The organism is Bradyrhizobium sp. USDA 10063 (genome assembly GCF_054063735.1).
In genome coordinates, this window is sequence record NZ_JBSSGP010000002.1 from 2981094 (window position 1) to 3093941 (window position 112848).

Sequence of the window (112848 nt, forward strand, 5' to 3'; positions counted from 1 at the left end):
TCACCGGCGATCTGCCATTTGTCGCCGACCTGCGCGAGAGCCTGGATCACGAGAATAACGTCTGCGCCCTTTCGCGTCAGAACATATTCATGGCGGTCAGGACCCGTCTGATACAGACGCCGCTCAATCAACTCATTCTCTTCAAGATGCTTGAGACGATCGGACAGGGTGGCATGAGTGACGCCGGTCGATTTGCGGAAATCCTCATAGCGGCGGAGCCCAAGGCCGAGATCGCGCAGGATCAGCATCGCCCAGCGGTCGCCGACGGCGTCCAGAACACCGGCAATCGAGCACACCATTCCTTCAAAACTCTTGGAGCGCATCGTGATCACCTCTGCAAATCACTCTAATCATTAGAGTAATTTGGCTATAGGCGCAACCTCCGTAAAAACCTTGCCTTTTTGTCACTCTTATTATTAGAGTAAACGGCTGAATGGAGAAGGGAACGGCTATGACAGACGCGGTCGTCAGACCGCGACGGGAGGATACATGGCTGAGGATACATGGCTGAAGCTGAGAAACGTCACGCTGTGACCATCGAGATCAACGGCACGCACCGGACGTTCGAGGTCGAGAGCCGCAAGCTGCTGGTCCACCTGATCAGAGACGATCTCGGCCTGACCGGAACGCATGTCGGCTGCGACACCTCCCAATGCGGCGCCTGTACCGTCGAGATCGATGGACAGGCGACAAAATCATGCACGGTGCTGGCCGTCATGGCCGACGGCGCCTCGATCACGACGATCGAGGGTGTATCGCCGGCGGGATCGCCCCTGGATCCGGTGCAGATGGCCTTCCATGAGCATCACGCGCTGCAATGCGGCTTCTGCACGCCGGGCATGATCATGAGCGTGCGGCAGTTGCTGCGCGATCATCCCGATCCGAGCCAAGACAAGATCCGCCACGGCATTGCCGGCAACATCTGCCGCTGCACCGGCTACCAGAACATCGTGCGCGCCGTCGAATCCCTTGTCGCGAAAGGCTGATCGTCATGAACACAGCCGTGCTCCCTTACATCGGCCAGCCACTGAAGCGCCGCGAGGATTTTAAGTTCCTGACCGGCAAGGGACGCTATGTCGACGACATCAGGCTCCCCGGCATGCTCCATATGGCGATCGCGCGATCGCCGCACGCGCATGCCATCATCAAGAACGTCGACCTCAGCGCGGCAAAGGCAGCGACTGGCGTTCGCCTCGCCCTCTCCGGCCGAGACCTTGAGGGCAAGATCGGCCCGATCGTTCCGAACTGGGTCATCCCTGGCACCAAGGTGCCGTTCCGTCCCGTGGTCGCCATCGATCGCGTACGGTTCGTCGGCGAATGCGTCGCGCTGGTGGTGGCGGAGACGCAGGCGCAAGCCTATGACGCCGTCGGCCTGATCGACGTCGACTATGAGGTGCTGCCCGCCGTCGTCGATGAAGAGGCCGCGATCGCTGCGGATGCGCCGCAACTCCATGACAACGTGCCCGGCAACATCACCACCATCTACAAGGTGCGCGGCGGCGACTATGCCGTTGCGGCCCGCGAGGCCGATCAGGTCCTGAAGCTGCGCGTGATCAACAACCGCCTGATCCCGACCTGCATGGAAACGCGATGTGTGGTCGCCAATCCAGATCCTGACGGCACGTTGACCGTGTACATGCCGAGCCAGGTGCCGCACATGCACCGGCGCTGGATTGCCGAGACCGTCGGCATTCCGGAACACCTTTTGCGCATCGTTGCGCCCGATATCGGCGGCGGCTTTGGTGCCAAGATGCACCTCTATCCGGAGGAGCTGCTCTGTCCGCATCTGGCGCGCGAGCTAGGAATGCCCGTCAAATGGTGGGAAAGCCGTTCCGAGAGCCATCAATCGACCAGCCACGGCCGCGCCCACACCGAAAACATCGAGGTCGCGATCAAGAACGACGGCACCATTCTCGGGCTGAAGGTCGAGACAACAGGCAATGTCGGCGCCTACCTCTCCAACATGGCGAGCGGTGGGCCGACCGTGAACACCGTCAATTTCGGCACCGGCACCTACAGAATTGCGAACTATGAGGCGACGTCGCGCGTCGTTGTCACCAACACCGTGCCCGTCGATGCCTATCGTGGCTATGGCCGGCCGGAAGGCGCCTATATCGCCGAACGTGCCATCGACGCCGTCGCGCGTCATCTGAACCTGGATCAGGTCGAGATCAGGCGCAAGAATTTCATTCAGCGCGCCGATTTTCCCTATCGGCCATATGGCAGCACGGGCGTGATCTACGACAGCGGTGATTATCAGGGCCTTCTCGACAAGGCGCTCGCCGCTTTCAACTATGAGGCTCGCCGGAACGAACGCGAGACCTTGCGCCGCAACGGCATCTACCGCGGCATCGGCGTTGCCGCGTACACCCATATGTGCGGCATGGCCCCGTCGCGGCGTCTTGCGTTGATCGGATTCGATCGCGGCGGCTGGGAGAGCGCGCGGGTCGCGATCGATTCCAGCGGCCGCGCCACGGTGTATTCGGGTTCGATGAGCCAGGGCCATGGGCACCTCACCTCGCTGTCGCAGATCGCCGCCGACGTGCTGCAAATCCCGATCGAGAACATCGACGTGATCCAGGGCGATACCCGCCAGGTGCAGGCTGGCCACGGCACCTTCAACTCCCGCTCGATGGCGGTCGGCGGATCGAGCCTGCATGTCTGCTCGCAGCGCATCGTTGCGAAAGCAAAGAAGATCGCGGCGGGCATGCTGGAGGTGGACGAGAAGGACGTTGCCTATGCTGCAGGCCAGTTCAGCGTGCCCGGCACCGACATCGCACCTTTGACCTTCGGCAAGGTCGCACGTATGGCCTATGTCGGACACAAGCTCCCCGATGGGGTCGCGCCAGGCCTCGACGAAACCGTGTTCTACGATCCGACCGGCATGAGCGCACCGTCCGGCGTCCATCTTGCCTATGTCGAGGTCGATCCCGAGACCGGGATCGTCGACATCATCGACTATGTCGCGGTCGATGACGTCGGCACGTTGATCAACCCGCTGTTGGCGGCCGGACAGATCCACGGCGGCGTCGTGCAGGGCATCGCGCAGGCGCTCTATGAAGAGGTCAGCTACGATCCCGACAGCGGACAGCTCCTGACCGGCTCTCTGCTCGACTACGCCGTGCCGCGCGCCGAGCACGTACCCAGCATCACCTCGCTGTTCCAGGAGACGCCCTCCCCGACCAATCCGATCGGCGTCAAGGGCATTGGCGAAAGCGGCTCGATCGCGGCGCCGCCCTGCATGGTTCACGCCGTGCTCGACGCCTTGTCGCCCTTCGGCATCAGCCACCTCGACATGCCGCTGACCCCACCGCGCATCTGGGCGGCGGTGCAGAGCGCACGCAACGGAGCAAGCCAGTGATCCCCGCGGCCTTCGATTATGTCCGTGCAGGCTCGCTTGCGGAGGCCATCGATCTCCTGCAGCGTGATCCGGATGGCACGAAGCTGATCGCAGGCGGTCATACGTTGATCCCGACGCTGAAGCTTCGGCTGGCTTCGCCCGCGCTGCTCGTCGACATCCGCGGTATCGCAGAGATGAAAGGAATTCTGATCAACAGGGACAGCATCCGTATTGGCGCGCTGACGACGCATGCAGAACTGCTTGCATCCGAACCGCTCCACCAGGTGCTTCCGATCTTCCGTCAGGCGGCCAATCTGATCGCCGATCCGCAGGTACGCAACCGCGGCACCATTGGCGGATCGCTCGCCAATGCCGATCCCGCAGCCGATTGGCCGGCCATCGTGATCGCGTTGAAAGCAGAGTTGGAGATCGTCGGCGCCGGCGGATCAAGGCGCGTAGCGGCGAATGACTTCTTTGTCGACATCTTCTCCACCGCGCTGGAGCCCGGCGACGTGCTCGCCGCGATCCATATCCCGCGCCCGGCGGCGGACATGCGCTTCACGTACCGAAAGATCCGCCATCCTGCGAGCGGCTATGCCGTCGTCGGCGTCGCAGCCGGCGTGCGCGTCAACGCCGGCGTCGCCGCGGACGTGTCGATCGGCATCACCGGCGCGGCGAGCCACGCCTTCCCGGGTGATGTCGCGGCAAAATTTCTGACCGGCAAGGCATCGTCGCAAGAAAATATTGCGGAGGCCGCGAGACTTCAGGGCGCAGCGACCGAGTGCCTGTCGGACCGCTACGCTTCGGCCGAGTATCGCGCGAGCCTGGTCAGAACGGAGATAAAGCGTGCGCTACTTGCCCTTGCGGCGTGAGGCGCGCCTCCGCGCGTCGGTCGCCTTCCCGGCCGAAGCCACGCCGCCAAACCGCTTGCGGTTGAACGGCACGGCGCCTGTTCCCGCGACCACCTCGACGTCCTCAAGGCGGAGCGGCTTGCCGCCGGCGGTCCGCAGTTCAGGATATTCGATCGGACGTCCGGCATACCGGTCGCGAAAAACCACCTGCGGACCTTCGGGCTCTGCGAGCCAGTCGTCGCCCCATTTCTTCAACGCAAGATAGGCGGGAAAAAAGTCACGTCCCTTGTCGGTCAGAACATATTCAAATCGCCCGGCATGCTCCGGCAAGGGCACACGATCCATGATACCCGCGTCGACAAGTTTCTTCAGCCGGCTGCTGAGAATGTTGGGCGCTACGCCGACATAGTACTCGAATTCGTCAAACCGCTTTACACCATAGTAGGCCTCTCGCAGGATCAGGATCGTCCAGCGGTCGCCGACGACTTCCATGGCTCGCGCCATGGAGCATTCCTTGTTTGCGAGACGGCTTTGCCTGACGCCGGACATGGCTCTCCTTCGGCTCCGAATTCGGCCCATACCATATTGGGCCGGATCCGTTCATGTCCAGTCTCACTGCACCTTGGTATTTCGGCCCGTCTTCCGGTGGATCAGGCCGCCTGACCCGGTTCGGTCTGCGGCTTGACGGCGACCTCTGGCTCCAGTGCACGCCGATGTGTCACCAGCGCCCCGGCTTCGCCCAAGCGCTTCAACTCAGCTTCACTGACGCCGAGCTCGCTGAACACCGCAACGTTGTGCTCACCCTGAAAGGCCGGCGTCCCGATCGGCTTCAGCTCTTCGGCCGAGAAGCGCCAGGGCCGTCCCGGCAGGCGATACTGACCGCCGCTGCGGTCAGATACATATTGGACGGCACCCCAATATTCGCTCCATTCGGATGCCGTGAGCTCCTTGATCGAGCGGATCTCGCCCATCGCGATCTTGGCCTCATCGAACTGGGCGTCCAGCGTTGCCATGTCCGGGAAGGTCAGTATCCACGACTGGATGATCTGGTGAAGCGCGCCGAAATTCAGCCGGCGTGCGGCCGCACTGGAGAACCGCGGATCGTCGATGAGGTTCGCGCGACGCATCGCGCGCAACCATGACGGAAAAGTCCGGCTCCCGACAATGCTGGTCGCAACCGTGAAATGCTCACCTTGCGGCCCGGTGAAGAACGAGCAGTCGGTGGCGCCGAGCACGGCAGGTTCCGCTCCAATGTCGTCGCCGGAGAGATCGACATGCGCGCGTTCGTTGACCGCGAGCAGCGTCGCAGCCATCGCGACATCAATGTACTGGCCGCGCCCGGACTTCTGGCGGCTGTTGAGCGCTGCCAGGATCGCGATCACAGCCTGCAGCCCTGCATAGACGTCCGCATGCGATAGGCTGTCGGTGCGCGGTTCGATCAGCGCACTACCATAGTGGCGAACGCTGTTCTCGGTGAAGCCGGCCTCGGCCTGTACGGTCGGGGCGTAGGCCATCCGGCTCCGCCACGGCCCTCCCTGGCCATAACCGGTGATCGAAGCATAGATCAGTCGCGGATTTCGCTTTGAGAGAGTCTCATAGTCGAGACCGAAGAAGCCCAGCGTGCCCGCACGAAAATTCTCCACGATGATATCAGCCGTGTCGCAGAGCTTCAGCGCCAGCTCATAGGCCCCGGGCACATTGAGATTGATGCTGACATTGCGCTTGCCGGCATTCTGCTGCGCGTAATAGCCCGACATGCCGTCGGTCGACGGAAATGCGAAGCGCGAGACATCGGGACTCGGCGGCTCGATCTTGATGACCTCGGCGCCAAGATCCTGCAGTGTCCGCGCGCATAACGGGCCGGCCAGCACACGGGAGAAGTCGACAACACGGATTCCGCTCAAAGGGCCGCTCATGTCAGCGCCCCGCGAACTTTGCGAGACCCGGGCCATTCTTGCGGAATGACGCGAGACCGGCCTTCAGGTCTTCCGATGCCCAGATCGGCGCCTGCACTCTTGCCATCGCCTCATCGGCAGCCGCAACACCTTCGCTGACGGCGATATAGGCGAGCTGCTTCGTGGCCGCATGCGCTACGGTCGGCCCCTGTGCGAATTCTTCCGCAAGCGTCATCGTGGTCTGCTCCAGCGACTCCTCCGGCACAGTGAGATTGATCAGCCCCCACTTCTCCAATGTCGGCGCGTCGTAGCGCCGTGCCAGCATCGACATCTCCTTGGCGCGCTGCGCGCCGATGCGCTGCACCTGCCGCTGGATTCCGCCAAGCAGCGGATGAAGTCCAAGTGTGGCCTCGACCGATCCAATCTTTGCCGAAGAGGCGGCGATGATGTAGTCGCAGGAGAGCGCAAGCTCGAGTCCGCCGCCGAGGCAGACGCCGTGAACGCTGGCGATCAACGGAATCGGCAGCAATTCCATGAAGCGCAGGAATTCGACGCCGTTCAGCCGCCTGTTTTCACTGGCCTGATCAGCGGCACCAGCGGCGACCCGTTTATCGAAGATATCCAGATCCGCCCCGGCAGAGAAATGACGCAGTCCGCTGCGGATCACGATAGCACGGCTGCCGGCCTTCTGGGCCGCCTCCACCTGCTCGACAAGCGCATTGATGAGCCTGGGGCCGAGCAGGTTGTACGGCCGATAAACCATGGCCAAAACGGAGATGTTGCCGCGCTCCTCGCGCGTCACGAGCACGTCCTCGGACAAAGTTGCCTCCTGTGTGCCGGGGCTGCTTTCGCAGTCGCCGCATTATTCTTGAAAGTCATGCTACATTTTGACTTGCATTTTGCAAGTCAATAATTGTTCTCCGATACGTGATCCTGGCGCTCGACCCGATTTCTCAATACGCCGATCTCACGCGTATTGCCGCGGCGGCCTGCAGGTGACGAGCGCCCCCGACCGAGGACAACGCGCTGACGCCTGGTTAATCGACCAATCGTTCCTGACGCGGCGTCAGTCCGAACTGCTGCCGGTAAATTCGTGAAAAATGCATCGGGGTCGAAAAACCGGTGGCAAGCGCGATCTCGCCGACCGGCATGGTGGTCTGCCTGAGCAACAGCCTCGCGCGCTCGATCCGTATCTGCAGGTAGCGTTTCTTGATCGTGGTGCGAAGATGTTGCGCGAACAAACGCTCAAGCTGACGCACCGAGATGTCAGCGAGCCCGGCAAGTCGGTCCGGTGTAAGCGGCGCATCGATGTTCTGCTCCATGCGCGACAGTGTCGCGATGAGCTTTGGGTGATGCACGCCGAAGCGCTCCGTCGGCGAAAGACGCTGGGCAACCTCACCGCGACGAATTTCGGTCTGCAGGAACCAGTCGCTGACGGCAGCGGCAACTGACGGCCCATGATCCATGCGGATCAGTGCATGCATCATGTCGAGTGCCGCTATCCCGCCGGCACAGGTGAAGCGGTCGCGATCAATCTCAAACAGCGAGTGGCTGAGGTGAAGAAAGGGAAACGTCTCGGTAAAGGCCGGAATATGTTCCCAGTGGACCGTGCATCTGTATCCGTCAAGGAGTCCCGCCTTGGCCAGAAGATAAGGTCCTGCCGACACGCCACCCAGCCTCACGCCATGGCGCGCGACCTTTCGCAGAAAGGCAAATGTCGGCGGGTGATTGAAGGTTTGCGGATTGCCGCCGGCGCAAACCACGATCGTATCGAGCCGGCCGGCATCCGCGATGGAGGCGTCGGCTTCGATGCGCACCCCATTCGAAGCTGTGATCTCGGTGCCTTGGATCGCGATGTGACGCCATCGATACAGATTTCTGCCGGTCAGGACGTTGGCGGCGCGCAGTGGCTCAATGGCGGACGCATACGACATCAGCGCAAATCCGGGAATCAGCAGGAAGCCGACCCGGGTGCTTCGCGCGCTGTCGCGAACAGGCATTTTTTGGTCGTTTTTGGCCATGTCGAGACTTGAATATCAGCGCATGCTGCCGTCCACAAGCTGACCACGGCGATCCACGCATGCGCTATTCGCTTTTCGCCCTCGCCCGCCAGGCCCTTCGCGGCAATCGCGACTGGCAGCCGGTATGGCGCGATGCCGAGCCCCGACCGAGCTACGACATCGTCATCGTCGGCGGCGGCGGGCACGGGCTCGCAACGGCTTATTATCTCGCGAAGCAGCACGGTGTGCGCAACGTCGCCGTTGTCGAGAAAGGCTGGATCGGATCCGGCAATGCCGGACGCAACACCACGATCATCCGCTCCAACTACCTGCTGCCCGGGAACGAGCCCTTCTACGAATGGTCGATGAAGCTGTGGGAGGGGCTGGAGCAGGACCTGAACTACAACGCCATGGTGAGCCAGCGCGGCGTGCTGAATGTCTATCATTCGGATGCGCAGCGCGATGCCTTTGCCCGGCGCGGCAACGCCATGCGTCTGGCCGGCGCCGATGCGCAGATGCTCGATGCGGAAGCCGTGCGCCGCATGCTGCCGTTCCTCGATTTCGATAGCGCCCGCTTTCCGATCAAGGGCGGACTGCTGCAACGGCGCGGCGGCACCGCACGTCACGACGCGGTGGTGTGGGGATATGCGCGTGGCGCGAGCGATCGCGGCGTCGACATCATCCAGAACTGCGAGGTCACCGGCTTCCAGCGCGACGGCAATCGGGTCGTCGGGGTCGACACGACCAGGGGCACCATCCGTTGCGGCAAGGTCGGACTTGCCGTCGCCGGCAGCAGTTCCCGGGTGGCGAAGCTGCTCGGTCTGAAGCTGCCGATCGAAAGCCACCTGCTGCAAGCCTTCGTCTCGGAAGCCATCAAGCCTCTGATCCCGTGCGTCGTCACTTTTGGCGCGGGGCACTTCTATGTCAGCCAGTCGGACAAGGGCGGCCTCGTCTTCGGCGGCGATATCGACGGCTACAACTCCTATGCCCAGCGCGGCAATCTCCCTGTTGTCGAAGACGTCTGCGAAGGCGGCATGGCGTTGATGCCCGCGATCGGGCGTCTGCGGCTGCTGCGCTCCTGGGCCGGCCTGGTCGACATGTCGATGGACGGCTCGCCGATCATCGACCGGACGCCGATCGACGGCCTCTATCTCAATGCCGGCTGGTGTTACGGCGGCTTCAAGGCGACGCCGGCGTCGGGTTGGTGCTTCGCGCATCTTCTGGCGCGCGACCAGTATGACCCCGTCGCCAGCGCCTTTCGCCTTGATCGTTTCGAAACCGGGCACCTGATCGATGAAAAGGGTCAGGGCGCTCAACCCAATTTGCACTGAGCCTCAGAGGCTGTCGGTCAAGAGACATGCGGATCCCATGCCCTTATTGCGGTGAGCGCGACCTGAGCGAGTTCGTCTATTACGGCGATCCCGTTCCGCGCCCCGATCCGGCCGCCGCCGATGCTCCGCGCAGATTCTACGAGGCGGCGTATCTGCGCGACAACCCGGCCGGCCCGCACGAGGAGCTCTGGTACCACGCCAATGGATGTCGCGGCTGGCTGCGCGTCAGCCGTGACACCCGTACGCACGATGTGCTCGGCGCGACCTTCGCGGGGAAATGATCATGGGCAATCCACCCCGCATTGCATCAAACAGATTGAGCTCAGGCGGCCTGATCGACCGCGAGCGGCGGCTGCATTTCTCGTTCGACGGCAGGACATATGGCGGCTATGCCGGCGATACGCTGGCTTCGGCACTGCTCGGCAACGGCGTCAAGCTCGTCGGCCGCTCGTTCAAATATCACAGGCCGCGCGGCGTCCTCACCGCCGGCTCGGAGGAGCCCAATGCGCTTGTCGAGCTGCGGAAGGGAGCACGCCGCGAGCCCAATACGCGGGCGACGACGGTCGAACTGTTCGACGGGCTGGAAGCGCAAAGCCAGAATCGCTGGCCTTCCCTGAAGTTCGATGTCGGCGCGATCAACTCGCTGTTCTCGCCGCTGTTCGCCGCCGGCTTCTACTACAAGACCTTCATGTGGCCGGCCTCGTTCTGGGAGAAGGTCTATGAGCCAGCGATCCGCCGCACCGCCGGTCTGGGTCGCGCCAGCGGCGAAGCCGATCCTGACAGCTACGAGAAGATGCATGCCTTCTGCGACCTTCTCGTTATTGGTGGCGGTCCGACGGGCCTTGCCGCGGCGCTCAGCGCCGGACGATCCGGCGCCCGCGTGATCCTGTGCGATGAGGACTACGTCCTGGGTGGCCGGCTGAACGGCGATGCGCGGGAGATTGACGACTGTCCGGGCTCGACCTGGGCGCAGGACACAACGGCCGTACTCGAGGCGATGACGAACGTGCGGGTGCTGCGCCGGACTACCGTGTTCGGCGTCTATGACGGCCGCACCTTCGGCGCGCTGGAGCGCGTCGCGGACCATCTTCCGGCACCGCCGCCGCACCAGCCGCGCCAGCGTCTGTGGAAGATCGTCGCCAGGCAAAGCGTGCTGGCGTCGGGCGCAATCGAACGGCACATTGTTTTCGGCGGCAACGACCGGCCCGGCGTGATGATGGCATCGGCCGCGCGAACCTATCTGAACCGGTTCGCCGTGGTCCCGGGCAGCCGGGCGGCCGTTTTCACGAACTCCGACGACGCCTGGACGACAGCACTCGACCTCGCAAAAGCCGGCGTTCAGGTCGAAGCGATTCTCGATACGCGGACGGAGATCGATCCGCGCCTCGTGAGCAAGGTCAAGCGTGCGGGAATTGCGATCTTTCCCGGCGCACGGGTGCTCGACACGCGCGGAACGCATGAACTGAGGACCATCTCCGTTCGCAGCGCAGATGGGCAGCTCAGCAATCTTGCGGTCGATCTGCTCGCGGTGTCGGGCGGCTGGAATCCCAATCTCGGCCTGACCACGCACCTCGGCGGACGGCCGGACTGGTCAGATGCGCTGGCGGCCTTCGTCCCCGGCAGGGTCCCTCCCGGCATGACGGTGGCGGGCGCGGCCGGCGGCTCGTTCACGCTCGCAGACGCCTTGCGCGAGGGCATGGCGGCAGGAACCGCGGCGGCGGAAGCGGCAGGATTTGCGGCCCGGCCTCAGCCCCTTCCCAAAGCCGACGACGACCATGTCGGCGTCAAGCCATTCTGGCATGTCACCGCCTCCCGCTCGAAGGCCTTCGTCGATTTCCAGAACGACGTGACCAGCGAGGATGTCGCACTCGCCGCGCGCGAGGGGTTCAAGTCGGTCGAGCTGCTGAAGCGCTACACGACGCTCGGCATGGCCACCGACCAGGGCAAGACGTCGAACGTCAACGGCCATGCGATAATGGCGCAATTGACCGGGCGGCCGATATCGGAGGTCGGGACCACCGTGTTTCGTCCGCCCTACACGCCGGTGGCGATCGGCGCGTTCGCCGGCCATCATCGTGGCAGGCACTTCAGGCCGATCCGCCTCACCGCCGGACATCGCTGGGCCGAGCAGCAGGGCGCAAGCTTCGTCGAGGCCGGCCAATGGCTGCGCGCGCAGTGGTTCGCAAAACCCGGGGAAGCCGACTGGCTGACCACCGTTTCGCGCGAAGTGAGGGAAACCCGCGCCGGGGTCGGGGTGTGCGATGTCTCGACCCTCGGCAAGATCGATATCCAGGGCACCGATGCCGGCCTTTTCCTCGACCGGATCTACGCCAACATGTTCTCGACCGTGCCGGTCGGCAAGGTCCGCTACGGCCTGATGCTGCGCGAAGACGGCATCGCGATGGACGACGGGACCTCCGCCCGGTTTGCCGACGATCATTTCGTGATGTCGACCACCACGGCCAACGCAGGCAAGATCATGCAGCACCTGGAGCACGCCCGACAGGTGCTTTGGCCTGAGCTCGACGTGCAGCTCGTCTCCGTGACCGAGCAATGGGCGCAATATTCGATTGCCGGTCCCTGCTCGCGGGCGCTGCTGGAGCGCCTGCTGGGCGACGCATGCGACGTCTCCGACGTGGCCCTGCCCTATCTCGGCTGCGCCGAATTCATCTGGCGCGGCGTGCCGACGCGGATCTTCCGCGTCTCCTTCTCCGGCGAGCTTGCCTATGAACTCGCGGTACCCGCCAACTTCGGCGACGGCGCGATCCGGGCAATCATGGGAGCCGGCGCCGAATTCGGCGTCATCCCCTACGGCACCGAAGCGCTCGGTGTGATGCGCATCGAGAAGGGGCACGTCGCCGGCAACGAGCTCAACGGCATGACGACGGCGGCCGATCTCGGCCTCGGCCGCATGATGTCGAAGAAGAAGGATTTCATCGGCCGCGTGCTCGCGGAGCGCCCCGGGCTTCTCGACCCGGAGCGGCCGGCGCTGGTCGGCATCCAACCCGTCGACCGGGCCGCGCGGCTTCGCGCCGGCGCGCATGTTCTGGCGCGCGGAGCCAAGGCGACGATGGAGAATGACGAAGGCTATGTTACGTCGGTCGCGTTCTCGCCGATGCTCGGGCGCTGGATCGGTCTCGGCTTCATCGCGCGCGGGCCGGCGCGGATCGGCGAACGCGTGCGCGCCTATGATCCGGTTCGCGGCGGCGACACCGAGGTCGAGATCGTCTCTCCCATCTTCCTTGATCCCGAAGGAAAGCGTCTCCATGGCTGACACGGCATTGTCTGGGCTCTCCGCCCTGCCGGATATGGGCTTGCAGCCGCAGCCCGGTGGCGGCGTGATGATCAGCGAGCGCTACGGTCTTGGCATCTCCACCATGCAGGCGCGCCAGGGTCAGGACGCACCCCTGCGAGAATGCATCCGGCAGCATTTCCTGATCGCGCTGCCAGATCGCCCGGCGATCGTTCGCGCGGGCGGCGTGTCCTTCACCGGCATCGGCCCGCATCACTGGCTCGCAGTGAGCGAAGACGGCGGCCACGTGTTCAGCCGCTCGCTCCGGGCGCTCGTCACGCCGCTTGCCTCGGTATCCGATCAGAGCGGCGGCTATATCGTGTTTCGCGTCGGCGGCCGTGCCATCCGCGACACGCTCGCCAAGGGCTTCCCCATCGATCTGGATCCGCGAGTGTTCAAGCCCGGCGACGCGGCGACCACGATCGTCTCGCATATCGGCGCCACTATCTGGCGGTGCGACGACGGCGCGGACGGCAGCGCCTGTTTCGAGATTGCCCTGTTCCGCAGCCTCTCCCAAAGCTTCTGGGAGTGGTTCGCAAGCAGCGCGGCCGAATTCGGCTGCCGGTGGCAAGGCGCAGCCCAGCAATAGCCTCGCTTCCCGCGAGCGAAATCTATGCGCTCATTTCGAGGCCGCAGTTGCCAGCGAGAAATTCGTTATCGCCACCGCTCCCGCCATCGTGTTACGACTCACGCCGAATGACGGGGTAGCACACAGATGAAGAGAAAGACCGCGGCAAAGCCGAACGAGCCGGTCATCGAGACTTCCGATTATCGTACGGGCTCGAATGCGCCGGTCGAAAGCACCCGGAGTCTTGAGCGTGCGCTCGGCGCCAAGATCAGGGACACACGACGCGAGCAGGACCTCTCGGTTCTCGATCTGGCAAGTGCCGCGAACATTTCGGCCGGCATGCTTTCGAAAATCGAGAATGGCCAGATTTCGCCGTCACTTTCGACGCTACAATCGATCGCGAACGCGCTTACCGTGCCGCTTAGCTTGCTGTTCGCCGCATCCGAGGAGCGGCGCGACTGCTCCTTCGTTCGCGCCAAGCAAGGCGTGGTCATCGAACGTCGTGGCACCAAGGTGGGGCATGTGTACCAACTGCTCGGACATGTGAGCGGCGAGGATGTTGTCGTCGAGCCGTACCTCATCACGCTCAAGGAGGAAGCCGAGGCGTATACGGGATTCCAGCACGCCGGCACCGAGTTCATCTACATGCTCACCGGCGAGGTGATCTACCGTCATGGCAACAAGAGCTACCGGTTGCGCCCGGGTGACTCCATGCTGTTCGATTCCGGCGCCCTGCATGGGCCCGAAGTGCTGGTGAAGCGGCCGATGACTTACCTCTCGATCATCGTGTATCCGCGGCGCTCCGCCTAATTCCGCCTCGTCGCGCCCAATTTCTTATCAGGAAAACTTTATTCCTGAAGATTGACGAAGCGTCCGAAGCTGCTACATTTGCTTCCCAAGTCAGGGAGCAGCACATGTGCGGCATCGTCGGATTGTTTCTCAAGAACGAACAGCTCCAACCGGAACTGGGCGAACACCTGTCGCGCATGCTCGCGACGATGTCGGCCCGCGGTCCGGACAGTGCGGGCATCGCGATCTATGGCGCGGGGACCGACGACTCGATCAAGCTGACGCTGCGCGCCGCCGACCCTTCATTGGACCACGATCTCGCCAAGGGACTTGGTGCGGCGCTGAAGGCGCCGGTCGATCTTGTCCGCCGCTCCAATCATGTTGTGGTGACGATTCCGAATGAGCGGCAGCCACAGGCCGTTACCTGGCTGCGCGAGCATCATCCCGAGATACATCTCGTCAGCGCCGGCTCCCGGATGGAAATCTACAAGGAAGTCGGTCTGCCCGAGCGCGTTGCCGACCAGTTCTCACTGCCGGCGATGCAGGGTACCCATGGCATTGGCCATACGCGCATGGCAACCGAGTCCGCGGTGACCACTGATGGAGCTCACCCGTTCTCGACCGGAGCCGACCAATGCCTGGTTCACAATGGTTCGCTCTCCAACCACAACGCGGTCCGGCGCGGCCTCAAGCGCGAAGGTTTCGCCTTCGAGACCGAGAACGATTCCGAGGTCGCCGCGGGCTATCTGACGTGGCGGATGCGCGAAGGCGACAGCCTCAAACAGGCATTGACGTCCAGCCTCGTCGCCCTCGACGGCTTCTTCACCTTCGTGGTCGGGACTCGTGACGGCTTCGCCGTGCTCCGCGATCCGATCGCCTGCAAACCGGCCATCCTTGCCGAGTCCGATGACTATGTCGCATTCGGCTCCGAGTTTCGCGCCCTCTCGGTCTTGCCGGGCATCGAGAACGCCCGCGTCTTCGAGCCGGAGCCGGCGACCGTTTACGCCTGGGAACGCCGGTGATGCCCGCGATCGACCTGGACCGGCAAACCGTCCGAGAACTGAACGGGGCGCTGCACCGTCTGGCACCGGACACCAATGAGACCCTGTGGGAAGTCACGAACTCCGACGGCAAACATGCGATCGGCGCCGGCGTCGATGCGCCCATCGAAATCGATATCAAAGGACATGTCGGCTACTACTGCGCGGGCATGAACAAGCAGGCGTCGATCCGTATCCACGGCAATGCCGGGACGGGCGTCGCCGAGAACATGATGTCGGGCGTCGTTCATGTGAAGGGCGATGCGAGCCAATCCGCCGGCGCCACCGGCCACGGCGGACTGCTGATCGTCGATGGTGATGCAGCCGCTCGCTGCGGAATCTCGATGAAGGGCATCGACATCATCGTCAAAGGCTCGATCGGGGCCATGAGCGCCTTCATGGCCCAGGCTGGCAATCTCGTCGTCTTCGGCGATGCCGGAGAGGCCCTCGGCGATTCCATCTACGAAGCCACCATCTTCGTGCGGGGAAAGGTGAAGAGTCTCGGCGCCGATTGCATCGAGAAGCCGATGACGAAGGAGGACAGAGCGCGCCTCGCCGGACTGCTCCGTCGAGGCGGCATCGAGGACGCCGATCTCGACGAGTTTCGCATGTATGGGTCGGCACGCCGTCTCTACAACTTCCACATCGACAACGTTGCATCCTACTGACGGCATATGATGGCAGCCCCAAGACCGATAAGAACAGAACCGCGCTTCTCAGCGACCTTCGACCGCTACACGATCTCCGAGATTCAGCGCGCCGCGGCCACCGGCATTTATGACATCCGCGGCGGCGGCGCCAAGCGAAGGGTGCCGCATTTCGACGACCTCTTGTTTCTCGGCGCCTCCGTGTCGCGCTATCCGCTGGAGGGCTATCGCGAGAGATGCGGCACGGATGTCGTACTCGGCTCACGCTTCGCAAAAAAGCCGATCCACCTCAAGACGCCCGTCACCATTGCGGGCATGAGCTTCGGCGCGCTGTCGAGCACGGCGAAGGAAGCGCTTGGCCGCGGCGCCAGTATCGTCGGAACCAGCACAACGACTGGCGACGGCGGCATGACCAACGAGGAACGCACGCATTCATCCATCCTCGTCTACCAATATCTCCCATCCCGCTATGGAATGAACCCGGACGATCTGCGTCGCGCCGATGCCATCGAGATCGTGGTGGGCCAGGGCGCCAAGCCCGGCGGCGGCGGCATGCTGCTGGGACAGAAGATATCCAAGCGCGTGGCCGAGATGCGCACGCTGCCGGAAGGCATCGACCAGCGTTCCGCCTCGCGTCACCCGGACTGGACCGGCCCCGACGACCTCGAGATCAAGATCGAAGAACTCCGCGAGATCACGGATTGGGAGAAACCGATCTACGTAAAGATCGGCGCCAGCCGCCCCTATTATGATACGGCGCTGGCCGTGAAGGCCGGTGCAGACGTCGTGGTGATCGACGGCATGCAGGGCGGAACGGCGGCCACGCAGGAAGTCTTCATCGAGAACGTCGGCATTCCGACGCTGGCGGCGGTGCGCCCTGCGGTCGAAGCGCTGCAGGAGCTCGGCATGCACCGCAAGGTGCAATTGATCATCTCCGGCGGCATTCGCAACGGCGCCGACGTCGCCAAGGCGCTTGCGCTCGGGGCCGACGCCGTTGCGATCGGCACCGCGGCGCTGATCGCGCTGGGCGACAACACCCCGGCGCTCGAGGGTGAATACAACAAGCTCGGCACGACGGCCGGCGCCTATGATGACTGGCACGAGGGATTGGATCCGGCAGGCATCACCACGCAGGATCCGGAGCTGGCACAGCGCCTCGATCCGGTGGTCGGAGGGCGCCGGCTTGCCAACTTCCTGTCTGTTCTGACGCTGGAAGCGCAGACGATCGCCCGCGCCTGCGGCAAGAGCCACGTCCACAATCTCGAACCTGAAGACCTCGTCGCACTCACCGTCGAAGCGGCCGCGATCGCCCGCGTTCCGCTCGTCGGCACCAATTGGATTCCTGGCCGGGACCGATACTGACACCTACCGCTCATGAAGAGGCACCATGTCGATCGATCTTGCTGAAGTCGCCAAAGAACGGAAGATCAAGTACTTCCTGATTTCCTACACCGATCTGCTTGGCACCCAGCGCGCCAAGCTGGTGCCGGCCGAAGCAATAGGAGTTATGGCGAGAAACGGGGCCGGTTTCGCCGGATTCGCCACCTGGCTCGATATGACGCCGGCCGATCCGGATATCCTCGCCCTTCCCGATCCGGACAGCCTGATTCAACTCCCCTGGAAGCCGGAGGTCGGCTGGTTGGCCGCCGATCCCTGGATGGCCGGCAAACCGGTCGAGCAGGCTCCGCGCAATATGCTGAAGAGACTGATTGCCACAGCGGCCGACCGCGGCTTTCAACTCAAGAGCGGCGTCGAATGCGAATTCTTCCTGATCTCGCCGGACGGAGAGAATATCGGCGACATCTCCGATCGACAGACCAAGCCCTGCTACGATCAGTCGGCGCTGATGCGTCGCTACGAAGTGATCAGCGAAATCTGCGACGGCATGCTCGCATTGGGCTGGAAACCGTATCAGAATGACCATGAGGACGCGAACGGCCAGTTCGAGATGAACTGGGACTACAGCGATGCGTTGGTCACCGCCGACCGCCACGCCTTCTTCAAATACATGGTGAAATCGATTGCCGAGAAGCACCAGCTTCGCGCGACTTTCATGCCGAAGCCGTTCTCCGGCCTTACGGGCAACGGCTGCCACGTCCACGTCTCGCTGTGGAAAGGCAACAGGAACCTCTTTGAGGACGAAAACGGCGAGCTCGGCATTTCCCCGATCGGATACGCCTTTATCGGCGGCATCATTCACTCTGCCGACGCGCTGGCAGCCATTCTCAATCCGACGGTGAACTCCTACAAGCGGATCAACGCACCGCGCACATTATCGGGGGCGACCTGGAGCCCGAACACGGTCACCTTCTCGGGTAACAACCGGACGCATATGATCCGGATACCCGAAGCCGGACGTTTCGAGCTGCGCCTCGCCGACGGCGCCGCCAATCCCTATGCCATGCAGGCCGCCATTCTCGCCGCAGGGCTCGACGGCATCCAGAGCAACCGCGATCCCGGCAAGCGCCTCGACATCAACATGTACACCGACGGCCATCTGGTGCGGGACGTGAAGAAACTGCCGCTCAACCTGCTGGATGCCCTGCGGGCGCTGGAGGGCTCCAAACTGTTGAGCGAGAGCCTCGGTGAATACGTGCCGGCCTATCTGAAGCTGAAGCACCAGGAGTGGAACGACTTTTCGCGGCACCTCACGCAATGGGAGCGGGAAACGACACTCGATTGCTAGAACACGATCGCAGCTTCACCACCCTGCGCCGCGGCCGCACTTAGATGAATTTAACCAGGCTCATCTGGTAAAGCATCGACGTCGTTTGATAGGACGCCTGCAATGCAGTCTGCAGTGCCAGGATTTTGGTCGCGACTTCGTCGTCATTGATGCCTTCGATGGAATCCAGCATCGTTTGGGCCATCGCCTTGGTCTGAACCTGCCGATCGGTGGCCGCTTTGATGGACCCCTGCGCGCCGGCGAAATCGGCCTGGATGCCTTCGATGGTCTGGGTGCCCGGGACCGTTGCCAAACTGTTCGCAACTCGCTGGTTGAGCGCGGTGACCTGGGCATTGGCATAGGGATCCGTCGCCGGCGTCGTCACAGCCGCGAATACTGCCACCGTCTGCAGTTGCGAACGCAAGGCTGGTTCGTCGGCTCTGGCGCCATACTGCACCGTGATGGATGTATCGATCTGGGCTACCGCCGATCCGCGCGCCGAGCCGTTCGCCGCAGTATTCTGTTCACCATTGTACCAGATCACCGTGTTGTCGGGAGTGCCGGCCACGAGCGTGGTGGCTGACGCAAGCGGCGTCGTGCCGACGCGCAGCGGAGGTTGATCGAAGAAATTATCACCGGCCTCCATCGCCGACGCCGCCACCATCGGACCGTTCGCCAGATTCTTCATGGAGGTCCCGAGTGCGGTATTCAGGTTGGCTGCCGTCTCGGTAGTGTCAGCACCAATCAGGAAGCTGTTGGCGGCAAGCGGAGTGGTGTCCGATGCCGTCATGATAATATCTTCCTTCGTTCCGTCCGGCATGGTGAAGGTGAATTTGACCTGGTCGCCGACTTTCGGATTGGTCGTGCCAAGGTCAACCGACATAGACTTCTGAACCGGTGTCGCCGGTGGCGCCGGCGGAACCGTCGCGGGCAGGTCCACAGGCTGCGTGACGGTGGCGCCAGTTATATTTGTGGATACGCCGGTGAGTTTGATCCCGAACGGCTGCGCCTGCTGCGGAGGTGCCGGTGTTGCATCCTCCTCGGTGAGAACAACTGATGTTGCCGGCGTGCCGACGGCGCTGCCGACGCGACCGTTCTGGTTGACACCGAGATCCGCGATCTTTCGCTCGGCGATGACCTGCTTCAGTCCAGCGACCTGGGCACCGCGACCGTTCATGATCTCGTCAGCCGGTGCCACGGGCGCGGTATCTGTAGCGCGGCCGGAAAACAGATAGCGATCACCTGACTTGGCGTTGAGCATGTCGACTGAATCGGTGAAGTCGAGCAATGCAGTCTTCTGGCCTGAGGTATGGCCCGCATCGTCGAGATCTATGCTTGCGCCGACAGCCGCGCCCTTCACTTCCGACCCGATCGCCACCAGCCGCTGCAGTGAAAGGTTGACGACACCGATGCGTGTGTTCAGATTGGTCGCAGTATCGGAATAGGCTCCTATCCCGGTGATCTGCGCGCGTAGCGCGATCGCAAGGCTGCGGCCACTCCCCTGCCCCGAATAGGTATTGGAGATCTTGCCGGTCGCGAGTTGCTGCGTCAGCGTATCGAGCTGACTGCGCAAATCGAGAATGCCTGACCCGATATAGGACGTGCGTTGACTAACCCCGGATATGGTCATGGTTACCTCAGAATACCTGCATCAGGGTTTTGTACATGTCGTTGACCGCCGACATCACGCGCGCGTTTGCCGAATAAGCATTCTGCAGCGACAAGAGATGCGCCATCTCTTCGTCCATGTTCACGCCTGATGATGTCGACATCTTCTGCTCGAGCGTGCTGAGCACGACGTTCTGACCATCGGCCAGTTGCTTCGCCGCATCGGCGTCCGCTCCCTGCTGACTGGTGAACTGCTGCATGAAGCTGAGCAACGTACCCTTGAACGGCGCGCTCGCACTACCAACCCCGCTCTGCGCACCGAACGTGTAGGTCGCGTTGCTTAGCTGATTGAGGATGAACGTGGGGCGTGTCGTGTCGCCCGCGGGGGTCGAACTTCCGTACGCCACGAGCTTGGCTGGATCATTGATCAGCGCGCTGTTGATCGTCAGGCGTCCCGCAAGGCCCGTCATCTGAGATCCGGACGCGCCGATCGCGCCGCTGTAAGACGAACCGTTGTCGGTGAAGAGAGCGATCTGCGGGCTGCCATCGCTCAACGCATTCGGGTCCTTGGTGACCGTAACCGAGGCGCTATCGATGCGGGCGAAGGCGGGATTGTTGAGAACGCTTAGCGATGTGCTCGTCCCGCTGAACGTGACATTGCCGCCCAAAGCAGCATTGAGCTGATTGAGCACCGACGAGAACGAACCGGAGAAATCGATTCCGATCACCTGATCATTCGGGTCGGCCGTCACATCGTTCGACAGGGGCAGCACGCGTGGGTCATCAACGCGCACGAGCGAGATTTCGCGCTGCTGATTGGTCGCCGCATCAGTATAGGTGAGATGAATGACGTTGCCGGATTTCATCCCCGAGATGTCGAGCGCAAATCCCGAAGGAGTTCCGGTCGGGACTGGCGGAGCTGTTATCGCCGTACCCGCTATCGTTTGATCGGACAACGCGCTCGACAGCGACGCAGCAAACTGGTCGAGCTGGTTTTGTGCCGTGACCAACGTCTTGTCTCGCAGCTCGGTATAAGCCGCGATCTTGCCCGATTTGATCGCACCGGTGGCCGTGAGGTTGACCGACCCGCCCCCGCCTGGAAACTCAACTACGACAGAGCCGAGCTGGCTCTGATTGGGATCACTGCTCCAGGTCGTATTTGCGTTGACGGTGGCCTGAGCGTTGAACGACAGGGTTGCGGCTTCGTTACCCACGAGCTGAATGCCGGAGCCGGTAAAAACCGTGACCTGATTGACGCTATTGGTCGTGACACGGATGTCCATCAACTCCGATAGCTGAGTCACATACTGGTCACGCTGATCGAGCAATGCGGCAGTCGACGCATCCGTAGAGGTGCCGCCGAACGGATTGGCCGCCAACTGGTTGTTGATTGACGCTATCTGCTTCAACAGATTGTTCGCTGTCGTAACTGAGTCCTTGATGCCGGTCTCGGCAACGCCGCGCAGGGTTTGAATACCTTGCGTCATCGAGTTCAGTTGCTGCGTAAGCGTCGACGCCGCGTTGAGAACGCTTATCCGGGCCGACTGGCTGTCAGCGCTGGTATTGAGCGCCTGCAGGGCCGTCGTGAGGTCGTTAAACGCGCTCTCCAGCGTTCCGATTGAGCCCGGATCTCCATAGAGGCTTTGTACTTGCTGCAGAATGCTTGAGCGCAACGAGGCGTAGGACGCGCCCGATGTTTCCGTGCGCAACTGCGCCTGGATGTATTGATCGAGTTCGCGATTGATCCCGGTAATGACAACGTTGCTGCCATATGAACCGGAATAGGACGTGACCTGGTTGATCGTCTTGCGAACGTAACCGGGCGTTTCCGCATTGGCAACATTCGACGAGACCAACGACATCGCCGCCTGGTTGGCGCGGAGGCCGGACATGGCAATGGCGAGGGCGTCATTCAGGCTCATGACAAGCTACTCTCAAGCGGTTACGCGCGATGTCGATTAGCGCATCACGTTCAGGAGATCCTGGACCATCGTGTTCGTTGTCGTGATCACTTTGGTGTTTGCCGAATAGGCCTGCTGCGTCACGATCAATTTTGTGAATTCGTCGGCGATGTCCGTATTCGAGGATTCGAGTGACGAGCCCGAGATACTCCCACCTTTTCCATAGAGCGCCTCGCCGGATTCGTTGGTCACTTCAAAGGCGCCGCCGTCGACGCGCTTCAGGAAGTTGGCGCCGTTAAAGGTGGCAATAGAGACCTCCGCGAGATCGATGTTGCGGCCGTTCGAGTAGGTGCCGACAACGCGTCCCTCGTCGCTGACCGACACGCTTTGCAATTGACCTGCCGCGTAACCGTCCTGCTCGAGCTGGTTCACTTGCACGTTGCCATTGGTGTCCGCAAACTGCGTCAGTCCACCGGTACCAAATGCCATTGTGACGTTGCCCAGGCTGGAACCATTGACGGTAAGCCCGGCCAGTGTGATCTGACCCACCACCGGCTGCATCTGTCCATTCGGGCCAAACTTGAAATCCGTTCCGACGTTCTGCCAGGCAACGGTGTTTCCAGTCGCGTTGGAATTGACCTGATAGAATAGATTCCAGGTGTCCGTGCCACCCGTGCTGGACGATTCAACTTTGGCCCATCGGAACTGCAGGCTGACCGGGGCGCCGTTGCCGTCATACGCGGTCGTGGTGCCGCCGCTTATCGACTCATTCAGAAAGGTCTGGTTGTCGCTGCCAATGACGATACCCGTACCGGCTGTTCCGCCGCCCGCACGCAACCCGGTAACAGTGCCCGAGAAGCCCAGCGCTTGAAATGCTGCGACGGCCGATGCGGAAGGACCTGCGGCAAGGCTGAAGTCATTCGCCGTACCAGTATTCAAGGTGATTGCACCGCTGCTCGACACGCTGGATGCCGGCGATGGAGAAGCATTACCTGTGAGACCGTCAATGGTGCTCAACAGGCTTCCAACCGTCGCGGTAGCGAGGTCGACAAAAGTAGTGCCGGCGACAGGCGCAGGTGCGGCTCCGGTATAGAATGAAATCGTGTTGGTTGTGGTGACACCGCCATTGGTCGTCTTTAACACCAGAGTGTCACCGCTCGCAAAGCCCGCCGTGAGCGAATTCGTGCCCGACGCGCCCGCGAGGGCCGTCGCTGCGGAAATCGGTTGCGCTATCGTCTCAAAGTTGTTCCGTGCGTTGCCGGTTACACCCGTATTGGCAAATGGCGTCGCGGCCGTTCCAAGGGTTCGTGGGTTGGATATGAAATCCGCAGGCCTCAGCAATTCCGAGCCTGGCACTGAGGTTTGGTGGTTGGTGGTGAGCGGATAGCTGGCCAGATTGGCGCGATAGTCGATCTTGGTGGTCGCTTGCGACGGCAGGAAATCGTTCTGGAACCTCAAGACTTCCGGCGCACTTGCGGTGGGATTTCCGGTCGTCGGATCAATCTTCACGCCCTCGAGATAGTAACCGGCACCGTTAACGAGATATCCGTTTTTATCCAGCGTGAAGTCGCCGCGCCTTGTGTATCGGTTGACGCCGTCGAATATCGGCTGGTTGTCAGACACGCTACCCGGCTTCTGCACGGCGAAGAAGCCGTCGCCGTTGATTGCCATGTAAGTGGCGACCGAAGCCGACTGAACGGAGCCGGCAATCGTGTTGGTGCTGCGGGAGTTTGCAACCACGCTGCCTGCAAGCTGCGCGTTCGTGCCGGTGTCGGGAATGAGGTCAAGGAAGCTGGTGTCGATCCGCTTGAAGCCGGTCGTCTGCGAGTTCGCGATATTACCGGAAATGTTTTCCAGCGCGTACGAGTTTGCCCGCAGTCCTGCAACGGACGTGGTAAGGGCGCCGAAGATACCCATTACATCATCTCCAATTGGATCCGGGCGGCCGCCGGGATGTTCTGGGTGTCATGGCCGCAACCAGCGAGATCATTGCAAGCTGCCTGCCAATAAAAAATCACAATGAAATCAGATAGATACGGCGACGCGACACCGGCAAAACCGGATCAAAATTGCCTAACCCAGCAACTTTTGCCTAGCTGTTCGCCTGTCATGAATGCGACGTGACCTGGCCGCGACGTCGTCCCCGGTTCAGTTGACCGTGGCGAAGCCGAGCGAGGCTCGGACGGCCGGGGCGATGCGTGCTGGAGTCCAGGGCGGATCGAACGTCATCTCGACATCGACCGAGCCGACGCCCGGCACTTGCGCGACCCGGCTCCTCACGCCTTCCTCCAGGAAACCAGTCGCGGGGCATCCTGGGGTGGTCGCCGTCATCGTGATGCGGACGGCGTCTTCGACGACCGCGATGTCGTAGACGAAGCCGAGATCGACGATGTTGTGACCGAGCTCCGGATCGATCACGACGCGCAGCGCGTCCCTGATACGGTCGACGAGTTCGCCGGTCATGACGGAGCCCTCACGGTCAGTTCGTAGGTTGCGCCATCAGGCGTGAATCCCCCGAGCCAGCGGTATCCACGCTTCTCGAGCTGCGGGAACAGAAACACGGGCTCGCGGCGCAACAGCGCCGAAAGGGTCTCGCCGGGCGCCAGTTTCTCGGCGGCCGCAAGGATCCGGACCATGGGCTCAGGCGGATCGAGGTCGCGATTGTCCAGCTTCACTGCGGGCTGCGGCCAATCGTCGAAGCTCGGCGCGCCGGCGGGAGTGGCGGTCTGCTTCGCCGCCTCCGCCGGCGTGAACAGAACTTCCCACTCGCCGCCGTCGAGCGCTCGCCCGGAATGCGCGAACCCTCTGTCTGCCATGACGGCGAACAGCGGGACCGGCTCGAACGTGGCGTAGAGGCGGAGCCCCTGCCCGGGCTCGAGGCGTTCGAGCGCAGCCATGATGACCGAGAACGGCTCGCCGCCTGCGCGCAGGATCGGACGAACGTCGACGTCGATGTATTCGATCATGCTTCTTCCTTTCGTCTCTAGTTCCTTGCGAACAGCAGATGCGGCGCGCGGGTGCCGCCCGGCAGGCGCAGCGGACTCGCGACATCCGCAAGCTGCCGCGTCCGGATCACTTCGCGAACGATGCCGATGACCCCGACGGCTATCGCCATCGCGGCGGCTCGGAACCCCGATGGTTGGCCGATCAGCAGCATCAACGTTCCGGTCCAGACGGCCGCGTAGTAGATCACGAACCACTTCGACGCCCTCCGCTCCGCAACGAGGTCCTGAACGCGGGGAGTCGGGGTCCGTCCCATCACGGGACCATAGGTCTCGAGCCAGGTCAGGAACGCCACGATCTTGTAGAGCTTGGCGAGGACGAGCCCCGACAGCCAGCCGAAAACGGCGAGGAACACGAACGCTCCGACATGCACGGCAAAGTCGCCGGTCACGACGAGCGCGGCACCCAGAAGTGCCGTCCCCGCCAGGCTCGCGAACGACAGCGTCGCCATCCGCGTGTTGAGCTCGAGCCGGCGCCGCTTGCGGGCGCGGAAGATTGCGAGCACGTCGCGCAAATATAGAGCAGCAGTCGCCAGGCCGAGGACGGCGGCGATCGATAGCACGACGTCCAATCCGGCAAAGAGCCCGATCGCGAGGACACCGCCGACCACCGTGACGGCAATCGCGAGTGCGCCGGCCGCCAACGTCGTGCCGCTCTTCCGGTCGTCGACGTCAGGCGACAGCATGAACATGGACAATAGCCGGTAGCTGACGCCCATCGCCGTTATCGTCAGCCAGCCGCCAAGACCGGCGATCGCGTGCAGCGGGACACCGCCGGCCAGAATCGATTGCCCGATCGATCCCGCCCACCCCGCCAGCGCAAACGCGAAGACCGCGCCCAAGGCAACGGTGGCGCAGAGCGAGGCCAGCCCGACGAGGACGAAGCGGGCCGGGCCCACCGGCCGCAGCCATGCGGTCAGCCCGAGATCGACGATGATCAGCCCGAATCCGGCGATCAGCAGGACCGCGCCGAGCGGAAGCAACCAGAGCCAGGCGGGCAGCCGACCTCCCAATGCCAGGAAGCCCGCGAGCAGCGAGGCGAGACCGGCGGTCAGCAGAGCGAGAGCCGGCAAAGCCCAATTCTCCGAAAACAGCGGCTTCGCGACGAGGACAGGCACGAACTGGAACAGCGCGCCGCACATCGCGAGGCTAAGCCATCCGATGCAGACCACATGCACCAGGACGAGCGTATCAGGTGATGCAAGATCGGCCGCGGGAAAGCCGACGCCCGCAACCATCAGTGCCAGCGCGACGAACAGCCAGGCGACAGCCATCGCGAAGTAGCTCATCGTCCATCGTGATATGCTGGCGCCGATCATCGCGATCTCAGAACTTCTCTCTGCCGTAGCGGTTAATCGTAGGTTGTCACGATCACGGGCTCTTTGTCGGGGCACAAATTGCAGCGGCGTTCAGATAAGTGTTTGATCCCCGACAAAGATCGCGCTGCCCCTGATCTGCAATATCGCGCTCGTCATCAACGGAGGACGCGATGCGGATTTTCGAAAGATTGCGACGACGAAGCCGAAGCGAGCGCGCCATCGAACGCAAACTTTTCGAGGCCATCACCGACGATCTTCTCCGGAGGCTCGAGGACGGAACTTCGATCCTGGTTTTCCCGGAGACCAACACTGCCTGCCGCCCGGCCGAGGAAAAGGCGCATCGGTAGACTTGGCTTTGCGTCACATCAATGCGCCGTCCCTTTCCGTGACAGAAAAGGCTAATGTATAGTGCTATGGCGCGCGACGGCTGGCTCCCGATCGCGCTTGCCCCGGAGGATTGCCATCTCGAACTCGGCCACGTCCGCAAGGACGGGATCGAGGCATTGCGTTTCCCGTGTCGGCGCCAGTCCGGCGTCTGGTACAACGTCTGGACCGACGAGGCAGTACTCGTCCATCCGACCCACTGGCGGAGCTGGCGCCGCTAGAGCGTCACTTGGACGCGGTCTTGCTGGCTTCGAGTTTGTCGAAGAGCGTCGCGAACACCTGCTTTGCCTTGCCGGTCTGCGGGACCGCCTTGGCCTGATCGACGTTGCCGGGCGTACCGACTACGATCATCGCGACCATGCCCATGCCGTAGTGAGGAAGACACTTCACGCCGTAGACACCCTCCTTGTCGAACTTGACGGCAATATCTTCGCCATTCTTGCCGACGAAGGGCGTTGCACCCTCCGGAAGCATGCCCTTGACGGACTCGGCGTTGTGACCCTTGTCGGTGGACAGGAACTTCACTGTGTCGCCGGGCGCGATCTTCACGAAGGCGGGCTCGAACACCATCACTCCACCATCGGCTCCCTTGTTCAGGAGCTTGATCTCGACCTCCGCCGCCCCGGCGCCTCCGGCCAGGATTAGAGCCGCTGCGGCACCAACCAACATCGCAATCTGTCTCATGTTTTTACGTTTCCTGAAACTTGCGCCCGAAGTCCACCGGGCTATCGCGTGTCAGATATCCCTGCCCCGCCCGGGGTAGCTTGCGCCAGCTCAACTTCGTCGTAGAATTCTGGATTAAGACCTTGGCGAGCCGTTGGGGCTTGCATCGACCGCGGATGGTCTCCGCGGCATATTGGAACGAGGATATCGATGGCCGCAGTCGACCGCTCGCTGGTCGCGAACCTGCCGATGTTCGCCGGGCTTACGCCCGCCGAACAGGACGAACTGCTGCGCGAAGCGCGTTCGATTCGATACCCGAAGGGAGTCGCGGTCTTCGACCAGGGCGCGGAAGCGGATCGCTTCTTCCTCTTGCTTCACGGACATCTTCGCGTCGAGAAGACGACGCCGCACGGGCAGCAATCCGTGGTCCGCTACGTCTCAGCCGGCGAGCTCTTCGGCGTCGCGCAGGCCATGAATCTGACGCACTATCCGGCGACCGCCGTCGCTGCCGTGGACAGCATCGCGCTCGCCTGGCCTTCATCTTCCTGGCACCGCCTGATCGTCAAATATCCGAGCCTCGCCAGCACCGCGCTCCAGACCGTGGGAAGCCGTCTTCAGGATACGCAAGCGCGCGTCATGGAAATGTCGAGTGAGCAGGTCGAACAGCGCGTCGCCCATGCGCTGCTGCGCCTGGCCAAACAGGCGGGAAGGAAGGTCGATGCCGGTGTCGAGATCGACTTCCCGATCAGCCGGCAGGACGTCGCCGAGATGACCGGAACGACGCTGCATACCGTCAGCCGGATTCTCAGCGCGTGGGAGCAGCAGGGTCTGGTCGAGGGTGGCAGGCAGCGCATCGTCCTGCGCGACACGCACAGGCTGCACAGCCTCGCCGAAGGCGCGGAAGCCGGCCAGGTACGCAAGCACGCGCCCTAGGCGGCTTTCGCCGTATCCGCAAGCTTCGACACGAAGACGTTGGCGTCCACGCCGTGTTCGCCGCATGCCTCCTCGATCGAGTGGAAAGCGCCGATCGGACAGCCGACACATCGCATCCTGAAGTCGAGAAAGACGCGTATTGCGGGCGGCCATCGGCGCATCACGTCGTCGACCATCATATCCGCGGTTGGCGCTGCATTCATTCCCATACGGCTACCGTAACCCGGCAGCCTCCAGTTCTCTTTGCTCGTCCGCAAATTCTCGAACAGATCGCGTCGTCGAATAAATCGACGTCTCGTTGTTCCAGAACAAAGTGCTTGGCGACCGGATCGCACATGATGCACGCATCGAATTAGGACATACGAAGCGATGGAGAGCATCATGCTGACGAGAAGGACCGCCCTGATGGGAGCCGCGATCGCGGCGCTGATGATAAGCGCGCCGGCGCTGGCCGCCGACGACCTCAAGCTGCCGCGCGAACGGGTCGAGCTGGTCGCGCCGCCGTTCGTGCATCCGCACGAACAGGCGACCAAGGCCGGACCGAAGATCGTCGAGTTCAAGCTTACGATCCAGGAGAAGGAAGTCGTGATCGACGACGCCGGCACCAGGTTTCATGCGATGACGTTCAATGGCTCGATGCCCGGCCCGATGATGGTGGTGCACGAAGGGGACTACATGGAGCTGACACTCGTCAATCCCGCGACCAATGCCATGCCGCACAACATCGACCTTCACTCGTCGACCGGAGCGCTGGGCGGCGGCGCACTGACCAAGGTCAATCCGGGCGAACAGGCCGTGTTGCGCTGGAAGGCGACGCGGCCCGGTGTCTTCGTCTATCACTGCGCTCCTGAGGGCATGGTCCCATGGCACGTGGTCTCCGGCATGCATGGCACGGTGATGGTGCTGCCGCGTGATGGGCTGAAGGACCGTGACGGCAAGTCGCTGCGTTACGACAAGATCTTCTACATCGGCGAGAACGACCTCTACGTGCCGAAGGACGCGAACGGCAAGTACAAGACCTACGACACGGTCGGCGAGTCCTATGCGGACACCACGGAGGTCATGCGCAAGCTGATCCCGACGCACGTCGTCTTCAACGGGCGGGTCGGTGCGCTGACCGGCAAGAATGCATTGACCGCGAAGGTCGGCGAGACTGTGATGATCGTGCATTCGCAGGCCAACCGCGACACCCGTCCGCACCTGATCGGCGGGCACGGCGACTATGTCTGGGAGACCGGCAAGTTCAACAACCCGCCGGAGAAGGATCTTGAAACCTGGCTGGTGCGCGGCGGTTCGGCGGCAGCCGCGTTGTATACCTTCCGCCAACCCGGCGTGTACGCCTATCTCAACCACAACCTGATTGAGGCCTTCGAACTCGGCGCCGCAGCGCACATCAAGGTGGAAGGCAAGTGGAGCGATGACCTCATGAAGCAGGTCTCTCCTCCCGGCCCGATCCCAGGCGACAAGCTCGGCGCCGCCGACCCGGCAACCTTCAGCCGCTAGGTGGAGCCGAAAAAGGGACGGCCCGCGGTCCCTACCCGCGGGCCGTTCACGAAGCGGAGGCGACATCATGCTCATCCTGATGAAAATGAAGACGGCCATGCTCGCCGGCGCGCTGGCTGCGCCGATCTTGACAACCGTGCTCTCGCCCGCGCCTCCGCACGATGAGGACGGGGCCGTGCGCCTCTCTCGCGCTTCCTTCAGTTATCGGGCTGCCGGCGATTTCTCGCGGAATGACAGACCGGTCGAAGGACCTCTGCGCAAACTCCGCCTGCCTGCTGACCTTGTCGTCATGAAGCGGCAGGTCACGGTCGCCGAGTACGTGCGCTGCGTCGACGACGGAGCCTGTCCAAAGGTGCCGGTCCCCAACGGCTCATTGGACGTGCCCGTCGTCGGCGTCAGTTGGCACGACGCTTCGGCCTACGCCGCATGGCTGTCGCGCAGGACCGGCGTTACCTATCGTCTGCCGACCGACGAGGAGTGGACATTCGCGGCCGCCGAGAAGGCGCGCGACGAAGCGTTGCCGCTGGTCGACCCCGCAGATCCGGCGCAGGCCTGGATCGCCCGCTATGAAGCCGAATCCGCCCGCTCCAAGCCCGCCGAGAAGGCCGCGCAACCCGGGGGCACGTTCGGCACCAACAGCAACGGATTGGACGACTTGGCCGGCAATATCTGGGAGTGGACGGATAGCTGCTTCGTCCGCGCCTCGCTCGATGACGGAGCCGAGCGGATCACCAACACGAATTGCGGGGTCCGCGTCGTGGAGGGAGCCCACCGCGCCTACATGACCGACTTCATTCGCGATCCCAAGTCCGGCGGATGCGCCGTGGGGGTTCCGCCGACCAATCTCGGCTTCAGGCTCGTCGTCGAGCCTTCCGGCCCCGTCGTCACGGCGATCTCGCGAAATGTGGCGAAGCTGCTGAGGCGAACATGACCGAAGGCTGAGCGGACGGATTGAGCTAGAACAAAGTCATTCCCCCACGGGTCCGATAGACGATGCGGAGACGAAGGAGGAAGGCAGATGCGATCCGATTTGGCGCAATCCTACGGGCAGGACCGGCTGCCGCGCTACACCAGCTATCCCACCGCCCCGCATTTTTCTCCGGCGCTCGGCGAGGACGACTATCGGCAGTGGCTCAAATCGGTACCCATCCGGCAGCCGGCGTCGCTCTACCTCCACGTACCGTTCTGCCGATCCATGTGCTGGTACTGCGGATGTCATACGTCCGTGACGAAGCGTGACGAGCCGATCGCGATCTACGCGTCGGGCCTGCGCACGGAAGCGCTTCTTGTCGCCGAGACGATTGGACAAAGGCTGCCGGTCTCCCATATCCACTTCGGCGGCGGCACGCCGACGATCATGTCGCCGGAGACGTTCGCGGACCTCGTCGGCGCCTTGCGCTATTCGTTCTTCGTGCTGCCCGATGCCGAGATCGCCGTCGAGATCGACCCGCGCACGCTGACCGAGCCGATGGCGGAGGCGCTGGGCTACTGCGGCGTCAATCGCGCGAGCCTCGGAGTCCAAAGCTTCGATCCGGCGGTGCAGCGCGCCATCAATCGGCAGCAGAGCTTCGAACAGACTGCCGTGTCCGTCGAGCGACTGCGCCGCGCCGGCGTCAGCAGGCTCAATTTCGATCTGCTCTATGGTCTTCCCATGCAGACGGCGGATTCTTGCCTGGACACGGTCGCAAAATGTGTCGAGCTGCGTCCGGATCGCTTCTCGGTGTTCGGTTACGCGCACGTTCCGTCCTTCAAGAAGCATCAGCGCAAGATTGCCGAAGAGTCCTTACCTGACAGTGTCCAGCGCCATATTCAGTCCGAAACGATCGCGCAAGCCTTGCTCGATGCGGGCTACGTGCGCATCGGCCTGGATCACTTCGCCCTTCCGACCGACAATCTTGCCGTAGCAAGACGCGAAGGCAGGTTGCGGCGGAATTTCCAGGGCTACACTGACGATTCGGCCGACACGCTCATCGGTCTCGGCGCCAGCGCCATCGGCCGCATGCCTCAAGGTTTCGTGCAGAACGCCGTGCCGACGCGCGACTATCTTGCGCGCATCGTCGAGGACCGGCTCGCCACCGTCAAGGGCTACGCGTTCACCGGGGAAGACCGCTTCCGCGCCGACATCATCGAGCGCATCATGTGCGACCTTGCCGTCGACCTTCCCAAGATATCGCGGCTGCACGGCCGCAACCCGGAAACCGCTATCGTCGATCGGTCGCGGATAGAGAGCCTCATCGCCGATGGCGCCGTGACGATGTTCGATGACCGTCTCTCGGTCAACGACGGTGCGGAGTTCCTGGCTCGAAGCGTCGCTTCGGCGTTCGACGCACATCTTCCGCGGTCCGCGGCTACGCACAGCCGCGCGGTCTGAATTAGAGCAATCGCCGACTAGGTTTAAAACGCAACCCCGGTGAAGCTGCGCTCCCTCTCCCGCTTGCGGGGGAGGGCTGGGGTGGGGGTGCCTCCGCATTGGGGCTCCCCGAGTGGAGAGAGCCCTCACCCGGCGCTACGCGCCGACCTCTCCCGCAAGCGGGAGAGGTGAAGATTCAGCCCGCTCGGATCATGCTCTAGCTAGTTAGCCGAAAAGCTGGCTATTGCGTGAGCTGCCGGTACAGCGCCGGCAAGGCGGCCGGCAGGCGTCGGATGTTGCCAACGATTGCATAACCGCTTCGCCCGAACAGCGTCGGAAAATAGCTCTGGGCGGTTGCATCGATCGTGACGCCGAAGACTGCGGCGCCGAGCCGGCGCGCCTCCTGCACGGCCTTGCGGGTGTCCTCGATGGCGAAGCGGCCTTCGTAATGGTCGACGTCGTTCGGCTTGCCGTCGGTGAGAACGATCAGCAGTTTCTTCCGCTGCGGCTGCGCCGCGAGTTCGGAGGCGGCGTGGCGCACCGCCGCCCCGATGCGGGTGTAGTATCCAGGCCTGAGCGCCCCGATCCGCCGCTCCACCGACGCGCTTATCGGCTCTCCGAACGCCTTGACGGTCTCGAGCCGCACCCACGACCGCCGTCGCGAAGTGAACGTCAGGATGCTGTGGTGATCGCCGCAGGCTGACAGGCCGTGCGCGAGCACAAGCAATGCCTCTTTTTCCACGTCCAGGACGCGGTACCCGTCCACCCATGCGTCGGTCGAAAGGGACACGTCGACGAGCAGCGTCACCGCCAGATCGTGACCTTGCGGCCGCATCGCCAGATGAACGCGATCGAGCGCGCCGCTGCCGGCACGGAGATCGCAACGCGCGCGGACCAGCGCGTCGATGTCGAGGTCGTGCCCGTCGGGCTGTGCCTTCATGAGCTCGTAGCGCGGCCGCAGCGCCTCGAACTGGCGCCGCACCTGGCGGATGCGGCGGCGCATCGCCTGGTCCGCCGCCCAGCTTTCGCCGGTCTCACCGGCATCCGCCGTCAACACGCGGCAATGATCCTGCAGATAAAGGCGGCTGCGGTAGTCCCATTCCGGGTACAGCCGCTCGCCCTTGAGCCGCGCGGGATCGACCGCTTCCGGCGGAAGGTCGAGATCGAACTTCAGCTTCGTCGCAGGCTTTCCGTTGCGCCGCCCGATCGACAGGTCTTCCAGATCGTCCGCCGCCTTGCGCGCGCCCTCGTCCTCGCTGTCGTCGGAGGGACGGTCCACGTTCACCATCTCCGCCATGGCCAGGATCTTCTCGAACCGGTTGAGGATGAACGGATCTCTCTTGTCGGCTCCGTTCTCCCGCTCGCGCGTCGCAAAGCGCTTTCGCGAGTCCGGCGCCTCCGCCTGGGCATCGTGCGAGACATCGTCCTGATCTTGAGACACGGGTGCGAGGTCGCGGCTCCAGCAATCGCCCCACAACGGGCATGGCAGCACCGGGCGATATCCGGCCGGCGCCCGCTCCGGCAGCGCCTTCTCGCCGATCATCGAAAGCCACAGCTCCCCTTGCGGCGGTGCCACCGCGCCAAGGAGCGTAAGCACGATCTGTTCGACCTCGCGCTCCACGCGAGGCAACGGCCGCTGCGGCCGGGCGGATGCCACCGCCGCGGCCAGTCGTGTGTAGGAGCCGGCTAGTCCTGGAAATCGAGCCGCGACCATGGCGGCCGTGGCACGAGCGCGACGCAGGACGAGGAGATCGCGCCGGAGCGGATCGGTCTCGTCGATCGCCTCCAATGGCACGGTCGCAAACCACGCAGCGAGCCATCGATAGAGCGCCGCATTCAGACCGCGATCCGGAAACAAGGCGATGCGCTCGGGCAGGAAAATGGTCGCCGCGTCGCGCCCTGGATGGGCAAGGGATTCGTCACCCAGGCCAATTCGCTGCCTCCAGGCGAGCCGGTGTCCGGACTTGCGAGCGCCTGCGCCGGCGAGCGCGACGCCGGCCTCGCCGCCCAGCGCGCGAAACATGACGGCGATTTGTCCCTGTACGTCCGAGAGTACGACGGCGTGATCGGCGTGAACCGGATAGGACGCAGTCGCGCCGACGAGGCGATGCCACGCGCGGCCGACGGTCTCCTCCAATTCGAGAAAATCCAGCATCGGCGCTCACCTATCCAATGACGGCCCGTGCAACCTCCACTAGCGCGGCCTTGACGTCGCTATCATCAGTCAGCGGCTCGATCATGCCGGCGAGGACGGCCTCGCTGACGGAAATGCCGGCCGCGACGAGCGTGGCGCAATAGACGATGAGGCGCGTCGAGACGCCCTCCTCCAGGTCATGTCCCCTGAGCGCGCGCAGACGTCCGGCGAGTTGAACCAGTGGGCGCACGCGATCCGGTGGAAGCCCGCTTTCCGCCGATACGACGGCGATCTCCCGCTCCGGCGGCAGGAAGTCGAACTCGATGGCGACGAAGCGCTGCCGCGTCGACGGCTTCAATGCCTTCAATAGACTCTGGTAGCCGGGATTGTAGGATACGACCAGCATGAAGCCCGGCGGCGCGACGAGTTCCTCGCCGGTCCGCTCGAGCGGCAGGATACGGCGATCGTCGGTCAGTGGATGCAGCACCACCGTCACGTCCTTGCGGGCTTCCACCACCTCGTCAAGATAGCAGATGCCGCCTTCGCGCACCGCCCGGGTCAGGGGACCGTCCGTCCAGACCGTGTCGCCGCCCTTGAGCAGGTAGCGGCCCGTGAGGTCGGCCGCGGTAAGATCGTCGTGGCAGGCGACGGTATGCAGCGAAACCGCGAGGCGTGCGGCCATGTGGGCAACGAACCGGGTCTTGCCACAGCCCGTGGGGCCTTTCAGCAATACCGGCAGGCCGCGACGCCACGCGTGCTCGAACAGCACGCATTCGTTTCCGCTCGGCACATAGGCCGGAATCTCCGGAGTGGAGTTTGCTACGGCCTGAAGGACGGATTTCATGATGGTTCTCCGGGACATCCAGGGAATGGCGGCCGCGAAGTGCGCGGCCGCCGCCTTGCTCTACTCGGCGGGCTGCAGCGCACCGCCGGCGAAGGGCTGCTTCTCGCGTCCGGGCACCAGCACAGCCCAGACAAACATCAGTGCGGAAATCACGACGAACACACCGGAGCCGAGACGGACCCAGTAGAACATCGCCAGTTGATCCTGCACTTCCATGTAGCCCTGGCCGAGCACGCGCTGCAGATGGACCTGGATGATGCCGGCGAAGGTCAGCGCGAAGGTCATCGTCATCATCGCCGTGCACATGATCCAGAAGCTTGCCATACTGAGCCATTGGTTATAGGGCGCGCGTCCGCGGATCTCCGGGATCGCGTACGCCATCACCGCGAGGTTCAGCATCACATAGGCACCGAAGAACGCGAGGTGCCCGTGCGCGGCAGTCACCTGGGTGCCGTGCGTGTAGTAGTTGACCGATGACAGGGTGTGCAGGAAACCCCAGACGCCGGCCCCGAGGAACGCCATCACGGAGCAGCCGACCGACCACAAGAGCGCGGCGCGGTTCGGATGCTTGCGTCCGGCCTTCCAGGTCATCTGCACGGTGAAGATCACCATGGTGAAGAAGGGCGCGACCTCCAGCGTCGAGAACAGAGAGCCGATCCACTGCCAGTATCCCGGCGCGCCGATCCAATAGAAGTGGTGGCCGGTGCCGAGGATGCCCGAGAACAGCGCCAGGCCGATGATGACGTAGAGCCACTTCTCGACCACCTCGCGGTCGATGCCGTTGAGCTTGATCATCAGGAACGCGAGCACCGAGGCCATGATCAGCTCCCAGACGCCCTCGACCCACAGATGCACGATGTACCACCAGTACATCTTGTCGACCGCGAGGTTCGCCGGATTGTAGAACGCGAACAGGAAGAAGATCGCCACGCCCCACAGGCCGAACAGCAGGATGTTCGTCACCGTCGTCTTGCGGCCCTTCAGCGCCGTCATCGTCACGTTGAACAGGAACATCAGGCAGACGACGACGATGCCGACCTTGATGATGAAGGGCTGCTCGAGGAATTCACGTCCCTCATGATAGTGGAAGAGATAGCCGACGACTGCGGCGCCCGCCGCGCCGAAGAACATCCAGAACTGGATCTTGGCGAGCAGCGGACTGAAGAGCTTGGTCTCGGTCTCCTCCGGCAACAGATAGTAGGTCGCGCCCATGAAGCCGATCAGCGACCACACGATCAGGGCGTTGGTGTGGATCATCCTGACGATGTTGAAGGGCAGCAGGACCGAAAGCGTATTCGGCAGGACGTAGATCGTGCCGGCGAGCACGCCGAAGGCAACCTGGGCGAGAAAGAGCGTCAGCGCGCCGTAGAAGTACAGCATCGCGACTTTCTGGGTCTGGTATTTCATCGAAAAGCTCTCTTGTTGAAGGGCTGTCAGGATGCGGTGCTCATCCGGCCTTGTTGGGCGGCCAGTCCTGGCGCTTGATGGTGCTGGTCCATTGCAGGAAGTCGGCGAGATCGTTGAGTTCCTGGTCGGTCAGGTTGAATTGCGGCATCTGTCGCCGGCCCGGCGCGCCGGACGGCTGCGCCTGCATCCACGCCTTCAGGATGTCCCTTGCAGCGGCCGGATCCTCGTTGCCGCCCCAGCGCTCCCACACGTTGCCGACCTCCGGCGCGAAATAGGCGCCCTCGCCGAGCAGCGTGTGGCAGTTGATGCAGGAGTTCTTCTCCCAGACATGTTTGCCGCGCGCGACAGAATCCGTCAGCGTCGAGGCGTTCGTGGAGGTGTTGACCATGTAGTAGTGACTGTGGGCCGTCAGGCCGAGGAAGATCGCGAAGAAGAAGGCGGATCCTCCGTAGAAGACGTTCCGGGCAGCCGTTTTCGTGAGGCGTTCAGCCATCACCTATCCTTTCCGGTTCAGGTTAGCGGTGCGGGCGCCGGGCCAATCTACGTGGCGGCCCCATCGGTTCTTTGTGCTGGAGCAACCATCACGGCATTCGCCGCCTCAGATCAGGAGCCTGGCGACAGAGGCGGCGAAGGCGAACGACGCCAGGCCGAGCACCCATGCGGTGACCAGTCCGCGCCAGATCGCGGGTACTGCGCGAAGGCCGAGGAAGTCGAGCAGGATCCACCGCCCCTTCAGCGCCGCGAACCCGAGCACGACGACGTTGCTCAGCCATGCAACTGGCAGGATTCGGGAAGCGATGAGCGTCGCGATCGCAAGGCCGATCAGGAGGATCAGGGTCGTTTCGAGCGGATGACGGGCCACCATTTCAGCGCACCAGGTAGATGATCGGAAACATCAGGATCCAGACCAGGTCGACCATGTGCCAGAACGACGTTCCGGTCTCGACCACGCCGGGTTCCGCGCTACGCAGGGCCACCGCCAATATCAACATGCCGAGCACGACGTGCAGCAGATGGAAGCCGGTCAGAAGGAAGTACAAGGTGAAGAACGTACTGGTCTCCAGCCCAGCACCGCTCGCAATCTCGCGTGTGTATTCGAGAAGCTTGATCGCGACGAACGCGCCTCCAAACGCGATCGCGAGCAGCAGCCAGCGACGGCAGGCCGCCGCCGCATACGCGCGAGCGGCCGCCGCTCCACGTGCGGCGGCCCACCCGCTCGTCACCAACACCAAGGTGTTGAGGGCCGCGAGGCCCGGATCGAGGACTGCCTGGCCGGAGGCGAAGACGGCGGGGTTGACGGCGCGGGCGATCGCGAACGCGCCGAGCAGCAGGCCGAAGACGGCGAACTCGCTGAAGATCAGGACCCAGATCATCGGGTCGCCGGGGAGTTCAGCCAGCAGGCCGCTTTCCTGCACTTCGCAATCTTGAGCCGACATGGATCCTCCGGACAGGGTCGTGCCTCGGATCGCTATCGGGGATGACGGCCCTGATCTTTGTCGCCGGACAAAGACGGGTACGGCCCGTCGCGTAAGTTCCGGGTCAGCACGGTCGCGCAAGGGCCGACGGTATCAAATTGCTCGGAATCGGAGTTGGAACCATGAGCGACGCGCAGGTCGGCCTCCTTACCGCGACGCCTCTGATCATGCTCTTCGCTGGCGCGCTGAGAGCGATGGGTGTCCTGTCGACCACGGCGACGGTCTCGGCGATCGCGCTGTCGGTCGCCATCGCCGTGATGCTCTTCGTGACCCAGTAGGCCTTCCAACGCCTGTGACGCGAGATCGAACGTCGCGGTCACACGGCGCAGTATCGTTCCTGAATCTCCCGGTCCGCAAGCAGCGACGCAGCACTGCTCTCATGCACCACCTCGCCCTGGTCAATAATCACGGCGCGGTCGGCGAGTCGCAGGGCCCATTCGACGTTCTGTTCGACCAGGAGCAGCGTCTTGCCTTCGTCCCGCAGGCGGCGGAACAGCGCGCCCATCTCCTCGACCAGCACGGGCATGATGCCTTCGGAGGGCTCATCGAGCAGAATCATCTTTGGCTTCGCGATCAGCGCGCGGGCGATGGCGAGCATCTGCTGCTCGCCGCCCGACAACGTCACGCCTTCCTGATCGAGGCGCTCCCTCAGGCGTGGAAATGTCTCCGCGATCTCGTCGATGGCTGCGCGCTCCTCAATATCGTTTGCGGCGGCAACCAGCCCCAGCCGCAGGTTCTCGCGCACCGAAAGACCGGGAACGATGCGTCGATCCTCCGGCACGTAGGCCAGACCGAGATGAAAGCGCTGGTAGGCGCGCATCGGCAACAGCTCCTTCCCCGCAAAGCGCACGCGCCCCGTTGCTTTCGGCATCAACCCCATCATTGCCCGCAGGGTCGTGGTCTTGCCGGCGCCGTTACGGCCGACCAGCGCAACCACTTCGCCCTCCTTCACGCGCAGCGAGATGCCGTGGAGAACGTGGCTCACGCCATACCAGGCGTGAATATCGACAAGCTCGAGAAGCGCAGTCTCAGCCATAGCCTTCACTCTGTCCGAGATAGATCCGGCGAACCTCGGGATTGCCCCGGATCTCGTCCGGCGTACCGTCCGCGATGAGCCTGCCATGATGCAGCACCAGCACGCGCTTGCTCAGGCCAAGCACCATCTTCATCTTGTGCTCGACCAGCAGCACGGTGCGCCTCTCGGCAAGCCGCTCCAGCAGCGCCACCATTTCCCTGGTTTCCTCCGGTCCCATCCCGGCGGTCGGCTCATCGAGCAGCAGAAGCTCGGGTTCCGATACCAGCGCAATCGCGATCTCGAGCGCGCGCTGCTGACCATGCGCAAGGAGCTTTGCAATGGTGCTGCGCTTTTCCTGCAGGCCGACAGCCTCCAGGGCCGCATCGGCACGTACGTTCAGCTCGTCGAGACGGGCGCGGCTGCGCCAGATGTCGTAGCTCACGGTGAGTGCCTGCGCCGCCACCCGCACATTCTCATGGACCGTCAGATCAGGAAATATGTTGGTGATCTGATAGGAGCGCGAGATGCCCCGATGCACGAAACGGTGCTGCGGCAGCCCGTTCAGCTCGCGCCCTTTGAAACGCAGCGAGCCGCTCGAGGGCGACAGTGCGCCGGAAAGGATGTTGAAGAAGGTGCTCTTTCCGGCACCGTTCGGACCAATGATCGAGGTGAGCTGGCCCGCAGTAAAGGACACGCTGATATCCTCAAGCGCGACAAAGCCTCCGAAGCGGCGACCGATCCGTTCGGCGCAAAGCAACTCGTCGCTCATTGCCGCTCCCTTCTTGGCAGGGTTTCGAGCAGCGTCCCCCAGATGCCCTTCGGCAGGAACAGCACGAACAGGATGAAGATTGCGCCGACGAATATCTGCCAGTGGGAGGTCCACAGCGATATGACGTCTTCGAGGATCAAAAAGGTGGCTGCGCCGACAAACGGCCCGAAGAAGCTGCGCGCGCCGCCCAGCAGCACCATCATCACGATCATGCCTGAGGTCTGATAATGCAGGATGTCCAGCGGCACGATGGACAGGTGAAGGGCCAACATGCATCCCCCGAGCGAAGAGATCGCGCCGGACAGCATGAACACGATCAGCTTGCAGCGTTCGACATTGTAGCCGCATGCCCGCGCCCGCTGTTCATTCTCCCTGATGGCCTCGATCACCGCGCCGAACGGCGAATTCAGGATCCGCGACTGAAACCACATCGCGAGCGCCGCAAAGATCATCAGAACGTAGTATTTGTTGACGGGATCGAGGAAGTTCACCGGAAAGCCCAGGAGGCTGATGCGCTCGACGGTGAATCCCCGCAGCCCGTTCTCGCCTCCAGTGAAGGACGAGGCCTGCAGCGCCACATAATAGACAAGTTGCGCGAGAGCCAGCGTCACCATGGAGAAGTAGATGCCGCGGGTGCGCGTCGAGACCACCCCGATCGCGGCAGCAAGAAGCGTGCTGAGCACGACCGCCAACGCCACGGCCGCAAACCATGGCACGCCATAACGACCGATCGCGATGCCGGTGAGGTAGGCGCCGGAACCGAAGAAGGCTGCCTGGCCGAACGACAACAGGCCGGTGTAGCCGAACAACAGATTGTAGCCCATGACCACGACGCCGTAGATCAGCACGTTGACGGCCAGCGCCTTGGACGGCAGCACCCAGGGCAGGATCGCCAAAACGGCGATCGAGAGCAGCACGCGCTGGTCCATCAGCCACGTGGGTGCGCCGAACGGTTTGGATAACCTCGCGTCGGTTGTCGATCGGGATGTCATGCGGCTCTCCCCTTCAGACCAAACAGCCCTTGGGGCCTGATCAGGAGCACGACCGCCATCAGGGCGAACATCACGATAGTCGCCATCTCCGGCGCAAACAGGGCGACCATGCTGATGGCGATACCGACCATGAGTCCCGCCACGACCGCACCGACGATCGAGCCAAGTCCGCCGATGACAGTCACCACGAACGCTTCGGCTAGTACCAGCGAGCCCATCTCCGGATTGACGCTGCGCATGGGCCCGGCCAGCACGCCCCCGAGCGCCGCAAGCGCGACGCCAAGACCGAACACGGCGAGCCATACCCTTCCGATGTCAACGCCGAGCACCTGCATGATCGCGGGATCGCGAGCGCCGGCGCGCACGATAAGACCGACGCGCGTCCTCTCCAGCATCAGCCAGAGCACCAGCAATATCGCCGCAACAAGCGCGATCACAAAGAGGCGGTAGCGCGGGAAAAAGCCGATTCCAAGATCGACGACGCCAACAAGTTGCGGCGGAGTAGGAAACGGAATGCCGTCGCTGCCGAACACGATCCGCACGCCCTCCACCAGCACGTAACTGAGCCCGAACGTCAGCAACAGCGGATCGTCGATCGACCTTCCGTATAGCCGCCGGATCAGCACGAACTCGATCAGCATGCCGAAGGCGCCGATCAGGATGGGCGCGATCAGGAGTCCCCACCAGAAACTTCCGGTGAGGGACGCGAGGTACAGCCCGGCATAGGCTCCGATCATGAACAGCGCGCCATGAGCGAAATTGACCACGCCAAGCATCCCGAACACGATCGTCAATCCGAGCGCCGTGATCACCAGGACCGCCCCAAGCGCGATCCCGGAAAATAGTTGCATGGTGATCAGTGAGAGTTCCATCGCGTGACGGACGTCAGTTTGGGTGGCCGAGTTCGCTGCAGCTCCGCAGCATATCCTCGGACCCCGCATCGTTGGCAATAATCGCAAACAGATCGCTATCGTTGGCCATTGCGGACTTTTTCTTGGACTCGAGCACGAGGACTGACTGCACCGACTGGTGGTCGCACTTGCGGTAATGCTGTGGGCCCTTGGTCAGATCGTATTCGAGCTTCTCCAGCGCCCCGACTACCTTGTCCGTGTCCGTGCCACCCGCCGCCTGCATCGCATGCAGAAGAGATGCGACGCCGGAATAGCCATAGGCCCCGTAATCGGTGGGGATCGCCCCACCATTGGCGGCGCGGAAGGCGGCGTTGAAATCGGCGGCCGATTTGCTCTGCTTCTCCAGCCCCCAATAATAGTTGGCGCCGCCCACGACACCCTCGAAGACTTCGGGACCGACTGCGAGCCGCTGGTTATGCAGAATGACCGGCACCACGATCTTCATCTGCTGCTTGATGCCGAAATCCACGGCCTGCTTGATGGCATTGGCCTGGTCGCGGCCGAAATTGCTGATGCAAAGGACATCGGGCCGCATCGACATCAAACGCGGCATGAAAGTGGAATAGTCGGCGGCGCCGAACGGATGCAGGATTTCGCCGATGTTCTCGGCGCCGATCGCAGCCTGCGCGCGCTTGAAGCCGCGCAGCATCTCGTGACCATAGGCATAGTCGGCCACGAGATGCACGACCTTCGTGCCTTTCTTCATGGTCTGCCGCGCCACCGCCGCCGTGGTCATGTGGGGATTCAACGCCTCATGGAAGGTGTATTTGCTGAAGTCCTTGGCCTCGTTGATCGTATCGGACTGGCTGATCGAGACATAGATCACGCCGCGGGCGCGCGTGACCTCGTTGACCGCGAGCTGCACGGCACTCGACAGCGCGCCGACAACGGCATGGACCTTGTCCTTCTCGATCAGTTCGAGCGTCCGCGTCGCGGCCTCGCCGGCATTGAGCTTGTCGTCGCGCACCAGGAGCTCGACCTTGCGGCCGGCGATACCGCCCTTGTCATTGACCAGCTTGACGGCGAGCTCGGCGCATTTGACCTGGTCGCGCGCCTCGGCGGCAAAGGGGCCGGTCAACGGCGTTGGAAAACCGATCCGGATCGTCTCATCGGCCGCGCGCGAGATCCGTGGCATGGCAAGCGTGGCGAGGCTCGCCGACATTCCCGCCAGTGCAGTGCGGCGAGAGATTCTCACTGGTGTCAGTCTCGAATTGGATTTTCGCATGATTTCCTCCTTTGATGTATCTTTTCTAAAATCGTTTCAGCGCTTTAAGGACACGCGCGGGCGTGATCGGAATCGCGTTGATCGACGCGTCAAACGGCGAGAGCGCGTCGTTGACGGCGTTAAGCACACAGGCTGAGGCAGCCGCAGTACCGGCCCTCCCCGCACCCCTTGGCGCCGAGCTCGGTATCGCCGGTCGGCGTCTCCACGTGTTCGATGACGATGTCAGGCATCTCCATCGCCATCGGAACCAGGTAATCGGCCAGCGAACCATTCAGGAGCTGGCCGGTCTCGCTGTAGCGACATTCCTCCAACAAGGCCGCCCCCAGGCCCTGCACAACACCACCCCGCAGTTGCTCGTCCACCAGCATCGGGTTGATGACGCGGCCGCAATCCTCGACAACGAAATGCTTCAGGATCTTGATGAAGCCGGTCTCGACGTCGACCTCCAGGTGACACCCCTGGATGCCGTTGGTGAATGCGAACGGATAGCCTTGCGGGGCGAAGTGATGGCTCACCGTAAGTTGCGCCTGCGCACCTGGCGGCAGCGTATCGGAGCGAAAATAGGCGATCCGCGCGATCTCCGCGATTGGCAGGCGCTGCTGCCTGGTGACCGCATCGACGACCTCACCATCGACAATGTCGAGCGCCGCCGGCTGCTCCTGGAGCACCAGCGCGGCAATCTGCAGAATGTTGGCCTTGAGCGCCCGCGCGGCGCGGAGTGCTGTCTCTCCGCCGATGCCCGCGCCGCGACAGGCCCAGGTGGCGCCGCCATGCGGCGTCACCTCTGTATCGCCCGTGACGACTCTGACGTGCTCCTGCGCAAGCCCGAGCTGATCGGCGACGATCTGGCCGATGATCGCCTCGGTGCCCTGTCCCTGCTCGGTCACCGAGATCATGCAGCGGACTTCGCCAGAGGGCGTGAGGCTGATGATCGCGCCATCCTGTGAGGAAATCCGTGCGCCCCCCACGCCGTAGAAAGCGGGACCGGGATTGGTGATCTCGACGAAGGTGGCAATCCCGATCCCGCGATAGATGTGGCGTGCCCGCAGCGCCGCCTGCTCGGCGCGGAGCGCGCCATAGTCCATCATGTCGTGCAGACGCTTCAGGCAGGCTTGATGCGACAGCGCTTCGAACTTGTATCCGGTCGGCGACGTCAGCGGATAGGCATCGTCCGCGATCAGGTTCTGCGCGCGCATCGCGAAAGGATCGATCCCGATCCGGCTCGCGGCAAGATCGACCAGGCGCTCGGTGACGGCGCAGGCAATGGGATGGCCGACGGCGCGATACTGGCTGGTCTGCACCTTGTTCTGGAAGATCACCTCCAGGGCGGCGCGATAGCTCTTGAAACGATAGGGCGCGCCGATCAGGCGGATGACCTGATTGCCTTCGACCACGCTGGTGCGCGGATAGGTCGAGAAGGCACCGATCGCCGTCACGTCGTGCACGTCCATGGCGAGGATTTCGCCCTTCGCGTCGAGCGCCATGCGGGCGCGCACGCGGTGATCGCGCGCATGGATGTCGGACACGAAGGATTCGATGCGATCGGCAACGAACTTGACCGGCCGCCCCAGCATGATGGAGAGCCCGACGACCGCCATGTCCTCGTGATAGACATGCAACTTCATCCCGAACGATCCGCCGATATCGGGCGCGATAACGCGCACCCGGGCTTCCGGAATGCCATAGTGGCGGGAGTAGAGATCCTGGAACTGATAAGGCGTCTGCGTCCCATGATGGACGGTGAGCATGCCGGCGCTGGGATCGTAGTCCGCCAGGATAGCCCGCGGCTCGAGCGTGACGGCCGTGTGGCGGCCGAATGTGAATTCCTCCTCGACCACATGGGCAGCCTGTGCGAAAGCATCCTCGACGCCACCGCTGTCGAGTTGGCTCCTGAAGCAGACGTTCCCGCTGCTGCCGGGATTCACAAGCGGCGTCCCGGGCCTCCGCGCGATCTCGGCATCGACGACGGCAGGGAGTTCCTCGTAGTCGACGACGATCAACTCCAGCGCATCCTCGGCGATCGCCCGGCTCTCGGCGACGACAGCGGCCACCGCCTGGCCGGCCCACACCACCCGTTCCAGCGGCAGCGGAAGCTGTGGTTCGGAGGTCATGCCCTTGAAATGGTCGAGCGTTCCGGTCCAGGGCGTGCAGATCTTTGCGAGATCGGCGCCGGTCGCAACGAGATGGACGCCTTCCAGCGCGCGAGCCTGCTCGATGTCGATCGCAACAATCCGTGCATGCGCATGCGGGCTGCGCAGGAACGCGGCGTGCAGCATGCGCGGCAGGCTGATGTCGCTGACATAGCGGCCGCGCCCGGCCAGCAAACGCTTGGCATTCGGGCGAGGCACGGAACGACCGATATAGGAGTTCGGACGATCGAGCGAGGTGAGCGGCGCAATCATGACGACTCGCCTCCACCCTTGTGTGATGACCCAGCCATGCGCGCCTCGGCGACGGCTTCGATGGCGTCGACGATCGCCTCGTAACCCGTGCAGCGGCAGTAGTTTCCTGACAGCGCGTCGCGGATCTCCAGCCGGTTCGGCCTATCCACCAGCGACAGAAGTTCATGGGCGCTGATCAACATCCCCGGCGTGCAGAAACCGCACTGCAGCGCATTGCGCCGGTGAAACTCGGCCTGCAGATCGCCGACCGCGCCGCTCTCGGAAAGTCCCTCGATGGTCTCGATCCGCGCACCGTCGGCCTGGATCGCATACATCAGGCAGGCGTGCACGGCCTGTCCCTCGAGCAGCACGAGACAGGCGCCGCACGCACCCATCTCACAGCCGGCATGGGTGCCGGTGAGTTCAAGCTCGTTGCGCAGGCAATCGACGAGCGTATCGCGCGGCGCCACCTGGCAGGCAACTTTCCGGCCATTGATCGTGAAGCGCACGCGAATGGTCTCATCCGCCCCGATCACATTCGACGACGTGTTCTCCCGGGCCTTGCTCATGCGCCCTCACCGATGCGCGCCAGAAGACGGCCGAGCAGCACCCGGGCAAGATGCAGCCTCATCGCAGCCGGTACCTCGTCGCTCTCGGGCGGCGCGAGATCGGCCTGAAGCGCCGCCTGGGCTGACGCGATCCGCGTCGCGTCCAGGCGAAATCCGTTCAGCACGGCCTCGGCGACTTTCGCCCGCGTCGGCACATTTCCGACCGAAAAGAACGCGATTCGGATCCGCTCGATCCGATCGCCTTCGGATGAGGCCATGATGCCGCATCCGACCAGCGCGTAGTCGCCACGACGGCGCGCGAGTTCATCAAAGGCAAAACGCTGGTTGCTCTTGAAGAGCGGAACGTACACGGCGGTAACGAGTTCACCCGGCTGCAGGACCGTCTCGAACAAATCGAGAAAGAAGTCGTCAGCCTTGACGCGCCTGTTGCCTGCCTGGCCTGCGATCTCGATCTCCGCGTCGAGCGCCAGCATCATGGCGGGAAATTCGGAAGCCGGATCGGCAAGCGCGATGCTGCCGCCGAGCGTCCCGCGATTGCGGATGGCAGGATGGGCTACGAAAGGCGCCGCCGCCCGCAGCAGCGGCGCGTACTCACCAATCAAGGGCTCGCTGAGCATATCCCGATGGCGCGTGAGCGCGCCGATACGCAAGGATTCCCCCTCGCAGCAGACACCGCGCAGTTCCGTTATGTGGGTGATGTCGATCAACAGCTCCGGTGCCTGCAGCCGCAGCGACAGCGCGGGCACAAGACTTTGTCCGCCGGCAATGAAGCGCGCGTCATCGCCGGCGCGAGCATGGGCGCTCAACGCTTCGTCGATCGTGCTCGCACGCAAATAGCTGAAAGCCCTCGCTTTCATGGCCATTTCCTCGATCCGTCGGCTCGCCAGCCGGGATTGCCAGATTTGTGACCATCTGGTCTCAAAATCCTGGCATGCCGGCATCCGACCGTCAACCCGGAATTGACCATTTGGTCACAAATTGAAGTCGCGCTATGAAGACCCGATCGTTGCAACCAAGACACGATATGGCCAGGAAAACACAGAAGAAGGCGAAGCGAGCGACCAAGCGGCAAACAGGAAGCCTCACGGCTGCGCCACGACGCCGCAACATGCGTGCGGCCGATCGGGAACGGCTGATCGTGGACCAGGCGATCCGCTTTTTTGCCGAGCGCGGCTTCGAAGGTCAGACGCGCGAGCTTGCCCGGCGCATGGGCATTACGCACTCGGCGATTTACCGGCATTTCCCGAGCAAGGAGGCGCTGATCGAGCGCGTCTACCAGGAAGTCTATCTCAGTCGCTGGTCTCCCGACTGGGGTCCTTTAATTCGCAATCGCGCCTTGTCGTTGGATGTGCGGCTCACGCGCTTCTATCTGGACTATGTCGCGCGCGTGTTCGAGTACAATTGGGTTCGGATCTTCGTCTTCTCGGGGATGAAATCATTCGGAATCGCTGGCCGCTACCTCGATCTCGTCCGCCGCGAGATCATTGAGCCGGCGGCCCGCGAGTTGCGCCACGAATTGATGCTGCCTGATACGGATGTGCACGCGCTCGGGGAGCGCGAGACAGAGATGTTTTGGGGCTTGCATGGCCGCATCTTCTATCTGGCCATCCGCAAATTCATCTATGAAACGCCAATCCCTTCCGATCTGGATGAGATCGTGCGGGACGCCATCCAGGTGTTCCTGGATGGCGCAAGAAGGACGATGCCAAAGCTGCTGACTTGACGCTTGGTATCGGAAGGCGTGCGAGGTCTTCGCGTATACCTCCCGGTAGACACAGTCATCCAATCGGCGGCCGCAGCGCATGCCAGTCCGTGATCGACTGGAACGCGTGGGCCGCGCGAGCAAGCACATCCTCGGACAGATGCGGGCCGACCAGTTGCATGCTCAACGGCATCCCGTCCGACGCCATCCCCATCGGGAGCGTAATCGTCGGACTTCCGCTGAAGTCGAACACCGCAGTGAAGCGCAGGATGCTCAACAGCACATTCGGATCGGCGCCATATTCACTCATCTTCGCAAGGGTCGGGATCGGCACCGGCATCGTCGGGATGAGCAGGAGATCGATATCCCCAAACAATGCCGCCAGGCTGCCGCAGAACTTGAGGCGCTCATGATGAATGGCTGCGATATCGATCCCGCTCATCGACCTGCCCTGCTCGATGAGCTGCGCAAGGTCCGGACCATACTCCGACTTGCGCGACGGATATGTCTTCAGGTGAGCTTCGGCCGTCTCGACCGAGCACATCGGGATCCATAGGCTGACGAGTTTCTCGTAGGAGGGAAATCGAACCTCACGGATTTCGGCACCGAGGTCCACCAGCGTGTGCTCGGCTTCCAGCAGGGCCGCTACGACCTGCGGGTCGATTCCTTCCTGCGTGTATTTGCGATCGACGCCAATCCTGAGGCCGCGTACGCCATCTCCGATCCGAGCCAGATAGTTCGGAACAGGAGCCTGCAAAGCCGTCGGGTCGTTGGCATCCGCGCCTGCGATGACGCCCAGCATCGCTGCGGCGTCCGCTGCACTCCGACACATCGGTCCGATATGATCGAGCGAATCCGCCAGCGGGAAAATGCCGTATCGGCTCACCCGGCCCCACGTCGGCTTGATTCCGGTCAGCCCACAGGTCGCCGATGGAAACCTGATCGAACCGCCGGTATCACTTCCGATCGATCCATAGCAGAGCCCGGCAGAGGTGGCGACACCCGATCCGGTCGATGAGGAGCCGACCCAATAATCCGCATTCCAGGGATTGAGCGGGGCCTGATCGTCCGGATGATGGCTCGTATAGGCGCCTTCCGTCATCTTGAGCTTTCCGAGCATGACCGCGCCGGCGCGCTCGAGCCGATCGACGATCGTCGCATTGAACGACGGCACGAACTTCGCATGAATCTTCGTGCCGCCCGCCGTCGGTGCAAATGTCGTGTAGCACAGGTCCTTCAGTCCGATCGGAACGCCATGAAGCGGGCCGCGCCAAATGCCCTTGGCGATCTCGCTGTCATGCTTCCTCGCCTGCGCCATGGCCCGTTCCGCGAGGACGGCGGCATACCCATGCAAACTTCCATCGAGTCTATCGATACGACTCAGCGTTGCTTCGGTGACCTCTGAAGGTAAAGCCTCCTTGCGACGAAACAGTTCGGACAGTTCATTTATGGATGTGTAGTGTAGTTGATCCGCAGACATATCGATTTCCTGTTGTCATCGGGAAATACGCCTTAGAACTGGACGCCTCGTGTCAAGGCACCGTCGACGACAAGGTTCGTTCCCGTGATGAAGCTGGCGGCCCGGCTCGCAAGAAATACGGCGGCATTCGCCATCTCCTGCGGCGTGCCCATCCGTCCCGTCGGATTGAGCGCCAGTGCGGTCTTGTACAGTTCGGGATTGTTGTCCTTAATCATGTGCCAGACCCCGCCGTCGAAATAGGTGTTGCCCGGAGACACGGAATTGGCGCGTATGCCCTTCGCGGCGAGCTGGTAAGCCAAGCCCTGCGTATAGTGGATGATCGCAGCCTTGAAGGTGCCGTAGGGGCCGCTCGCAAAGTCGACCTCACGCCCGGAGACGCTGGAGATCGTCACGATCGCAGCGGCACTGCTCTTTTCCAGATAGGGCATCGCGGCATTCACCAGGCGGACCGTCCCCATCATGTCGGTGGAGAATTCCTTCTCCCAGCTTTCCTCGTCCTGCCCTATCGACAGGGCGCTGACATTGGCGACGACGACATCAATGCCGCCGAGTTTCGACGCCATGTCGCTGACCCAGGCCTTGAGTGCAGCACCATCGGAGACATCGACCGAGCCGCCAAAGGCCGCGACGCCCTTCGCCTTGAGTGCTGCGACGGCGCTATCCACGTCCGCCTGATTGCGCGCGCAAATTCCGACATTGGCGCCCTCAGTGGCGAAGGTCTCGGCGATCGCCCTGCCGATTCCCTTGGTGCTGCCCGTGACGAGGACGTTGGCTCCTTTAAGACCTAAATCCATGTTCGTCTCCCTCCCTGATCATTATGGACTTCAAACAACATGTTCATGAACAACGCATGTTCCTGGAAGAAGGCGGCCAGCCTCACAGCAGCAGTTGCGCACGGACATTGTCCGCGCTGACGTCCTCGCCGGCCAGTGAGCGCGTAATCTTGCCTTTTTCCATGATGTAGCAGCGCTCGGCGATCTCCAGGATCGTGTCGAGGTTCTGCTCGACGAAAACAATCGTCGTACCGAGTTCAGCCCGGAATGATTTCAGCGCATCGCAAATGTGCTGCACGATCGACGGCTGAATACCCTCGGACGGCTCGTCGAGGATCATCAGGGTCGGGTTTCCGATCAGAGCCCGGCCGATGGCGAGTTGCTGCTGCTCGCCTCCGGACATGGTGCCCGCAACCTGCCGCCGGCGCTCCCTCAGCCGTGGAAAATACTCGTAGACGAGCTCCGGCAGCTTCTTTCCCTCCGGCCCGCCGATCAGCTCGCCGACCTGCAGGTTTTCCTCGACGCTCATCTGCGGAAACACATCCCGCCCCTGCGGGATGTAGCCGAAGCCGGCGCGCGCCCGAGCATCGGCCTGCAACTGGGTTACATCCTGATCCAAAAAGGTGATCGTGCCGCGCCACGTCTCCAGAAGCCCGATGAGGCATCGCATCAGCGTCGACTTGCCGACGCCGTTCCGACCGATCACACCGACGATCTCACCGCGGGACACCGACATGCTGACGCCCTGCAGGATCGGCGTGGCGCCGTAGCCGGCCCAGAGTTCCGATACGTCCAGAATCCGATCAGTGGGCATGGGTCTTACCAAGGTAGATTTCAGCGACCTTCTCGTCCCGAATGATCGTCTCGAGACTGCCGCGCGCAAAGATCTTGCCGAGATGCAGCACGGTCACGCGTTGCGCGATCTGACGCACGAACGCCATATCATGCTCGACGACAAGAACCGTCATACCCTCGGCATTGAACGACTTGATGAGCTCTCCGGTCTTGAATGTCTCCTCCGGCGACATGCCGGCGGTCGGCTCGTCCAGCAGCAATAGCTGCGGTTGCAGCGCCAGCGCCATGCCGATCTCGAGCCATTGCTGCTGGCCGTGCGAAAGGGCCCCGGCCAATTTGCCGCTGTCCGACGCCAGATCGAGCAACGTGAGCAGCCGCTCTTCCTCGACGTCGCGCTCCGCGCCTGAAAATCGCCCCTGCAGCGCGATCTGGATATTCTGCCGGACCGGCAGTTCCTTGAAGACACTCGGCGCCTGCATCTTGATGCTCATGCCCCGCTGCACACGGGCAAAGGGACGCTCCTCGGTAATGTCGATGGAGTCGAAGAAGATGCTGCCTTTGGTTGGCGGATAGAGGCCGACGATCAGCTTGAACAGCGTGCTCTTGCCTGCCCCGTTGGGGCCGATCAGGCAATGAACCTCCCCGGCATTGACAGTCAGATCGACGTCTGAGACGGCCGTCAATCCGCCGAAGCGTTTGGTCACGCCCTTCACATCGACAAGCGCCATGTCAGGCCTCATCCGATTGCAGACGGCCGCTGTCCGCCAGCGCGGGACTCGCGCCGCTCCGCCGACGCCCGGTCCATCGATCAACCACAAGCTTGCCGACACCGAGCACGAAGCCCTGCGGCGCCAACATCACCGTGGCAAGCAGAAGCGTACCCATCAGCACGAGCGCGGCCTGTTGGCTATAAACTGTGATGGTCTGGAAGCCGAACAGCAGCAGGAACGAGCCAACCAGCGTTGCCGTCAGATCGCTCCGGCCCGAGAATGCGACCCACACGATCGGCATCGCGGCGGCCGGCAACCCGATGCTCGACGGGGTGATGAACTGTCCCCAGGACGTGTAGAGGGCGCCGCTGAGGCCCGCGAGCCCACTACCGATGACGAACGTGAGCAATTGATATTTGCGGACGTCATAGCCGAGCATCTCGGCGCGCTGCGGGTTCTCGCGCGTGGCAACGATCACGTTGCCGATGCGCGAGTTCACCAGCATGCGCAGCGCGATGTAGACGATCACGATGAGCGCGACCATGACGTAGTACAGCGCGGACCCCTCGATGTAGAAATCGCCGATGGTGAGCGGATCCATGCCCTTCATACCGTTGAAGCCGTTCAGCCGGGCAGTGCCGATGTGCCACTCCGGTCCGGCCGTCTGCCCAAGGAAGAACGCCAGCACCAGCGTCGCCGACAGCGTCACGATGCCGAAGAAGATGCCGCTGATGCCGCCCCAGATCATGAAGTAACCGAGGATGCCTGCCGCAATCATCGCGATGATGACCGAGAGGACGAGTGCTGCGATCGTCGTCGAACCTCCGCCCATGTTGATGGCCAGCACGCCGTAGGCATAACCGGAGATGCCGAAGAAGAACGTCTGGCCGAACGACAGCATGCCGCCATAGCCCCACATCAGGCAGAGGCCGAGCGCCATGAAGACCCAGATCAGGAAATAGGAGAAGTTGCCGACATCGTAGGAGTCCGCAAAGACCGGATAGATCAACGCGGCTGCCAGCACGGCGAGAAAGCAGGACCAGAACGTCCGTCCACGTCCCAGGGTCTGCGGACCATCAAGCAGTTTGAACATCACACCCCCGCTTAGCGCCCGCGACGGACCAGCACGCTGGACAGGCCTTCGGGCAAGACACGGATGATCAGGATCACTGCAAACAGCATGCCGATCTGGCCGATGATCTGCCCGTAGCTCGCATTGAGGGCCATTCGAATCATCGCCAGGAACACGGCGGCCGGCGCGGTGCCGAGCAGGACATTGGCGCCGCCGACCACGACGGTGACGAAACTCTCCACCACGAACGTCGCCCCCATCGTCGGAATCAGCGTCATCGTCGGTGCATAGAGCGCACCGCAGAGGCCGGCGAGCCCGGCGCCGATGCCGAAGCTGATCGCATAGATCCGTCCGGTGCGCGCACCCAGCGCCTTTGCCATGGCGGCATTCTGCATCGTCGCGCGCGCCATCACGCCGAAGCGTGTCTTCATAAAGATCACGTAGAGACCGATCAGCACCGCGACCGCACAGGCGAACAGCACCAGGCGATAGGTCGAGAATGTGTAGCCGCCGATGGCAAAACTGCCTTCCGGCGTGCCAATCCCCGTGACCGACGATCCCACGATCAGGAGCATCGATTGCGTGACGATCAGGCTGAGCCCCCAGGTAGCGAGCAAAGAGTCCAGCGGCCTTTTGTACAGCCGGCGAACGATGAGGTATTCGACGGCAACTCCGATCAACCCCGCCGTCAACGCGGCAAGCCCTTGCGCAATGGCAAGCGGCACGCCGAGCTTCACAAGTCCGACGGTCACGTAGGCGCCGCACATGATGAACTCGCCATGCGCCATGTTGATGACGCCCATCATGCCGAACACGATGGCGAGACCTGCCGCCGAGAGGATCAGAAACGCGAAGACGTCGGCAAACTGGTAGAATACCGAGAATAGTTCAGCCGACATCGCCGGTCTCCTGCTCCTTTCTTGCGCGCCGCAGCGATGCGGCGCCCGTGCAGTCCAAAGTCGCGACCGACTCCGTCACGACTTGTTGGGCAAATGACTCGGCGTGTACTGATCCTTGTCATTCTTCTTGGTGAGGTCGCAGCCGATGTCACCAAGCCAGTACGGCTTGATCGTCCCGTAGTCCTTCTCGACGGTCACTTCATGCTGGGGACCGACGGAGATCAGACGCATGCGGTGAGATGTGTGCTGGCTCTTCGGGTCGATGCAGACCTTGCCCTCGGGTGCATCGATGCAGGCGTCACCGGTCGCGATCACCTTGCGCATGTCCTCGAGCTTGGTCGATTTCGCCTTCTCGACCAGAGTCTTGTACATGTAGAGCGCGTTGTAGGCGTTGTAGCCCATGTCGTTGATGTAGAGTTCATCCGGGAACTTCGCATGCCAGCGCTTCTTGAAGTCGTTGGCTTCGGGCGTATCGATTTCCTCGAACCAGTTCGCGGTCGCATGCATGTTGTTGAGCGCCGGCGGCTTGAACCGCTTATGCTCGAAGCCGAGCATGACCTTGATCGATGAGCCCATCGGCAAATTGAGCTTCGCCGCGGCGGCCTGCTCGAAGAACGAGTCCTGCGCAGCGCCGACATTGATCGTAAGGAGCCAATCCGGCTTGGCCTTCTGGATGTTCTGGATCGTCTGCGCGAACTGTGAAACCCCGAGCGGGATGAATTCCTCACCGACCACCTCGCCGCCGAGATCCTTCATGATCTTCCGGTTCCACTCCGCCGAAATCTGCCCGAAGTTGTAGTCGGCGGCGATGACGTAGACCTTCTTGCCGAACTTCTCGACCATCCAGGGGATCAGCGTCGAGAACTGCTGCTCGGGTACCGCCCCCATGCTGATCATGCTGGCGTCGCAGACCCCGCCTTCGTACTGGTTGGTGTAGAAGTACGGCGTGGTCGTTCGATCGATGATCGGCCGGACAGCTTCGCGCGAAGCTGACGTGATGCCCCCGATCAGCACGTCGACCTTGTCGCGGCTGAGCAGACGTCGCGCAAACTCCTGATAGCGGGCGTTATCGCCCTGTGGATCGAGATGGATGAGTTCGATCTGCCGCCCGAGGATGCCGCCGCTCTTGTTGATCTCCTCGACCGCAAGCTGCGAGCCGTGGAGTTTCGGCATGCCCATGAACGCGAGATCGCCGGAGACGTCTTCGAGCAGGCCCACTTTCAGCGGAGGCTCGGCCGCCCGAGCGGCACTGAGCGCCGCCGTCCCGAGCACGACGCCAAGAAACGCAGCCTTAAGCAGATGTCCTGATTTCATTGAAATGTCCCCTTGTTGAAAGCCGCTGAAATTTACGCCTTGAGATAGCTTTTCAGGATCGATGCACCCATCGTGTATTTCGGGTCGACCATGTTGCCGAGCCGCATGCGCCCTGCCTGGCTGAGCAGCATGTACGCGTCGATCTCGTCGAAGCCGTAATCGGCACTCATCCATCGCGTCAGTTCGCGATAGGCGATGCGGGCCGCATCCTCGAGCGGGCGCGCGCTGCCGATCGTCATGATGAAGTCGCGCGTCTCCAGACGCGGCCAGGCGAAACTCCAGTTCTTGATCAGGTCGATCTGGAGCGTGACCGTCGCCCGCTGTTCGAGCGCAACACCCGAGAGTTCACCATCACCCTGTGTTGCATGGCAGTCACCGACATAAAGCAGCCCACCCTCGGCATGCACGGGTAAATAGAGAATGGCCCCGGGCGCGACATCGGGCAGGTCCATGTTGCCGCCGTGATAGTCCGGCTGCAGCGAGGAGATCGCCTCGATTTCGGGTGATACACCAATCGTGCCGATGAACGGCTCGTAGGGCAGCGTGATCTTGTCGTTCCAGCGCACGCCGTTCCTGTCGACATGCAGCTTGCGGACACGCTCGGGCAGTGGCGGATTCAGCATCGCCGTCGAGGTCGTGCCAACGAGACCGCCGAATTCGGGGATGATGCAGGTCGTCCCGGCCGGCTGCTCGCCGCGTGTCTCGACGTCGTGGATATAGACGGCGAGGCAATCGCCTTTCTTGGCGCCCTTGACCGCAATCGGTCCGCATTGCGGGTTCAGGTACGGAAAATTCAGTTTCGCCGTGGGGCTGTCGCTCTCGCTTGTGAGCACGCCGCCGAACGCGTCCTCGGTTTCGACGACGACGATCTCTCCCGGATCGATCGACAGCGTCGGCTTCGCATAAGGTCCGTAGACGTAGTGAAAGCCCCCCTGCTGCTCGATCGTCAGACTACGCTTCGCACCAGCCGCCCCCTTGGCGAGGGCCCGCTTCGACATGATGGAACTCTGCAACCAATCTTCTGCTTTCATGCGAACGGCTCCTCGGATCAGAGATTGGGATGACGCTTGTGCCAATCAGTGGCGCGCTGGAACGCATCGCCCGCGTGGACGAGCGCCGCTTCGTCGAAATGGCGGCCGACAAACTGGAAGGCGATCGGACCGCCGTTCGCCGCGAATCCGCCCGGAAGGGTGATGGTCGGGCTTCCGGTCATGTCGAACGGACAGGTAAAGCGCAACAACCCGGCAATCAGGGAAGCGTCTTCGCCAAGCGTCGCCATCTTGGCGAGCGTGGGTGCGGCAAGCGCCTGGGCCGGCACGGCGATGAGATCGACCGTTTCGAACAGCCGTCGCACCGCGCCACGAAACGCTTCGCGTCGCAGCACGATCTTTTGATAGTCGGTGCCGGACTGCTGAAGGCCAAGATCGAGCAGTCCCGCAAGCGCCGGGCCATATTCGTCCTTGCGTGAGGGATAAGTCCCCTCATGTGCGACCGCCGCCTCGATGCCGCAAAGCGGAAACCAGTCGTCGACAATGGCCTTGGTATCCGGAAAAGTGATCTCACTGATCTCAGCGCCAAGCTCCGCCGCGACCCGCAAACCTTCGCTGAGGACCTTGCTTGCGGCCTCATCCGTGCCTTCGCTGGTCCAGCGGCGATCGACACCGATCACGACGCCCCGCAGATCGCCGGACAGGGCGGCAAGATAGTCCGGCACCGGCAGCGGCACAGTGGTGGTATCCTTGGCGTCCTCGCCGGCGATCGCACCGAGCATGGCTCCGCAGTCAACCGCGCTGCGCGTCATCGGCCCGATATGATCCAGCGTCGCCGCAAGTTCGAACGCGCCATAGCGACTGACCCGTCCCCAGGTCGGCTTCAGCCCGGTGATGCCGTTGGCTGCGGAAGGAAAGCGGATCGAGCCGCCCGTATCAGTCCCGAGCGATCCGAAGCAGAGGCCGGCCGCGGTGGCGGAACCCGAACCGCTCGAGGACGCGCCCGACCACAAATCTGCATTCCACGGATTTTTCGGCGGGTCGATCTTTGGATGATGATCGGCGTAGGCACCTTCGGTCTGCTGCAGCTTGCCGAGGATGATGGCGCCCGCATCCTTCAGCCGTGCGACGACCGTAGCATCCTCGCTTGGACGGAAGTCGCGGTGGATGGTCATGCCGTGCGCTGCGGGCGCGCCCCTGGCCCAACAGAGATCCTTGACCGCGACCGGCACGCCGTGCAGCGGCCCCTTGATCTTGCCGGAGGCGATTTCCTTTTCGGCAACAGCCGCTTGCGCAAGCGCGGAATCGGCCATGACATAGGCGTAACTCTTCAGCTTGGGATCGATCCGCTCAATCCGTTCGAGCATCGCCTTCGTCACTTCGACGGGCGACAGCTTCTTCGCCTGTATCTGCTGCCCAACCTCAACCAATCCGAGATAGCAAATATCCGTCGTCGGCATCGTCTTTCGTCCCCGCTCGTCGCTTCCCCGGCGCATCACGGCTGATCGTCGCGCACGCATCATCAGCCTGGCGACACGCACGTTTCGCCAGCTTCTTGTGCGGCAAAAGAAAAAAGCCACCCGCCCCTCCCGAGTGAGGTGACGAATGGCCCAAATGCCGCTGCTATGGTCTATCGCATGGGCTCAAGATCGAACGAAGCAGTCGCTGCAGGGATCAGGACGTCATCGGCCTGACCGAAGCAAATAAGGTTCGACAGTAAGCCCAGTAGTCAAAAATTCTAGGTTCGTGCCCAGCGCATTGTCAACGAGGGAGGTTGCACAAATTTCACAATCGTCATGCGCAGCAAATCGGCAAGACCTCTTGCAGGGGCATCGGCGATGATGATTTCCTTAAAGAACTCCGCCCTCTCGAAAGTCATCAATGACAAAGCCGTCGGTTCCAGTTGGCATCATATGTTCGCAGTCCGGGCCCTATCAGGCCATGGGACGCGAGATACTCAAGAGCGCCTTGATGGCGGTCGACGAGATCAACAATCACCCTGACTTTGATTTCTCGCTCACCGCGCATGTCCGCGATCCCCGCGGAGTCATCTCGGAATACCACATGGTTTGCGATGATCTCATTCGCAACGCCGGGGTCGAGCATATCATCGGCTGCTACACATCGGCCTCGCGCAAGCAGGTGCTGCCGATCGTCGAGCGCACCGATCGCCTGCTCTGGTACCCCGCCCGCTACGAAGGGTTCGAATGTTCCGACAACGTCATCTATGTCGGTGCATCGCCCAACCATAATGTCCTGCCGCTCGTGCGCTACGTGCTCGACAACGTATCACGGCACATCTTCTGCGTCGGATCCAACTATGTCTGGACATGGGAGACCAATCGCGTCACCCGCGAGCTGGTGACGGCGGCGCAAGGAAGCATTCTTGCCGAACGGCTGCTCGAACTGGGCGAAAGCGCAGTCGGGCACATCGTGGACGAAATCGTCCGCCGCAAGCCGCCGGTCGTCTTCAATACGCTCGTCGGCAGTTCGAGCTACGATTTCATCCGCGCCTTTCATGCCGCCACCACGGCTGCCGGTCTCGACATCCCGATGCTGAGCTGCAGTCTCTGCGAACCGGAGCTCAAGATCGTCGGACCCGCATCGGCCGGATGCATCACATCGTCAGCCTATTTCGAGAGCATCCGCCTGCCCGAGAACCTCGCTTTCGTGCAGCGCTGGAAGGCTCGTCACGGCGAAGCCAGCAGTCCCTCGGTCGACGGACAATCCGCCTATGTCGCGGTGTATCTGCTGGCGCGTGCGCTGCAGCGGGCCGGGACGTCCAACATTGGTGAGGTGCGGCGCGCGGCCGCCGGCTATCGCTACAATTCGCCGCAGGGACCGGTGTGGATCGATGGTGGCAATAACCATTGCGTCCTTACGCCTCGTCTCGCCGTCTCCAACGCGCAAGGACAGTTCGACATTTTCTGGGAGTCCGATGCGCCCGTTAAACCGGATCCCTACCTGACGCAGCTCGACGTCGCCGCCGGCCCCATACGTGAGAAGTCAAGGGACGGATCGTCGCCGAGTGCGCTCCATTTGCGGGTTGTGAAATGAGCAAGCCGTCTTCATTTTCCCTCCGCGGCCGCAAGGCCCTCGTCGCCATCAAGGACGAACGTGACCTGTCGATCGTCAGGCGCCAGTTCGAGCGTCTGGGAATCGACGTGTTCACATGGGAGCAAGGAAGCGCGCTCGCGTGTCAGCCGGATGTGACGCTGATCGACGACGAATTCCTGCCGCTCACCTCGCCGACGCAGCGGGCCTTGCTTGGACGATGTCCCGTCGTCGCCCTGCTAGGCACTGAAACTCCAAGCCGGTTGAAGCTGGTGCTCGAGCTCGATCCGGCATCGTTCCTGGTCAAGCCGCTGCGCTCTGCGGGCATCTACGCCGCGCTCGTGATGGCGTTCGAGCGGACCGAGCGCACCAATGAGCTGAAGCAGCAGGTCCTCAAGCTGGAGGAGCGCCTTCGCTCGCGCCGCGTCGTACTGGCTGCGGTCCTTCAGGTGATGCATACCCACTCCGTCGCCGAACCAGCCGCGTTTGCACTGATCCGGCGAGCCGCCATGGAGCAGCGCAAGACCATCGAGCAGATGTCGGCCGAGATCGCGGCCAAAGGGAGCCTACCCCGCGCGACCGGATAGATTCATCATGACCTAGCCTTGCGCCGGTCATCGGTACATTTCCGCCTAACCAAGGCCGTCGCGCCGCTCCTGTGCGTAACGCAGCAGCGCGGCGAAGCGGTAGATGCCGTGGACGAACTTGCCATAGGGCATGGTGATGAACAACGCGAACACGGCGCCGAGGTGCAGCGCGAGCAGCGGTCCCATCGCCGGCGTCGCACGCAACAGCAGCAGCGCCATTCCGGTGATGCCCGTCAGGAACAGCATGGCGATGAAGCCGACATCCATGCCATAGCTGTTCTCATCGAGCAGCGCAGGATCGCGCCGTGCTTTAGCGAGCAGCAGCCCGATCGGCCCGACGATCAGACCGATGCCACCGAGCGAGCCGAGCACGACCGGCAGGTCCCACCACGCATAGGGCGCCTCGCGTCCGAGAAGGTAGTGATAGAGCGTGGCAACCGATGTCGCAGCAAAGCACAAGAGGAAGCCGTAGAAGGTCAGATGATGATAGAGCTTGCGCCGGTCGGTCGGCCGATCGTCCTCATTGTAGCAGCCGACCCCGCCGCCATGGAGATAGCGTAGCTCGCCGGCATCGCGGATCGCCTGGAAGATCGAGCCGCCATCGGCGCGCGCACCGATCGGCTCGCCGATATCGCGCCAGAATGCGCGCACGCTCATGACGAGAGCCAGGATGGCATAGAGGAAGGCCGCGCCGAACAGCGCCACCATCGCGTTGTGAGGCATCAGTCGGTAGAAGGCGCCGGGGCCGGTGTGGACACCAAACAGCAGCTTGGGATCGTTGAAGGCGGCAAAGCCGAGGATGAAAGCGGTCATGCTGAACGCGGCAACCAGGCTGATGACGAGCCCGTTGCGTTCGAACACGCCGGACAGCGCGCGCGGCCAGGCATAGGCGGCATACGATTCGGCGCGCGCCACCGCCAGCGTCTTCGGCACATTGACGTTGAATTCATGCGGCGGCGAGAACTGGCAGTCGACATAGCAGGCACCGCAGGCGTGGCAGAGATTGGCGAGATAGTTGAGGTCGCCGTCGGAGAACGAGCGGCGCATCTCCATCGCTGGGAACACCGCGCACAGCCCCTCGCAGTAACGACATGAATTGCAGACCGTCATCAGACGATCGGCTTCCTGTAAGATTCTGGAGCGTGACGTCATCGGTTGAATCGGCCTATCCGCGAGTTCACTTCACCTCTCCCGCTTGCGGGGGAGGTCGGCGCGTAGGCGCCGGGTGGGGGCTCTCTCCCCACGGATAGTCCCATCGCGGAGACACCCCCACCCCGGCCCTCCCCCGCAAGCGGGAGAGGGAGGCGGCGCGTTCGCGGATGCAGAGCCGATCATCAATTTAGTTCCGTGCATTCTTTGCCGCTTCCCGTCCTGCGATCCGGCCGAACACGCTGCCGATGGTCATGCCGATGCCGGCGGCATAGCCGCGTCCCAGCACATTGCCGGCCATGATCTCGCCGGCGGCGAACATGTTGGCGGAAGGTCTGCCGTCCGTCATCAGCATCCGCGCCTGCTTGTTCACACGCGTGCCGAGATAGGTGAAGGTGATGCCGGGCCGCACCGGATAGGCAAGATAGGGCGGCGTCTCGATCCGGCGCGCCCAATGTGTCTTCGGCGGCACGATGCCTTCGGTGCGGCAATCATCGAGGATGGTGTGATCGAAGGTGCCGGGCCGCACCGCGGCGTTGAACTCGATGATGGTCTTTTCCAGCGCCGCCGGATCAAGCTCGAGCTTGCCGGCAAGCTCGGCGATGGTGTTGCCGGCGATCGGCGGGAACAGCGTCGGCATGAAGCTGGTCACGACGGTTGAATCGAAAACGATGTAGGCGATCTGGTCGGGCTGCGCGGCGACGAGACGCCCCCAGATCGCATAACGCTTCGGCCAGATGTCCTCGCCCTCGTCGTAGAAGCGCTGGGCATGCTTGTTGACGACGATGCCGAACACGACGGAGTCATGGCGCGTGATGATGCCGCCGTCGAATTTCGGCGCGCGGGCGTCGATCGCCACCGCGTGGCACTGGGTTGGATCGCCGACCTCCTGCACGCCTTTGGCCAGCAGCATCTTCAGGATCGAGCCGCGATTATAGGGCGTGCCGCGGATCAGGAAGTTGTCGGCGGCCTCGCCCCAATATTCCTTCAGCCACTCGATATTCGCTTCGAAGCCGCCGGCAGCCGCAACCAGCGTCGCGGCGCGGACCTCGGTCGTGCCGTCGATCGGCCGCTTCAGCTCGGCCGAAAGAAACATGCCGTCTTCGATCCTGAGATCGACGACCTCGGCATCGTAGCGGATGTCGACGCCGAGCCGTTCCGCCGTGAGATAGAGCGCGTTCAGCATCGCGCGTCCGCCGCCGAGGAAGAAGGAATTGGTGCGGCCGAGACTGAGCGTGCCGCCGAGCGAGGGCTGCCAGCGCACGCCCTGTTCCACGATCCAGTTCAGGATGTCCTTGGACTCGTGGATCATGAACCTGGCAAGTTCCTCGTCGGTCTGGCCGCCGGTCACGAGCAACAGGTCTTTCCAGAACTCCTCCTCGGTGTAGGGACCGGTCAGGATCTCGGTCGCCGCGTCATGGGCGCAGCGCATGTTGCGGGTGTGGCGGGTATTGCCGCCGCGGTAGAACTTTGGTGCCCCCTCCAGCACCAGCACGGAGGCGCCGGCACGCCGCGCGCTGATCGCCGCGCACAGCGCCGCATTGCCGCCACCGATCACCAGCACGTCGTATTTGCTGCTCATTCCTTCTGCCCAACCGCGAAACGCCATTTTCGGCGTTTTCCGGACTGCCTGCACCATTGTCCTTTTTGTATACAAAGATATACATAGGCGTCGCAAGCGCCGTCTTTGCATGGGATTGATGCGCCTGCGACCGGAGGCAGGATGGCAAAGCGGCCGAACAAGGCGATCGGATCGATTTCGCGCGGCTCCGGCGTTCAGCTCGGGGAAGCCGTGTTCCGCTCATTGTGCGAGGCGCTGAAGGCGGGAGCCTATCGGGCCGGAGACCGGCTGCGGGAGGAAGAGGTCGCCCAGCGGCTGAAGGTCAGCCGCACCCCGGTGCGCGAGGCGTTGGGTCGGCTTGCCGCGCGTGGTTTCGTGACGCCGGCGGGCGGCCGCGGGCTGATCGTCCGCAGCCTCGACATCAGTGAGGTGCTCGAGCTCTACACCATGCGCGAGATCCTGGAGGGCGCGGCCGCCCGGCTTGCCGCCGAACATGCGTCACGACCGGAAATCGATGCGCTCACGGATATCGAGCAGGCGTTTGCCGAACACCCCGACGATCCAGCCGAGATGGCAGAGCTCAACCGCACCTTCCATGAAGCGATCTGCCGCGCGGCGCGCAATCGCTATCTCGATAATGCCTCCAGCGAGCTGCAGGACTGGATCGCGCTGCTCGGCCCCACCACGTTCTCCGTGGCCGGCCGCCCCGCGACCAGCCGCAAAGAACATCGAGCTATCATTGGCGCAATCGCCGCTCGCGACGGCGACAAGGCGGAGAAGCTGGCGCGCGCGCATATCAGGGAAGCGCTGCGCTGCCGCCTGAAACTTCTGCAGAAGCAATAGCGCCCGCGCGCTATCTCCTTGCTCGTCGCGGCGGGCGCGCTGCCGCTTCGAGCGGCGGGGCGACGCGATCGAGAAGCTCAGTCGGTCCGCCGAGCGAGCGCGTCAGCCGAGCCGCCGCTTGCGACAGCAGCAACGACATCGTCTTGATGCTGTCCTTGGTGAAGCGCGGCTTGGGGCCGGAAAGCGACAGCGCTCCGACCAGCTTCCCGTTCGGCCCGAACACGGGACAGGCGATGCCGGCGCAATCCGGGTCGCGCTCGCCGAACGAAACCGCGATGGCGCCCTTCCTGATACGATCGTAGGCCTCGCCGCTCTCGCCATCGAACGCCAGGATGACTCGTCCCGCGGCGCCGCGATCGAGCGGCAGCAGCATGCCGGCCTCGACGCGGTCGAGCGTCGAGTGCTGGGAATCGATGCGAAACACACACAGGCGGCGCTTGCCGTCATGCCGGACATGGAACGACGGACTTTCCGTGCCCGCGGCCACCAGTTGCCTCAGGACCGGCATCACATGGTCATGCAGATTGTTGGCGCGCTGATAGATCGCGCCCAATCGGAACGGCGTCGGCCCAAGATGGTAGCGTCCGTCGGGAAGCTGTACGAGATAGCCGAACTCCTGCAGGGAGGTCATCAGCCGCAGCAGCGTGCTCTTGTACATCCCGGTATGCCGGGAGAGCTCGGCCAAGCTCATCGGCTCGGGCTTTTCCTCGAACGCCCCCAGGATGGTGAGCGCACGGTCGACAGCGGCGACGCCGGGCGAACGCATGGTGTCTCCTATGGCGTGATGCGATTTCGCTGAATCGCGCTGCGGGTTCGGTCCACCTCTCCCGCTTGCGGGGGAGGTCGGCGCACCCGGATCGGCGCTTCGCGCCGTCCAAGTACAGGCTCCGCGCCGGGTGGGGGCTCTCTCCTCACGGTCGAAGAGTGTGAATCGCGGAGAAAACCCTCACCCCAGCCCTCTCCCGCAAGCGGGAGAGGGAGCGCAGCATCCGTGGCAGATGCAGTTCGACCTGATCTCATCATGCTCTAGCTGGAGAAGCCGGCGGGATCGATCAGTTTGGCGATGACCGGAAAGTACGCATCGCCCATCCCCTTGTCGATCGTCTCCTCAAAAATGCTGCGCATGAGCGCCGCGCCCCGCAGGTTCAGGCCGGCCTGCCCTCCCAGCTCCAGCGCGTAGGTCAGGTCCTTCAGCGCATATTCGGTCGAGAACGCCCGCAGCGGAAATTCCTTCGCAACAATCGCCTTCATGCCGTGGTTGCGGAGCGCAAAACTGTCCGCCGACCCCTTGGACAGGGTTTCCAGCAGCAGTTTCGGTTCGACGCCGCTGTGGCTCGCAACGGCAACAGCTTCCGCCAATGCGTTGACCGTCTCGAACAACACCATGTTGTTCAGGATCTTCGTCACCTGGCCGGCGCCGGTGCCGCCGCAAAGCGTGACGTCAGTGGCGAAATGCCGGATCAGCGGCTCGACCCTGGCAAACGCGTCGGCCGTCGCGCCAACCATCACGCTGAGCGTGCCATCCTGCGCCGCCTGGCGGGTGCGTGCGATCGGCGCGTCGATCCAGAGCGCGCCCTTTTCCGCCAGCCGCCGCGCAAAGTCGCGGGTCATGCCGACCTCGGAGGTACCGAGGTCGATCACGATCTGACCACTTCGGATCGACTGCGCGATGCCGCCCTCAAAGACCGATGACACATGCTTCGCGCTCGGCAGGCAGATGAAGATGACTTCGCTGCCGCTGATGACATCGGCAACCGACCCGGCGGCCGCGGCGCCATCGGCGACGATCCGCGCCAGCGGCTCCGCCGAAAGGTCAAAGGCCAGCACCTTCCGCCCGCTCTTGCGCACCAGATTGCGGCAGATCGGCTCGCCCATGACGCCAAGACCGATGAATCCGATTGTCCCTGTCATCCAGGCATTCTCCTCACACTTTGGGGGCGGCGACCGATGCGAGCGCCGCCCATCTCGATGGCTTCACTTGACCAGCGGACAGCCGCCTTCGCTCATGGGCCGGAACACCTCTTCGCCGGGCCTGGAGCTGACGATCCTGTAATAGTCGTATTTGTACTTTGATTCTTCCGGCTTCTTCACCTGCACGAGATACATCGTGTGCAGCACGCGTCCATCAGCGCGGACCGCGACATCCTTGTTGTACATGTCGTTGACCTTCATCTCGTGCATCTTGGCGGCAACGGCGGTCGCATCCGTGGTGCCGGCCGCCTTCACCGCGGCGAGATAATGGTGGACGCCGCTATAGACGCCTGCCTGAACCATGCTCGCGACCTTGCCGTCCATCAACGCCGCATAGCGCTTCGACCAGGCGCGGGTCTCATTATTGAGGTCCCAGTAGAAGGAGGTCGTCACCTGCAGGCCTTGCGTCGCCTTCAGCCCGAGCGAGTTGACGTCGGTAATAAAGACAAGAAGACCGGCCAGCTTCTGCCCACCCTCGACGATGCCGAACTCGCCGGCCTGCTTGATCGCGGTCTGGACGTCCGCGCCCGAGGTCGCAAGCCCGACGACGTCAGCCTTTGAGCCTTGCGCCTGCAGCAGGAACGAGGCGAAGTCCGCGGTGCCGAGCGGGTGCGCGGCCGAACCGATCACCTTGCCGCCGGCGGCCTCGATGAACTTCGTCGCGTCGCGCTGCAATGCATGGCCGAACGCATAATCGGCCGTGACGAAGTACCAGGTTTTGCCGCCGGCGCGCGTGATCGCATCGCTGGTCAGCTTCGACAGCGCATAGGTGTCGTAGTTGAAGTGAAAGCTGACCGGCGAGCAGGACTTTCCGGTGAAGTCGGACGAGCCGGGGCCGCTGATGACGAAGATCTTGTTCTTCTGCCGCGCGATTTCGAGGATGGCAAAGCCCGCGGAGGATGCGGCGCCATCGGCGATCATGTCGACACCTTCATTGTCGAACCATTTGCGCGCGGTGGCAGAGGCGATGTCCGGCTTGTTCTGGTGATCGGCGGTGATGATCTCGATCTTCTTGCCGAGAATTTCGTTGCCGAAATCCTCCGCCGCGAGCTTCGCCGCGGCCACCGAGCCACGGCCGCCATTGTCGGCGAACACACCGGATTGGTCGTTGAGCACGCCGATCCGAATGACATTATCGGCCGCCGAAGCGATACTCACCTGCGCGGCCAGCACGGCCGCGAATATCAAACGCAACTTCATCAATAAGCCTCCCCTACCTAAATCAAGTATTCTGTCCGTTCAGGATGTCTTGCAGCACCGGAGCGATATAGGCGCGGAACTGCGCCGGATTCTCGCTCATCGGAAAATGGCCAAGCCGCTCCATGATCGTGGCCTTGGCGCCGGGAATGCTCGCGGCCGTGCGTAGCGTGTCCTCCGGCGTGCAGGAAAAATCGTACTCGCCGGTCAGGAGATAGAGCGGGCACTGGTCCACATCGATCTGCCCGACGCGGCCGCGCAGATCGCCGTCGACCCGGTAGAAATAAAGATCGCCCTTGAAGATGCCGGGGCCGCCCTGCTTGTAGCCCCAAAGGGTCTCGTCGCGCGCCACCACTGGGCCGTTCGGCGCGATCAGACCGGAGACCAGCGCGGCGCAGACTTCGCCGCCATGGACATCGGGCCGGTTCAGCCAGGCCGTGTCGTACCAGGGCTGCTGGAAGTCGGCAGCCTCGAGGCCGATCAGCGCACGAAACTCGCTGGCGTGCGATATCGCGAGATTGAGGACGATACGTCCCCCGATCGAGCAGCCCATCACCACAGGCCGATCGAGCTTGAGCGCGTTGCAAAAGGCGCGGATGGTGGCCGTGTAGGTCACCGTCGTCAGCCTGTACTCGTTGCCATACTGGCTGTCCGGCGGGTTCGACTTGCCGTGCCAGGGCATGTCGAACGCGATGATGCGGAACTGCTTGGTGAACTCTTCGTCGACGAGCAAATGGCGCCACTGCCGCGCATCGGAGCCTGCGGTGTGCAGGCAGACCAGCGGAATGCCGCTGCCGTTCTCCTCGAAATAGATGCGGTTGATCTCGCCATCGATCTCGACATGGACGTAGCGGCCAACAATCGGCTCGACAAAGCCATTCATGACGCGCTCCCGATACCATTGCGACGCGGCAGCGCCAGCAGATCCTTGAAGTACTGCAAGTGCGACATGAAGGGATGCAGATCGCCTTCCAACGTCGCTTCCCCGCGCTTGGTGAGCGCGAGCAGATCGTGCCAGCCGGGCGGCGGCATCGCCTGCCAATAGGCGCGATATGCGGCCGGCGTCGCCCGGTAGGCGAAGCGCCAGGACCGCATCAGCACCGGCGCGGGGGTCATATCGAGGATGCGCCCGCCGCGGATGGTCACATGAAAAGGCTGCACCGTCAGTCCGAGCAGACACTCCACGTCAAGCAGCCGGCCGCGGCTGATCAGCTTCTCGTCGCGCGACAGCAATTCTGGAATGGTCTGGAACGCTTCGACCACCTGATGGTCGAGCGCGGCAGATGGCCGGTCGGTCGATGCCGCATCAGGGTTCACGCTGTTTTCCTCCGAATCTGTTCTGCACAGCAGAACGATGTTCTATTTTGCTGACACCCTTTACACTCTCTTCCCGGCCGAACTCAAGGGGGATTGGTGGTATCTCATGATTGGTGGTCGAGTGAGCCCGATAGCTACTTCTCCGCGCAAGACAGCGCGGGCGTCACCGCCGCACGGCGCGGCCGGTCTGATCTGAGATAAGCAACGTGCCGAGGAAATTATTGGTGCTGAGCAGCCGATCCCATCACGCCTGGCCGCAGGATGATGGCCGCGGGATGCTGCCGGAAGCGCTTAGACCGCGTCTGGCGTTAAACAGATTTCGATCAATGCTGCCGGAACGCTCAATGGACGTGGAGAGCGGCCGTCCTGGACGGTAAACTCACCGCTGACGCTGCGGCGTTTCGTCGTCTCGTGACGAGCTGGTCTCATCGGCCGCAGGGAATATGGAGTCGTAGATCGCGCGCGCTTCCCGGATCAGCCGAGCGCGCTCGAGCTCAGACTTTGGAACAAATCGAACGACTTCACCCATACGCGGCTCCAAGCCAGACGGGGCAAATCCCCGCTTAGATGACGGATATCATTTCAAATAAATGGTGGAGCCTGTCTGGATCCGCATCCCTTCTGTCCCGATACGGGCATAAAAAGATCGTGAAAGCGCGTGGGAGTGGGAACCGAAAGTCCGTGACCACGTCACGCCGCATCGCTTGCGGCAATCGATATAAGATGAGCAGAGCACGCACCGCGTGCTCGCCGATCAATTATCAACATCAGGGAGAGAACCATGACGGGCGCAATCGAGAGCTCGAAAGCGCGGGTCGACATGAAACTGGAGATCGTCGTCATCCCCGTTTCGGATGTCGATCGCGCGAAGCAGTTCTACACGAAGCTCGGATGGAGGCTCGATGCCGACTTCGCCGCCGATGACTGGCGCGTGATCCAGTTCACGCCACCCGGCTCGCCGTCCTCGGTCATCTTCGGCAAGAACGTCACCGCGGCGATGCCCGGCTCGGCGCGAGGCTTGTACCTGATCGTCTCCGACATCGAAGCCGCCCGCAACGATCTGCTCAGTCGCGGCGTCGAGGTCAGCGAATCGTTCCACGGCGGCGGCGATGTACACGATGGCGTGGACGAACCCTTTTTGTTTGGCCGGCTGCGGGTCAGCGGTCCCGATCCCGAGCGTCGTAGCTACCAGTCGTACGCCTCGTTCAGCGACCCCGATGGGAACGGCTGGCTGCTCCAGGAGATCACCGCGCGATTGCCGGGACGCGTGGACACGGACGGCACGACATTCATCTCACCGTCCGAACTCGCGAGCGCACTCCGGCGCGCGGAGGCCGCGCACGGCGAGCACGAGAAGCGGAACGGCGGTCTGCGCGATGAAAACTGGCCGGACTGGTACGCCGAGTACATCGTCAATGAACAGGCCGGCAAACCGCTGCCGTCGTAGCAACGGCGTTGCCGGAGGCGGCGCGTCGGCCAATCGCCGCTCCATGAACCGGAGCGGCGACTGGACGCGGAGTGGCTGCGCTGCCCCTCAGGCCCGCTGCGGCATCGCCACGGGCAAGTCGTGCTGCACGACGGGTTCGTCGGCGGCGATATCCTCCCGATAGGTCTCGGGTCCGACCCAGACCGCGATCACCGTACATAGCGACAGGAACATCGCGTAGCAGGCGACCGGCCACCAACTGCCGTAGGCGGCGACCAGCGCCGTTGCGACGAACGGCGCCGGACCGCCGGCGAGCAGCGAGCCGAGTTCGCGCGCAAACGCGAATCCGGCAAAGCGCCGCTGCGGCGGGAACAGCTCGGCGAAATACGCGGCTTGCGGTCCGAACATCGCGGCCGTCACCACGGCCCTCGCCAGGATGAAGGCCACCGCGATCCAGATCCATTCCTTGGTGCCGACCATCCAGAAGAACGGAAAAGCCAGCGCCACGCCGGCGAGCGCGCCGAACAGATAGACCGGCCGCCGTCCGATGCGATCCGACAGCGCCGCAAAGCCGAGGATCGCGAACAGTTCGATCGTGAATGCGAGCATCAGCGCGCTCAGCGCCTCCGATTTCGGTACGCCTACTGTAGTGATGACGTAGCTGAGCCCGAACACGGGGAAGAAATAGCCGAGCCCGTTCTCGGCCATCCGCGCTCCCAGCACGACCAGGAAGTTGCGCGGGTGCTGGCGCAGCGCCTCCATGGCCGGGTTGCGCTCGACCTTCCCGCGCGCGACGACGGCCTCGGTATAGACAGGCGTTTCCGTCACGCGCAGGCGCACGAAGATGCCGACCAGGATCAACAGGAAGCTCGCCAGGAACGGCAGGCGCCAGCCCCAGCTCAGCATCGCCTCACGCGGCAGCATGGTCACAAGCGCGAAGGCGCCGGCGGCAAGCAGATTGCCGACCGACACGCCGAGCGGCGCGAAGCCGCCCCAAAAGCCGCGATGCCTGCGTGGTGCGTTCTCCACGAGATAGATCACCGCGCCGCCATATTCGGCGCCGGCTCCGAGGCCCTGCACCACGCGCATGGCGACGAGCAGCAACGGCGCCCAGATCCCGATCTGCGCGTAGGTCGGCAGCAGGCCGATCGCGGTGGTGCCGACGCCGATCATCAGCAGCGTGGCGACCAGCACCGGCTTGCGGCCATAGCGATCGCCCATGATGCCAAAAATGATGCCGCCCAAGGGGCGCACCACGAAGCCGACGCCGAAGGTCAGGAACGCCAGCAGCGTTCCGACGACGGGATCGCTTTTGGGGAAGAACAGCTCGCCGAACACCAGCGCCGCCGCGGTGCCATAGAGGAAGAAGTCATACCATTCGAGCGCGGAGCCGACGCTCGCAGCAAGGATCACACGTAAACGCGATTGGCCGGCGCCGCCGGCCTTGAGCTCGGTCATTGGTTTCCATCCCTGTTGGTTTGTTTATTGATCGTCGCAAGCGCAAAGCCCGCGGGTGTTGCTCCCCGCGGGCTTCGTCGGAATTCGTCAGGCGGCGCGCGTGAAGTAGCTCTTCTTCGACGCGGACTGCGTTTCGTAGATCGAGCCTTGGCGCCTGGGCGGCGGCAGCGGCATGCGCACGGGAACGCTGGTCATGCGCGGCGCGATCACCGAGCCGCCGGCGAGCAGACGGCTGTCGAACTCGGCAAAATCCTTCACGCCCGCTAGCGGCCAGGCGTCGCTTGCCGCGACTTCATAGAGCAGCAGGTTGCGCGGGCGGTTCGACGTGTTGGTCGCCGAGCCGTGCAGCGCGCGCACGTGATGGAACGACATGCTGCCGGCCTTGCCGATGCAGGGCACCGCACGCTTGATCTCGTCCTGGATCAGGTCCGGATCGATCAGGCCGGCGAAGCAGCCGTCCTCGCCATGATGATTCCACATGGTGTCGCCGACATGCGACCCTGGTGTCACCAGCATCGGGCCGTTTTCCAGATCGCAGTCGTCGAGCAGCACGCCGATCGCGAGGATGTCGTCATTGGTGTGCGGATAGAACGCCCAGTCCTGGTGCCACTCGACCGGTGATCCGTACTGCGCGGACTTCATGTTGAGCTTGGAGCCATGCAGGCGCAGACCCGGTCCGATCAACTTGGTGAGGATGGAAATGACGGGCTCGCTACGCACGATCTGGTCGAAGATCGGATGCACCTTGTGCGGTGCCTTGATGCGGCGGACCCGCGGATTGTCCGGGGTGTGACCGGGCTCGAGGTCATAGACATCAGTGTGCTCGGAGACATTAGCCGCGCCGGCAACCAGTTCAGCCAGCACCGCGCGAACTCGCGCCAGGGTATCCTTGTCGAGCACCTCGGGGACGACGATCACCCCGTCGCGCCGGTAGGCCTGGACCACTTCGTCTGAGATCATGCAGCGGTTCCTCCGTTGTTATGCTAGCGCTATCACGTCACATGTTAGCGCTATCATATGCAATGCTAGCGCTATCACTATGGATGTGCAATCCGGAATCGTGCAGATTCATCGTCGCCATGAGTTCCGAATTGACCGAGACCGAAACCAGTTCCAACGAGGTCGCCCCGACGCTGTCGGCGGTGGCCAAACGCGCCGGCGTCTCATCGATCACCGTGAGCCGGGTGGTCCGGCTGCCGGATCTGGTCGCGCCGGAGACCCGCGCCAGGGTCGAGAAGGCGATGCGGGAACTCGGCTATGTGCCCAATCTGGTCGCCGGCGCGCTCGCGAGCGCGAAGACCAATTCGGTCGGCGTCCTGGTGCCGACAATCGCGAACTCGATCTTTGCCGACACCGTGCAGGGCCTCTCCGACAAGCTCGAGCCGCTCGGCTATTCCGTGATCCTGGCGCAGTCGCGCTACGACGCGGCGCGCGAGGACCGCATGCTCGCGGCGCTGCTGTCGCGGCGGCCGGAAGCGATCATCATGGTCGGCTCGCCCGCGACCGAGGACGGCAGGCGCCTGCTGCGTCACGCGCGCATTCCGATCGTCGAGACCTGGGAGCTGCCGATCGATCCGATCGATGCCGTCGCCGGCTTCGATAATTACGAGGCCGGCGTCGCGGTCGCGCGCCACTTCACCGCGCAGGGCCGTCAGCATCTCGCGTTCATCGGCGGCGATGACCCGCGCGGCACGCGGCGATGGCTCGGCTTCCAGGATCACGCGCTGGCGTGCGGGTTGCAGCCGCCGCGGCGGCTGATCCTCGAACGCAACGCGTCCGGCAGCGTCGCCGCGCATGCGAATTTGCCCGGCGTCGATGCCGTGTTCGCCGCCAACGACGCCCATGCCATCGGCTTCATGGCCGGCCTGCGCAAGGCGGGACTGCTGCGCGACGGCCCCGCCTCGGCGCAGCCGGTCGCCGTTGTCGGCCTCGGCGATCTCGAGATGGGACGGCTGATCTCGCCGAGCCTGAGCACCATCAGCGTCCATGGCGATGCGATCGGCCGCACCGCAGCGACGCTGACGCTCGAGCGCGGCGGCGAACGCCGGATCGATCTCGGCTTCGAATTGGTGCTGCGCGACAGCGGCTAGCGCGAGACGAGATCAGGCTGAATGTTCACCTCTCCCGCTTGCGGGAGAGGTCGGCGCGTAGCGCCGGGTGAGGGCTCTCTCCACTCGGGGAGTACCAGTGCGGAGGCACCCCCACCCCAGCCCTCCCCCGCAAGCGGGAGAGGGAGCGCAGCTTCACCGGGGCTACCTTTCAACCTGATCGGCGATTGCGCTAGCGCGAGGCGGTCGCCCCTTCTGATTATTTCGGAGCGCTCTCGGCCCAGCGCGCCATCAACGTGTTCGACGGCAAGGACTCCTCGACCAGCTTTTTCGCAGTCTCGACGCCCGCTACCGGCAGCTTCGCAGGATCGAGCAAACCGATCTGCACCAGCACCGAGGCCTGATCCCAATAGATATGCTCATTGTAGAGCTTGTCGCCGCGGAAGCGGACGATGGCGACCAGCGGGATCTCGACATATTTCCCTGTCGGCGGAATGCCTGGAAGCATCCAGTCGATCTCGATGTCGTGGGTGAAGCAGAACAGCATCTCGTCCACGACGCGGTCGGCGCCGATGGTGCGCGAGATCGGGACCAGTTTGGTGTCCTGCGGCGTCTTCGGGATGAAGTGGTTCTTGTAGAAGCGGAGCAGGTTGCGATAGCCGACGCCGCCAGTCATGGTCGGGATGTGGTTGACATAGGGCTCGGCGACCATCGTGGTCATGGTCTCTTCGGCCGAGCGCGTCACGAATTCGAGCTCGGTATGCTTGTCCCACAATGCGGAGAGATCGTACCGCGGACCCAGCACCTTCCGGAACAGCGCGATCGAACGCGTGTGCGCCATCAGCGTCGCGGGCTTGTTGAAGCTCGTCCGCTCCGGCGCCGCAAACGCGTGATCGCAGCCGGGATAGAGATAGAATTCGACGTCGGGACGTCCAGCAAACGCGGCCCTGATCTGTTCGCGCGCGTCCGCCGGCGCAAAGCGGTCGAGCTCGGCAAAATGAAAGACCAGCGGCCCCTTGATGTTGCCAGCCTCGCCAAGAGCGGCCTCGATGCCGACGCCGTAGTAGCTGACAGCACAATCGACATCGGTGCGCGCGGCGACGAGAAAAGCGAGCTTGCCGCCGAGGCAGAAGCCGAGCGCGCCGACCTTGCCCTTGCATTCGGGACGCGCGCGCAGGACCTTCAGCGCATCTGCCGCATCCCTGACCGACTGGTCGACATCGAAGCGCTGATAGTAGCCCATCGCCTTGCCGAAATCCGCCTCGCTGTAGCCGAGCTCGACGCCCGGCTCCATGCGCCAGAACAGATCCGGCGCGAGCACGACGTAGCCTTCCTCAGCGTAGTAGTCCGCCACCGCGCGCATCGAGGCGTTGACGCCGAAGATCTCCTGCAGGAGCAGGATGCCGGGACCGGAGCCCGAGGCGGGAACGGAGAGATATCCCTTGAAGCTGCCGCCATCCTTAGCAGCGATGTCGATCCACTGTCCGGCCATGTGTCGATCTCCTCTCATCTCTCTTCTTGTTTAAGCATGATCTTTTCGGAATCATGCTCGAGGCGCTCAGGCCCGGCGATGGCGCGATGACGATTTTGGAGCGCGCTGCTCGCGTAGCGCATCGGCTGAGAGACAAACCACTTCGGAAATCTGCATAAGCTGCCTGGCCAGCGGACTGGTCTTGCGCCAGACCATGCCGATGGTTCGCGAGGGTTGCGGGTCCTTGAAGCGGGCGACGGACACCGATGCCGAACGCGTCTCCACCCCCACGGCCATTTCGGGGATCAGCGTGACGCCGATGCCGGCGCCGACCATCTGAACGAGCGTGGACAGCGAGCTTGCTTCCAGCACCTCCCGCGGCGGCGCCGATTGCATGTTGCAGAACGACAGCGCCTGATCGCGAAAACAATGTCCCTCCTCCAGCAGGAGAAGTCTCATTTCGCGCAGCGCTTCGCTGCTCGGGACCGGCGTTCCCTCGTCCTCGCCCGGCCGCACCAGCAGGAAATTTTCCGTGAACAGCGCGACCTCGGTCAGCGAGGGCTCGGACACCGGCAGGGCGACGATGGCCGTATCGAGCCGGCCTTCCCCAAGCTCCTTGATCAGCTTCGGCGTCACCGTCTCTCGGACATGAATGTCGAGTTCGGGATGGATTTGCGTGAGATTGCTGATCACCTTGGGCAGCAGATAAGGAGCAATCGTCGGGATCATGCCGATGCGGAGCCGTCCGACGAGCTGGTCGCGCGAGGCGCGCGCGAAATCCCCGAGCTCATCGACCGAGCGCAGGATTTCGCGGACCCGCTGGGCGAGTTCTTCGCCGAACTTCGTCAGCACGACCTGGCGTGCGCTGCGCTCGAGCAGTACGCCGCCAAGCGCTTCTTCCAGCTCCTTGATCTGCATCGACAGGGCCGGCTGCGTGATGGCGCATGCCTCCGCTGCACGACCGAAATGGCCGTGACGCGCCAGCGCGTCAAAATAGCGAAGCTGTCGGAGGGTAAACTGAATCATCAGAATATCTTATCGTAACAATCAAGAAAGTCAATTTCACCTGATGATATCCGTTGTTTAGATTGGTTCCAGACCCCCACCAGAAACTGCCCAGGAGGCGATGATGGATGACACGACCAAGTGCCCGTTCTCGGGTGCGACCCGCGTAAATCAGAACAAAGACTGGTGGCCGAACCAGCTCGACCTTTCGGTTCTCCATCAGCATTCGAGCCTGTCCAATCCGATGGGCGAGGCGTTCGACTACGCCAAGGAATTCAAGAGCCTCGATCTGAATGCCGTGATCAAGGACCTCCGTGCCCTGATGACGGACTCGCAGGATTGGTGGCCCGCCGACTTCGGCCATTACGGACCGCTGTTCATCCGCATGGCGTGGCACAGCGCAGGCACCTACCGCATCCATGACGGCCGCGGTGGCGCCGGAGCCGGCCAGCAGCGTTTCGCCCCGCTGAATAGCTGGCCGGACAACGTGAACCTCGACAAGGCCCGCCGCCTGCTGTGGCCGATCAAGCAGAAATACGGCAGCAAGATCTCCTGGGCCGATCTGATGATCCTGACCGGCAACGTCGCGCTGGAGTCGATGGGCTTCAAGACCTTCGGTTTCGGCGGCGGCCGCGTGGACACCTGGGAGCCGGAAACGGACATCTATTGGGGTCCGGAAGGCAAGTGGCTGGCGGACGAGCGCTATAGCGGCGACCGCGACCTTCAGAATCCGCTCGCCGCCGTGCAGATGGGTCTGATCTACGTCAATCCGGAAGGCCCGAACGGCAATCCCGACCCGCTCGCGGCGGCTCGCGATATCCGAGAGACCTTCCATCGCATGGCGATGAACGACGAGGAAACCGTTGCGCTGATTGCCGGCGGTCACACCTTCGGCAAGACCCATGGCGCCGGCGATGCAACGCTGGTCGGTCCGGAGCCGGAAGCCGCCGACATCGAGCAGCAGGGCCTGGGCTGGGCCAGCAAGTATGGCTCGGGCAAGGGCGGTGACGCGATCGGCAGCGGGCTGGAAGTGATCTGGACCACCACGCCGACCAAGTGGAGCAGCAACTTCTTCTGGAACCTGTTCGGCTACGAATGGGAGCTGACCAAGAGCCCGGCCGGCGCGCACCAGTGGACGCCAAAGAACGGCGGAGGCGCCAACACGGTACCGGATGCGCACGACGCGTCGAAGCGTCACGCGCCGTCGATGCTGACCACCGACCTCGCGTTGCGCGTCGACCCCGACTACGAAAAGATCTCGCGGCGCTTCTACGAGAATCCGGATCAGTTCGCCGACGCGTTCGCCCGCGCCTGGTTCAAGCTGACTCACCGCGACATGGGCCCGATCGTGCGTTACCTCGGCCCGCTGGTCCCGAAGGAAGAGCTGATCTGGCAGGATCACATTCCCGCGGTTAACCACGAGCTGGTCAGCGAGCAGGATATCGCGGCGCTGAAGGCGAAGATCCTGGCGTCCGGCCTGTCGGTTTCCGATCTGGTCTCGACGGCCTGGGCCTCGGCCTCGACGTTCCGCGGCTCCGACAAGCGCGGTGGCGCGAACGGCGCGCGCATCCGCCTTGCCCCGCAGAAGGACTGGGAGGTCAACGAGCCGGCCCAGCTCACGAAGGTTCTGCAGAAGCTGGAAGGGATCCAGAAGGAGTTCAACGCTTCGCAGTCCGGCGACAAGAAGGTCTCGCTCGCCGACCTGATCGTTCTCGGCGGCAGCGCCGCGATCGAGAAGGCCGCGAAGGACGCCGGCCTCGACGTGAAGGTGCCCTTCACGCCGGGCCGCATGGATGCTTCGCAGGAACAGACCGACATCGCGTCGTTCGAGGCGCTCGAGCCGACCGCCGACGGCTTCCGCAACTATCAGCACGGCAAGCAGCGCATCTCGCCTGAGGAACTGCTGGTCGACAAGGCGCAGTTGCTGACGCTGACCGCGCCGGAGATGACGGTCCTCGTCGGCGGCCTGCGCGTCCTCGGCGCCAATACCGGCAAGTCCGCGCACGGCGTCCTCACCAAGCAGCCGGGCAAGCTGACGAACGACTTCTTCGTCAACCTGCTCGACATGGGCACGCAGTGGCAGGCGTCCGACAGCACCGGACTGGTGTTCGAAGGCCGCGACCGCAAGACCGGCGACGTCAAGTGGACCGGCACCCGCGCCGACCTGATCTTCGGTTCGCACTCGCAGCTCCGCGCGCTGGCGGAAGTCTATGCGAGCTCGGACGCGAAGCAGAAGTTCGTGAAGGACTTCGTCGCGGCCTGGACCAAGGTGATGAACCTCGATCGCTTCGATATCGTGGCCGCTTGAAGCCCTGAAGGCTCTCGCAAGCCATAGACAAAAATCAGGGCGGCGTTTCAAAGCAAATGAAACGCCGCCCTGAACACGTCAGGCCCTCCCACGCGATACCCGTCTCCGTCACACCGTGCCCGGTCTGCCCCCGCCCAGAATCTGTGACGCATTGCCGTGAAGGATCGCGGCCGCCGTGGCCTCGGGAAGCTGCGCGATGGCGGGCAGCGCCTTGGCGCCGACGGGATCGCCGATCTCGAACGGGAAGTCCGAGCCGAACACGATCTGGCTGGGACCAACCAAATCGACCAGATAGCGCAACGGCGCAGCATGGGCGACGACCGTGTCGTAGAAGATCTGCTTCAGATATGAGCTCGGCGGCCGCGAGATGTTCTTGCGGCAATCGGGATTGGCCTCATAGCGCGGCGCCTCATAGGCGAGATCGAGCCGGCCGGCGAGCATCGGCAGCGTTCCGCCGCCATGCGCCAGGACGAGCCTCAAGCCCGGATGGCGCTCGAACACGCCGGCGAAGATCAGGCGCGCCACGCACAACGCCGTCTCCGACGGCCAGCCGACCAGTTGCAGCATGGTGTACTGGCCGAACGCCGGGCGCTCGACGCCGGTGGTCGGATGCATGAACACGATCACGCCGCGCCGGGCGCATTCCGCAAACAGCGGCTCGAAGGCCGGATCGTCGAGCGGACGGCCCGCCGCCGAGGTCGGCAGCGCCACGCCGGTCAGCCCGTCCTCGTCAAGCGCGCGGCTGATCTCGGCAACGGCATGCTCCGGCTCGGTCAATGCCGGCACGGCGAGACCGCCATGGCGCTGGCCTGCCTCCTTTACGAAATCCGCGGTCTGCCGGTTCAGCCGGCGCGCGAATGCGCGATCTGCGCCCCAGCTCGCATGACTGACGATGCGCGGCGGCGGCGATACGAGTTGCAGGGAGATGCCGCGCGCGGCGACGCTCTGTGCCGCGCCTTCGACGTCAAACAGCAGCGGATCGAGCGGGCCATAGCCGCCGAACCCGAAGCCGTCTCCCCTCGCCTCGATCCCGAATGCCTTCTCGCGCGCGAGTTCCGAGAGGAACGCGCGCGTGAGCGCATGGGCGTGGACGTCGATGATCATTCGAATAGCTTGCGCGGATAGCGCACTGGCTTGGCCGCGATCTCGGCCGGATAGACCGGAACGGCGGCGCCACCCTGAACCTGAGAGATCACCGCGGATGCCTTCTTGTCGACGCCGGTCTGATCGAACTGGACATGGCCGAAGAAAGTCTCGACATCGAGCTGCAGCATGGCGTCGCGCACCTTCACCGGGTCGAGCGATGCGGCCTTCTCGATCGCGAGCTGCAGCGCGAGCGCGCCCGCGGTGCCCGATGCCGTGATGTAGTTCGGCTTGGAGCCGCCGAACTCCTTCTCATATCCGGCGACATAAGCAGCAGCATCCGCCACGAGCGGCCCCTTGTACTTGACTGCGGGATCCCAGATCTGCACGCCGATGAGGTCTTCCGAGGCCGGCCCGAGCGCGCTCAGAACGTCGGGAATGCCGACGGCGAAAGCAAAGCCGATGATCTTCGGGTTCACCTTCAACGACTGCAGCGCCTTCACGAGCTGGATCGAATCCTGCACGTAGCCGGTCAGGATCAGCGCCTCCGGATTGGCGTCCTTCAGCGCGGTGGCGACCGACGACAGATCGACCGAACCCTTCGGATATTTGCTGTTGTAGACGATCTTGAAGCCCAGCGCCTCGGCCTTCTTCTGCGCGGCGCCCGCGAACACGTTGGGGAACAGGTCGTCAGGCCCGGCGATCGCGACCGTCGCCGGCGGCGTCGGCAGCTTCTTGATCATGTCCAGCATCGGATCGAGCGTGGTCGAGGCGAGCGGCGCCGGACAGAAGATGAACTTGTAGCCGCGCTGATAGAGACTGTCGGCGGTGGCCATCGGCGTCATGGTGATGACCTTGTACTTCTCGCTGATCGCCGCCGTTGCGGTGGCGATGCCGGAGGAATACGGCCCAAGGATGAAGCTGACATTGTCTTCCGTGATCAGCTTCTCGGTCAGGCGCGCCGAGCTCTGCGGCTTGCTCTCGTCGTCGTAGTAGATGACCTGGACCTTGACCTTCTTGCCGGCGACATTGATGCCGCCCGCCCCGTTGACGAGCTTCTCCCAATAGGCATAGCCGTTCTTGAGGAGATTGCCCTCGCGCGAGAAATTGCCGGTCAGGCTCACGGCCGCGCCGATCTTGACGACCTCCTGCGCCTGAGCGCCGCCGATCAGCAACAAACCGCTGGCAAGCGCGCCAGCCAGAAACGCAGATCTACTCATCCTCATCGCCTTCCCCCTTCAGTTTGCAGTTAGGTCGAACGGCCGGCGGTGCCGGGCGTGAACTGGCCGTAGCCGGGTGAGCCGACGACCTTGCCGTCGCGCATCACCACGGCGCCGCGCACGATGCCGTAGGTCGCCGCGCCCTTGGTGCGCATGCCGACCCAGCTCGTATGCGCCGACTTCGACAGCATGTCCTCGTGCCGGAATTCGCCTTCGCGGGTCATATCGATGATGGTGAAGTCGGCATCCGAGCCGACCTGGATCACGCCCTTCTTCGGATAGATTCCGAAGGTGCGGGCCGGCTTCTCCGCCGCCATGCGGGCGACCTGGTTGAGCGTCAGCTTTCCTTCGTTGACCGCGTTGATCATCAGCGGCACGAACTCCTGCGCCCCGGTCATGCCGAGCGGCACCGAGAACATGTCCTTCCAGCCCGGCTCGACGTCGTCGCGGGTATGCGGCGCGTGTTCCAGCACGATGAAATCGGCAACGCCGTTTTCGATCGCCTTCCAACCGTGCTCCGGCGCATAGCCCCAATTGTAGGTATAGGGCCCGACCTTCTCCATCTGCTCGCGGGTCATGAACAGCGTGCCGAGCTCGAGCTCCGCGGTGACGTCCTGGCCGAGCTCGAACTTGGCATGGCGGATCATCTCGTTGGCGCCTGATGGCATCACGCCGAGATGCAGCACATGCAGTCTCACGCCGGCGATGCGCGCGTAATAGAGCGACGTTGCAAGACCGGCGACCATGCCGTGGCCGTACATGTAGCCCTTGGAAAAGCTTTCCTGATAGGCCATCGCATCGGTGCGGCCCTTGTCGATGTAGTCGCGGAAGGTCAGCCGCTTGCACCATTCCGGGTCGTCGTGATGCACGGAGGCGACCAAGCCGACATCGCGGGTCGCCTCGTAGAGCTCGTACAGGATGCCGTGGTCGAGCACGCCGAGCTCGGAGATATAGGGATAGACTTCCTTGATGTGGCGGGTGTTGAAGATCTTGATGCCGATCGCGCCGGCCTTTGCCAGCGCCTCGACCGTGCGCGGATAGAGCCCGCCGCCATAGAGCGCGTAGTCGACATGCGCCTTCGGCGCGACCATCGCCTTCTTCTCCTCGAAATGCTCGAGGCTGGTCGGATGCGGCGTGTTGTTGGTCATGTCGATGCAGAACGTCACGCCGCCGGCCGCCGCCGCCGCCGATCCGGTCTGGAAATCTTCCTTGTAGGTGTGCCCCGGCTCGCGGAAATGGCAATGCACGTGCCAGATGCCGGGCAGCACGTCCTGTCCGCGCGCATCGATGCGCTTGGCGGCATCGGGGAACGGACCGCCGATCGCGGCGATCCTGCCGTCCTTCACCGCGATGTCGGCGCGGTAGGACGACGTCGGCGACCAGACGGTGCCGTTTTCGATGACGAGGTCGTAGGCTACGCTCACTAACTCCTCCAGCTTGATCTATTGCAGCCCGAGATAGGCCGCGCGGATGTCGTCGCGAAGCAGGAGCTCCGACGACGGGCCATCGATGATGATGCGGCCGGTGTCGAGCACGTAGCCGCGGGCGGCGATCTCCAGCGCAAGGCCGACATCCTGCTCGACCAGCAGGATGCTGATGCCACGGTCGCGATTGATGGCGCGGATCACGCCGGCGATGCGCTCGACGACAACGGGCGCGAGACCGAGCGACATCTCGTCGATCAGCAGCATCCGCGGCCGCGCCATCAGCGCGCGGCCGATCGCGCACATCTGCTGCTCGCCGCCGGACAGAAGGCCCGACAGCCGGTTCTGCAGTCTCGCCAGCTCCGGGAACAGCTCGAAGACGAAGTCGATGTCCTCTATCTTGTGAGAGCTGTCAGGAGCGGCACGCGAACCCAGCTCCAGGTTCTGCCGCACCGTCAGACCCTGAAACAGGCGGCGCCCCTCCGGAACCATCGCAAGCCCGAGCCGCGCGCGGTCATAGGGCGGGACAGTGACGATTGGCCGGCCGTCGAAATTGATCGAACCGGATCGCGGCGACACCAGCCCGGTCAAGGTTCGCAGCAGCGTCGTCTTCCCGGCACCGTTGGCGCCGACGAGCGCGACGATCTCGCCCTGCCGCAGTTCGAAGCCGACATCGACCAGGACCCGGCTGTCGCCATAGCTGACCGCGAGCTGCTCGACCGACAGCAGGCTCATGCCGCACTCCCGGCGCGCGTCTTCGCAAAACGGGTGCCGAGATAGGCCTCGATCACCGCAGGTTCGTTGACCACGTCATGCGGCATGCCTTCGGTCAGTTTGCGGCCGAAATTGAGCACCATGGCGCGGTGGCACAGCGCCAGCACCGCCTTCATGACGTGCTCGATCACGATCACCGTCATGCCCGCGGCATTGATCTCGCGCACGAGATCGATCATGCGCTCGATCTCGGTGAGGTTGAGCCCCGCCATGACTTCGTCGAGCAGCAGGAGCCGCGGCTTCATGGCGAGCGCGCGGGCGACTTCGAGCCGCTTGCGGTCGGACAGCGTCAGATGCGGCGGCATGAAATGCGCCTTCGCGATCAGGCCGACACGCTCCAGCGCCTCGTCGGCGGCATCGAGATATTCGCTGCGCTGGCGCAATCTGGCGTGGCCATACATGGCGCCGACGGTGACGTTCTCGCGCACAGTCATGTGGTTGAACGGCTGCACGATCTGGAACGTGCGGGCCACACCGAGGCGTGACAGCTCATACGACGGAACGTTGGTGACGTCCTCCCCGGCAAACGAAATCGACCCGCCGTCGAGCTTGTAGACCGAGGAGATCGCATTCAGCAGCGTGGTCTTGCCGGCGCCGTTGGGGCCGATGACGCCGAAGATCTGTCCGGCTTCGACGCCGAAGCTGACGCCGTCGAGCGCGAGCACGCCGCCGAACTTGATGGTGAGGTTGCGGCCTTCAAGCAGCGCCATCGCCCCTCCTCACCGATCGAACGAGCCGTGCAAAGGCATTGATGATGCCGTTGGGGGCGACGATGCAGACGATGACGATCAGGAGCCCCAGGATCAACTGATGCGCCTTCAGGAAGCCGCTCCAGACCAGGGTCGAGACGATCTCGAGCACGAAAGCGCCGATCACCGGCCCCAGGATGCTGCCCATGCCGCCGATGATCAGCATGATGTAGGCCTTCACGCCGACGGCCGGATCGAACGCGCTGGACGGCTCGATGAAGGTGATCCAGTAGGCCCAGACGCCGCCGGCGAATCCCGTCAGGCCCGCGCTGATCGCCCAGGCATAGACCTTCGCCTTCGTGGTATTGATGCCCATCACCGCGGCGGCACGTTCGCTGTCGCGGATCGCGCGCAGCGCAAAGCCGAGCGGACGCTTGAGCAGGATGGCGACGATGGCGGTCGACGCCACTGCGCCGGCCAGCATCAGATAGTAGAGCGCGATATAGAGCGGCTTCGGATCCCAATCGCTGAGCGGCAGCGCGAGGCCCTGCGCGCCGCCGGTGATGCCGCCGATCTGGATGATGATCTGCACCGCCGCCAGATTCAGCGCCACCGTCGCGATCGCGAAGTAGTGGCCCTTCAGCCGCAGGATCGGCCAGCCGAGGATGAGCGCGCAAACCGCCGACACCACGATTGCCAGCGCAATGCCGACCGCGAACGGCAGCCCCGCCACCATCGCGGTGCCGCACGCATAGGCGCCGATCCCGAAGAACACGCCGTTGCCGAAGGCATGATAGCCGGTGATGCCGACGATCACGTTGAGGCCCTGCGTCACGATCACGTACATGAGCACGGTGGTCAAGACGCGCAGCCAGTACGAGCTGATGCCGATCGGCGCCGCGCACAGCACAATGAGACCGATCGCGACCGCGGCCCACATCAGCGGCCGCACGGTGGACGCCTTGGCGCCCTGATCCAGCACCGCGGCCTCGCTCATGCGTGCTCTCCGAAGAAGGCACGGCCGAACAGGCCCTGCGGCCGCACCACGAGCACGCCGAGGAACATCGCGAACGCAACGATCTCCTGGAAACTGGTCCCGAGCCAATAGGCGGCCCAGGCCTGCACGAGGCCGTAGAGGAAGCCTGCAACGATGCAGCCTTCGACGCTGCCGATGCCGCCGAGAACGGTGATCACGAACACGGCGGCGAGAAAGCTGACGCCCATGGTCGGCGATACCGGAAACAGCATGCTCGACAGCGAGCCCGCGGCACCCGCCAGCGCCGCGCCGGCGCCCGCGGTGAGCGCAAACACCTTCTGCGGGTTGATGCCCATCAGGTTGGACATCTCGCGGTCCAGCGCCGTCGCGAGGATCGCCTGCCCGAGGCTGGCGCGGCGCAGGAAAATGAAGAAGGCAACGCCCAGCGCGAGCGAGAGGCCGGCGGCGAGCAGTCGCACCACCGGCACCAGCGTGCCAAACACCGCGACCGACGTGCTGGCGTAGGACGCGTTCACCGAGCGCACGTCGGAGGTGAAGATCAGCACGGTGGCATCGGTCAGGACGAGCTCGATGCCGAACGTCACGACCAGCGAAAGCAGCAGGCTGGTGCGGATGACGTGGTTGAGGATCAGCCTCTGGATGCCGTAGCCGAGCGCGAACATCGCCGCCATCGCGAGCGGCATCGACAGCAGCGGATCGACGCCATAGCGCTCGAACAGCACATAAGTGAGATAGGCGCCGAGCGTGATGAAGGCGGTATGCGCGAGATTGATGACTCCCATTACGCCCCACACCATGGAAAAGCCGACCGTTGCCAGGCCGTAGAGGCCTCCCAGCAAGATGCCGTTCACGGTGGCTTGTGCGAGCATCAAAAAACCTTGTCGACGAAGAGTTGCAAACGGTGCATACACAAAATATACATAAAGCGACGGAGGCCGCAATGAGCAAAAAGAAGGCACCTCGCTCCAATGTTAAGGCACTGAAGGGGGCCAGCAGCGAGCACGCCTACCGCGCCCTGATGCAGGAGATCGTCTCTTTCACCCTGGTGCCGGGCGAGGATCTGGACGAAGCAACCCTGGTCGCGCGCTTCGGCGTTTCGCGCACGCCGGTGCGCGAAGCGCTTGTGCGGCTTGCCGCCGAGGGCCTGGTGCAGCTCGTCCCCAATCGCGGCGCCCGCGTCGCGCCGATGGGGTGGAACGACATCCGCGAACATCTCGAGGCGTTCGACGTGTCGCAGCGGCTCGTCACGCGATGGGCGGCAATTCGCCGCACCGACGAGCAGGTCGCGAAGATGGATGTCGAGCGCAAGGCGTTCGAGACCGCGTTCCGGCAGGACGACTCGGTGGAAATGCTGGACGCCAACTTCCGCTTCCACGCCGTGATCGGTGCCGCCTGCCGCAACTCCCTGCTGCAGCGCTTCTATATCCAGCAGCTCACCGCCGACCTGCGCATTGCGCGGCTCGCCATGACCAGCGAGTGCTTTCCGACCGAGCGCTCCTATCGCAGCCATGTCAGCGAGATCGTGCGCGAGCATCGCGAATTGGTGGAAGCGATCCGCGAGCGGGACGGCGACCGCGCCGAAGAGCTGGCGCGATCCCATGCCGATCTCGCCCGCAAGCGGGTCTCGGAGAGCCTGACGCAGACCATGACGCCGGCAATGGAAGTCCGGCTCGGCGATCAGGTCGCCGATGTGTGAAGTGTGCGCCATCTTCGGCGCCGGCGAGCATTGGAGCGACTTCGGCCGGTTGCGCGACGAGCGCTTTCCGTTCGACGACATCCAGCACTACCGAAGCGAGCGCAAGCGCCGCATCGAACTCCTGAACATCGTCCTGGCGCCGCTTCAGGTAAGCTGCGAGGACTGGGACGGCGAGGCCCTGATGCTGTTCGACCGGGTCGGCCGCTCCAGGATCGCGCCGACCCTCAACGATGTCTGGCCGGCGGCGGAAGCGCTGTCCGGACGCCGTATCGACCCGCTTGATCCGTCCTTCGCCGGCGGAGGCTCACATGCCTGACCGCCTGCCGCTCTTCATCGTCACCGGCTTTCTCGGCAGCGGCAAGACCACGCTGGTGCAGCGCTTCCTGCGCGAGCCGGAAGGCCAGGGCACGGGCGTCGTGGTCAACGAGTTCGGCGAGGCCGGTCTCGACCATCGGCTGATGGTGCATGCCGCCGAGAACGTCGAGCTGATCGGCAATGGCTGCATGTGCTGCGCACGGCGCGCCGATGTCGGCCGCGCGCTCTACGACCTGGTGCGGATGTCGCGGCAGGACGGACAGACGCGCTTCACGCGCGCGATCATCGAGACCTCCGGACTTGCGGATCCCTCCCCGATCGTCGGCACCATCGCGCGCGATCCATGGCTGCGCCAGCATGTCGAACTCGTCAGCGTGATCGCCGTGGTCGATGCCGTCGCGGGCCTGCGCAACCTGCAGGACTTTGACGAAGCCCGGCGACAGGTCGCGATTGCCGACGCGCTGGTGATAACGAAGACCGATCTGCGGGCAGCACATGACGCCCGCGATATCACCGCGGCGGCGACCGCGATCGCGCCCGATCTCGTCCTGCACGATGCGCAGGATCCCGACTTCAGCCTCGCACGGCTGTTCGATCGGACGGCGGGTGGGATTGCATCCCGCGCCAAAACGCCGTTCGCGGCCAGCGAAGTGCCGCAGCACGATCAGAATGTCGGCTCGTTCACGCTGGCGCTGCCCGAGCGGATCGACTGGCCCGCTTTCACGCTGTGGCTTTCCGCGCTGCTGCACCGGCACGGCGATCGCATCCTTCGCGTGAAAGGCCTGGTCCGCACGTCGGCCCGCGCCAATCCGGTGGTGATCCATGGCGTGCAACACTCCATGCACCCGCCGGTTCACCTCACCGGAGAGGATGCCGGGCAGCCATCATTCCTGGTGTTCATCACCCGTGGGCTGACGCGCGAGCCGATCGCGCAGAGTCTCACGCGCTTCCTCTGCCTCACCGAGACGCGCCACCGCGCCCGCGAGTCCGAGCCGGCATAACGCGCCCGGCAATCCCCCGCGCAAACTCGCTGCGGCGCAGCATGCAAAATGAGACTGCCCGTCAAGCCGCGCGGCGCGGAGACGTCCGCGCTGCATCCGCCATCGGTTAGCCTTCTCCCAACAACCAGACGTCGCGAAAGCCGCAACGACGCGGCCGCATGCAAGACGCTGCAAAACGGGAGGAGGAGAACAATGTTGAAAGGCAGTGTGGGACTGATCGCGTTAGGCAGCCTGTTGCTTTCGGGCGCCGCAGTCGCGCAGGAGAAGATCAAGGTCGGCGTCACCGCGACCCTCGAAGGCACCTATACCGTGCTCGGAGAGGATGGCATCCGCGGTTTTCAGACCGCGCTCAATACGCTCGGCAAGAAGGTCGGCGACAAGGAGCTCGAATTCGTCATCGCTTCGACGGATGCGACGCCCGATTCCGCAGTGCGCGCGGTGCGCAAGCTGATCGAGCAGGACAAGGTGCAGATCCTGCTCTCGCCACTCTCCGGTGATGAAGGCATCGCCGTGAAGAACTTTGCGAAGTCACGTCCCGAGCTGACCTTCATCAACGCCGCGTCCGGTGCGCAGGAGACGACCTATGTCGACCCTGCTCCGAACTTCTTCCGCTACAACATGGACGGCGCGCAGTGGCAGGTCGGTCTCGGCAAGTATGCCTATGACACCAAGGGCTATCGCAAGATCGCGACCGTCGGCGAAGACTATTCCTTCATCTACACCCAGGTGTTCGGCCTCGTGCTTGAATTCTGCGGCGCCGGCGGACAGGTCACGAACCGGCAATGGGTGCCGCTCGGCACCAAGGACTTCGCCTCCGTGATCGCCGCCCTGCCCGACGATGTCGATGCGATCTATCTCGGCCTCGGCGGCGCTGATGCCGTCAACTTCCTCAACCAGTATCAGCAGGCCGGCGGCAAGGCGCATCTGATGGGCGGATCGATCATGATCGACCAGACCATCCTGTCCTCCAAGGGCAGCGCCAAGAACGCGCTGATCGGCACCATCGCCGCGAGCGGCCAGGCCGACACCTGGGAGGATCCCGGCTGGCAGAAATTCGTGAAGGCCTATCAGGACTCGTTCCCGCCGAACAAGCGCTTCCCGAGCCCCTCGCTGCTCGCCACCAACTATTACGGATCGACCATGGCGCTGATCCTGGCGCTGCGCCAGGTCAATGGCGATCTCAGCAACAACCAGGCGAAGTTCAAGGAAGCCCTGGCCAAGATCGAGCTCGACGCGCCCAACGGCAAGATCAAGCTCGATTCCAACCGCCAGGCGATCGGCACCAATTTCGTGACCGAGGTGGTGGATGACGGCAAGGGCGCCCTGTTCAGCAAGGTCGTGAAGGTGATCCCGAACGTGAACCAGACGCTCGGCTACGATCCGGCGGTGTTCGCCAAGATCGGCCTGCCCAGCCGCACGATCCCGGAATGCAAGAAGTACTGACCTAATTTTTGCAGGTGCGAACCGACCGTTGGCTGACGGGCGCGCGGCGTTCTCACGCTTGCGTTCTTTTCCCGGATGTTGAACGCTAGTTAGAAAAGACAAGAACATCCCGCGGGAGGGAGGGCATGAGCAAAGCGCTTGCCGTCTTCCACGGCCGGTTCGGTCGCGCGACGGTCTATCAGTTGAACCGTCCCTTCAACGTGCATGCGCACCGCGAAGGACATCTGATCTTCCATGTCGGCGGCACGCCGGCGCAGATCGACGTCTGCGACCAGCGGCGGCTCCTGACCGAGGATTCCGTCGTCGCGGTCAACCCGTGGGAGCCACACAACTTCCTGCCGACGGACATGGACAGGGGCGCGATCTTCTTCGTGCTCTATGTCAATGCCGAGTGGTTCGCACCCAACACGCCGTGCGCGCAGAGCCTCCGCTTCGGCCGCACCCAGTTCAAGCGCACCGACATACTCGACCGGCTCATCCGCCACACCGCAGCGCTTGTGTGCGGCGCACCCTCGCTCAAGAGCCTTGATGGCGAATTGCGGCGCCTGATCGATCTCAGCTACGAGGAAAGCTGGCGGCAATCCGAAGTTCGCCAGGAAATCCGCACGACTGCGGCGATCACGGATTTTCGCATCCGCAAATCCGTGAAGCTGTTGTCGGAAAGCCCCGGCGCTGAGATCGAGCTGGATTCGATCGCCCGCGCCTCCGGCCTGTCGCGGCCTCACTTCTACCGCCTGTTCCGCACCCAGACCGGCGTCACGCCGCACCTCTATCGCAACACGCTGATCATGGAGCAGGCACTGGACGCACTGGTCGCCACTGAGGCACCGATCGCCGATATCGGCTTCGATCTCGGCTTCTCCTCGCAAAGCGGCTTCACCCGCTTCTTCGCCGCCAATGTCGGCATGGCCCCGACCGACTACCGCCGCGCCGCCAAGGTGCTGCGTCCGTAGCCCACCTCTCCCGCTTGCGGGAGAGGTCGGCGCATAGCGCCGGGTGAGGGCTCTCTCGACACGGGGATTCCACTGAGAGAGTCCCAATGCGGAAACACCCTCACCCCAGCCCTCTCCCGCAAGCGGGAGAGGGAGCGCAGCGTCGCTTGCAGATGCAATTCGACCTAACTTCTAGCGCCGATAAAAGATACTCCCAGTCAAATCCGCTACCTCGGCCCGCACTAAGATACGGAAAACGCGATCCGAAAAGACGATCGCGAGGCCTTGAGGGAACGCACGTCGATGGCACGATTCATCGAACGCCATCCGGCATGGGCGCTGATCGCGATCATCGCGGTCGCGCTCCTGCTGTGGCTGGTCTTCGCGGTCTGGCCGCCGGGCCTGGAGCAGGCGATCGGCCGCAAGCGGGTCTTCCTCAACGCCATCTTCAACGGCATCACGCTCGGCGGCCTCTATTTCCTGGTGGCGAGCGGCTTCACGCTGATCTTCGGCTTGATGCGCAACGTCAACCTCGCGCATGGCTCGCTCTATCTGTTCGGCGGCTATGTCGGCTACGCCATCAGCGCCTGGACCGGCTCCTGGATCCTGAGTTTCGTGGTCGCCTTTCTCGCGGTCGCGCTGGTCGGCGTGCTCCTGCAGATCCTGGTGTTCCGCCGCATGGAGGGCCAGGATTTGCGGCAGACCATGGTGACGATCGGGCTTGCGATCGTGTTCGCCGATTTGATGCTGTGGGTGTTCGGCGGCGACTTCTACCAGATCCAGACGCCGAGCTGGCTGGTCGGCCCAGTGCAGCTCCCGTTCATCACCGCGGTCAAATCCTCCGGCGAGCCGGTCTATCTGCAATATCCGATGGTGCGGCTCGCGATCTTCGCCGCCTCCGTCGTGATCGGCATTGCGATGTGGCTGGCGCTGAACCGCACGCGGATCGGCATGATCGTGCGCGCCGGCGTCGATGATCGCGACATATTGGCCGCGACCGGCGTGCAGATCCAAGCCGTGTTCGTGCTGGTGTTCGCGCTCGGCGCCGGTCTTGCCGGCATCGCCGGCGTGGTCGGCGGCACGTTCCAGTCGATCTCGCCGGGCGAGGATACGCGCTTCCTGCTCGCCTCGCTCGTAGTCGTGATCGTCGGCGGCATGGGATCGATCCCGGGCGCGGCGCTCGGCGCCGTCATCATCGGCCTCGCCGAGCAGCTCGGCTCGGTCTACATCCCGACCTACGCCATCGTCGTGACCTTCCTGATCATGGTCTTGGTCCTGGCGCTGCGGCCGCAGGGTCTGCTCGCGAGGCGATGACATGTCGTTGACGCAGCTTCATGCACCAGCGACCGCAGTGGAACGCCCGAGGTTCCGCGCGTGGCCCGAGCTCAACAACCCGGCCGCGTGGCTGGTCGCGCTGATCCTCGTGATCATGCCGCTGATCGCGAGCGGCTTCTTCCTGATCGAAATCTTCGGCACCACGCTGATCCTCGGCGTCATCGCGCTCAGCCTGATGTTCCTCGCCGGCTATGGCGGCATGGTCAGCCTGATGCAGCTCACCATCGCGGGCTTCGCCGGCTACATGGTCGCGGTGTTCGGCGTCAGCGGCAACGCCAATATCAGCCTCGGCTGGCCGTGGTGGCTTGCAACCCCGATGGCGCTGGTGCTGGCGACGATCTTCGGCACGCTCGGCGGCGCGCTCGCGGTCCGCACCGAGGGCATCTACACCATCATGATCACGCTCGCGATCGGCGCGGCGTTCTATTATTTCACCAACCAGAACTGGGCCATCTTCAACGGCCATACCGGCATCAACACCGTCGCCACACCGCATGCCTTCGGCGTCGACTGGCGTTCCGATATTCCGTTCTACTATCTGATCCTCGCCATCGCCGCGCTCTGCTATTTCGCGGTGCAGTACGTCTCTCGCGCCCCGTTCGGCCTGGCGCTTCAGGGCGTGCGCGACAATCCCCGCCGCATGGCGGCGCTCGGCTTCAACGTCAATGCGCACCGCGTCGCAGCTTACGCGTTCGCATCCTTCATCGCCGGGCTCGGCGGCGTATTGCAGGTCTGGAACTACCGACAGATCTCGCCCGGCTCGGTCGGCGTCGAGCGCTGCATCGACATCCTGATCATCGCCGTGGTCGGCGGCATCACCCGGCCGGTCGGCCCCTTTATCGGCGCCCTGATCTTCGTCATCCTGCGCACCTTCGCGCTCGACGTCCTGATCAAGTTCGGGCTCGACGGCAACCGCTTCCGGCTCCTGATCGGGCTTGGCTTCCTCGCGATCGTGTTCTGGTCGTCGGACGGCGTGATCGGCCTTTGGGAGCGCTGGCGTCGCCGCCAAGCACGCGCCTCGAGCAGCACCGCGGGGCGCAATCATGGATAGCGTCGCCCACCGCCTCTCCGCAGTTGGGGCCGGCGCCGCGCTGGAACTGCGCGGGGTGACGCGGCTGTTCGGCGCGCTCGCCGCGCTGACCGACGTGACGATGACGGTGCGGCCAGGCGAGCGGCGCGCGGTGCTCGGCTCCAACGGCGCCGGCAAGACCACCCTGTTCAATTGCATCACCGGCGATTTCCCGCCCTCCTCCGGCACCATCCGCTTCTTCGGCGAAGACGTCACGCGCTTTCCGCCCTATGAGCGTATTCGCCGCGGGCTGCGCCGCACCTACCAGATATCGGCGCTGTTCCCCGGTCTCACCGTGCAGGACAACGTCTATCTGGCCTGCCGCGGCGTCTCGCGCGGACGCTTCTCCTTCCTGCGTCCGGGCGCGAACGACGCGCTGATGCACGCAACGGAAACGCTGGTGCAGGCGGTTCACCTCACCGCCGTGAAGGACCAGCGCGTCGCCGAGCTCGCCCACGGCCAGCAGCGCCAGCTCGAGATCGCGCTCGCGCTCGCCGGCGCGCCGCGCTTCATCCTGTTCGACGAACCGGCGGCGGGCCTGTCGCCGGCGGAGCGGCTCGAACTGATCGAGATCCTCACTTCGTTGCCTGCGCATATCGGCTACATCATCATCGAGCACGACATGGACGTCGCGCTGCGCGTCGTCGAGAGCGTCACGATGATGCACAACGGCCGCGTCTTCAAGGAAGGCCTGCCGCGCGAGATCGAATCCGATCCCGAGGTGCAGGAGCTCTATCTCGGGGGCGGCCATGAATAATGCCCGCCACGCCGCGCCCGCTTTGGAGGTCAGGGGCCTCGACGTCTACTACGGCCATTCGCATGCGCTGCAGGGCGTCGACCTCACGCTCGATTCCGGCGTGTTCTCGGTGGTCGGCCGCAACGGCATGGGCAAGACCACGCTCTGCAAGACCATCATGGGCCTGGTGCGGGCCAGTGGCGGTTCGGTGCGCATTCGCGGCGAGGACGTCATGCGCCTGAGCCTGGCCCGGATCGCGCGGCTTGGCGTCGGCTATGTGCCGCAAGGCAGGCGCCTGTGGCGCTCGCTCAGCGTCGAGGAGCATCTGCAACTCGCCGCCGGGATGCGTCGCGGCTCGTGGACGGTCGAGCGGATCTACGACACCTTCCCGCGGCTTGCCGAGCGCAGGGATCATGGTGGCAGCCAGCTCTCCGGCGGCGAGCAGCAGATGCTCGCGATCTCGCGCGCGCTGCTCACCAATCCGCATCTGCTGATCATGGATGAGCCGACCGAAGGTCTGGCGCCGGTGATCGTAGCGCAGGTCGAGGAGATGCTGGTTCGGCTCGGCGAAGACGGCGACATGTCGGTGCTGGTGATCGAGCAGAACATCGGCGTCGCAACCGCGGTTTCCAAGAATGTCGCCATCATGGTCAACGGCCGCATCAACCGCATCATCGATTCCGTTCGCCTTGCCGCCGACCGCGACCTGCAGCAGCGCCTGCTCGGCGTCGGGCTGCACGGCGATGTTGCAGCCGATCTCGAGGCGGGCCCGGCAAAAGCAGAGCCGGATGCCGTGCCGCAGCGCGCGCGCAGCAAAGGCCCGGTCCGCATCTACATCTCCAACCCCACGCTGCCGACGCGCTGGTCGCAGCCGGTGCCGATCGCCCGCATCGAGGCCGCCGCGCGAACGCATTCGGCTGGCGTCACGCGGCTTGAAGAGACTGTGCGGCAGCGGCGCGAACCGGTCACCGCGCAAACCTCCGGCCCGCCCGTCGTGCTGGTCGTCGGCACGCTCGACACCAAAGGACCGGAACTGCGCTTCATTCGCGATATCATCGCGGCAAGCGGGCTGCGTTCCCGCCTGGTCGACGTCTCCACCAGCGGCAAGCAGACGACCTGCGACGTCTCCGCCCAGGAGATCGCGCTGAACCATGGCCGCGGCGGATCGGGCGTGTTCGGCACCGATCGCGGCGCCTCGGTCGGCGCGATGGCCGATGCTTTCGCGAAATGGCTGCGCCGCCAGGGCAACGTCGCCGGCATCATCTCGGCCGGCGGCTCCGGCGGCGCCTCGCTGGTTGCGCCCGCGATGCGCACCCTGCCCGTCGGCGTGCCCAAGATCATCATCTCTTCCGTCGCCTCGGGCGATGTCGGTCCCTATGTTGGACCTGCCGACATCATGATGATGTATTCGGTGACCGACGTTCAAGGCCTCAACTCGATCTCGCGCGCGGTGCTCTCCAACGGCGCCAATGCGCTGGTCGGCATGGTCAAGGCGCGTCTGGACGAACGCGGCGCTCGCCAGCGCGAGACGGGCAGCAGTCTTCCCGCCGTCGGCATCACCATGTTCGGCGTGACCACGCCCGCGGTGCAGAAGATCGCGGCCGAGTTGAAGGACGACTTCGAGTGCCTCGTCTTTCACGCCACCGGCGTCGGCGGCCGTTCGATGGAGAAGCTCGTCGACTCCGGACAGCTCGCCGGTGTCATCGATCTGACGACCACCGAAATCTGCGATCTCCTGATGGGCGGCGTCTTCCCGGCCACCGATGATCGCTTCGGCGCGATCATCCGCAGCCGTGTGCCCTATGTCGGCTCCGTCGGCGCGCTCGATATGGTCAATTTCGGCGCGCCCGACACCATCCCCGAGCGCTACCACCAGCGCAAATTCCACGTCCACAACCCGCAGGTCACGTTGATGCGGACGACAGTGGAAGAGAACGAGCGCATGGGCCGCTGGATCGGCGAGCGGCTGAACCAGATGGATGGTCCCGTGCGCTTCTTCCTGCCCGAGGGCGGCGTCTCCGCGCTCGATGCAGCAGGTCAACCTTTCTGGGACCCGGATGCTGATGCGGCGCTATTCCGCGCGCTGGAGCGGACCGTGCGCCAGACCGGCAACCGCCAGCTCATTCGCGTCAGGCGCAACATCAACGATCCCGAATTTGCGGCTGCAATCGTAGCCGCGTTCCGTCCTCTGCTCGGACGCGCGGGCGGACGGCGGAGAGTGGCGAGGTGACCCATGGGCAGGTTTGAACGCGCGGCGCTCTTGAAGAGGTTTCGCGACATGGCGGCCAGGGGCGAGCCGATCGTCGGCGGCGGCGCCGGCACCGGGCTTTCGGCCAAATGCGAGGAGGCCGGCGGCGTTGACCTGATCGTGATCTACAATTCGGGCCGCTACCGCATGGCCGGACGCGGCTCGCTCGCCGGGCTGATGCCCTATGGTGACGCCAATGCGATCGTGCTCGAGATGGCCGGCGAAGTGCTGCCGGTCGTGACCAACACGCCGGTGCTCGCCGGCGTCAACGGCACCGATCCGTTCCGCGACATGGACCTGTTCCTGGACCAGTTGAAAGCGCTCGGCTTCTCCGGCGTGCAGAACTTTCCGACCGTCGGCCTGATCGACGGGACTTTCCGCGCCAATCTCGAGGAGACCGGCATGTCCTATGCGCTGGAGATCGAGATGATCGCCAAAGCGCACGACAAGGACATGCTGACGACGCCTTACGTCTTCAGCGAGACGGAAGCGGCTGCGATGGCGATCGCCGGCGCCGACATCATCGTCTGCCATCTCGGTCTCACCACTGGCGGCGCGATCGGCGCGCAGACCGCGCTCAAGCTCGAGGACTGCCCGGCCCGCATCGATGCCTGGGCCGAGGCCGCCCTCAGCGTCAACCCGCACATCCTGGTGCTCGCGCATGGCGGTCCAATCGCGGACCCGGCCGACGCCGATTTCATCATGAAGAAGACCCGCAAATGCCACGGCTTCTATGGCGCCTCCTCGATGGAGCGCCTGCCGGTCGAGCGGGCACTGACAGATCAGGTACGCAAGTTCAAGGCGATCGGCGCCCGCTAACCGCCGATGCAAGGGAGGAGAAGATGTCAGGGATTCTGATAGGCGAATTGATCCTCTGGCTCATCGTCGCGATCATCGCGATCGTCGTCGTCGTTTACATCGTCAACTGGCTCTATCACCGTTCGTCGAAGGAAGTGTCGTTCGTCCGCACCGGCTTCCTCGGCGAGCGCGTCGTGATCAATGGCGGCGCCTTTGTGCTGCCCTTCATCCACGACTACACGCCGGTCAACATGAACGTGCTGCCGATGGGCATCGTGCGCTCCAGGCAGGACGCGGTCATCACCCGCGACCGCATGCGCGTCGACATCGAGGCGGATTTTTACGTCCGCGTGCAACCGACCCGCGAGGCCGTCTCGATCGCAGCGGCCACGCTCGGCCGCCGCACCATGGAACCGGAACAGCTTCATACGCTTCTTTCCGGCAAGTTCGTCTCGGCGATCCGTTCGGTCGCCTCGGAAATGACGATGGAGCAGATGCACGAGCAGCGCGGCGACTATGTCGCCCGCGTCAAGGCCGCCGCGGCCGAAGCCCTCGCCCAGAACGGCCTCGAGCTCGAATCCGTCGCGATCACCGACCTCGACCAGACCGACCTCGAATATTTCAATCCGTCGAACCGTTTCGACGCCGAGGGTCTCACTCGCCTGATGGAGGACATCGAGGCCAAGCGCAAGCTGCGCAACGACATCGAGCAGGACTCGATGATCAAGATCCGCTCCCGCAACCTGGAGGCCGAACGGCAGGCGCTCGAGATCGAGCGCGAGAGCGAGACGGCGCGGCTGGAACAGGAGCGCGATATCGAGATGCGCCGCGCGCTGCAGCGCACGGAAGTGGCGCGCGAGCGCGCCCTGCGCGAGACCGAGGCCGAGCAGGCGCAGATCACCGCGCGCGAGGCGATCGAGAAAGCGCGGATCGCCAACGAACAGGCGATCACGGAGGCCCGCATCGCCTCCGAACGCGAGACCCGCCAGAAGGAGATCGAGCGGACCCGCGCGGTCGAAGAACGCGAGCTGCTGGCCCGCGAGGAGATCGAGAAGGCCCGGATCGCCAATCAGCGCTCGGTCGACACCACGCGGATCGCTTCCGAGCGCGAGGTGCGCCAGCGCGAGATCGAGCGCATGCGCACCGTCGAGGAAGCCGAGATCGCCGCGCGCGAAGCGATCGAGAAGGCGCGCATCCAGCAGGATCGCGTCGTCACCGATGCCCGCATCGCCAACGAGGAAGAGACCCGGCGGCGCGAGATCGAGCGCACGCGCATCGTCGAGGAAGCGGAGATCGCTGCGCGCGAGGCGACCGAAAAGGCGCGCATCACCCAGACCATGACGGTCAATGTCGAGCGCATCGCCTCCGACGAACGCACCCGCGCGCTGGAGATCCAGCAGGTCCGCGCTATCCAGGAAGCGGAGATCGAGGCGCAGAAGGCGGTCGAGGCCGCTCGCATCGCCCGCGAGCGGACGCTGGCCGCCGAGCGCATCGGCGCCGAGCACGCAACGCGCAAATTGGAGATCGAGCGCAACCAGGCCATCGAGATCGCCGGCATCTCCGCCCGCGAAGCCACCGAATCCTCCAGGATCGCCCAGGAGGAGCACGTCCGTGCGCTGGAGATCGCACGCAATCGCGCGGTCGAGGAAGCCGACATCGCCTCGCGCGAAGCGATCGAGGCCGCACGGATCGCTCAAGAGAAGACAGTCGCCGCCCAGCGCATCCGCGCCGAGAAGGAGACCCGCGGGCTCGAGATCGAGCGCACCGAGGCGATCGAGGCAGCCGACCTCAAGCGGCGCGATGCGATCGAACGCCGGCGCATCGGAGTGGAACTTGCGCTCGAATCCGAGCGCATCACCTCCTCGAAGACCCGCGAGGTGCTCAATATCGACCAGAAGAGAGCGATCGAGATCGCCGACGAGGAGCGCGTGATCGCACTCGCCGCCAAACGTTCCGAGCGCATTGATGCCGACCGCCAAGTCAAGCAGGCGGAGATCGTGGCGCGCAAGGAGGTCGAAACCACCGATGTCTCGCGCGAGCAGGCGGTGGAGGCGGCGCGGATCGAACGGCGCCGCGCCATCGAGCAGCTCGAGGTCGCCCGCGTCCAGTCGCTGCAGGAGGCCGAGATCGCCTCCCGCGAGGAAGTCGAGCGCGCCCGCATCGCCTCCGACCGCGGCCTCGACGAGGCCCGCATCGGCCGCGAGCGCGATCTGCGCCGGCTTGAGGTTGGCCGCGAGAAGGACGTCGAGACCGCGCTGATGGAGAAGGCGATCGCCCTCTACCAGAAATCCCTGGAGGAATCCGCGGCCAAGGTGGCCGCCGAAGATGCGCGGGTGCGCGCCACGGAAGCCGCCGAGCGCGTCGTCACCGCGCGCGAGAGCGAGATCGCCCGCCGCCGCAAGACGGTGGAGGTACTCCTCGCCGAGAAGCAGGCCGAGGAGACGCGCATCGCGGCCGAAGCCGAGCGGGTGCGCGCCGCGGTGGAAGCCGAAGCGCAGCGGCTGCTCAATGAAGCCGAGAACGTGCTCACCGACCAGGCGCGCTACTCGCTGTTCCGCCGCAAGCTGCTCGACCGCATCGAGGGCATCGTGCGCGAGAGCGTCAAGCCGATGGAGAAGATCGAGGGCATCCGCATCCTGCAGGTCGACGGCCTCAACGGCAGCGGCCATGGCAACGGCTCGTCGCGAAGTGCGACCGACGAGGTGATCGACTCCGCGCTGCGCTACCGGGTGCAGGCGCCGCTGATCGATTCGATCCTGTCGGATATCGGCGTCGAGGGCGGCAGCCTTGCCAAGATGCCCGGCCTGATCCGCGAGGCGCGCGACATGCAGGGCATCAAGGACTCCACGACCCGCAAGAGCGGCGAAGCCAAGCCGCCCGCAAGCCCGCCCACGGGCGAGCCGCGGCCCCCGCGCAAGAAGGAGTGAGCGCACATCATGGCCAGGGTCTATGTCTCCACCGTCGTCAACGCCCGCAACGATCGCGTCTGGGCCCGCGTGCGCGATTTCAACGGGCTGCCGAACTGGCATCCGGCGATTGCGGAGAGCCGCATCGAAGGCGGCGAGCCGGCCGACAAGATCGGCTGCGTCAGGGATTTCCGCCTGCGTAATGGCGACCGCATCCGCGAGAAGCTGTTGGGCCTGTCCGACTACGACATGTTCTGCACCTACTCCATCCTGGAATCGCCGATGGGCGTAGAGAACTATGTCGCGACGCTGCGGCTGACGCCGGTGACCGACGGCGACCAGACCTTCCTCGAATGGACCGCCGAGTTCGACTGCGCGCCCGAGCGCGAGGCCGAGCTCGTTGGCAATATCGGCGGCGGCGTGTTCCAGGGCGGCTTCGACGCTCTGAAACGCGCCTTCGGAGGCTAGCGTGATGCGATTGAGTCCATCCGCTGTCGCGACGATGTTCCACCTCTCCCCATCGGGGAGAGGTCGGCGCGAAGCGCCGGGTGAGGGGGTTCAGGTCCCACGAGAGACCGCCGCCCCTCACCCGGATCGCATCTTGCGATGCGATCCGACCTCTCCCCGATGGGGAGAGGTGACAAAGGTCGGAGGCTAGCGTGCCGCATATCGTCAAGAGCACGATCATCGATGCACCCACCGAGGTGGTGTGGGACGTGCTCCGCGATTTCAACGGCCACGACCGTTGGCATCCGGCGGTCGCGACCAGCGGAATCGAGCGCGCGCACCCCGCCGACAAGATCGGCTGCATCAGGCGATTCAAGCTCAAGGACGGCTCGGAGCTGCGCGAGCAATTGCTGGCACTGTCCGACCTCGAGCAGTCCTTCAGCTATTGCCTGCTCGACACGCCGATCCCGATGTTCAACTATGTCGCGCATGTCCGCCTGCTGCCCGTCACTGACGGCGATCGCACCTTCTGGTATTGGGAATCGCGGTTCACGACGCGACCCGAGGACAGCGCCGGCATCACGCAGATGGTTTCCGAAGAGATCTACCAGGCCGGCTTCGACGCCATCCGCCGGCATCTGAAGGAGGCCGCATGAGCGCGGAGGAACGTCCATGGCGGTGACAGTAAGAACCTTTGCCAGCACCGGCGAGGCAGCAGCGGCGCTGTCATCCGACCGCGGCGCGCGCTATCTCGGCGGCGGCACGCTGGTGATGCGTGCGCTGAACGAGGGCGACATCTCGATCTCCACCATTGTTCGCGCCAGCGACCATGCACTGACGCGGATCGATGCGACGGGTTCTCGCGTCACGATCGGCGCCGGCGTCACCTTTTCCCGCATCCTCGCCGAGCGCGATCTTGCCTTCCTTCACGCCGCCGCCCGCTCGATCGGCGGACCGGCGGTGCGCAACATGGGCACCGTTGGCGGCAATCTCTTTGCATCGAACCCCTACGGCGACTTCACCGTCGCGCTGCTGGCGCTCGACGCCCTGGTTTCCGTGCAGGGCGGCCTCGGCAGCCGCGACGTGCCGATCGAGGAATTTTTGCAAACGCGCGAGCGGCAGAGCGGCACGCTCGTGCTCGCGGTCTCCTTTCAGAAGCCCGCGAGCGCGGACGCGTTCCGGTATCGCAAGATCGCGCGCATCAAGCCCAAGGGCGGCGCGGTGATCACGCTCGCTGCGCATCTGCCCGTCAGCAGCGGCCGCATCCTCAGTGCGCGGATCGCGCTCGGCTCGATGGCGCCGACGCAGATCCGCGCCCGTGCCGCCGAGCGGGCGCTGGAGGGGCGCACGCTTGACACTGCCACGATCAGCGCCGCCGCCGCGGCCGCCATCGAGGGCACCTCACCCGCCGATAACGCGCTCGCCTCCGGCTGGTACCGGCGCGAGATCGTCGGCGTTCATCTCAGACGTTTACTGTCCGGTCAGGAATAGGATCGCCAAAAGGATCACCATGGCCAAGACCGCTTTACAATTCCGCCACAACGGCCGCGACGTTGCGATCTTCGTCGACGGCGGCAGCAACCTTCTGGTCGCGCTGCGCGAATTGATCGGCGACATGACGCCGAAATTCGGCTGCGGCCAGGGCGGCTGCGGCGCCTGCAGCGTGCTCATCGATGGTGAGTTGCATCTCTCCTGCCTGACACTGGCCGAGACGGTCGCCGGCCGTTCCGTAGAAACGCTTGACGGCATCAAGGACGGCCCGAACCTACATCCGCTGCAGCGCGCTTTCACCGACAGCTTTGCCGCCCAGTGCGGCTACTGCACGCCGGGCATGCTGATGGCCGCGAAGGCGCTGCTCGACCGCAACCCGCAGCCGGGTCGCGCCGAGGTGATCGAGGCGATCTCGGGCAATATCTGCCGCTGCACCGGTTACGAGCCCATCATCAATGCCGTGCTCGCCGCCGCGAGCGGCCGTGCCCGCGCTTAAGGGGATCGCGCCATGCTGGAACTGCGCAAGGACATCTTCGCCGACGAACGCGACGACAATCTGAAGGAAATCGGCAAGGGCACGCAGCGGCAGGACATGCTCGGGCATGTCACGGGCACCTCGACCTATTTCGACGACCACAAGCTGCAGGGCATGCTGCATCTGAAGGTGGTTCGCGGCACGCACGCCCATGCGCGGCTGCGCCGCATCGACACCAGCGAGGCCGAGCGCTCGGCGGGCGTGCGCCGGATCATCCGCGGCAGCGACGTGCCGCGCAATCTCAACACGCTGCTCAGCTTGATCAATTTCGGCAAGGACGACGAGCCGTCGCTCGCGGTCGACAAGGTCCGCTACAAGGGTGAGCCGATCGTCGCCATCGTCGCCGACAGCCCGCGCGAGGCCTATGAGGCGATGGCAAAGGTGCGTATTGACTACGAGCCGTTGCCGGCCGTGTTCGATGTCGAGGACGCGCTGAAGCCCGGCGCGCCCGTCGTCAACGAGACCTATCCGAAGAACGCATTCATCTATCACGACGTCTACGACCACCAGAAACTTCGCTTCGGCGATGTCGAGCGCGGCCTCGCCGCGGCCGACCATGTGCTGGAGCAGCGCTACCAGATGTCGCCGATCGAGCATGCGCCGACCGAGACCAACGGCTCGATCGCCGCGCCCGACACCAATGGCCGCTACATCGTCTACACCTCGACCCAGGCTCTGTTCTTCTCGCTCGACACCTGCGCGAAGATTCTCGACGTGCCCTCGAACACCTTCCATTTCATCGGCGGCACCGTCGGCGGTGGTTTCGGCGGCAAGGTCGATACGCTCACCGAACCGCTCTGCATCCTCGGCGCGATGCTCACCGGGCGTCCGGTGCGCTATGTGCTCGGACGCGATGAAGAGATGCAATTCGGTTCGCCGCGCGGCGCCGAGCGCATCTACATCAAGGACGGCGTGATGCGCGACGGGCGGATCGTCGCGCGCAAGATCCGCGCTTTTTTCGACAGCGGCGCCTATACGCGGCTGTCGAGCTACGCCGCCGTCAAATGCGCCGCGCATCTGCCGGGGCCGTACACGATCCCCAACGTCTATGGCGATGTCTATTGCGTCTTCACCAACCGCACGCCGGCGACCGCGATGCGCGGCTTCGGCGTCACCGCGATGGACTTTGCGATCGAGTGCCAGATGGACAAGCTCGCGCATCTCGTCGGCATGGACCCGATGGAGTTCCGCATCCTCAACGCCTATCGCGACGGCGACATGAAGGCGCATCGCCGCGAGGCCAAGAACTGCGCGCTGATCGAATGCGTCCAGGTCGCCGCCGAGAAGGCCAAATGGCCGATCCGCGAGGAGTTCAAGCGCGCTTCCTCGCGCAAAGAGGGCGGCGGCAGCCGCGCCGCGATCCCGCCGACGCCGCGCGATTCCTACGCACCAGTCGCGACGCCGTCGCAGCAGCGGACGACCTATGACCGCGCGCCGGCCGCCTCGCGTGAGCCACCTCCGCCGCCGCCGCCCCCTCCCCCGCGGCCGCAGGCGCCGTCGCATGGCGCGGCCCGCTTCTCCTCCGTCTTCGGCACCAGGAGGCGCTGATCATGACCAGGCATCGCGGACGCGGCATCGCATCGATCAACTACCCGATCGGGATGAATCTCGGCGGCGATCCCAGCCAGGCGCTGGTGCATTCCAATCCCAGTGGCAAGTTCACGGTGGCGCTGTCCTCGATCGATCTCGGCCAGGGCATGAAGTCGGTGACGCGGCAGATCTGCGCGGAGACGCTCGGCGTGCCGGTCGAGGACGTCTATGTCGACACCGCCGATTCCGACACCGGGCCGCATTGCATGGGCTCGTTCGCCTCGCGCGGCACCCATCGCGTCGGCAATGCGGTAATGATGGCCGCACGCGAAGCGCGCGGTGTGATGATGGAGGCCGCCGCCGAAGAGCTGGAGGTGAACGCCGCCGATCTCGAGACCGACGGCCGCGGCAACATTCACGTCAAAGGCGCGCCGCACCGTTCGATTTCGACCAGGGACGTGGCGATCGCCGCGCAGTTCAAGCAGGGCAAGACGATCTCCGGCCGCGGCATCTTCCTGGTGCCGCTTTCCGACGTCGACCCTGAAACCGGCGAGATGTCGCCTGCCACATGCTACGCACATGCCTGCCTGGTCGCCGAGGTCGAGGTCGACGACGAGACCGGCGAAGTCGCGATGGTCCGCATGGACAGCGCCTACGAATTGGGACGCGCGCTCAATCCGCGGCTGGTGGAGCAGCAACTGGTCGGCGGCGCCTGGATGGGCATCAGCCACGCGCTCTACGAGACTCCCGAGCCCTATTATCCCGACCCGAGCCACGGGCCGCGCGACTTCGTCGAATATCTGATGCCGGGGCCCGGCGACATCTGCCCGCATGACATCGCCGTGCTGGAGCGCCCTGCGGCCGACGGGCCGTTCGGCGCCAAGGGCCCGGGCGAGATGTGCGCCAACCCGGTGCTGCCGGCCGTGGCGAACGCGATCTTCAACGCCGTCGGGGTCCGCATCGACGAATTGCCGATCACGCCGGAACGCGTATTGCGCGCCATCAAGGCGCAGGGCGGCGCGCGGCCGCAGGCGCGAGCATGATGAGATCAGGTCGAATGTATCCGCGATGGCTGCTCTGCTCCCTCTCCCGCTTGCGGGGGAGGGCTGGGGTGGGGGTCTCTCCGCGATTCACCCTATCCGATCGTGGGGAGAGAGCCCCCACCCGGCGCTTCGCGCCGACCTCCCCCGCAAGCGGGAGAGGTGAACGCGCGCGCAAGCCGCTTCAATCAAATCGCATTAGGCGCTAGAGGCACATATGCCGGTTCGCAGCAACATCGTCGGCATCAACAGCCCGGAAGCGCTGGAGAAGGCGCTGCGCGCGGCCTATTACCTCGCCGACGACGGCATCGCGACATCAGCCTATCTCTCGCTCGCGCTCGGCAAGCCGTTGCTGCTTGAAGGCGCGCCCGGCGTCGGCAAGACCGAAGCCGCCAAGGCGATCGCCGCCGTGCTCGGCCGCAGGCTGATCCGCCTGCAATGCTATGAGGGCATCGACGCCGCCGCTGCGCTCTACGAGTGGAACTATCCGCGCCAGATGCTGGCGATCCGGCAGGCCGGCGACGAGACCATCGACATCTATGGCGAGACCTTCCTGATCGAGCGGCCGATGCTCGCCGCATTGCGCGCGCCCGACTCGACCGTGCTCTTGATCGACGAGATCGACCGCGCCGACCAGGAGTTCGAGGCCTTCCTGCTCGAATTCCTCTCGGACTTCCAGATCTCGATTCCCGAGCGCGGCACGGTGCGCGCGTCGGAACATCCGGTCGTGGTGTTGACCTCGAACCGCACGCGCGATCTGCATGAGGCGCTGCGCCGCCGCTGCGTCTATCACTGGATCGACTATCCGACCGCCGAGCGCGAAGCGCGCATCGTCATGATGCGTGCCTTCAGCGTCGCCGAAGCGACCGCCCGCGCCGTCGTCGCCGCTGTCGGCAAGCTCAGGCGCGAGCCCCTGAGCAAAGCGCCCGGCATCGCCGAGGCCGTCGACTGGGCGGAGGCCGCAACGCTCCTGCACAAGGGCGGCGCGCGCTGGCCGGATGCATTCAAGCGATCGATCGGCGTCGCGCTGAAGGACGAGGAGGATCTGCATTTCATCTCGCCCCGGCTCGACGCGCTGATAGCGGAGGCTGCCGCGTGAGCGACGAACTGCGACTGCCGCGTGCCGCACAGGTGTTCATCTCCTTTGTCGCGCTGTTGCGCCGCAACGGCTTCGCGGTTGCGCCGGAGCAGACCACCGCCTTCCTCGCCGCGATCGAACTGCTCGGACCGCGCAGCCTGGAGCACATCCGCCTCGCGGGTCTGGCGACGCTGGCACCGCCGCCGGAACGGCGCGCGACTTATGACCGGCTGTTCGATATTCACTTTCGCGGCGCCGAGGCCATCGAACGGGCCGAGGGCGAAGACGAGGAAATCGTCCGCCTGCAGGAGGAAGGCCGCGGCGAGGATGAACCGCCGCTCGCCGACGAGGCCAACGAATCCGGCCTCACCGCCGCCCGCACGGAGGCCTTGGTCGAGCGCCGCTTCGCGCACGGCACGACCAACGACGCATTGCGTCGCCTCTCACGCCAAGCGCCGAAGCGACTGCCGCGCCGCCGCGGCCACCGGCGGATGCGCGCGCGCCGCGGCCCCTTCGCCGATATCCGCCGCACCTTGCGTGACAGCGTGCGCAACGACGGCGAGGTGCTGCGGCTCGGCCATCTGAGGCGTCGGCTGCGGCCGCGGAAAATCCTGCTGCTGATCGACGTCTCCGGCTCGATGAAGGCGCGCACCGAGGAGAACATGAGAATCGCGCATGCGCTGGTGCAGGCCGCGCGCAATGTCGAAGTGTTCACCTTCGGCACCAGGCTGACGCGCGTCACCCGCGCGCTGCGGCTGAAACGCCGTGAGCAGGCGCTGAACGCGGCCGCGCATCTCGTCAGCGACTGGGACGGCGGGACGCGCATTGGCGACGCCTTGCAGGCGTTCCTCGCCGTGCCGCGGTTCGGCGGCTACGCGCGGGGCGCCGCCGTGGTCGTGGTCTCCGATGGATTGGAACGCGGCGACGTCTCCGCTTTGCGCGATGCGGTCGCCAAATTGTCGCGACGCGCCTGGTCCCTGAGCTGGCTGACGCCGCTTGCGAGCGGGCCGGGCTTCCGGCCGCAGACCGAAGCGCTGATCGCGATTGAGCGTTTCGTCAACGATCTCTCCGACGGCGGGTCGAGCGCCGCCGTCGTATCGCACCTGTTGTCGCTCGGCGGAAGGAGAGCGGCATGACCGACATCGTCGACGCCCACCACCACATCTGGCGGCAGGCCGATCTCGCCTGGCTGTCCGGCCCGATGCAGCCGCGCATCTTCGGCCCCTATGAGCCGATCCGCCGCGACTATCCGCTTCCAGAATATCTCGACGACCTCGCCGGCACCGGCGTGATCCGCTCGGTCTATGTGCAGACCAACTGGCCCACTGATCGCTTCGAGGACGAGGCGGCCTGGGTGCAGCAGACGGCGGGCGAGCATGGCTGGCCGCACGCCATCGTCGCCTATGCCGATTTCTCCGCCGGCGACGTGCGCCCGCAACTCGATCGCCTCGCGCGCTATCCGCTGGTGCGCGGCGTACGCATGCAGTTGCACTGGCACGAAAATCCGCTCTACCGTTTCGCCGCGCGCGCCGACCTCTGCGCCGATCCCGTGATCCGCCGCAACGTCGCCCGCCTCGCCGATTACGGCTGGAACTTTGACCTGCAGGTGTTCGCGCCGCAGATGACGGAGGCCGCCGGCCTCGCCGAAGCCTGCCCCGAGGTGACCTTCGTCCTGCAGCACGCCGGCATGCTGGAAGACCTGTCGCCACAAGGCCGCGCCGCCTGGCGCGCCGGCATGGCAAGGCTCGCAAGCTGCCCGAACGTCGTTTCGAAACTGTCGGGACTTGGCACCTTCATTCACCGCAACGATCTCACCCATATCCGCGAGGTGATCGAGGACACCGTCAACATCTTCGGCGCCGAGCGCTGCCTGTTCGGCTCGAACTTCCCCATCGAGAAACTCTGGACCAGCTATCGCGAACTGATTGCCACCTATCGCGCGGCCACCGTGCAGCTTCGAGCAGAGCAGCGCGACGCGATCTTCAGGACCACCGCGATGCGCGTCTATCGTATCGATCGGTGACGGCACAGGAAGAAATCGCCGCACAAAGCAAAGATAAATCGGGAGGGAATGGATGCCGCTGGAAATCAAGATCCTAGACTATGGCGATATCGAACTGGAGTCGAGCTTCCTCGTGCTCGGGCGCGACTGCGGCCGCACTCGCCGCGTGCTGACGCTCGGCTTCCTGATCCTTGGCGGCCCCTATCCTGTCGTGGTCGACACCGGCTATCGCTCCAACCAGATCATGGAGACGCTCGGCATGCGCGGCCTGCAATTCCACGAGAACATGATCGAGAACCAGCTCGCGCGTCACGGCGTACGCATGGGCGACGTGCGCTTCGTCTGCCACACCCATCTGCACATCGACCATGCCGGCAAGGACGATCTGTTTCCGATGAACACGACCGTCGTCCTCAACCGCCGCGAGCTGGAATACTCCGTGTCCGGATTGATGCATCCGCAATATCCGGCGCCCGACATCAAGCATCTCGTCGACCGTTTGCACACCAAGGGCGCGCTGCGCTTCCTCGATCTCGAGATCACCGGCCCGATCGAACTGATGCCCGGCGTCTATTGCGACGCCGCCAATGCCCACACCGAAGGCTCGATGAACATCCACGTCCACACCGCCGACGGCATCGCCACGATCTGCGGCGACGTGATCTATGATTTCAACGACCAGATCGTGACGCCCTTCAACGAGATCCACGACTGGGAGCCGCGCACGACCGGCAATCACGGCACCACCAAGCGCGCGGAGAAGGCCGCGATCAAGAAACTCCTGAGCGGCTCACGCTATCTGCTGCCGGTTCACGACCGGCCCGCCAAGATCGAAGGCGGCGCGGTGGTCGGCCGATTGCACGACCAGGTGCCGGGCCCGATCGTGCAAAGCCTGCCGGAGCGCCACTGGTTCCCGGCGTGACCGCAAGAGGACTTTAGCCCATGACGCACGTCACCCTGCGGCCGGAATTCGAGCACCTGATCGATCCCTATGCGCCGGTCGGCCAGGTGGGCACGGGCTTCGAGTTCACGGAGGGACCAATCTGGCATCCGACCGACCACTATCTGTTGTTCTCGGACATGCCGGCCGATGTGCGCCGGCGGTGGGATGCGCGGCGCGGCGTCGTCGAGGTCAGGCGCCCTTCGAACAAATGCAACGGCATGACCTATGACGCGGAGCTGAACCTGATTGTCTGCGAGCATGCCACCTCCTCGCTGATCCGCGAACGGCCGGATGGCCGCCGCGAAGTGCTCGCCTCGCATTTCGAGAACCAGGAGCTCAACAGCCCGAACGACGTCTGCGTCCATTCGAGCGGCGCGATCTACTTCTCCGATCCATGGTATGGCCGCATGCCGGTCTATGGCGTCGAGCGGCCGCGCCAGCTCGGCTTCCAGGGCGTCTATCGCGTGCCGCCCGGCGGCGGCGCGCCTCGCCTGCTTGTCGACCGTAATTTATTCGAGCAGCCGAACGGCCTCTGCTTCTCGCCGGATGAACGCGTGCTCTATGTCAACGACACCGTGCAGGCGCTGATCCGCGCCTTCGACGTCGAGGCCGACGGCGCGCTCGCCAATCCGCGCGTCTTTGCCAGCAACATCCGTTCCGAGTTCGAGCCCGGCGTACCCGACGGCATGAAATGCGACCAGCACGGCAATGTCTGGGTCACCGCGCCCGGCGGCGTCTGGGTCTATTCGCGCAGCGGCGAATTGCTCGGCAAGGTGCGCATGCCCGAGCTCGTCGCCAATCTCGCCTGGGGCGGCGCAGACTTCCGCACGCTCTATCTGACCGCGACCCATTCGGTCTACGCGATCCCGACCAAGGTCGGTCCGCGCCACGAGCCCTATATGAGCGGCCGGCGCGGCGGCGCGGCTGCGGCCTCTTCGGCGCCGGCGCCCAACCTGACCGATGGCGACATGCAGCTTGATCCGCAGCGCTGTGCGATGATCATCCAGGATCTGCAGAACGACGTGATCATGGACGGCGGCGCGTTCGCGGAGTCTGGCGCGCCGGCGCACGCGCGGCAGCAGCGCGTCGTCGACAATGTCCGGCGGCTTGCCGAAGTCGCGCGCTCGCGTGGCGTCGTCGTCATCCACGTCTGGTTCATCGTCGAGCCGGGCGCGCCGGGTGTGATGCTGAATGCGCCGTTGTTCGAAGGGCTCGTCGACAGCAAGGCGATGGTGCGCGGCAGTTGGGGTGCGGCACCGGTGTCCGGGCTCGAGCCGCGCGTCGGCGATTTCGTCGTCGAGAAGATGCGGATGAGCGCCTGGGAAGGCACGCGGTTAGAGACCATCCTCAAAGCCACCGGCCGCGACATGATCATCAATACCGGCGCCTGGACCAACATGTCGGTCGAGCACACCGCCCGCACCGGCGCCGACAAGGGCTATTTCATGATCGTGCCGGAGGATTGCTGCTCGACCATGAACGCGGACTGGCACAATGCCTCGATCAACTTCGCACTGCAGAACGTCGCGGTGGTGACCAACGCCGACACCGTCATCAAGGCCTTGGAGTAAAAGCGCGGAGGTGCCCAAGCTCCTTCATCTCGCCTGCTCGCCGCGCGCCGATTCGGAATCGGCCACAGGCGCCCGCGTCTTCCTCGACCATTTCCGCAAGGCCCGGCCGGACTGGGATATCGACCTGATGGACCTCTGGCGCGATCATCTGCCGGAATTTTCCGGCGCTATCGTGGAAGCCAAATACGCGCGTCTAAAGGGACAGGCCTTCACCGACGCGCAGCGTGACGGCTTCGCTCCTGCTGAACGCATCGCGCTGCGCCTTGCGCTTGCCGATCGTGTGCTGATCTCAACGCCGATGTGGAATTTCAGCATTCCCTACAGACTGAAGCAGTGGCTCGACGTGATCATCCAGCCCGGACTGACGTTCCGCTTCAATCCATCGCAAGGCTATCTGCCGCTGCTCAAGGACCGGCCGACGCTCGTCATCCTCGCCAGCGGCAGCGACTTCGTCACCGGCATGAATCGCGGACGCATCGACATGGCGACGCCGTACTTGCGCGAGGCGCTCCGCTTCATCGGCATCAGCAGCGTCCGCTTCGTGCCGATCGGCCCGACCACCGGGCCGCTTGAGCCGATCCGGATCGCCCGCGAGAATGCCCATCGTCGCCTCGCCGAGATGGCGACGAACTTTTGATCAGGATGACAAGCGACGTTCAGGGCCCCTCCCACCGTCATTCCGGGGCGCGCGAAGCGCGAGCCCGGAATCCATCGGGCCGCATGCGCAGGTGGAGAAATGGATTCCGGGCTCATCGCTTCGCGATGCCCCGGAATGACAGGAGTGGGCTCGGCGCGAGGTGCGACAAACCAACCCGACGGGCAAATCACCGAAAGTCTGTCCAGACTATCGACGAAAAATATTCTGCTTTCGCCGTCGGGCAAATCAGTGATTTAACTCTGCGCGTCTCACCCGGATGAGGGGCGGCTCGCGATCGTCACGAACGTTGCGGTGAGATGCGGTGGACGCGATGCGTGCGACTGACGAGCGCAGGTAACGCGGACGGCGAAGTCGTGTGGTTCTGGCGCCCCGACGCTGGCGCTAAGTTTTTTGCGCGAACTTTTTCGCGCAAGAGATGACGGTGGCAAGAAAGCCCGGTCACCGGGAAGAGCACGAAGTAAGCTGTAACACCATCGCGCAGGGAAAGCCGGAGCTGCTTCGGTTGACCTGTGGTCCTACCCCCGTGCTTTTTGTTGCACGGGGCCCACGGGTGCAACCGGCACCCGGCTTTCCCTGCGCCCTCTGTATTCGAGGAGGGTGGAAAGTGACGCAAAGCTCGGGCGCAACGCGCCGCGAGAGTGCGGACTCACATCCCCTCCGCTGTTTGACAATTGAATCAGAACTCACCTCCCGTCGCCCCGGGCTTGCGCGCCGCGGCGAAGCCTCTTGGCGTAGCCGGGACCCGGGACCCATAACCACAGGCCTTTGTAATGTGCTCCGCTGCAACCGCTTGCCCGTGCCACAACACCTCCCTGTGGTTATGGGTCCCCGCCTTCGCGGGGACGACACCGAATATGCCGTAGAAAGGAACGTGCGCCGCTCCATCCCCTCACCCTGAGGAGCCGCGAAGCGGCGTCTCGAAGGGCGAGGCCACCGGCGGGGCCTTATCCTTCGAGACGCGGCGAAGACGCCGCTCCTCAGGATGAGGGAAGACAGCGGTGTCGAATGCAATTCACGACATCAGGCTTGCGATCCAGCCCTTCTTCTCGCCTGCTTCCGCCGCTACATCCGGCGTCCCGCCCGCCGCGGCCGCAAAGCGCGTGAAGAATTCACCGGCGAGCTTCTTCGCCGTGGAATCGATCAGCCGCGAGCCGAGTTGCGCGAGCTTGCCGCCGATCTGCGCATCGACCTCATAATGCAGCACCGTGACATCGGCGCTTTCCGCCTCAAGCCGCACCGTCGCGCCGCCCTTGGCGAAGCCGGCGACACCGCCGGAGCCTTCGCCCGAAATGCGATAGCTGTTCGGCGGATCGAGATCGGACAACGTCACCTTGCCGCCGAAGGATGCCTTCACCGGTCCGACCTTGATGACGACGGTCGCAATCATCTCGGTCGGCGAAGTCATCTCCAGAGACTCGCAGCCGGGAATGCACTGCTTGAGCACAACAGGATGGTTCAGCATCGCCCACACCTTTTCCTTCGATGCGGGAATGCGCTGGCTGTCGTTCATCTGCATGTTCAGTTCCTTGTGACTTCAGGCGGAAACCGGCGCGCGCTGGCCGCGTCGCCGCTCGATCGTGATCTCGGCCAGGATCGACATCGCGATTTCCTCCGGCGTGATGGCGCCGAGGTCGAGGCCGGCCGGCGCCTTGACGCGGTCGACCAGCGACGAGTCCACGCCCTCGCCGATCAGCTTCGCGCGCAGCGAAGCCATCTTGCGACGGCTGCCGACGAAAGCGTGATAGCAGGCATCGATCGCGACCGCCGCGCGCAACGCGGCTTCGTCGCCCTTGCCTTGCGTCGACACCACAATGAAGCGCTTCGCATCGTTCAGTTTGCCCAGCTGGAAGCCATCGATCCGCTCGTCGGCGTCAGGCTCGGCGGGAACATCGGCCGCTGGCGCGGCGAGCGTGACGTGATAGCCGAGCGTGCGCGCCTGCGCGGCAAGCGACAGCGCCACCGGGCTCGCGCCGAGAATAATGAGCGAGGGATGCGGCAGCACCGGCTCGACGAAGATGTCCATGGTACCCTTGCTCGGGCACATGTTGCTGGCGAAGCGGATGCCGCCGCGGCTCTCACCGGGTTTGACACCGAGCTCGGCGAGCAGATCCTGCGGCTGCACCGACACCATCCGCGGCACGCCATCGGCGAGCGCCTCGCGCGCCGCCTTCAGCACCGCGCTGCGCGCACAACCACCGCCGATCCAGCCAGCAACGATGGTGCCGTCAGGCGCGATGATCGCCTTCGCGCCGGCCTTCGCCGCCGTGACCGAGACCGTGCGCACCACGGTCGCGAGCACAAAGGCCCGCTCGGCCGACTTCATCTGCGCGACCAGGTCCATGACTTCGACATGAGCAGTCATCGGAAGCCTCCTTCAAAGCTTCGCCAGATAGGGCTCGAGCGCGCGCAGGCTCTGCAGCGTGTTGGCGGGCGCATAGAGATCGACATGCGGCAGTGCCGCCTTGATGCCGAGCGCCTCCGGCGCATAGCCCTCCCAGGCCATCATCGGATTGAGCCAGACGATGCGGCGGCAGCGCCGTGCGAGCTGTGCCATCTCGCGGCCGAGCAGCGCCGCATCGCCGGTCTCGTAGCCGTCGGACACGATCATCACGCAACTGCGCGAATGGATGACGCGCGCGGCATGCCAGCGGTTGAAGGTCTGCAGGCTCTCGCCGATCCTTGTGCCGCCGCCCGCGCCCTGCGCCATGATCGAGAGACGATCGAGTGCGCGGCCGGCGTCCTTCTCCTTCATGGCGTCGGAGACATAGGCGAGACGGGTATGAAACAGGAACGCCTCGGCCTCGCGGAATTCGTCGAGCACGCCGTGGATAAAGCGTAGGAACACGCCGGTGTACATGCTCATCGAGCCGGACGCATCCAGCAGCACGATCAGCCGCAGCGGCTTGTCCTTGCGCTGCCGCTTCACCAGGCTGATCGGCACGCCGCCATGATTGATATTGCGGTGGATGGTGCGGCGCAGATCGAGCCGATAGCCGCGCCGCCGCGCAAGATCCCGCCGCGTCAGCCGCGTGCGCATGACCTTCGCGAGTTGCGCCGCAGCTTCGTGAGCCTGCGCAACCTGCTCGGGATCGGCGAGCTTGCGGAAATCGACCTCGGCGAGATTCTCCGCGCGCGAAGCGCCTTCCATCTGTCCCTCGCCGCTCTGCCCCTCGGGCACGTCATCGGAGGACGGGATTTGATCGGTGGCAGATTGGCTTCCGCCCGGCTCGGCCTGGCCATCCTGCAGCGCCTTCAGCGACGGGCTGTTCGCCGCCTGTCCCGACGCCATCGTCCGCGACCGCGAACGCACGCGTTTTCCGAGCCAGAACGCATCAAACAGCCCGTCGAACTTCTCCCAGTCCGACTTCCGCGCCGAGAACAGATGCTTGAACGCCGACCGCAACAATCCGGGCCGCGCCGCATAGCCTTCGGCCATCAGCGCAGCGGCATCACGGCTTTCGGCAAGCCCGATGCGAAAGCCATTGTCGCGCAACGTCCGGAGAAAGGCTGCAAGCCGGCCCGAGACCAGGCGCGAGACCTCATCGATCTCTTCGAAGCCCGGATTGGTGCCGCAGCAGCTCATGCGACCTTCCCCAGCAGCCGCTGCGTCACCTCAGGCTTGAAGCGGGCGCGATCCTCATGAGTCTTGAGCAGGCAGATCAACGTCTCATGCACCGTCTCCGGCGCATCTTTGAGATCGCGGATATCGAGACCTACCAGCGCCGCCGCCCAGTCCAGCGTCTCGGCGACGCCGGGGACCTTGCGCAGGTCCTCCTTGCGGATCGCCTCGACCATCCGCGCGATCTGCAGCGACAGCGACGGGCTCGCATTCGTAATCCGCGCCAGGATGATGCGCGTCTCGCGATCGACATCGGGATAGTCGACGTAGTGGTAGAGGCAGCGTCGCCGCAGCGCATCGGACAGCTCGCGCGTGCCGTTGGACGTCAGCACGACA

Annotated in this window: 106 protein-coding genes and 1 pseudogene (2 of these 107 running past the window's edge); 49 read left to right on the forward strand and 58 right to left on the reverse strand. The window is 64.0% G+C overall.

Annotated elements, in window-relative coordinates; genetic code table 11:
• A protein-coding gene (locus ACVJGD_RS16515) for a winged helix-turn-helix transcriptional regulator (protein ID WP_456635329.1) crosses the window boundary here: on the reverse strand, nt 1-323 show its 5' portion. It extends 175 nt beyond the left edge of the window; 323 of the gene's 498 nt are visible here — the first part of the coding sequence; it begins with the start codon at nt 321-323; its stop codon lies off the left edge, out of view.
• Between the two features lie 180 nt (nt 324-503).
• Here ACVJGD_RS16515 and ACVJGD_RS16520 point away from each other — a divergent pair, with 180 nt between their 5' ends.
• From ACVJGD_RS16520 to ACVJGD_RS16530, 3 genes are read left to right on the forward strand one after another with little or no spacing between them, the layout of a single operon-like run.
• The gene (locus ACVJGD_RS16520; RefSeq protein WP_456635330.1) at nt 504-986 is read left to right on the forward strand and encodes a (2Fe-2S)-binding protein; all 483 of its coding nucleotides are present in this window, start codon (nt 504-506) and stop codon (nt 984-986) included.
• A 5-nt stretch (nt 987-991) separates the two neighbouring features.
• Nucleotides 992-3361, forward strand: a complete 2370-nt coding sequence (locus ACVJGD_RS16525; RefSeq protein WP_456635331.1) for a xanthine dehydrogenase family protein molybdopterin-binding subunit — start codon at nt 992-994, stop codon at nt 3359-3361.
• Nucleotides 3358-4212: an FAD binding domain-containing protein gene (locus tag ACVJGD_RS16530; RefSeq protein WP_456635332.1), complete on the forward strand. Its 855-nt coding sequence runs from the start codon at nt 3358-3360 to the stop codon at nt 4210-4212. The genes ACVJGD_RS16525 and ACVJGD_RS16530 overlap by 4 nt, the downstream gene beginning before the upstream one ends.
• Here the strand turns inward: ACVJGD_RS16530 and ACVJGD_RS16535 are convergent.
• The 4 genes from ACVJGD_RS16535 to ACVJGD_RS16550 form a co-directional block, all read right to left on the reverse strand.
• On the reverse strand, nt 4192-4695 hold the full coding sequence (locus ACVJGD_RS16535) for a winged helix-turn-helix transcriptional regulator (RefSeq protein WP_456635333.1): 504 nt from the start codon (nt 4693-4695) through the stop codon (nt 4192-4194). The two genes, ACVJGD_RS16530 and ACVJGD_RS16535, sit on opposite strands and share 21 nt — an antisense overlap.
• Before the next feature lie 146 nt (nt 4696-4841).
• On the reverse strand, nt 4842-6107 hold the full coding sequence (locus tag ACVJGD_RS16540) for a CaiB/BaiF CoA transferase family protein (protein WP_456635334.1): 1266 nt from the start codon (nt 6105-6107) through the stop codon (nt 4842-4844).
• 1 nt (nt 6108) lies between these two features.
• Nucleotides 6109-6906, reverse strand: a complete 798-nt coding sequence (locus ACVJGD_RS16545) for an enoyl-CoA hydratase/isomerase family protein (RefSeq protein ID WP_456635335.1) — start codon at nt 6904-6906, stop codon at nt 6109-6111.
• A 217-nt stretch (nt 6907-7123) separates the two neighbouring features.
• Nucleotides 7124-8086, reverse strand: coding sequence for a GlxA family transcriptional regulator (locus ACVJGD_RS16550; RefSeq protein ID WP_456635336.1), 963 nt, complete (start codon nt 8084-8086; stop codon nt 7124-7126).
• 80 nt (nt 8087-8166) lie between these two features.
• Here ACVJGD_RS16550 and ACVJGD_RS16555 point away from each other — a divergent pair, with 80 nt between their 5' ends.
• The 9 genes from ACVJGD_RS16555 to glnT all read left to right on the forward strand — a co-directional run bounded on the left by ACVJGD_RS16555 (nt 8167) and on the right by glnT (nt 18439).
• Nucleotides 8167-9417: a sarcosine oxidase subunit beta family protein gene (locus tag ACVJGD_RS16555; protein ID WP_456635337.1), complete on the forward strand. Its 1251-nt coding sequence runs from the start codon at nt 8167-8169 to the stop codon at nt 9415-9417.
• A gap of 26 nt (nt 9418-9443) precedes the next feature.
• Nucleotides 9444-9698, forward strand: coding sequence for a sarcosine oxidase subunit delta (locus ACVJGD_RS16560; protein WP_456635338.1), 255 nt, complete (start codon nt 9444-9446; stop codon nt 9696-9698).
• A 2-nt stretch (nt 9699-9700) separates the two neighbouring features.
• On the forward strand, nt 9701-12691 hold the full coding sequence (locus ACVJGD_RS16565) for a sarcosine oxidase subunit alpha family protein (RefSeq protein WP_456635339.1): 2991 nt from the start codon (nt 9701-9703) through the stop codon (nt 12689-12691).
• Nucleotides 12684-13298 (forward strand): sarcosine oxidase subunit gamma, encoded by a 615-nt coding sequence (locus ACVJGD_RS16570; RefSeq protein WP_456635340.1) that lies wholly within the window; start codon nt 12684-12686, stop codon nt 13296-13298. Before ACVJGD_RS16565 ends, ACVJGD_RS16570 begins: the two co-directional genes overlap by 8 nt.
• A 126-nt stretch (nt 13299-13424) precedes the next feature.
• A complete protein-coding gene (locus ACVJGD_RS16575; RefSeq protein WP_456635341.1) occupies nt 13425-14087 on the forward strand; it encodes a helix-turn-helix domain-containing protein in 663 nt (220 codons plus the stop codon).
• A 104-nt stretch (nt 14088-14191) separates the two neighbouring features.
• Nucleotides 14192-15088, forward strand: coding sequence for a class II glutamine amidotransferase (locus ACVJGD_RS16580; protein WP_456635342.1), 897 nt, complete (start codon nt 14192-14194; stop codon nt 15086-15088).
• Nucleotides 15088-15774 (forward strand): GltB/FmdC/FwdC-like GXGXG domain-containing protein, encoded by a 687-nt coding sequence (locus tag ACVJGD_RS16585; protein ID WP_456635343.1) that lies wholly within the window; start codon nt 15088-15090, stop codon nt 15772-15774. Before ACVJGD_RS16580 ends, ACVJGD_RS16585 begins: the two co-directional genes overlap by 1 nt.
• Before the next feature lie 9 nt (nt 15775-15783).
• A complete protein-coding gene (locus tag ACVJGD_RS16590; RefSeq protein ID WP_456640274.1) occupies nt 15784-17115 on the forward strand; it encodes an FMN-binding glutamate synthase family protein in 1332 nt (443 codons plus the stop codon).
• A gap of 25 nt (nt 17116-17140) precedes the next feature.
• Complete coding sequence (gene glnT / locus ACVJGD_RS16595) at nt 17141-18439, forward strand: type III glutamate--ammonia ligase (RefSeq protein ID WP_456635344.1); 1299 nt, start codon at nt 17141-17143, stop codon at nt 18437-18439.
• 40 nt (nt 18440-18479) lie between these two features.
• Here the strand turns inward: glnT and ACVJGD_RS16600 are convergent, their stop codons facing one another.
• The 6 genes from ACVJGD_RS16600 to ACVJGD_RS16625 form a co-directional block, all read right to left on the reverse strand.
• Entirely contained in the window at nt 18480-20048 is a 1569-nt protein-coding gene (locus ACVJGD_RS16600) for a flagellar biosynthesis protein FlgL (RefSeq protein WP_456635345.1), read from the reverse strand.
• 7 nt (nt 20049-20055) lie between these two features.
• Nucleotides 20056-21948 carry a flagellar hook-associated protein FlgK gene (gene flgK, locus ACVJGD_RS16605; protein ID WP_456635346.1) on the reverse strand — a complete coding sequence of 631 codons (1893 nt, stop codon included), beginning with the start codon at nt 21946-21948 and terminating at the stop codon, nt 20056-20058.
• Between the two features lie 36 nt (nt 21949-21984).
• The gene (locus ACVJGD_RS16610; protein ID WP_456635347.1) at nt 21985-23844 is read right to left on the reverse strand and encodes a flagellar hook-basal body complex protein; all 1860 of its coding nucleotides are present in this window, start codon (nt 23842-23844) and stop codon (nt 21985-21987) included.
• A gap of 231 nt (nt 23845-24075) precedes the next feature.
• Nucleotides 24076-24390, reverse strand: a complete 315-nt coding sequence (locus ACVJGD_RS16615; protein WP_456635348.1) for a metal-sulfur cluster assembly factor — start codon at nt 24388-24390, stop codon at nt 24076-24078.
• Entirely contained in the window at nt 24387-24893 is a 507-nt protein-coding gene (locus ACVJGD_RS16620; protein WP_456635349.1) for a DUF2249 domain-containing protein, read from the reverse strand. The genes ACVJGD_RS16615 and ACVJGD_RS16620 overlap by 4 nt, the downstream gene beginning before the upstream one ends.
• Before the next feature lie 17 nt (nt 24894-24910).
• A complete protein-coding gene (locus ACVJGD_RS16625) occupies nt 24911-26248 on the reverse strand; it encodes a hypothetical protein (protein ID WP_456635350.1) in 1338 nt (445 codons plus the stop codon).
• A gap of 170 nt (nt 26249-26418) precedes the next feature.
• Here ACVJGD_RS16625 and ACVJGD_RS16630 point away from each other — a divergent pair, with 170 nt between their 5' ends.
• Both ACVJGD_RS16630 and ACVJGD_RS16635 read left to right on the forward strand, forming a co-directional pair.
• Nucleotides 26419-26595 (forward strand): hypothetical protein, encoded by a 177-nt coding sequence (locus tag ACVJGD_RS16630; RefSeq protein WP_456635351.1) that lies wholly within the window; start codon nt 26419-26421, stop codon nt 26593-26595.
• 54 nt (nt 26596-26649) lie between these two features.
• Nucleotides 26650-26853, forward strand: coding sequence for a hypothetical protein (locus ACVJGD_RS16635; protein WP_456635352.1), 204 nt, complete (start codon nt 26650-26652; stop codon nt 26851-26853).
• A 4-nt stretch (nt 26854-26857) separates the two neighbouring features.
• Here the strand turns inward: ACVJGD_RS16635 and ACVJGD_RS16640 are convergent, their stop codons facing one another.
• A complete protein-coding gene (locus ACVJGD_RS16640) occupies nt 26858-27316 on the reverse strand; it encodes a pseudoazurin (RefSeq protein WP_456635353.1) in 459 nt (152 codons plus the stop codon).
• Between the two features lie 189 nt (nt 27317-27505).
• Here ACVJGD_RS16640 and ACVJGD_RS16645 point away from each other — a divergent pair, with 189 nt between their 5' ends.
• Entirely contained in the window at nt 27506-28228 is a 723-nt protein-coding gene (locus ACVJGD_RS16645; RefSeq protein WP_456635354.1) for a Crp/Fnr family transcriptional regulator, read from the forward strand.
• Here the strand turns inward: ACVJGD_RS16645 and ACVJGD_RS16650 are convergent.
• A complete protein-coding gene (locus tag ACVJGD_RS16650; RefSeq protein ID WP_456635355.1) occupies nt 28225-28431 on the reverse strand; it encodes a DUF1858 domain-containing protein in 207 nt (68 codons plus the stop codon). The two genes, ACVJGD_RS16645 and ACVJGD_RS16650, sit on opposite strands and share 4 nt — an antisense overlap.
• A gap of 178 nt (nt 28432-28609) precedes the next feature.
• Between ACVJGD_RS16650 and nirK the strand changes: the two genes are divergently transcribed.
• The 3 genes from nirK to hemN all read left to right on the forward strand — a co-directional run bounded on the left by nirK (nt 28610) and on the right by hemN (nt 32102).
• Nucleotides 28610-29731, forward strand: coding sequence for a copper-containing nitrite reductase (gene nirK, locus ACVJGD_RS16655; protein ID WP_456635356.1), 1122 nt, complete (start codon nt 28610-28612; stop codon nt 29729-29731).
• Between the two features lie 67 nt (nt 29732-29798).
• Nucleotides 29799-30662, forward strand: coding sequence for an SUMF1/EgtB/PvdO family nonheme iron enzyme (locus tag ACVJGD_RS16660; protein WP_456635357.1), 864 nt, complete (start codon nt 29799-29801; stop codon nt 30660-30662).
• An 87-nt stretch (nt 30663-30749) separates the two neighbouring features.
• The gene (hemN, locus tag ACVJGD_RS16665; RefSeq protein WP_456635358.1) at nt 30750-32102 is read left to right on the forward strand and encodes an oxygen-independent coproporphyrinogen III oxidase; all 1353 of its coding nucleotides are present in this window, start codon (nt 30750-30752) and stop codon (nt 32100-32102) included.
• Between the two features lie 220 nt (nt 32103-32322).
• Here hemN and ACVJGD_RS16670 read toward each other — a convergent pair whose 3' ends face one another.
• The 6 genes from ACVJGD_RS16670 to ACVJGD_RS16695 all read right to left on the reverse strand — a co-directional run bounded on the left by ACVJGD_RS16670 (nt 32323) and on the right by ACVJGD_RS16695 (nt 37902).
• Nucleotides 32323-34236 (reverse strand): VWA domain-containing protein, encoded by a 1914-nt coding sequence (locus ACVJGD_RS16670; RefSeq protein ID WP_456635359.1) that lies wholly within the window; start codon nt 34234-34236, stop codon nt 32323-32325.
• A 10-nt stretch (nt 34237-34246) separates the two neighbouring features.
• Nucleotides 34247-35059 (reverse strand): AAA family ATPase, encoded by an 813-nt coding sequence (locus ACVJGD_RS16675; protein WP_456635360.1) that lies wholly within the window; start codon nt 35057-35059, stop codon nt 34247-34249.
• A gap of 60 nt (nt 35060-35119) precedes the next feature.
• Nucleotides 35120-36466, reverse strand: a complete 1347-nt coding sequence (locus ACVJGD_RS16680; RefSeq protein ID WP_456635361.1) for a cbb3-type cytochrome c oxidase subunit I — start codon at nt 36464-36466, stop codon at nt 35120-35122.
• Nucleotides 36467-36506: 40 nt separating this feature from the next.
• Nucleotides 36507-36959, reverse strand: a complete 453-nt coding sequence (locus ACVJGD_RS16685; protein WP_456635362.1) for a c-type cytochrome — start codon at nt 36957-36959, stop codon at nt 36507-36509.
• Between the two features lie 105 nt (nt 36960-37064).
• Nucleotides 37065-37331, reverse strand: coding sequence for a cytochrome C oxidase subunit IV family protein (locus tag ACVJGD_RS16690; protein WP_456635363.1), 267 nt, complete (start codon nt 37329-37331; stop codon nt 37065-37067).
• A gap of 1 nt (nt 37332) precedes the next feature.
• On the reverse strand, nt 37333-37902 hold the full coding sequence (locus tag ACVJGD_RS16695; protein ID WP_456635364.1) for a cytochrome c oxidase subunit 3: 570 nt from the start codon (nt 37900-37902) through the stop codon (nt 37333-37335).
• Between the two features lie 161 nt (nt 37903-38063).
• On the opposite strand from ACVJGD_RS16695, the gene ACVJGD_RS16700 reads away from it, so the two are divergent.
• Nucleotides 38064-38219: a hypothetical protein gene (locus ACVJGD_RS16700; RefSeq protein ID WP_456635365.1), complete on the forward strand. Its 156-nt coding sequence runs from the start codon at nt 38064-38066 to the stop codon at nt 38217-38219.
• A gap of 38 nt (nt 38220-38257) precedes the next feature.
• On the opposite strand, the gene ACVJGD_RS16705 is transcribed toward ACVJGD_RS16700, so the two are convergent.
• The 8 genes and pseudogenes from ACVJGD_RS16705 to ACVJGD_RS16740 form a co-directional block, all read right to left on the reverse strand.
• The gene (locus tag ACVJGD_RS16705) at nt 38258-38977 is read right to left on the reverse strand and encodes an ABC transporter ATP-binding protein (RefSeq protein WP_456635366.1); all 720 of its coding nucleotides are present in this window, start codon (nt 38975-38977) and stop codon (nt 38258-38260) included.
• Nucleotides 38970-39725 carry an ABC transporter ATP-binding protein gene (locus ACVJGD_RS16710; RefSeq protein WP_456635367.1) on the reverse strand — a complete coding sequence of 252 codons (756 nt, stop codon included), beginning with the start codon at nt 39723-39725 and terminating at the stop codon, nt 38970-38972. The genes ACVJGD_RS16705 and ACVJGD_RS16710 overlap by 8 nt, the downstream gene beginning before the upstream one ends.
• On the reverse strand, nt 39722-40717 hold the full coding sequence (locus ACVJGD_RS16715; RefSeq protein ID WP_456635368.1) for a branched-chain amino acid ABC transporter permease: 996 nt from the start codon (nt 40715-40717) through the stop codon (nt 39722-39724). Before ACVJGD_RS16715 ends, ACVJGD_RS16710 begins: the two co-directional genes overlap by 4 nt.
• Nucleotides 40714-41589 carry a branched-chain amino acid ABC transporter permease gene (locus tag ACVJGD_RS16720; RefSeq protein ID WP_456635369.1) on the reverse strand — a complete coding sequence of 292 codons (876 nt, stop codon included), beginning with the start codon at nt 41587-41589 and terminating at the stop codon, nt 40714-40716. Before ACVJGD_RS16720 ends, ACVJGD_RS16715 begins: the two co-directional genes overlap by 4 nt.
• Before the next feature lie 13 nt (nt 41590-41602).
• On the reverse strand, nt 41603-42853 hold the full coding sequence (locus ACVJGD_RS16725) for an ABC transporter substrate-binding protein (RefSeq protein WP_456635370.1): 1251 nt from the start codon (nt 42851-42853) through the stop codon (nt 41603-41605).
• A 25-nt stretch (nt 42854-42878) separates the two neighbouring features.
• Nucleotides 42879-45255: pseudogene (locus tag ACVJGD_RS16730) on the reverse strand (xanthine dehydrogenase family protein molybdopterin-binding subunit).
• On the reverse strand, nt 45252-45803 hold the full coding sequence (locus tag ACVJGD_RS16735) for a (2Fe-2S)-binding protein (protein ID WP_456635371.1): 552 nt from the start codon (nt 45801-45803) through the stop codon (nt 45252-45254). The pseudogene ACVJGD_RS16730 and the gene ACVJGD_RS16735 overlap by 4 nt, the downstream one beginning before the upstream one ends.
• A complete protein-coding gene (locus ACVJGD_RS16740) occupies nt 45800-46660 on the reverse strand; it encodes an FAD binding domain-containing protein (RefSeq protein WP_456635372.1) in 861 nt (286 codons plus the stop codon). Before ACVJGD_RS16740 ends, ACVJGD_RS16735 begins: the two co-directional genes overlap by 4 nt.
• A gap of 251 nt (nt 46661-46911) precedes the next feature.
• Here ACVJGD_RS16740 and ACVJGD_RS16745 point away from each other — a divergent pair, with 251 nt between their 5' ends.
• Entirely contained in the window at nt 46912-47526 is a 615-nt protein-coding gene (locus ACVJGD_RS16745) for a TetR/AcrR family transcriptional regulator (RefSeq protein WP_456635373.1), read from the forward strand.
• Between the two features lie 55 nt (nt 47527-47581).
• Here ACVJGD_RS16745 and ACVJGD_RS16750 read toward each other — a convergent pair whose 3' ends face one another.
• The 9 genes from ACVJGD_RS16750 to ACVJGD_RS16790 form a co-directional block, all read right to left on the reverse strand.
• Nucleotides 47582-48985 carry an amidase gene (locus tag ACVJGD_RS16750; RefSeq protein ID WP_456635374.1) on the reverse strand — a complete coding sequence of 468 codons (1404 nt, stop codon included), beginning with the start codon at nt 48983-48985 and terminating at the stop codon, nt 47582-47584.
• 32 nt (nt 48986-49017) lie between these two features.
• The gene (locus tag ACVJGD_RS16755) at nt 49018-49779 is read right to left on the reverse strand and encodes an SDR family NAD(P)-dependent oxidoreductase (RefSeq protein WP_456635375.1); all 762 of its coding nucleotides are present in this window, start codon (nt 49777-49779) and stop codon (nt 49018-49020) included.
• 82 nt (nt 49780-49861) lie between these two features.
• A complete protein-coding gene (locus ACVJGD_RS16760; protein ID WP_456635376.1) occupies nt 49862-50572 on the reverse strand; it encodes an ABC transporter ATP-binding protein in 711 nt (236 codons plus the stop codon).
• Nucleotides 50562-51281, reverse strand: a complete 720-nt coding sequence (locus ACVJGD_RS16765) for an ATP-binding cassette domain-containing protein (RefSeq protein WP_456635377.1) — start codon at nt 51279-51281, stop codon at nt 50562-50564. Before ACVJGD_RS16765 ends, ACVJGD_RS16760 begins: the two co-directional genes overlap by 11 nt.
• Nucleotide 51282: 1 nt before the next feature.
• Nucleotides 51283-52356, reverse strand: a complete 1074-nt coding sequence (locus ACVJGD_RS16770; RefSeq protein ID WP_456635378.1) for a branched-chain amino acid ABC transporter permease — start codon at nt 52354-52356, stop codon at nt 51283-51285.
• A gap of 11 nt (nt 52357-52367) precedes the next feature.
• The gene (locus ACVJGD_RS16775; RefSeq protein ID WP_456635379.1) at nt 52368-53234 is read right to left on the reverse strand and encodes an ABC transporter permease subunit; all 867 of its coding nucleotides are present in this window, start codon (nt 53232-53234) and stop codon (nt 52368-52370) included.
• 75 nt (nt 53235-53309) lie between these two features.
• A complete protein-coding gene (locus ACVJGD_RS16780; protein ID WP_456635380.1) occupies nt 53310-54548 on the reverse strand; it encodes an urea ABC transporter substrate-binding protein in 1239 nt (412 codons plus the stop codon).
• A gap of 32 nt (nt 54549-54580) precedes the next feature.
• Entirely contained in the window at nt 54581-55579 is a 999-nt protein-coding gene (locus ACVJGD_RS16785) for an acetamidase/formamidase family protein (RefSeq protein ID WP_456635381.1), read from the reverse strand.
• Between the two features lie 17 nt (nt 55580-55596).
• On the reverse strand, nt 55597-56997 hold the full coding sequence (locus tag ACVJGD_RS16790) for an amidase (RefSeq protein WP_456635382.1): 1401 nt from the start codon (nt 56995-56997) through the stop codon (nt 55597-55599).
• A gap of 421 nt (nt 56998-57418) precedes the next feature.
• Here ACVJGD_RS16790 and ACVJGD_RS16795 point away from each other — a divergent pair, with 421 nt between their 5' ends.
• Both ACVJGD_RS16795 and ACVJGD_RS16800 read left to right on the forward strand, forming a co-directional pair.
• Nucleotides 57419-58594, forward strand: coding sequence for a transporter substrate-binding domain-containing protein (locus tag ACVJGD_RS16795; protein ID WP_456635383.1), 1176 nt, complete (start codon nt 57419-57421; stop codon nt 58592-58594).
• Nucleotides 58591-59178: an ANTAR domain-containing response regulator gene (locus ACVJGD_RS16800; protein WP_456635384.1), complete on the forward strand. Its 588-nt coding sequence runs from the start codon at nt 58591-58593 to the stop codon at nt 59176-59178. The genes ACVJGD_RS16795 and ACVJGD_RS16800 overlap by 4 nt, the downstream gene beginning before the upstream one ends.
• Nucleotides 59179-59223: 45 nt before the next feature.
• On the opposite strand, the gene tcuB is transcribed toward ACVJGD_RS16800, so the two are convergent.
• Nucleotides 59224-60330: a tricarballylate utilization 4Fe-4S protein TcuB gene (gene tcuB, locus ACVJGD_RS16805; RefSeq protein WP_456635385.1), complete on the reverse strand. Its 1107-nt coding sequence runs from the start codon at nt 60328-60330 to the stop codon at nt 59224-59226.
• A 187-nt stretch (nt 60331-60517) separates the two neighbouring features.
• Complete coding sequence (gene tcuA, locus ACVJGD_RS16810; RefSeq protein WP_456635386.1) at nt 60518-61909, reverse strand: FAD-dependent tricarballylate dehydrogenase TcuA; 1392 nt, start codon at nt 61907-61909, stop codon at nt 60518-60520.
• Nucleotides 61910-62050: 141 nt separating this feature from the next.
• On the opposite strand from tcuA, the gene ACVJGD_RS16815 reads away from it, so the two are divergent.
• Nucleotides 62051-62731 (forward strand): GntR family transcriptional regulator, encoded by a 681-nt coding sequence (locus ACVJGD_RS16815; RefSeq protein ID WP_456635387.1) that lies wholly within the window; start codon nt 62051-62053, stop codon nt 62729-62731.
• Between the two features lie 10 nt (nt 62732-62741).
• On the opposite strand, the gene ACVJGD_RS16820 is transcribed toward ACVJGD_RS16815, so the two are convergent.
• The 5 genes from ACVJGD_RS16820 to ACVJGD_RS16840 form a co-directional block, all read right to left on the reverse strand.
• The gene (locus ACVJGD_RS16820; protein WP_456635388.1) at nt 62742-63497 is read right to left on the reverse strand and encodes an IclR family transcriptional regulator; all 756 of its coding nucleotides are present in this window, start codon (nt 63495-63497) and stop codon (nt 62742-62744) included.
• Between the two features lie 260 nt (nt 63498-63757).
• The gene (locus ACVJGD_RS16825; protein WP_456635389.1) at nt 63758-64642 is read right to left on the reverse strand and encodes an NAD(P)-dependent oxidoreductase; all 885 of its coding nucleotides are present in this window, start codon (nt 64640-64642) and stop codon (nt 63758-63760) included.
• 63 nt (nt 64643-64705) lie between these two features.
• Nucleotides 64706-65902 carry an ABC transporter substrate-binding protein gene (locus ACVJGD_RS16830; RefSeq protein ID WP_456635390.1) on the reverse strand — a complete coding sequence of 399 codons (1197 nt, stop codon included), beginning with the start codon at nt 65900-65902 and terminating at the stop codon, nt 64706-64708.
• A gap of 22 nt (nt 65903-65924) precedes the next feature.
• A complete protein-coding gene (locus ACVJGD_RS16835) occupies nt 65925-66782 on the reverse strand; it encodes an alpha/beta fold hydrolase (protein WP_456635391.1) in 858 nt (285 codons plus the stop codon).
• Nucleotides 66779-67216, reverse strand: a complete 438-nt coding sequence (locus ACVJGD_RS16840) for a hypothetical protein (RefSeq protein ID WP_456635392.1) — start codon at nt 67214-67216, stop codon at nt 66779-66781. The genes ACVJGD_RS16835 and ACVJGD_RS16840 overlap by 4 nt, the downstream gene beginning before the upstream one ends.
• Nucleotides 67217-67997: 781 nt before the next feature.
• On the opposite strand from ACVJGD_RS16840, the gene ACVJGD_RS16845 reads away from it, so the two are divergent.
• Entirely contained in the window at nt 67998-68663 is a 666-nt protein-coding gene (locus ACVJGD_RS16845) for a VOC family protein (RefSeq protein WP_456635393.1), read from the forward strand.
• An 87-nt stretch (nt 68664-68750) separates the two neighbouring features.
• Here the strand turns inward: ACVJGD_RS16845 and ACVJGD_RS16850 are convergent, their stop codons facing one another.
• Both ACVJGD_RS16850 and ACVJGD_RS16855 read right to left on the reverse strand, forming a co-directional pair.
• Complete coding sequence (locus tag ACVJGD_RS16850; protein WP_456635394.1) at nt 68751-70100, reverse strand: MFS transporter; 1350 nt, start codon at nt 70098-70100, stop codon at nt 68751-68753.
• Nucleotides 70101-70187: 87 nt separating this feature from the next.
• The gene (locus ACVJGD_RS16855; RefSeq protein WP_456635395.1) at nt 70188-71060 is read right to left on the reverse strand and encodes a phytanoyl-CoA dioxygenase family protein; all 873 of its coding nucleotides are present in this window, start codon (nt 71058-71060) and stop codon (nt 70188-70190) included.
• 131 nt (nt 71061-71191) lie between these two features.
• Between ACVJGD_RS16855 and ACVJGD_RS16860 the strand changes: the two genes are divergently transcribed.
• Nucleotides 71192-72190 (forward strand): LacI family DNA-binding transcriptional regulator, encoded by a 999-nt coding sequence (locus ACVJGD_RS16860; RefSeq protein ID WP_456635396.1) that lies wholly within the window; start codon nt 71192-71194, stop codon nt 72188-72190.
• Between the two features lie 217 nt (nt 72191-72407).
• Here ACVJGD_RS16860 and ACVJGD_RS16865 read toward each other — a convergent pair whose 3' ends face one another.
• Nucleotides 72408-73640, reverse strand: a complete 1233-nt coding sequence (locus ACVJGD_RS16865) for a dienelactone hydrolase family protein (RefSeq protein ID WP_456635397.1) — start codon at nt 73638-73640, stop codon at nt 72408-72410.
• 66 nt (nt 73641-73706) lie between these two features.
• The gene (locus ACVJGD_RS16870; RefSeq protein ID WP_456635398.1) at nt 73707-74645 is read right to left on the reverse strand and encodes a LysR substrate-binding domain-containing protein; all 939 of its coding nucleotides are present in this window, start codon (nt 74643-74645) and stop codon (nt 73707-73709) included.
• Nucleotides 74646-74748: 103 nt separating this feature from the next.
• Between ACVJGD_RS16870 and katG the strand changes: the two genes are divergently transcribed.
• Nucleotides 74749-76932, forward strand: a complete 2184-nt coding sequence (katG, locus tag ACVJGD_RS16875; RefSeq protein ID WP_456640275.1) for a catalase/peroxidase HPI — start codon at nt 74749-74751, stop codon at nt 76930-76932.
• A gap of 108 nt (nt 76933-77040) precedes the next feature.
• Here the strand turns inward: katG and ACVJGD_RS16880 are convergent, their stop codons facing one another.
• The 7 genes from ACVJGD_RS16880 to ACVJGD_RS16910 are packed head-to-tail and all read right to left on the reverse strand — an operon-like array spanning nt 77041 to nt 83988.
• The gene (locus ACVJGD_RS16880; protein ID WP_456635399.1) at nt 77041-78036 is read right to left on the reverse strand and encodes an amidohydrolase family protein; all 996 of its coding nucleotides are present in this window, start codon (nt 78034-78036) and stop codon (nt 77041-77043) included.
• Nucleotides 78033-79235 (reverse strand): amino acid ABC transporter substrate-binding protein, encoded by a 1203-nt coding sequence (locus ACVJGD_RS16885; RefSeq protein ID WP_456635400.1) that lies wholly within the window; start codon nt 79233-79235, stop codon nt 78033-78035. Before ACVJGD_RS16885 ends, ACVJGD_RS16880 begins: the two co-directional genes overlap by 4 nt.
• Nucleotides 79236-79264: 29 nt before the next feature.
• Nucleotides 79265-80659 (reverse strand): dihydroorotase, encoded by a 1395-nt coding sequence (locus ACVJGD_RS16890; protein ID WP_456635401.1) that lies wholly within the window; start codon nt 80657-80659, stop codon nt 79265-79267.
• Nucleotides 80660-80677: 18 nt separating this feature from the next.
• Nucleotides 80678-81394, reverse strand: coding sequence for an ABC transporter ATP-binding protein (locus ACVJGD_RS16895; protein WP_456635402.1), 717 nt, complete (start codon nt 81392-81394; stop codon nt 80678-80680).
• Nucleotides 81391-82143, reverse strand: a complete 753-nt coding sequence (locus tag ACVJGD_RS16900; protein ID WP_456635403.1) for an ABC transporter ATP-binding protein — start codon at nt 82141-82143, stop codon at nt 81391-81393. Before ACVJGD_RS16900 ends, ACVJGD_RS16895 begins: the two co-directional genes overlap by 4 nt.
• Entirely contained in the window at nt 82130-83119 is a 990-nt protein-coding gene (locus tag ACVJGD_RS16905) for a branched-chain amino acid ABC transporter permease (RefSeq protein ID WP_456635404.1), read from the reverse strand. Before ACVJGD_RS16905 ends, ACVJGD_RS16900 begins: the two co-directional genes overlap by 14 nt.
• Entirely contained in the window at nt 83116-83988 is an 873-nt protein-coding gene (locus ACVJGD_RS16910; RefSeq protein ID WP_456635405.1) for a branched-chain amino acid ABC transporter permease, read from the reverse strand. Before ACVJGD_RS16910 ends, ACVJGD_RS16905 begins: the two co-directional genes overlap by 4 nt.
• Nucleotides 83989-84059: 71 nt before the next feature.
• On the opposite strand from ACVJGD_RS16910, the gene ACVJGD_RS16915 reads away from it, so the two are divergent.
• The 23 genes from ACVJGD_RS16915 to ACVJGD_RS17025 all read left to right on the forward strand — a co-directional run bounded on the left by ACVJGD_RS16915 (nt 84060) and on the right by ACVJGD_RS17025 (nt 108872).
• Nucleotides 84060-84815 (forward strand): GntR family transcriptional regulator, encoded by a 756-nt coding sequence (locus ACVJGD_RS16915; RefSeq protein WP_456635406.1) that lies wholly within the window; start codon nt 84060-84062, stop codon nt 84813-84815.
• A 1-nt stretch (nt 84816) separates the two neighbouring features.
• Nucleotides 84817-85131, forward strand: coding sequence for a hypothetical protein (locus ACVJGD_RS16920; protein ID WP_456635407.1), 315 nt, complete (start codon nt 84817-84819; stop codon nt 85129-85131).
• Nucleotides 85124-86131: a CobW family GTP-binding protein gene (locus tag ACVJGD_RS16925; RefSeq protein WP_456635408.1), complete on the forward strand. Its 1008-nt coding sequence runs from the start codon at nt 85124-85126 to the stop codon at nt 86129-86131. The genes ACVJGD_RS16920 and ACVJGD_RS16925 overlap by 8 nt, the downstream gene beginning before the upstream one ends.
• A gap of 192 nt (nt 86132-86323) precedes the next feature.
• Nucleotides 86324-87574 (forward strand): ABC transporter substrate-binding protein, encoded by a 1251-nt coding sequence (locus ACVJGD_RS16930; protein ID WP_456635409.1) that lies wholly within the window; start codon nt 86324-86326, stop codon nt 87572-87574.
• A gap of 125 nt (nt 87575-87699) precedes the next feature.
• Nucleotides 87700-88527 (forward strand): helix-turn-helix domain-containing protein, encoded by an 828-nt coding sequence (locus ACVJGD_RS16935; RefSeq protein WP_456635410.1) that lies wholly within the window; start codon nt 87700-87702, stop codon nt 88525-88527.
• Nucleotides 88528-88809: 282 nt separating this feature from the next.
• The gene (locus ACVJGD_RS16940; protein ID WP_456635411.1) at nt 88810-89820 is read left to right on the forward strand and encodes a branched-chain amino acid ABC transporter permease; all 1011 of its coding nucleotides are present in this window, start codon (nt 88810-88812) and stop codon (nt 89818-89820) included.
• Between the two features lies 1 nt (nt 89821).
• Complete coding sequence (locus tag ACVJGD_RS16945; RefSeq protein WP_456635412.1) at nt 89822-90892, forward strand: branched-chain amino acid ABC transporter permease; 1071 nt, start codon at nt 89822-89824, stop codon at nt 90890-90892.
• The gene (locus tag ACVJGD_RS16950) at nt 90885-91667 is read left to right on the forward strand and encodes an ABC transporter ATP-binding protein (protein WP_208826079.1); all 783 of its coding nucleotides are present in this window, start codon (nt 90885-90887) and stop codon (nt 91665-91667) included. Before ACVJGD_RS16945 ends, ACVJGD_RS16950 begins: the two co-directional genes overlap by 8 nt.
• On the forward strand, nt 91660-93876 hold the full coding sequence (locus ACVJGD_RS16955; protein ID WP_456635413.1) for a Tm-1-like ATP-binding domain-containing protein: 2217 nt from the start codon (nt 91660-91662) through the stop codon (nt 93874-93876). The genes ACVJGD_RS16950 and ACVJGD_RS16955 overlap by 8 nt, the downstream gene beginning before the upstream one ends.
• 3 nt (nt 93877-93879) lie before the next feature.
• On the forward strand, nt 93880-94713 hold the full coding sequence (locus ACVJGD_RS16960) for a phosphoenolpyruvate hydrolase family protein (RefSeq protein WP_456635414.1): 834 nt from the start codon (nt 93880-93882) through the stop codon (nt 94711-94713).
• A gap of 23 nt (nt 94714-94736) precedes the next feature.
• Nucleotides 94737-97619 carry a flotillin domain-containing protein gene (locus ACVJGD_RS16965; RefSeq protein WP_456635415.1) on the forward strand — a complete coding sequence of 961 codons (2883 nt, stop codon included), beginning with the start codon at nt 94737-94739 and terminating at the stop codon, nt 97617-97619.
• A gap of 9 nt (nt 97620-97628) precedes the next feature.
• A complete protein-coding gene (locus ACVJGD_RS16970) occupies nt 97629-98066 on the forward strand; it encodes an SRPBCC family protein (RefSeq protein WP_225116590.1) in 438 nt (145 codons plus the stop codon).
• Nucleotides 98067-98257: 191 nt separating this feature from the next.
• Complete coding sequence (locus ACVJGD_RS16975) at nt 98258-98701, forward strand: SRPBCC family protein (protein ID WP_456635416.1); 444 nt, start codon at nt 98258-98260, stop codon at nt 98699-98701.
• A gap of 16 nt (nt 98702-98717) precedes the next feature.
• Nucleotides 98718-99536, forward strand: coding sequence for an FAD binding domain-containing protein (locus ACVJGD_RS16980; protein WP_456635417.1), 819 nt, complete (start codon nt 98718-98720; stop codon nt 99534-99536).
• A 19-nt stretch (nt 99537-99555) separates the two neighbouring features.
• On the forward strand, nt 99556-100032 hold the full coding sequence (locus ACVJGD_RS16985; protein WP_456635418.1) for a (2Fe-2S)-binding protein: 477 nt from the start codon (nt 99556-99558) through the stop codon (nt 100030-100032).
• A 12-nt stretch (nt 100033-100044) separates the two neighbouring features.
• Nucleotides 100045-101619 carry a xanthine dehydrogenase family protein molybdopterin-binding subunit gene (locus ACVJGD_RS16990; protein ID WP_456635419.1) on the forward strand — a complete coding sequence of 525 codons (1575 nt, stop codon included), beginning with the start codon at nt 100045-100047 and terminating at the stop codon, nt 101617-101619.
• A gap of 2 nt (nt 101620-101621) precedes the next feature.
• A complete protein-coding gene (locus ACVJGD_RS16995; protein WP_456635420.1) occupies nt 101622-102644 on the forward strand; it encodes a xanthine dehydrogenase family protein molybdopterin-binding subunit in 1023 nt (340 codons plus the stop codon).
• Nucleotides 102645-102858: 214 nt separating this feature from the next.
• Nucleotides 102859-103740, forward strand: a complete 882-nt coding sequence (locus ACVJGD_RS17000; RefSeq protein WP_456635421.1) for an AAA family ATPase — start codon at nt 102859-102861, stop codon at nt 103738-103740.
• Nucleotides 103737-104855 carry a VWA domain-containing protein gene (locus tag ACVJGD_RS17005; RefSeq protein WP_456635422.1) on the forward strand — a complete coding sequence of 373 codons (1119 nt, stop codon included), beginning with the start codon at nt 103737-103739 and terminating at the stop codon, nt 104853-104855. Before ACVJGD_RS17000 ends, ACVJGD_RS17005 begins: the two co-directional genes overlap by 4 nt.
• Nucleotides 104852-105742, forward strand: coding sequence for an amidohydrolase family protein (locus tag ACVJGD_RS17010; RefSeq protein WP_456635423.1), 891 nt, complete (start codon nt 104852-104854; stop codon nt 105740-105742). The genes ACVJGD_RS17005 and ACVJGD_RS17010 overlap by 4 nt, the downstream gene beginning before the upstream one ends.
• 52 nt (nt 105743-105794) lie before the next feature.
• Complete coding sequence (locus ACVJGD_RS17015) at nt 105795-106643, forward strand: MBL fold metallo-hydrolase (protein ID WP_456635424.1); 849 nt, start codon at nt 105795-105797, stop codon at nt 106641-106643.
• A 20-nt stretch (nt 106644-106663) separates the two neighbouring features.
• The gene (locus ACVJGD_RS17020) at nt 106664-108235 is read left to right on the forward strand and encodes an isochorismatase family protein (protein ID WP_456635425.1); all 1572 of its coding nucleotides are present in this window, start codon (nt 106664-106666) and stop codon (nt 108233-108235) included.
• 10 nt (nt 108236-108245) lie between these two features.
• Nucleotides 108246-108872, forward strand: a complete 627-nt coding sequence (locus ACVJGD_RS17025; RefSeq protein WP_456635426.1) for an FMN-dependent NADH-azoreductase — start codon at nt 108246-108248, stop codon at nt 108870-108872.
• A gap of 1033 nt (nt 108873-109905) precedes the next feature.
• Here ACVJGD_RS17025 and ACVJGD_RS17030 read toward each other — a convergent pair.
• The 4 genes in view from ACVJGD_RS17030 to ACVJGD_RS17045 are tightly spaced (at most 18 nt apart) and all read right to left on the reverse strand, a layout consistent with a single transcriptional unit that may run on beyond the window.
• Nucleotides 109906-110409, reverse strand: coding sequence for an SRPBCC family protein (locus ACVJGD_RS17030; RefSeq protein ID WP_456635427.1), 504 nt, complete (start codon nt 110407-110409; stop codon nt 109906-109908).
• An 18-nt stretch (nt 110410-110427) separates the two neighbouring features.
• Nucleotides 110428-111255, reverse strand: coding sequence for an XdhC family protein (locus tag ACVJGD_RS17035; RefSeq protein ID WP_456635428.1), 828 nt, complete (start codon nt 111253-111255; stop codon nt 110428-110430).
• Between the two features lie 12 nt (nt 111256-111267).
• Nucleotides 111268-112476, reverse strand: coding sequence for a vWA domain-containing protein (locus ACVJGD_RS17040; RefSeq protein WP_456635429.1), 1209 nt, complete (start codon nt 112474-112476; stop codon nt 111268-111270).
• A protein-coding gene (locus ACVJGD_RS17045; RefSeq protein ID WP_456635430.1) for an AAA family ATPase crosses the window boundary here: on the reverse strand, nt 112473-112848 show its end. 497 nt of this gene lie beyond the right edge of the window; the window shows 376 of its 873 coding nt (coding positions 498-873); the start codon falls outside the window, past its right edge — the gene reads right to left on this strand; it ends in the stop codon at nt 112473-112475. Before ACVJGD_RS17045 ends, ACVJGD_RS17040 begins: the two co-directional genes overlap by 4 nt.

What these genes read in the sequence shown, in the direction of transcription:
- ACVJGD_RS16520 (WP_456635330.1), top strand. Translation starts at nt 504, where the DNA reads ATGGCTGAAGCTGAGAAACGTCACGCTGTGACCATCGAGATCAACGGC.
- ACVJGD_RS16525 (WP_456635331.1), top strand. Translation starts at nt 992, where the DNA reads ATGAACACAGCCGTGCTCCCTTACATCGGCCAGCCACTGAAGCGCCGC.
- ACVJGD_RS16535 (WP_456635333.1), bottom strand. Translation starts at nt 4,695, where the DNA reads ATGGCGCGAGCCATGGAAGTCGTCGGCGACCGCTGGACGATCCTGATC.
- ACVJGD_RS16540 (WP_456635334.1), bottom strand. Translation starts at nt 6,107, where the DNA reads ATGAGCGGCCCTTTGAGCGGAATCCGTGTTGTCGACTTCTCCCGTGTG.
- ACVJGD_RS16550 (WP_456635336.1), bottom strand. Translation starts at nt 8,086, where the DNA reads ATGCCTGTTCGCGACAGCGCGCGAAGCACCCGGGTCGGCTTCCTGCTG.
- ACVJGD_RS16555 (WP_456635337.1), top strand. Translation starts at nt 8,167, where the DNA reads ATGCGCTATTCGCTTTTCGCCCTCGCCCGCCAGGCCCTTCGCGGCAAT.
- ACVJGD_RS16560 (WP_456635338.1), top strand. Translation starts at nt 9,444, where the DNA reads ATGCGGATCCCATGCCCTTATTGCGGTGAGCGCGACCTGAGCGAGTTC.
- ACVJGD_RS16565 (WP_456635339.1), top strand. Translation starts at nt 9,701, where the DNA reads ATGGGCAATCCACCCCGCATTGCATCAAACAGATTGAGCTCAGGCGGC.
- ACVJGD_RS16570 (WP_456635340.1), top strand. Translation starts at nt 12,684, where the DNA reads ATGGCTGACACGGCATTGTCTGGGCTCTCCGCCCTGCCGGATATGGGC.
- ACVJGD_RS16575 (WP_456635341.1), top strand. Translation starts at nt 13,425, where the DNA reads ATGAAGAGAAAGACCGCGGCAAAGCCGAACGAGCCGGTCATCGAGACT.
- ACVJGD_RS16580 (WP_456635342.1), top strand. Translation starts at nt 14,192, where the DNA reads ATGTGCGGCATCGTCGGATTGTTTCTCAAGAACGAACAGCTCCAACCG.
- ACVJGD_RS16585 (WP_456635343.1), top strand. Translation starts at nt 15,088, where the DNA reads ATGCCCGCGATCGACCTGGACCGGCAAACCGTCCGAGAACTGAACGGG.
- ACVJGD_RS16590 (WP_456640274.1), top strand. Translation starts at nt 15,784, where the DNA reads ATGGCAGCCCCAAGACCGATAAGAACAGAACCGCGCTTCTCAGCGACC.
- glnT (WP_456635344.1), top strand. Translation starts at nt 17,141, where the DNA reads ATGTCGATCGATCTTGCTGAAGTCGCCAAAGAACGGAAGATCAAGTAC.
- ACVJGD_RS16600 (WP_456635345.1), bottom strand. Translation starts at nt 20,048, where the DNA reads ATGACCATATCCGGGGTTAGTCAACGCACGTCCTATATCGGGTCAGGC.
- flgK (WP_456635346.1), bottom strand. Translation starts at nt 21,948, where the DNA reads ATGAGCCTGAATGACGCCCTCGCCATTGCCATGTCCGGCCTCCGCGCC.
- ACVJGD_RS16610 (WP_456635347.1), bottom strand. Translation starts at nt 23,844, where the DNA reads ATGGGTATCTTCGGCGCCCTTACCACGTCCGTTGCAGGACTGCGGGCA.
- ACVJGD_RS16615 (WP_456635348.1), bottom strand. Translation starts at nt 24,390, where the DNA reads ATGACCGGCGAACTCGTCGACCGTATCAGGGACGCGCTGCGCGTCGTG.
- ACVJGD_RS16620 (WP_456635349.1), bottom strand. Translation starts at nt 24,893, where the DNA reads ATGATCGAATACATCGACGTCGACGTTCGTCCGATCCTGCGCGCAGGC.
- ACVJGD_RS16625 (WP_456635350.1), bottom strand. Translation starts at nt 26,248, where the DNA reads ATGATCGGCGCCAGCATATCACGATGGACGATGAGCTACTTCGCGATG.
- ACVJGD_RS16630 (WP_456635351.1), top strand. Translation starts at nt 26,419, where the DNA reads ATGCGGATTTTCGAAAGATTGCGACGACGAAGCCGAAGCGAGCGCGCC.
- ACVJGD_RS16635 (WP_456635352.1), top strand. Translation starts at nt 26,650, where the DNA reads ATGTATAGTGCTATGGCGCGCGACGGCTGGCTCCCGATCGCGCTTGCC.
- ACVJGD_RS16640 (WP_456635353.1), bottom strand. Translation starts at nt 27,316, where the DNA reads ATGAGACAGATTGCGATGTTGGTTGGTGCCGCAGCGGCTCTAATCCTG.
- ACVJGD_RS16645 (WP_456635354.1), top strand. Translation starts at nt 27,506, where the DNA reads ATGGCCGCAGTCGACCGCTCGCTGGTCGCGAACCTGCCGATGTTCGCC.
- ACVJGD_RS16650 (WP_456635355.1), bottom strand. Translation starts at nt 28,431, where the DNA reads ATGAATGCAGCGCCAACCGCGGATATGATGGTCGACGACGTGATGCGC.
- nirK (WP_456635356.1), top strand. Translation starts at nt 28,610, where the DNA reads ATGCTGACGAGAAGGACCGCCCTGATGGGAGCCGCGATCGCGGCGCTG.
- ACVJGD_RS16660 (WP_456635357.1), top strand. Translation starts at nt 29,799, where the DNA reads ATGCTCATCCTGATGAAAATGAAGACGGCCATGCTCGCCGGCGCGCTG.
- hemN (WP_456635358.1), top strand. Translation starts at nt 30,750, where the DNA reads ATGCGATCCGATTTGGCGCAATCCTACGGGCAGGACCGGCTGCCGCGC.
- ACVJGD_RS16670 (WP_456635359.1), bottom strand. Translation starts at nt 34,236, where the DNA reads ATGCTGGATTTTCTCGAATTGGAGGAGACCGTCGGCCGCGCGTGGCAT.
- ACVJGD_RS16675 (WP_456635360.1), bottom strand. Translation starts at nt 35,059, where the DNA reads ATGAAATCCGTCCTTCAGGCCGTAGCAAACTCCACTCCGGAGATTCCG.
- ACVJGD_RS16680 (WP_456635361.1), bottom strand. Translation starts at nt 36,466, where the DNA reads ATGAAATACCAGACCCAGAAAGTCGCGATGCTGTACTTCTACGGCGCG.
- ACVJGD_RS16685 (WP_456635362.1), bottom strand. Translation starts at nt 36,959, where the DNA reads ATGGCTGAACGCCTCACGAAAACGGCTGCCCGGAACGTCTTCTACGGA.
- ACVJGD_RS16690 (WP_456635363.1), bottom strand. Translation starts at nt 37,331, where the DNA reads ATGGTGGCCCGTCATCCGCTCGAAACGACCCTGATCCTCCTGATCGGC.
- ACVJGD_RS16695 (WP_456635364.1), bottom strand. Translation starts at nt 37,902, where the DNA reads ATGTCGGCTCAAGATTGCGAAGTGCAGGAAAGCGGCCTGCTGGCTGAA.
- ACVJGD_RS16700 (WP_456635365.1), top strand. Translation starts at nt 38,064, where the DNA reads ATGAGCGACGCGCAGGTCGGCCTCCTTACCGCGACGCCTCTGATCATG.
- ACVJGD_RS16705 (WP_456635366.1), bottom strand. Translation starts at nt 38,977, where the DNA reads ATGGCTGAGACTGCGCTTCTCGAGCTTGTCGATATTCACGCCTGGTAT.
- ACVJGD_RS16710 (WP_456635367.1), bottom strand. Translation starts at nt 39,725, where the DNA reads ATGAGCGACGAGTTGCTTTGCGCCGAACGGATCGGTCGCCGCTTCGGA.
- ACVJGD_RS16715 (WP_456635368.1), bottom strand. Translation starts at nt 40,717, where the DNA reads ATGACATCCCGATCGACAACCGACGCGAGGTTATCCAAACCGTTCGGC.
- ACVJGD_RS16720 (WP_456635369.1), bottom strand. Translation starts at nt 41,589, where the DNA reads ATGGAACTCTCACTGATCACCATGCAACTATTTTCCGGGATCGCGCTT.
- ACVJGD_RS16725 (WP_456635370.1), bottom strand. Translation starts at nt 42,853, where the DNA reads ATGCGAAAATCCAATTCGAGACTGACACCAGTGAGAATCTCTCGCCGC.
- ACVJGD_RS16735 (WP_456635371.1), bottom strand. Translation starts at nt 45,803, where the DNA reads ATGAGCAAGGCCCGGGAGAACACGTCGTCGAATGTGATCGGGGCGGAT.
- ACVJGD_RS16740 (WP_456635372.1), bottom strand. Translation starts at nt 46,660, where the DNA reads ATGAAAGCGAGGGCTTTCAGCTATTTGCGTGCGAGCACGATCGACGAA.
- ACVJGD_RS16745 (WP_456635373.1), top strand. Translation starts at nt 46,912, where the DNA reads ATGCGTGCGGCCGATCGGGAACGGCTGATCGTGGACCAGGCGATCCGC.
- ACVJGD_RS16750 (WP_456635374.1), bottom strand. Translation starts at nt 48,985, where the DNA reads ATGTCTGCGGATCAACTACACTACACATCCATAAATGAACTGTCCGAA.
- ACVJGD_RS16755 (WP_456635375.1), bottom strand. Translation starts at nt 49,779, where the DNA reads ATGGATTTAGGTCTTAAAGGAGCCAACGTCCTCGTCACGGGCAGCACC.
- ACVJGD_RS16760 (WP_456635376.1), bottom strand. Translation starts at nt 50,572, where the DNA reads ATGCCCACTGATCGGATTCTGGACGTATCGGAACTCTGGGCCGGCTAC.
- ACVJGD_RS16765 (WP_456635377.1), bottom strand. Translation starts at nt 51,281, where the DNA reads ATGGCGCTTGTCGATGTGAAGGGCGTGACCAAACGCTTCGGCGGATTG.
- ACVJGD_RS16770 (WP_456635378.1), bottom strand. Translation starts at nt 52,356, where the DNA reads ATGTTCAAACTGCTTGATGGTCCGCAGACCCTGGGACGTGGACGGACG.
- ACVJGD_RS16775 (WP_456635379.1), bottom strand. Translation starts at nt 53,234, where the DNA reads ATGTCGGCTGAACTATTCTCGGTATTCTACCAGTTTGCCGACGTCTTC.
- ACVJGD_RS16780 (WP_456635380.1), bottom strand. Translation starts at nt 54,548, where the DNA reads ATGAAATCAGGACATCTGCTTAAGGCTGCGTTTCTTGGCGTCGTGCTC.
- ACVJGD_RS16785 (WP_456635381.1), bottom strand. Translation starts at nt 55,579, where the DNA reads ATGAAAGCAGAAGATTGGTTGCAGAGTTCCATCATGTCGAAGCGGGCC.
- ACVJGD_RS16790 (WP_456635382.1), bottom strand. Translation starts at nt 56,997, where the DNA reads ATGCCGACGACGGATATTTGCTATCTCGGATTGGTTGAGGTTGGGCAG.
- ACVJGD_RS16795 (WP_456635383.1), top strand. Translation starts at nt 57,419, where the DNA reads ATGACAAAGCCGTCGGTTCCAGTTGGCATCATATGTTCGCAGTCCGGG.
- ACVJGD_RS16800 (WP_456635384.1), top strand. Translation starts at nt 58,591, where the DNA reads ATGAGCAAGCCGTCTTCATTTTCCCTCCGCGGCCGCAAGGCCCTCGTC.
- tcuB (WP_456635385.1), bottom strand. Translation starts at nt 60,330, where the DNA reads ATGACGTCACGCTCCAGAATCTTACAGGAAGCCGATCGTCTGATGACG.
- tcuA (WP_456635386.1), bottom strand. Translation starts at nt 61,909, where the DNA reads ATGAGCAGCAAATACGACGTGCTGGTGATCGGTGGCGGCAATGCGGCG.
- ACVJGD_RS16815 (WP_456635387.1), top strand. Translation starts at nt 62,051, where the DNA reads ATGGCAAAGCGGCCGAACAAGGCGATCGGATCGATTTCGCGCGGCTCC.
- ACVJGD_RS16820 (WP_456635388.1), bottom strand. Translation starts at nt 63,497, where the DNA reads ATGCGTTCGCCCGGCGTCGCCGCTGTCGACCGTGCGCTCACCATCCTG.
- ACVJGD_RS16825 (WP_456635389.1), bottom strand. Translation starts at nt 64,642, where the DNA reads ATGACAGGGACAATCGGATTCATCGGTCTTGGCGTCATGGGCGAGCCG.
- ACVJGD_RS16830 (WP_456635390.1), bottom strand. Translation starts at nt 65,902, where the DNA reads ATGAAGTTGCGTTTGATATTCGCGGCCGTGCTGGCCGCGCAGGTGAGT.
- ACVJGD_RS16835 (WP_456635391.1), bottom strand. Translation starts at nt 66,782, where the DNA reads ATGAATGGCTTTGTCGAGCCGATTGTTGGCCGCTACGTCCATGTCGAG.
- ACVJGD_RS16845 (WP_456635393.1), top strand. Translation starts at nt 67,998, where the DNA reads ATGACGGGCGCAATCGAGAGCTCGAAAGCGCGGGTCGACATGAAACTG.
- ACVJGD_RS16850 (WP_456635394.1), bottom strand. Translation starts at nt 70,100, where the DNA reads ATGACCGAGCTCAAGGCCGGCGGCGCCGGCCAATCGCGTTTACGTGTG.
- ACVJGD_RS16855 (WP_456635395.1), bottom strand. Translation starts at nt 71,060, where the DNA reads ATGATCTCAGACGAAGTGGTCCAGGCCTACCGGCGCGACGGGGTGATC.
- ACVJGD_RS16865 (WP_456635397.1), bottom strand. Translation starts at nt 73,640, where the DNA reads ATGGCCGGACAGTGGATCGACATCGCTGCTAAGGATGGCGGCAGCTTC.
- ACVJGD_RS16870 (WP_456635398.1), bottom strand. Translation starts at nt 74,645, where the DNA reads ATGATTCAGTTTACCCTCCGACAGCTTCGCTATTTTGACGCGCTGGCG.
- katG (WP_456640275.1), top strand. Translation starts at nt 74,749, where the DNA reads ATGGATGACACGACCAAGTGCCCGTTCTCGGGTGCGACCCGCGTAAAT.
- ACVJGD_RS16880 (WP_456635399.1), bottom strand. Translation starts at nt 78,036, where the DNA reads ATGATCATCGACGTCCACGCCCATGCGCTCACGCGCGCGTTCCTCTCG.
- ACVJGD_RS16885 (WP_456635400.1), bottom strand. Translation starts at nt 79,235, where the DNA reads ATGAGTAGATCTGCGTTTCTGGCTGGCGCGCTTGCCAGCGGTTTGTTG.
- ACVJGD_RS16895 (WP_456635402.1), bottom strand. Translation starts at nt 81,394, where the DNA reads ATGAGCCTGCTGTCGGTCGAGCAGCTCGCGGTCAGCTATGGCGACAGC.
- ACVJGD_RS16900 (WP_456635403.1), bottom strand. Translation starts at nt 82,143, where the DNA reads ATGGCGCTGCTTGAAGGCCGCAACCTCACCATCAAGTTCGGCGGCGTG.
- ACVJGD_RS16905 (WP_456635404.1), bottom strand. Translation starts at nt 83,119, where the DNA reads ATGAGCGAGGCCGCGGTGCTGGATCAGGGCGCCAAGGCGTCCACCGTG.
- ACVJGD_RS16910 (WP_456635405.1), bottom strand. Translation starts at nt 83,988, where the DNA reads ATGCTCGCACAAGCCACCGTGAACGGCATCTTGCTGGGAGGCCTCTAC.
- ACVJGD_RS16915 (WP_456635406.1), top strand. Translation starts at nt 84,060, where the DNA reads ATGAGCAAAAAGAAGGCACCTCGCTCCAATGTTAAGGCACTGAAGGGG.
- ACVJGD_RS16925 (WP_456635408.1), top strand. Translation starts at nt 85,124, where the DNA reads ATGCCTGACCGCCTGCCGCTCTTCATCGTCACCGGCTTTCTCGGCAGC.
- ACVJGD_RS16930 (WP_456635409.1), top strand. Translation starts at nt 86,324, where the DNA reads ATGTTGAAAGGCAGTGTGGGACTGATCGCGTTAGGCAGCCTGTTGCTT.
- ACVJGD_RS16935 (WP_456635410.1), top strand. Translation starts at nt 87,700, where the DNA reads ATGAGCAAAGCGCTTGCCGTCTTCCACGGCCGGTTCGGTCGCGCGACG.
- ACVJGD_RS16940 (WP_456635411.1), top strand. Translation starts at nt 88,810, where the DNA reads ATGGCACGATTCATCGAACGCCATCCGGCATGGGCGCTGATCGCGATC.
- ACVJGD_RS16945 (WP_456635412.1), top strand. Translation starts at nt 89,822, where the DNA reads ATGTCGTTGACGCAGCTTCATGCACCAGCGACCGCAGTGGAACGCCCG.
- ACVJGD_RS16950 (WP_208826079.1), top strand. Translation starts at nt 90,885, where the DNA reads ATGGATAGCGTCGCCCACCGCCTCTCCGCAGTTGGGGCCGGCGCCGCG.
- ACVJGD_RS16955 (WP_456635413.1), top strand. Translation starts at nt 91,660, where the DNA reads ATGAATAATGCCCGCCACGCCGCGCCCGCTTTGGAGGTCAGGGGCCTC.
- ACVJGD_RS16960 (WP_456635414.1), top strand. Translation starts at nt 93,880, where the DNA reads ATGGGCAGGTTTGAACGCGCGGCGCTCTTGAAGAGGTTTCGCGACATG.
- ACVJGD_RS16965 (WP_456635415.1), top strand. Translation starts at nt 94,737, where the DNA reads ATGTCAGGGATTCTGATAGGCGAATTGATCCTCTGGCTCATCGTCGCG.
- ACVJGD_RS16970 (WP_225116590.1), top strand. Translation starts at nt 97,629, where the DNA reads ATGGCCAGGGTCTATGTCTCCACCGTCGTCAACGCCCGCAACGATCGC.
- ACVJGD_RS16980 (WP_456635417.1), top strand. Translation starts at nt 98,718, where the DNA reads ATGGCGGTGACAGTAAGAACCTTTGCCAGCACCGGCGAGGCAGCAGCG.
- ACVJGD_RS16985 (WP_456635418.1), top strand. Translation starts at nt 99,556, where the DNA reads ATGGCCAAGACCGCTTTACAATTCCGCCACAACGGCCGCGACGTTGCG.
- ACVJGD_RS16990 (WP_456635419.1), top strand. Translation starts at nt 100,045, where the DNA reads ATGCTGGAACTGCGCAAGGACATCTTCGCCGACGAACGCGACGACAAT.
- ACVJGD_RS16995 (WP_456635420.1), top strand. Translation starts at nt 101,622, where the DNA reads ATGACCAGGCATCGCGGACGCGGCATCGCATCGATCAACTACCCGATC.
- ACVJGD_RS17000 (WP_456635421.1), top strand. Translation starts at nt 102,859, where the DNA reads ATGCCGGTTCGCAGCAACATCGTCGGCATCAACAGCCCGGAAGCGCTG.
- ACVJGD_RS17010 (WP_456635423.1), top strand. Translation starts at nt 104,852, where the DNA reads ATGACCGACATCGTCGACGCCCACCACCACATCTGGCGGCAGGCCGAT.
- ACVJGD_RS17015 (WP_456635424.1), top strand. Translation starts at nt 105,795, where the DNA reads ATGCCGCTGGAAATCAAGATCCTAGACTATGGCGATATCGAACTGGAG.
- ACVJGD_RS17020 (WP_456635425.1), top strand. Translation starts at nt 106,664, where the DNA reads ATGACGCACGTCACCCTGCGGCCGGAATTCGAGCACCTGATCGATCCC.
- ACVJGD_RS17030 (WP_456635427.1), bottom strand. Translation starts at nt 110,409, where the DNA reads ATGCAGATGAACGACAGCCAGCGCATTCCCGCATCGAAGGAAAAGGTG.
- ACVJGD_RS17035 (WP_456635428.1), bottom strand. Translation starts at nt 111,255, where the DNA reads ATGACTGCTCATGTCGAAGTCATGGACCTGGTCGCGCAGATGAAGTCG.
- ACVJGD_RS17040 (WP_456635429.1), bottom strand. Translation starts at nt 112,476, where the DNA reads ATGAGCTGCTGCGGCACCAATCCGGGCTTCGAAGAGATCGATGAGGTC.